This window comes from Bradyrhizobium sp. JYMT SZCCT0180, from assembly GCF_018130165.1.
In the GTDB taxonomy this organism is placed as follows: domain Bacteria; phylum Pseudomonadota; class Alphaproteobacteria; order Rhizobiales; family Xanthobacteraceae; genus Bradyrhizobium.
Genome location: NZ_JAFCLZ010000008.1, coordinates 170,879 through 284,601, shown reverse-complemented (window position 1 = coordinate 284,601; position 113,723 = coordinate 170,879). Strand labels below are relative to the sequence as shown.

Below are 113,723 nucleotides of genomic sequence, written 5' to 3'. Positions count from 1 at the left end.
CGCTTCGATGAAGGCGTTGGTGGTGTCGTCGAAGATCTCCGCAATGATGCGCCCGACCACGGCGTTGCCCTCGGCAGACATCACCGCACGCAGCCGCGTGAACCGCGCGCCGCCGCCAGCCAGATCGCTGCTCGACGAAAACGCCGGCTGCACATAGGCGCGCACGATCGCCTCCAGCCGGTCCTGCACGTCGCGCACGCGTCGCGCCGCCACCAACAGCTCGATGCGGCGCTTGTTCATGGGACCGCAATGCCGCTTGTAGATTTCGAGCAGCAGGCCGTCCTTGCTCTTGAAATGATAGGTGACGCTACCGGGGTTGGCGCCCGCCTCCAGCGCGATGTCGCGGATCGAAACCGCGTTGAAGCCCCGGGTCGAGAACAGGCTCTCGGCCGCGCTGAGGATGGCTTCCCGCATATTGGGATTGCGCGTCATGAGGGTTTGCTTTCCGCTTTTTCTTTTGTACAGATGTACAAATTATCAGGCCCAGTCAACAAATATATCGATGGCACCGGAAAAACCCGGCGCCGGCGCGACTGGAGCGGAAGTCACGGGAGAGCGGTATGGCTGGATGGCGCCAAGTCATTGTTGCGGTTCTGGCGGTTGCCGCGCTCTTTGCCGGTGGCGCCATGGCGGGCGACGCCGAGATTCGGCAGACCCTCGCGCCGAGCGGTGCGCTGCGGGTGGCGCTGTACACGGGAACGCCGACCTCGATCCTGCCGGATCCGACGTCGGGCGGACCAAAGGGCGTCGGCTACGATCTCGGCAAGGAACTCGCGAGCCGGCTCGGCGTGCCCTTTGAGCCCGTCGTTTTTTCCAGGAATGCCGAGGTCCTTGAGGCGGTCAAATCAGGCAAGGCTGATATCGCCCTCACCAATGCGACGCCCGCGCGGGCGAAGGAAATGGATTTCGGCCCGCCCGTTTTTGAAGTCGAGCTCGGCTATCTCGTGCCGAAGGGCTCGGCGCTCACAGCGCTGGCCGAGGTGGATGCAGCGGGCATGCGCGTCGGCGTCACGACTGGAAGCTCCTCGGACGCCACCCTTACGCGCGACCTGAAGAAGGCCGAGATCGTGCGCGCGGCAAATTTCGATGCGGCGATCGAGATGCTGACCGCCAGCACCCTCCACGCCTATGCCACCAACAAGGCCTCCCTGTTTGAGATGTCGGAGAAGCTGCCGGGGTCAAAAGTGCTCGACGGCCGCTGGGGCGTCGAGCGTTTCGCAGTCGGCGTCCCCAAAGGACGCGACGGCGGGATGGCGTTCATCCGGCAGTTCACCGAAGCCGCGAAATCGGAAGGCCTGGTCAAGGCAGCGATTGCGCGCGCGGGGCTGCGCGGCGCGGTTACGCCGGAAACCCAGAATTAGCGGCGTACGCCGCCCACTTCCAACCATCGATCCGGACAAGAAGGATTTCCTGCCATGCTGATGTCACGCAAACTCTTCCGTTCCGTTCTGGCCGCGGCGCTATTCTCGCTGGCCGGTACGCAGGCCAACGCCGAAGGTTTCCCAAGCAAACCAGTGCGCATCCTGGTGCCCTATGCCGCCGGCGGCGCGGTCGATGTCCTCGCGCGCACGGTCGGCCAGTCGCTGTCGAAGATCTGGGGCCAGCAGCCCGTGATCGAAAACCGGCCCGGCGCCGGCGGCACCATCGCTTCGCAGGCACTGACCCAATCCGCCCCCGACGGCTACACCCTGATCCTGGTTGCCAGCGGCCATCCGCTCAATCAGTTCTTCTATCCAAAGCTGCCGTACGACACTTTCAAGGATTTCACCGCGATCAGCGAGATCGCCGCGTCGCCGCTTGCCATCGTCGTCTCCAGGAACAGCCCCGTGAAGAATCTCGGGGAGTTGCTGACGATCGCCCGCGAGAAGCCTGACGCCCTGTCCTATGGCATGTCCGGCAACGGCACGTCGGCGCACCTTGCCGGCGAACTGCTCAACTACATGGCCAAGGTGAAGATCCTGGCGATTCCCTACAAGGGCGGTGCGCCCGCCCTCACCGCCGTAATATCAGGCGAGATTCCGATCAGCGTCAATCCATTGCCGGAGGTCGTCGGCCAGCTCGAGGGCTCCACGGTGCGCGCACTTGCAGTGACGACGGCGCAGCGCGCCAAGGCGCTGCCGGATGTCCCGACGGTCGCGGAGTCCGGCTTGCCCGGCTACGACGCGTCGGTGTGGTGGGGCTTTCTCGGACCCGCAGGCATGGCGCCGGAACTGGTGACCAGGATCAACACCGATCTCAAGGCCGCTCTCAAGGACCCGGCGGTCCTGACCGCGCTGGAAAAGATGGGCGCGACGCCGGTCGGAAACTCACCGCAGGAATTCGACGCATTCATGCGCGCGGAGGCCGCCAAGTGGGCGCCGGTGCTCAAGGAAGCCAACATCAAGATGCAGTGAGGCGCCGCCAACGCGACGCCTATCGCGCATTGGCCGGGGCATGCACCGGCCACAAATCGGCGCGCCAGTGCAGCATGATCGCCAGCATCAAGGCGAGACCGACCGCCGCGTACAGCGTTCCCGTCGCGGCGAAGCCGATCTCGTCGATCAAGCTGCCTGCGGCCAGAAGGCCGAACGGCAAGCCATAGATCACCATCATGCGGACGCCCATCACCCGGCCGCGGAAATTCTCGGCTGCCGTGCGCATCAGGATGACGGCGATCGAGATCATCGCGAGGCTCTGCGAGAAACCGGCGATGACAAGGCAGACGATCGCGGTCGGCACCGTCTGCATCTGCACGAACAGCAGCAGCGTCGCGTACCACAATACGGTCGAGGCAATCATGAGCCGCGCCACCCTTATGCCGTGGATCAGGCTCAGCACGATCGAGCCCGCCAGCGAGCCGATGGCGAAGCTTGCCGAGAGATAGCCGAGCCCGGTCTGGTTGGTGCCGTAGATCGCCTTGGCGACGTAGGGCAGCAATCCGTTGGTCAGCGGATAGGCCGTGAGGTTGGCGAGGAACGCGACCCACAGCGCAGCGCGCATGCGCGGTGTGGTCCAGCAATAGGCCACGCCCTCCATCAGGTCGCGGAACGGCGAGGGCCGCAGCGCCTCGCCTTCGGTATCGCCGGCCGGATGCGGCTTGGCCGGTGCCACCACGCACAGCGTCAGCACGGTCGCGACGAGATAGAGACAGACGATCGCCATATAGGCAGATCCCATCCCGAGCGCGGCGAACAAACCGGCGCCGCTCAGTGCGCCGGCAATGCGCGCGGTATCCATCGTGGTTCGGGAGATGCTGATCGCGCCGATCAATTGATCGCGCGGCATGATGGTCGCGACCAGCGCGCCGCGCACGCCGAGGTCCGACGGACGGACGACCCCCATCAGCGCCGCGACGATAAAAACAAAGAGTGGACTGAGATGGCCTGACAGCGCCAGCGTCATCAGCACGCTCGCCAGCACCGCGTAGCACGCGCGCATCATGGCCAGGAGATCGCGGTGGCCGATGCGGTCGCCGACGACGCCGAACATCGGCGCGACCAATGTGCCGATATAACCAAGGGAAGCGAACACGGTGAGCAGCAGCACCGAACCGGTCTCGACCAGCACGTACCAGCCGAGGATGATCATCTCCATCTCGAACGCCCACGAGGTGAGCAGATCGGCGGGCCACTGGAAACGATAATTCCGGATCCGGAACGGAGCGAGCGCGGAAGGCCGCGCGAAATCGCTCAAGACTCGCCGTCGCGATTCATCGCGTTCCACCCTGCCCTGTTTCTTGTTCTTTGCTAGAGCTTGGATAGCGTGCAGGTATTGACCGTGTCAATTAAGATGGCGACAGCTCTGCAGCAGAGGCATGGCTATCCCGCGTCGCGAAATACCAAGGCCTGGACGAACTGCCGGTGTCGCGGCGCCCCCTCACTGAATTTCCGCAAGATAGAGGCTGGGATCGAAATAATCCGTGGCCGGTTTCGCATTCGTAACACCGGCGCCGGCCATGAAGAAGTCGCTGACCTGCTGAAGCCATTTGACGACCGTGCCGTCGGAATAGAGCCGTTTCCACTCCCGCGACGAAAACATCTTTTGCGCCCGGAGCGCTTCGGTAATGTCGGCAACCGTCGCATGGCGGTAGTGGTTCTTCTGCAAAGCCTGCGCCGCAGCGGCGCTGTTGCGCAGGATATAGTCGTTGGCGTCCGCCCAGCCGCGAATGATCCCGCGAAGCACATCCCTGTTGTTGCCATAGTAATCATGGCGCGCGACCCAGCCGCCAACGACAGCCGATTGCGGATAAAATGCCGACGCATCCACCAGTTTGACGGCGCCGGGCACTTTCTCGCGAACCGTGATGTTGAAAGGCACCCAGAGCGCAACCGCCGGGACCTCGCCGGAAATGAACGCAGCTACTGCCGCCGACATGCTGCTGTTGCGAACCTCGACCTCGGAAATGTCGATGCTGTTGGCGCGCAACGCGCGATCGAGAAAGATGTGAGCGGTCGTCCTGGTGGTCGTCGCAATGGGTTTGCCCCGGAGATCAGCGAACGTGCGGACGCCGAGGTCGGGCCGCACCCATAGCTGTGCCGTGGCTACTTCGATGTCGTTGATCAGGAATGCACGGCCGGCGCCGAGCGCCAGATAGTTCGAGATCACCCCGCCGGCCGACAGCACATCCACCTCGCCGCGCGCCATGGCCTCGAACACTTCAGGCCCGGTGTTGCGTTCGACCAGTTCGAAATCGATGCCCTGCTTGTCGAACGAACCGCGGTCGAGACCGGTAAATATCTGGCCATCGACGGCGACAACATGCAGATACCCGAGCCGGACTCGCGTCCGCGCCTGCACAATCGCCGGCGCCGCAAGGCAGGCGCCTGCCGCCAGCCCACCGGCCAGGACCTGACGCCTGTTTACCTGGCCCAGTATGCGCCTCATTTGATCGCTCCGGCCGGCGTTGCTAGACGCATCCCCTGCAGCCCGGCACGAAGCTGCTCGGCATGGTAGCGCGCAACGCCGTCGCCGGGATACAAAGCGAGAAAATCGGTGACCCATACCAGCGCTGCGGCCGGCTGCTCCTTCCGGATCGCAGCGTAGACGATTTCCCAGCGCTGGCAGAAGGCATGCTCTGAAGCTCCGTCCGTCTCGCCACGCAGTTCAAAGATCCGCACGGCTTCCGCGAATCCCTTCGGCCTGATCTCGTCGACGCTGCGGAAGCTGAAACGCCCTTCGACGCGCTCCTTCACCGCGACGCTCACCAGCACTCGCGTGCCGTAATTCTTGTTGAGCCCTTCGAGGCGGGCAGCCAGATTGATGTTCGCGCCGAGCGCCGTGTAGTTCATGCGGTCGGAAGAGCCGACATTGCCGACCACGGCATCGCCGGCATGCAGGCCGAAGCGGGTGCCATAGGCCGGCCAGCCGACTTCGCGGAACTGTTCGTTCAATTCGCTGTTGCGCCTGAGGCAGGCCAGCACCGCCTCACAGCCGTGAACGACGTGATCGGGATCGTCATCGGGCGCATTCCAGAACGCCATCACGGCATCGCCGATGAATTTGTCGATGGTGCCGTGATGTTTCATGATCGTCTCCGATAGCGCTGCGAAATAGCGTGAGGTGAAGATCATGACGTCGGAGGGATCGGCCTTTTCCGTCTTGGCGGTGAAATCGGCGACGTCGGTGAAGAGCACGGTGACTTCCCGCCGCGTGCCGCCGAGTTCGATCGACGCTCCGGACTCGATGAGTTGCCGCACGATCGGCCGCGGTACGAAGCTCGAAAAATTGCGGACCGCCGTTCGCATCGTGTATACCGAGCGGCCGAGTTCGTTGATCTCGTCGATGACCGATCGAAGTCTCGGGCGATCCGTGAGCCGAAAGTGCTGGATGTCGTCGGTCTGTTGCGCGAGGTTTCGCAGCGACCGCGCGAGCATGGAGCCGAGCCAGATGGCGAGCGGCAGCATGCCGAGCACAAATCCGAGCGCCAGCAAAAACAAGCCCCTGCGTTCCGAGATGATCTGCGCAAAGAACTCGTCGAGCGGCGCGATCACCGCGAGCTTGATATTGGCATTGCCCGCCGTCTCGACGCCGTGGAAGGCAGCGACATAGCTGCGCCCGGCGTCGTCCGCAAAGAACTGCTGGGAAGCGCCGCCCTTTCGCCACGCCCCGACCGCTTGCATGAGACCGGGCAGCTTGATGGCATTCATCCAGGGCAGTTCGTCGCCGCGTTCCGGAATTTCGTCCATCAGCCGGCTCATCTCGGGATGGCCGACGATCCGATCGGAATCGTTGAACAGAAAGGCAAGCCCGGAATTGCCGAGCCCCTGTTCGCCCAGCATCGCCTCGAGGCGATTGAGCAGGAGATCGGCCGCCACCACGCCACGCCGGCCTTCCTTCAACACCGTCCGTAACGTGTAGCCGGGCTGTCCGGTCGCAAAGAACACATACGGCCCGGTGAGCAGCGTTTTCTCGTCCTTGAATGCCTCGACATACCAGGGACGCTGGCGCGGGTCGTAGCTGGTCGGTGCCTTGATCTCCGCTACCTGGATCAGGTTCTCCGAAAGGAACAATGTGACAGGCGACGACGACGCTGCGCCGGTGCGGGAAATGATCACCACCCGGAAAGCGGCATCCTCGTCCACGCCGAGGCTGGCACGGAAGGCCGGCTTGGCGCGATCGATCACGTCCATTTCCAGGAACGAGCCGTCCTCATAGCCGACATAGAGATTGAAAATCTGGGGGTTGTTGCGCAGCATCGAGGCCATCAGGCCATAGAGCCGCGAATTGTCCTCGATTTCGGCCGATTGAATCGACGGCAGGCCTGCGAGAATTTCGAGGCTGTCGCGCACGTTGCGAAATTTCGAATCGATCCGGTCGGCGCCGAGCTGCGCCACCTTGTCGATGAAGGTGCTCGCCGCCGTTTGCGTGATCCGCGAAACGCGGCTGAAGCTGAGATAGACCAGCGTCAATCCGACAAACAGCACCACAGCCACGAACAGCGTAACGATCGAGGTACGAAACCCGATACGCATCTTGTGCTGTTCTTCGGAACGGTTGCTGGTCATCTCTGGACCTCCAGCTCCGTCTTCGGGATTTCGCAGGCGGACGCTCCGCAACGCCTGACATCAGAACACCTTCGCATGGCAACTATTGAGAACTGATTAGGACGGCAACCTGCAGCGGTGGCACAAACTGCATATTGGTTGTCCCGAAATGCAGCATTGGAACAGTCTAACCGGCAAGGCCGCGTGGCGATTAAGTCACTACCCAGGAAAAACCTTCGGCCGTGCGGGCCGAACCCTAAATGAGGCGCAAAACCAGCTTTGCCTTCTTCTAGAATGAACTGTGTTTTGGCGCCTTCGGGAGAATCCAAACGATGGATCGATGGTCGCAACAAGCGCTCGCAGTCTTGACGTTCACCGCGATCGCTTTGGTGCCGGTTGCTGCAAAGGCGGACAACGGCGGCATCGGGTTCTGGCTGCCGGGCACCATGGGCAGCCTCTCCGCAGTGCCTGGCCAGCCCGGGATGAGCTATACCTTCCAGTATATTCATCTCGACGCCACAGCCGGCGGAGGCAAAGCCCTCCAGAACAATTCCAACATCGTTGCCGGGCTGCGCGCAAAAGCGGATGTCGGCGTATTCCTGCCGACCTACACTTTCGCGACACCTGTGCTCGGCGGCCAGCTGACGATCGGTGCGGCGACCGTGCCCGGCAATATCGGCGTCGATATCAACGCGACGCTGACAGGGCCGCGGGGCAACACGATTTCCGGCTCGGCCTTCGACAACCGGGTCACCTGGGGCGACGTGTATTACATCGGTACCCTGAAGTGGAATTTCGGCGTCCACAATCTCATGACCTACGTGTTCGGCAATATACCGACCGGTACCTATGATTCCACCCGCCTCGCGAATCTCAGTCCCGGTTTTGTCGCGGTCGATAGCGGCGCCGGCTACACCTATCTCAATCCGAAGACGGGCCAGGAGTTTACGGTGGTCGGGGGCTTCAGCTTCAGCGGCACGAACACGGCTCTGGATTACCGCAACGGCATCGACTTTCATGCCGACCTGGCGGCTTCGCAGTTTATCGGCAAGAGCGTTCACGTTGGGGCCGTCGGCTATGTCTATCAGCAGGTCACCGGCGACACCGGCACCGGCGCAAAGCTCGGCGCCAACAGGGGCACGGCAATCGGCATCGGCCCGCAGATCGGTTTCTTCTTTCCGGCGTGGGAAGGCTACACCGGCTATCTGAACCTGCGCGGCTACGCGGACGTCTTCACCGAGAACCGGCCGGCGAATGCCACATTCATGGCGACCCTGAGCTTCACGCCGGCCGCTCCGGAGAAACCGGTGACGCCGCGCGGACCAAGGCACCTGAAGTAGGTTAGAACGGATTGACATAGTTCAATATCGCGACCTGGCGCAGGATGACGCGCCGAATGACGTGCGTTGGTTTCAGATGTTCGGTGTAGATCGCAGCCGTGCCTGTCGAGCCGGCCGGCAGCCTCCGCGCGACCTCGGCATCATCAAGCTTGATGCGCACCACGAACGGCGCGGCTTCAATCGCTTTGGGCATGACGGCGGTGCCGGACGCCTGCGCCTGTCCCGTGGCAATGGCCTGCAGTACGCCTTCCACCCTGCCCGCGTAGATATGACCGGGTGCAAACTTGAAGGTTACTTCAGCCTCCTGCCCCGGCTCGACATGGCGTGCATCGATCTGGTTGATCTCGACACCGATGATGGTGCCTGATGTGTCGATGAACGCCATCACAGGCGCCAGCGGCAGGTTGGCCACGCGAGCGCCCTTGCGCAGCGCGAGGTTGGTGACATAGCCCTCGCCCGGCGCACGGACGGTGGTCTTGTCGAGGTTCCACTGCGCCGCCTCGAGCTGACCCTTGAGCTGGTCGACCTCGGACTGCCGCTGCTCGACATCGAAGCCGCGGCCGGAATCACGCTCGAACAGTTGCGTCATCTGGGCCAGGCGCGTTGCCGAGAGTTTCAGCTGCGCTTCGATCGTCCTGACCTGCGCCTGGTACGGCACGGGATCGATGCGGAACAGAACATCGCCGGGCTTGACCGGCGTATTCGCCATGACGGGAACGTCGAGCACCTCGCCTGCGACATCGGGCACGATCGAGACGGCATGGCGCACGACCAGCGCCGGGCCCTGCGGCGCGCCCCAGCCCATCGGAATGAACAGGCCGAGGTTGAGCAGCAGCAGCACGATGAAGGGCGACCCCTTCCAGAACGGATTGAAGCGCACGATGCCGAGCCGCACGATGGCGAACAGAAAGACCAGGTAAGCCGCCATCAGCGCGATCATCATGGCCGTGTCTCCGCGCGCGGACGCGGAATGTCGACATAGGCCCAGATCAGCGCGACCGGCCACAGCGCAAAACCGCAGATCAGCGTGATCCAGCCGGCCACCGTCACCGCCTCCGCCCATGGATGGTTGCGGCTCCTCGCAATGTGCCCCGGCAGCCCGCCGGCGATGCAGAACACACCGACCACGCAGGCAATCAGGATGATCAGCACGATCCAGGCGAAGATGTCGTAGCCGTTCATGTGCGATCCTCGCTCATTGCCGCACCACGGCCGGCGGCGCCCAATTGCCTTCGAGGAATACCTCGCGCGGTGAATAGAGCCGCATCAGCAGCGTGAACGGCGCCTTGCCGACCGGCAGCCAGTTCGCCTCCTTCTCCTTGCCTGGGGACTCGGCCTGGATGTAGAGGTCGACGGAGCCGTCGGCGTTGGCGATCAGCCTGTCGCGGTCGCCGATGGCCTGCCGTTTGATCGGATTCGGAATGAAATAGCCGTCGATGTCATAGGCCGTCACCGACCAGAAAGCATCCACAGGCGGCAGCTTGGCCTTGTCGAAGTGCAGCACGTAGTTGCTCTTGCCGTCGAGCGGCTGGCCCTGGCTATCGCTGGACAGCGATGGATAGACCGCGTCCTGCGGCAGGTTCTCTCCGACACAGCACTGCGCGATGGCGGCGCGATAGAGATAGTCCGTGCCGTAAGTTCCGCTGCGCGTGGTGTAGATCCAGCCCTTGCCGCCGATACCGGCGGCCTTCTTGCCCTCGGCGAGCACCAGCCCCCGGCCGTCGGCATGGCCCTTCTCGAACGCCTGCCGAATGTTCGCCGGACTCTTCGCGAGATCAAAGCTCTGGCCGACCTTGAAGCCCGTTCGTTCGAGGCGATGGACGATGGGATAATCGACCTGATTGGGAGGGTTGTCCTTGAGCAGCTCAGCGAACCTTCCGAAGTAAGTTGCCGCGTCCATCTTGTCCACCACGTCGGGCGGCGCCGCCTTCATGTCGATGGCGGGATCGACCTTGCCGTTGGGCGGCACATAGCTGCTTTTGCCTCGCGCAGAGAGCGGCCGGAGCTTCATCGCGTCCTGGACCTTGTGGACGTTCGAATAGTCGGCGACGCCGTTCGTCTGCGTGCGGCCGATGATCCACACATAGCGCGTGGGGCTGCGGATCACCTCCAGACCCGCAGGCGCGGTGCCTCGCCATTGCGGTCCGACCACGAGGAAATCGCGCGCTACGTTCCTGCCGGTGGTGCGTGTGCCAGGCACGGCGAATACATCCGTCCAGAGGCTGAGCATCGGCAGCATGAAGTAACGATCAGCGGCCGGCACCGATAAGACCATCGGCTCGGCCTTCAGGTCGAGAACGGCCGCCGAATACAACGTGTCCACATTCGTGCGGATCACGATCCTGTCGTCGGCGTTGGGAAAGTGGCGTGCGTGATGGAACTGGTTAGGCGGCCCATACGCATCGCCATCGACGGCCTGAGCAAAATTACCAAGCTTGCGCACGGTAGCCTGCGTCAGCATCAGTGGATAAGCGTAAACATAAGCGTCCTTGGCGATCGCGTAGGCCTCCTGCTCGGTGACACCTTGAGCAGATGCCGGGCCCAGCGACGCTACCCATGCAAGGGAGATCAGTCCGAAGGCGGCACGTTTCACAGTCAAACTCCTAATGCGCAGATAGCCGATGCCTGGTCCCGCAAGACAACCGGGATTTACGTTGTGGTCGTTCACCTGCGTCTCCTAACCGACACGCTGCACCGCGGGCGGCGTCCATGACCCCTCCGTGACTTCCGTCTTCGGCCAGTAGGCTCGGACGTAAAGCGAGAAATCTCCCTTGGGAGCAGGCAGCCAGTTCGCGCGCTGTGTGGGATCGGCCGGCGCCTCGGCCTGCACGTAGATGGTGAGCGAACCATCGCCGGCAGGTTTGAGGTCCTTGTTCTTGGTGCCGACCGAGAAGCGGTTAATCGGGTTTGCCACGAAGAAATGGTGTTGATTGTAAATCGAGAGCGACCAGAAGCCATTCACGGGAGGCGTGCCGTCTTTCGCGAACGTGACCGTGTAGCGGTTGGCGTTGTTGAGCCGTGCCCCCGAAGCATCGAGGTCCTGATAAAAATACTTCGTTTCGTTTGGCGAATTTACCAGGATGTTCGATTTGGCAACCGCTGTACGCGTAAAATAGTCCGTCCCGAACGCGGACTCGTTGGAGATAGTGCTCCAGTTGTGAGGCAATTGCTGGCCGTAGTTACGGAACTGGAACAATGGATTTACCAATTTCTCTTCGGCGTCTTTGGCGGCCTCAATCATCGCATGTCTTACTTTTGGATTATCTTTGGCGGCAGCCAGCACGGCGAGCAATTGCCCGTAGCGTGCTTCTTCGCCGGGCAGCGGCGGCGCATCGGCGAGTACCATGGGAAGCACGTCGAAAAACTTTTCAGGAAGCACCCAGCGCGTTTCCTCTTCGCCGGGAGGCGCGCCGGGGACTTTTGGCAGCTTGCTCCACTCGACCCTTTTCGCACGCCCGTCGTACTCCGCGACCGGGTACATCGCGATACCGGTCAGCACGTCCTGAATAGCGCGCTTGTCTTCCGGCGTGTCGTTCTGGGCGATACGTGGCGCGACAAGGCCTGTATTGCTCGACGCGCGGAATACGCGGGTGATGCCCTTTGGCACTTCACTGTTCCAGTCGGGCCCGACCAGGAGGTAGAAGCCGGGCGTGGTGCCGTACATCTTGCCGAGCTGAACGAAGCTGTCGGTGCGCAAATCGACGATTTGATAGACCCAGAAGCGATCGCCGAAATCCGGCACCTGAACCACCACCGGAGTAACATCCAGCGCCACCATCCCGAGGCCGTAAACCACATCCTGGTTCGGGCACGCGACATTGCGCTCTTCCGGATTGACGTAATCCGTGAGCATCGTGAGGCGGTTGAGCGGCGCCTCGAGCAACGGGCCGACATACCGCTGTTCCGTCATCTTAGAGAATGCAAGCCGGCGGTTATAAGTATTGACCAGCGGCCATGCCCAGAAGAAGGCGTCGCGCGCGACGTGGGCGGCGTAAGCCTCAGTGATCTTCACGCGTGCGTCCGGCCCCGGTGGCAGCGCGCGAGCCCATTCCGGCGACGGTGGCAGAGGCTGTGGGTTCAGCGATGAATTTTGCGCACGTGCCACAGTCGGGGTCGAAGCAGCGGCGAGTGTCGCCCCCGCCATGAGCAGGTTGCGCCGATCGAGTCCTGAATCATTTGTACTGCTCATTGTATACTCTCCTGTTCGATCAGATTCCGGCTTCCACCGGAATCGCATTGAGCGCACGCCGCACCGTGTTGAACGCCAGGATCGCGCCCGCGAAATATGCTGCTATGAAAAGCGCCTGCCCTAGCAGCCATACGTTCTTTCCGGTTGTTACTGGCGAGTAGTAATAGCTCGGCCAGATCGCATCGAAGACGAAGTAGCCGGGGGTAGCCGACGGCGAAAACGCCGAGCAGCCCGACGATGCAGAACCAAAGCGCCGCCGAGCCTTCTGCCGCCGGGTGTTTTGGCGATACCCGCGCGGCCAGCATCAGCGTGAGACCCATTGCCACCATGCCAAGCCCGCCGGCCTGCACGGCTGCGACCGACAGCGTCCATGGGCAGGCCCACCACAGCGTGATGTTCTGCTTGAACAATTCGCCGGTTGGCCAGCGTGCGCCGGCACAGTAATGCGCGATGATCCCGAAGGTGAGGAACACACCGAAGATGAAGAGGCCGAGAACCTTGCACCGACTGTCATCGCTCCCTCCTTTTCCGTCACCGCTTGATCAGCGGCGGTGGATAGTAGGTGCCGTTCGCCACGCCTTCCGTCGGCCGGTAGAACCGGAAAGTCAGTCGGTACTTCTGCCCCTTCGGCGTCGGCAGCCAGTTATTGTCGGGCGCGTCAGCCGGCTTCTGGTCGGCGAAGTAGAGCGTGAGTGAGCCGTCGGGATTGTATTTCACGCCGGACTGATTGTTGAGCAGGAACCTGTTGAGGGGATTGGGCAGCACGCGAAAACGGTGACCATCGACGGCGATGACCGACCAGAAGAACGTCGCGTACTGAGCCGGCAAGCCATCCCTGGGGAAGGTCAGCGTATAGACGTTGTCACCGCTTAGCTCGGCTCCGGCCTGATCGAGGCTACCTCGATAGTAGAGAACTTCCGGCTTGATGTTGGCCCAGATGCCGCCATTGTCGACCATGGTCCGCGCCAAATAATCGAGGCCGTATTCCCCGACGACACCGGGACGCGCCCAGCCATTCTGCACCGTTCCGTGGCCGATGATGGCGCTGGCCTTGCCGATATCGCCGAAAGCGCGGGTGCGGATGACCTGATCGACGCGCGCCCGTTCGGCCGGGTCCTTGACGGCCTTGCCAATATCGCGGGCGTTCTGGGCCAACGCTTCCAGCCCGACGCTGAGATCCGGTTCACCGTCGAGCGCGATGTCGGCAACCTCGAAGGCTTCGACTCCCGGCAACTTCTCCAGCTCGAATATCGGCGTTTTGGGAATTTCCGGAAGTTTCGGCGTGCCTGTTGCCCGAAACTTGAACTGGTGTTGCAAGGCGATAGCAGCGTCCGGATGGGAGCCGAGTTCGACCCGCGCAAGCACGCGGGAATATTTCACCGGCAGATCGATGCGCGTTGCTCCGGCAGGGATCGCGACATTCGAGCCTCTGAGACACACGGCGAACTCGCCGAACGGCCGCTTGGGAAACAGGCGCTCATTGATATTGGCAATGGTCTCGCCCCAACCGTTGAGGAAGTGGACCGTATAGTAGCGGCCCTCGACTTTCGGCACGCTGACGATGGTGCAGCTGCTTTCGTCCACCGCTACCCACGCTTCGGAGTAGGCCACGTCGAGGTTGGGGTTCGGCCAATCCACAGCGCCGGGCTTGCGATGCACCAGTTCATTCCATTTGAAACCTTCCTGGAAGTCGAGCTGCTGCTGACGCGTTACCAATAACCGGCCAAGCAGGTAGATATAGGCGTCGCTGATATCCTGATCCGCGATACGGGCGGGTTGCGCCTGCGCGTTTGCTGCCATCGCCGTCGCAAGAAACAGAGTAGTTGCCGCAGAAATAAGTCCGGTCATTACGTGCTACTCCTTTTGATGCCTTCATCCGTTCATGGTTCGAACGCGAAAACCCTCTTCCAGTCCCGCTTCATGTCCACGACGGTCCATCCCTTCGCCTTCGCCTCCTCCCACGCCTTGTCGAGCTTTCCGATCTTCGACGGGCGGTCGTAGGCATATTCCCGCGTGCTATCTGTGTGGTGGACGATGCCGGCAAAGCGCGGGCCGCTTCCCGCCATGGTCCATTGCAGCATCTGATGGTCGCCGTCCGAATTGCCGAAGGCGAGGATCGGGCGGCGGCCAATGATCATGTTGATGCCCGACGGCTTGCCCGGCCCGTCGTCGATGAACTGCACTTTCACCGTCTTCAACAACGACGGCTTGCCAGCGGCGTCGAGCCGGTATTGCGTGACGCCGGACGAGCCCACCACCTGCTCGGGCGGAATGCCGTAGGCCTTCTCAGCCCACACCCGCATGAACTCGACGCCGCCGCCGGACACGATAAAGGTCTTGAAGCCATTGGCGCGGAGATAGGCCAGCAGTTCGACCATCGGCTGGTAGATCAGTTCGTTGTAGGGCCGGTTGAAACGCGGATGTCTTGCGGTCGCGAGCCAGTCGGCGACGGACTTTGCGAACTCGTCCGTGGTCATGCCACTATGCGCCGCGGCCACCAGCGTCAGCACGCCCTTCTCGCCTTGCTCCGCCAGCGCCTTCCTGTCACCGGAAAGGAACGCCTTGAACGGCTGCTGGCTTTTCCATTGCGGATGGCTGGGTGCCATCGCTTTGACGCGATCGAACGCAAAAACGGCCTGGAAATACTCCGGCTGCTCGCACCACAGCGTGCCGTCATTGTCGAAGACGGCGATGCGTTGTTCGACGGGGACGAAGTCGGCGTCGCCCTGTGTCGTAACCCGTGCAACGAAATCGGTGATGGACTTTTTGACGGCGCCGTCGTTCCAGGACGGCAAAGGGTCCGACGACGGCTGCGCCCAGGCAGCGCCGATCGCTGAAACGGCGAACAGTAGCGCCAACAGGCTGCGTCGGTTCAACATCGCTGATACCTCATGCCGGCCTCAACGGCGGTCCTTCGCGCTGCCGCTGGCGCACTTCTTCCAGGTCGCGATCGAGGAAGTAGTTGAGGAAGGTGCGGATCAGCGCAATCGCGGCGATCCGCCCGACCGCTTCCCAGCTGGTTGTGATCGACGTCTCGATGATGTCCGCTGCAAGCTGGAATGTCAGTCCGGCGACCAGCCAGCGGGCGTAGCGGAGCCAGATATCGCGCCGTTCGTGCCCCGACGGCGAGCCCAGCATCGCCCGCAAACCGCCGACGAAAGCTTCGACCGTGCCAACGACGATGATGACGAGCGCCAGCGCATCGATGATGACGATGGCGTTCTCGGTTGCAAAGATTAGCCATTGTTTCATCGGGCGCAGTCCCGGCTCAAGGGGGGCAGACCCAGGGGGCGGCACCATGGCCGCCCCCTGCATTGTCGCCTAACGGTTCGCGCCGCTCGCCATGCTCGACATCATCTTCAAGGCGTCGTCGATGGTGAAGGTGTTGGGCGGCTGGATCGCGGGGAACTCCTTGAAGGTATCCGCGAATTTTTGCGCAGCGATCTGCGCCATGTAGATGAACGGAGCATGCTGCATCATCCACTCCCAATAGCCGTTGGAAGTGACGGTTGCGAACTCGTAGGGATCGGTGCGCAGATTATACAGCTTGACCCCGCGGAGACGCACGAACGGATCAACCCATACCGCCATGGTGCCTTCGGTGCGCTGCTCCATGAAGTTCATCTTCCAGTTATCATAGCGGATCGAGAGCACGTCGCCGTCGTCGCTGAAGTAGAAGAAGAGTTTTCGCGGGCTCTCCTTCGCTTCCCCCGTCAGGTAAGGCAGCAGATTCACGCCATCGATGTGGTTCTTGTAGGTGCGGCCTATCGCCTGATAACCCTTCTTGCATTTCTCAATGATCTCAGGTTCGCCCGCCATGGTAAGGAAAGTCGGGAACCAGTCGTGATGCTGCACAATGCCGTTGGCCACCGAGCCAGGCTTGATCCTGCCGGGCCAGCGCACGAGTAGCGGCACCCGGAAGGCGCCTTCCCAGTTGGTGTTCTTTTCAGAGCGGAACGGCGTCATGCCGCCATCCGGCCAGGTGTTGCGGTGCGGTCCGTTGTCGGTCGAATACTGCACGAAAGTGTCGTCGGCGAGACCGGCCCGGTCGAGGAAGTCGAGCAGCTGACCGACATTCTTGTCGTGGTCGATCATGGTGTCATGATAGCCCGACTGCCAGCGACCCGCCTGTCCCTTGCTCGACGGTTTTGGATGCGTGATGAAATGCATATGCGTCGTGTTCACCCACACGAACCAGGGCTTGCCCGCCGTCTCTTGCCGCTTGATGAAATCGATGGCCGCGGCGACAAAATCATCGTCACAGGTTTCCATGCGCTTGCGGGTAAGCGGACCGGTATCTTCGATCCTCTGCTTGCCGACCTTGCCCCAGCGCGGCATGTCGGTGGAATCATCCTTGTCCGTTGCCCATGACTTGAGGACGCCGCGCGGCGCAAAGCGCTCCTTGAAGCCGGGTACATCGGCCGGATAGTCGTCCATCTCCGGCTCCTCCTCGGCATTGAGGTGATAGAGATTGCCGAAGAACTCATCGAAGCCGTGGTTGGTCGGCAGCATGTGATTGAGATCGCCGAGATGATTCTTGCCGAATTGACCGGTGGCATAACCCTGGTTCTTCAGCGCAGCCGCGATGGTGATGATTTTTTCGTTCATGCCGATCGGCGCGCCGGGGAGCCCGACCTTCGACAGACCGGTGCGGTAGACGCTTTGCCCGGTAATGAAGGATGAGCGGCCGGCGGTGCAGGACTGTTCACCGTAGCTGTCCGTGAACAGCATACCTTCCTTGGCGATGCGGTCGATATTGGGCGTGTGGTAACCCATCAATCCGTGGGTGTAGCAGCTGAGATTGGACTGGCCGATGTCGTCACCCCAGATGACGAGGATGTTGGGCTGTTTTGCCTTAGCCATTTTTGCACTCCCATTTTTGTTGTCTGGAACGCTGCCTTGATCGGCTGTGTGCTCTCAACTTCTCGGCATCAGCGCCTCGACTATCTGGTCGACGGTGAAACTCGCCGACTTCTGACGCGGAGGGAACTCCTTGAAGCTCTCTAGCCATTGGTGAACCACTGCCTGCGCGGCATATTGCAGGGGAACGTGTTCCACGAACCATTGATTGTAGGAGAAGCTCTCTTCGCCGCGCTCGAACGGATCGGAGCGCAGATCGAAGAGCTTGGGGATTCGCATTTTCGACAACGGTTCGCGCCAGACGTCCAGACCGGTGCTGCGTTGCTCTGCGAACACCATTTTGTACTGGTTGAAGCGCAGCGCCATCAGCTCGCCGTCGTCGCTCCAATAGATGAAGCCCTTGCGCGGCGATTCCTTTTCCTTGCCGGAAAGGAAGGGCAGAAGATTGAAGCCGTCGAGATGGACTTTGTAGGTCTTGTCCCCAATGTTGTAGCCCTTCTTCACCTTCTCCACGAGACCAGGCTCGCCAGCGACCGCCGCGAAGGTCGGGATGAAATCCTGCAGGGAACAGATATCGTTGATGACGCGACCGGGCTCGATAACGCCTGGCCAACGCATCACACAGGGAACGCGCCAGCCCCCCTCCCAGTTGGTGTCCTTCTCGCCGCGGAACGGCGTCGCGCCGCCGTCGGGCCACGACAACACTTCAGCCCCGTTGTCGGTGGTGAAGACGACGATGGTGCTGCCGGCGACGCCAAGATCGTCCACTTTCTTCAGGAGCTGACCGACAAAGCCATCGAGCTCAACCATGCCGTCCGGATAAAGACCGTGCCCGGTCTTGCCGACGGATGACTCCTTCAGATGCGTAAACACGTGCATCCGCGTCGTGTTCACGTAGCAGAACCACGGCGCGTCCTCCTTGTTCTTCCGCTCCATGAAGTCGAGCGCCGCACCGACGAACTCTTCATCCGCGGTTTCCATTCGTTTCCGGGTCAGCGGGCCGGTATTCTCGATCACTTGCCTGCCGACCCTGCCGAATTGGGGATCGACCGTCGGATCATCCTTGTCGGTGGCCTTACACCTTAGAACACCCCGGGGACCGAACTTCTTCCGGAAATTCGGGTCCTTTGGATAATCGGCATACTCCGGCTCTTCCTCGGCGTTGAGATGATAGAGGTTTCCAAAGAACTCATCGAAGCCGTGCACGGTCGGCAGGAATTCGTTGCGGTCGCCGAGATGGTTCTTGCCGAACTGGCCGGTGGCATAACCCAGATTTTTGAGGAACTGCGCGATGGATGGATCCTCCGCCGACAGCCCAATCGTTGCGCCGGGCATCCCGACCTTGGTGAGGCCGGTGCGGATCGGTGCCTGTCCCGTGATGAAGGCGGCGCGGCCGGCGGTACAACTCTGTTGGCCGTAGAAATCGGTGAACATCGCCCCTTCTCTGGCGATACGATCGAGATTGGGCGTGCGGTAGCCCATGACACCATGGTTGTAGCAACTGAGATTGAACCAGCCGATATCGTCGGCCATGATGAAGAGTATGTTTGGTTTTCCCGACTTCGCCATGCTTCAATTTCCTCTATTGCGCTTGTTGCTTTTCACCTTTTCGTCTTCAGCCTCGTCACCCAAACGGTCCGACCTGAAACAACATGCTGACGATGGCCGCGATGCCGATGAACAGCAGGATCGCCGCGGTGATCAGCGTCAACGACACCGGAAAACTGCTCTGGGCATGAATGAGACCATCCGCGGCCATCGCCGCCCGCTCGCCGCGCAGGTGGCCCATGAACTGCAGGTGGTAACCGATGCCGCCGATCAGCATGAGGATGCCGAGCGCCACCAATGTAACGCCGAAATTGCGCGCGGCGCCTGCGTGCGTGATGACATTGTGGTCGCGCATCTTCTCGAACACCTGATAGATCGTGAATCCGAACGAGATCAGCGAAAGCGACGTCCGGATCACCGACATCAATGTCCGGTCCGCACTCATGCGCGTTCGCTGAAACGACATGCCGGTACGCCGCGAGGACAGTTCGACGGAGATCACATCGGAACCGGATTTGGAGCTTACGCTTTCCATCATTGAACGCCTCTGAACTACAGCAACGCGCCGGTACCCTTTCGCGCGAACCACCAGATGGCGGCGCGCTCGACGATCCATCGAAAGATGAAGTAAGGGATGACCGCGAGCAGGATCGCCATCATCAACGCTTCCGCAGGGTAGAAGCGATCGAGCACCTTGAACTGATAGATCATGTCCATGCTGAGCCCGAGCAGCACGACCCGCGCCGTGGAGATCGCGCCCTCGCGCAATCGTCCCGCAGACGCGTTGTTGTCCCACCACGCCGACCAGAAGAATGATTTGTGACCGAGCCGCGCATCCCTGATGCCATCAGGCAGCGCCGCCAGCGCGGCCATCACCGGCTGCAGACAGAAGCGGAACGTCATCGGACCATGGATGCGTTCGAAGATGTCCGCCCAGAACCGGCGATGGATTTCGGCCGACCATCCGTACCAGGTGATCCCAAGGACCAGCAGCACGACCGACAGCGCAACGGCGAGCCAGGTCAGGGCACGCGCAAACGCCGAGGTCGGAGCTGATGTCATTTGACGTCCCTCACCACACACCGGAACCCAAGATGGCTGGTCGAGGTATCGATCGCCTCGGCATGTCGCGCCGCCGGGCGATAGCGGCGGCAATAATTCGGTGCGCACAGATGCGAGCCGCCCTTGATCACCTTGCGCGGGATCTTGATGTTCGGCTGGCGGGGGTCGTAGCTGCCCTCCTCCCGCCCTCCGCGCGGATTCTCGGGGATGCAGCACGCCTTTGGCGCGTCGGCTTCGTGTCGGGGCGAGTACCAGTCCGAGGTCCATTCCCAGACATTGCCGATCATGTCGTGCAGGCCGTAACCGTTCGGCGGAAACGTCGTCACCGGCGAGGTGCGCTCGTAGCCATCCTCATGGCGATTGTGCAGCGGGAATTCGCCCTGCCAGGTATTGGCCATATGCACGCCATCGGGAGTAAGCGCGTCGCCCCACGCGAATTCGGCGCCATCGAGCCCGCCGCGCGCCGCGAACTCCCATTCGGCTTCGGTCGGCAAGTCCTTACCCGCCCATCGCGCATAGAGCAGCGCGTCCGAGTAAGACACATGGACGACGGGGTGATCGTTCAGGACGTTGATGTTGCTCCTGGGCCCGTACGGATGCCGCCAGTTGGCATCCTTCATGAACGACCACCACTGGCTCCAGTCGCGCAAATCATAGGTCGAGTGCGGCCGCTCGAACACGAGAGAACCCGCATACAGCATGTGCGGCAGGGCCCCAGGATAATGCTTCGGATCGGGCGGGATTTCGGCAAAGGTCTTGTGCCCGGTCTCGATCACGAACCGCTTGAACTGTCGATTGGTCACCGGCGTGCGGTCGATCCAGAAGCCGTCCACCGTCACGCGATGTACCGGCGCTTCCTCAGGATAATGTTTGTCGGAGCCCATTCGGAATGTGCCGCCGGGAATGCGGACCATGTCGGCGGTCCGGCCATCTTCCGACGGCGTGTCGCCCTGCCGGATGTCGGTTTGCAGCAGCGTCATGGCCCAACTCCTGACGTGCGCGGTTACGGGCAAACGTCCCAGAAGCCCTGCGTCTTGCTCGGATCGGAGTAGTACCAGCAGTAACCCGGCGCCGGCGGTGAGCCGGCATAGGCTGCGGCGGAGGCTGCGGCGACGAATCCGATCGCCGCACCGGCGGCGATCGCGCCGCCCGGACGCCAGGAATAATGGGCGGGACGCACCCAGCCGCCGGGGCGCGCAACACCGGGACGCACGACCGCGCCGCCGCGGACCACGGTCCGGCTGGCCGCGTTGCCACGCGGACCGACGACAGTTGTCCGGCGCACCGAGCCACCGGCTCGCGCGCGGACTTCGGTCACCAGATTGTCGTGCTTGAGTTGCTGTTGCTGAAAGCTGGAGGGCGCTACCATCATCGCCGATGCCGGTGAAGGCGTCAGGGCAAGGCAGGTTGTGAAGGCTAGCGCGCAGAGCATTCCGTTGGGAGCGTTAGCCAGATCGATGAAGCGGGTTCTTGTTGAGCGCATTGGCGGCCCTTTTTTCTTATTGCAGCCGCTCGCCTCGTGGTTGCGCACGGCAGACGTAGATCAGTCAGCCCCTCTTCCCTTTTCCGCGCAATTGTCGTGCGCGGCGGATTGGCGCACAGTCTCCGCCTCTTCAAAGGCTTACGAGACGCGAAGCATTGGCGCTCACGCAGGCTAGATGAATCTCGAAGCCATGTGATGTGCAGTTTGTGCCAATCTGCAAAGGCGCAACCTCAGCCTTAATGGAGACCTTCGCAAACCCATCAATGCATCGATCGAACTGCATGCCGTTCTATTCAAAACTTTAGACAAAGATTCTCATCACGACCGCAAGCGTCGCGCGAGCCTTCTTGCAACAGCGAAACCGACGAAATTCATTGTGAGCGCGCAAGAGTTGTGGCTAGATCGAGTCGGGGACGGGGCATCGAATGGGGATGCCAAAACATGAGCGGGCACCTGGCGGTCAACACCTCCAGTCTGGACAGCTTCGAAGGCCTTCACAACGCGATCAAAGGATCGCATGTCGAGGTGACACAACTCGGCCGTGGAAAGTTTCGAGGCTCACTCAGTCACGTCGGCATCGGAGACTTCTCGCTCAGCATCGGTTCGTTCTCGGTGGGCGTTCGAACCCAACGCGTTTCGACCGACGACAAGCTCGTTATCGGGATGCTGCTCAATGCCGACGACCGGGTTACCCACTGGTCCTTCGATATGCGTCCGGCGGACGTTCTGATCATGCCCCCCAGTACCGAGCATGACGGAATTTTCCATGGCGCCGCGGCCTATGCCGCGATCCGTCTCGATCTTGCCGAGGTCCCGTCGCTGTTCAGGGGCGAAGCAAGATTGAGCGACCCCGCCGCGTGGCTCAACAAGAACGTCTATCAGGCAGACCCTTCGATCGGCATGGCGGCGACACGGCGATTGCCGCTGATCATTTCCCGTCTGGCGCGTCAGCAGACCGCCTTGTCCGACACCGTCGCCGATTTCTGGAAGCGCTCGATCATCGACGCCGTGAGCGGAACCATCGTGCAATCGCTACCGCCTGACACCAGAGGGCTTTTGCCCTCGGCGACGCAACTGGTCGGGAAAGTCGACGAGTATCTCGAAGCCGCCGGCCTCCGCCCCGTCCATGTTTCCGAAATCTGCGCCCATCTCAACGTGTCGCGACGGACTCTGCATCGCGCATTCTACGACGTTTTCGGTTTGGGACCGATATCGTTCCTGCGTCACAAGCGGCTTTGCGCCATTCATTCCGTTCTGAGGGAAAGCGATCCTGCGGCGGTCACCGTCGCGCAGGTGGCGATCCGGCACGGCTTCATCGAGCTTGGACGCTTTTCTCACTATTATCACTCGCTGTTCGGGGAGTATCCATCGGAAACGCTTGGCGGCCGCGGGTTCCGCGCGCGCAAGACGATCGATAAAAATTTGTCCGAACCTGATCCGGTCGGGATTAACACCAACTAACCGATCGCTTCCGCGAAATCGGCTGGCGTCAAATCCGGCGACTCACGCCGCCGATACCACCTTGCCGCGGTGCGAGAGCAACAGCCGCCGAATGTCCACGGCTGTTATCGCGGGGCTGAACAGAAATCCCTGTATCTCGGTACAGCCGAGAATGTACAGCAGGTTTCGTTGCTGCTCGGTCTCGACGCCTTCCGCTGTCGTCGTCATGTCGCTTGCGGCCGCAATGTTCACCACCGCCTGGACGATCGACGACGAGGCGCCTGCGCTGGCCAGATCCCTGATGAAGGAGCGGTCGATCTTGATCTTGTCGAATGGAAACCGCTGCAGATAGCTCAGCGAGGAATAGCCGGTGCCGAAATCGTCCAGCGCAATGCGTACCCCGAGCTTGCGCAACTGATGCAGCATCTGAAGCGCGCCGTCGTCGTCGCGGATCAGCACCGCCTCGGTGATCTCGAGCTCGAGCCTGGATGCGGCGAGGCCCGAGGCAGCAAGGGCCGCCGCCACGTTGAGCGCCAGCGTCTGGCTCCGGAACTGAACCGGTGAGACGTTGACCGCGACGCGGATCTCCGCCGGCCAGTTGGCAGCCTCGGCGCACGCCGTGTTGAGCACCCAGTGACCGAGTTCGTTGATCAGGCCGGTCTCTTCCGCGACCGGAATGAACTCCGCCGGTGAAATCATGCCGCGTTCGGCGTGGCGCCATCGCAGCAACGCCTCGCAGGAGGAAACCTTGCCGTCCTCGAGATTGAGCACCGGCTGATAATAGACCTCGAGCCCGCCATCGGATATCGCCTGACGCAATTCGAGTTCCAGGACTCGTCGCGCCTTGGCGCGGGCGTCCATACCGACCTCGAAGAAGCGGTAGGTCCGCCGTCCGTCGCCTTTGGCGCCGTACAGCGCGAGGTCCGCGTTCCGGAGCAACTGGTCGAGATCGAGCCCGTCGCCGGAGGCGAGCGCGATGCCGATGCTGGCATCTGTCGTGATCAGGTGGCCCGCGCACTCGAACGGCGCCCTGATCGCCGCGTAAATTCCTTCAACAAGTTGAATGCTTTCCGCCTGTTTCTTGATACCGGTTTGAATCACGGCAAACTCGTCACCGCCCAGCCGCGCCGCGACATCTGTTTCCTTCAGGCACAAGCGCAGCCGTTCGCCCACGCCCTTGAGTAACTCATCACCGATCGCATGGCCGAGGGCATCGTTAACGCTCTTGAATTCGTCGATGTCGATATAGAATACCGCCAGCTGTTCGCCCGGTCGGACCGCCTTCAACGCCTGTTCCAGTCGCTCGCGAAACAGCAGCCGGTTGGGCAGGTCGGTCAGCCCGTCATAATGCGCCAGATGGGCGATTTTCTCGTCCGCGCGGGTGCGCTCGGTGATGTCCTCGATCGTGGCCACCCAGCCGCCCGCGCTCAGCGGCCGGTTGACGATCTCGATCGCCCTGCCGCCCGGCGCTTCCGTGAGTTGCCGCGTGGCTTTGCCGAGCGACACGGTGCGGATGATGGCATTGCAGAACGCGTCGACATCGCCGTCAAAGGATCCGGTTTCTTTGCGGTGTTCGATCAAGCGATGCATCGTGCAGCCGGGTTTCGCTACATCCGGCGACAGGCCAAACATATCAATATAGGGCTGGTTGCAAATAACGATACGCGCCGATGCGTCATAGAGAACAAGACCTTGCGGAATATTGTTCACGGCAACGGTGAGCTGGCGCCGTTCGGTCGCGAGCCGCTGCTCGGACAATCGATGGCGCCTCAGCAGTAGAGCGACGACGAGTGCGAGGATCGCGACGAGGGCAAGCAGTACGCGTTCGCGAAGCTCCCACGCCGATGTCGCCACGCCAGCCGAAATCGCCACGGCGATCAGGACAGCACAAAGCGCCAGGCGCCTCACCGTCCCGGTTCTCTCTACAGGATTCGCAGAATCGCCCGGCATGTAATGGCCGCTATCGAAAGTCACCTGGTCCGTCCCAGCGTGACATCGTTACGCACGACAAATGGAAGGCGGGTTACAACATGCGGTTAGCAATCGGTTACCGCGATACGCGGACTGATACTTGATCTCGAGTCCGGTACCGGACGTTGCCGGCCCGATCAAATCCAGCCTCTCCCCGATGTGGTAAACGAATGATTAATCCGGAGCCAATCGCACGCGCGCGCACAAATGCAAAAAAGCACTGATTTTGCTGCACAACTGGCGTGTTTGGCCATGGCAGGCGCCTGTTGCAAAACGAAGCCTGACCGGGATGCAACAGATTTAGCCAATCTGGAACCACGCCGGTTTAACCGTTTCGCTAGTCCCGGCCGCCCATAATGCGGCCAGACCAATCTCATGACATGCCAGGTTCAACATCGTGACATCCTTCGGACGTGTGATTTCGGTGCGCGGCTCCCTCGCCCGGGTCGGACTTCTTGCGGTAAGCCAGATGGCTACCTCGGAAGTACGCGCCACTGTCGGCCGCTTCATCAGCATCCGCTGCGCAACTTCCACCATCGTCGCCATGATCACCGACGTAACCTGCGAAGATCTGCCGAGCTCCGATAATTACATTGCCAGCGCGGGCGTCGACCTGCTCGGCGAAATCCTCGGCGGCGATCGTCCGAAATTCCAGCGCGGCGTCACCAACTATCCGACCATCGGCGATGCCGTCGAGCTGATCACCAATCAGGAACTCCGCACGGTCTATGCCCCGACCGGTTCGGATCAGATCAATGTCGGCACGCTGCAACAGGACCGCTCCGTCATCGCCTATGTCGACGTCGAGGAAATGCTCTCCAAGCATTTCGCGGTGCTCGGCTCCACCGGCGTCGGCAAGTCGACCGGCGTGTCGCTGCTGCTCAACGAAATCCTCAAATCGCGGCCGAACCTGCGCATCTTCCTGCTCGACGTCCACAACGAATACGGCCGCTGCTTCGGCGACCGGGCGCTGGTGCTCAACCCGCGGAACCTGAAACTGCCGTTCTGGCTGTTCAATTTCGAGGAGATCGTCGACGTCCTGTTCGCCGGCCGCCCCGGCGTGCCCGAAGAGCTCGATATTCTCGCCGAAGTCATTCCAATGGCGAAGGGCATCTACACCCAGTACCAGAACGCCGACCGCGTCGGCCTGAAGCGGATCGATCCCAAGGCGATCGGCTATACCGTCGATACGCCGGTGCCGTATCGCCTGGTCGATCTGATTTCGCTGATCGACGAGCGGATGGGCAAGCTGGAAAATCGCTCGTCGCGCATCATCTATCACAAGCTGATCTCGCGCATCGAAACCGTGCGCAACGACCCGCGCTACGCGTTCATGTTCGACAACGCCAATGTCGGCGGCGACACCATGGCTGAGGTCATCAGCCACCTGTTCCGCCTGCCCGCCAATGGCCGGCCGATGACCATCATGCAGCTCGCCGGCTTCCCCGCCGAAGTCGTCGATTCCGTGGTGTCGGTGCTGTGCCGCATGGCGTTCGATTTCGGCCTCTGGAGCGACGGCGTCTCGCCGCTGCTGTTCGTCTGCGAAGAGGCGCATCGCTACGCCGCCGCCGACCGCAATATCGGCTTCGGCCCGACCCGCAAGGCGGTCTCGCGTATCGCCAAGGAAGGCCGCAAATACGGCGTCTATCTCGGCCTCGTCACGCAGCGTCCGGCCGAACTCGACGCCACCATCATCTCCCAGTGCAACACGCTGTTTGCGATGCGCCTTGCCAACGACCGCGACCAGGCGCTGCTGCGCTCGGCCGTCTCGGACGCCGCCGCCAATTTGTTGTCGTTCGTGCCCTCGCTCGGCACCCGCGAAGTGCTGGCGTTCGGCGAAGGCGTGGCGCTGCCGACGCGGCTGCGCTTCAAGGAAGTGCCGATCCATCAACTGCCGCGCAGCGAGGCCACGATTGCGACCGCACCGTCGGTCGCCGCCGGCCACGACATGCATTTCGTCAGCGCCGTGCTGGACCGCTGGCGCGGCGCGACCTCGCATCGCGACGTTCCCAACGATCCCATGATCAACGAACGGCCCGCCGCACGAACGCTGGAGCCGCGTTCTGTCGAAGCGCCGATGCTGCAGCCGTCGCTGGGCCTGGATCCCGACCGCTTCTCGCTGTTGAAGAAGCCGCTGCGCTGAGGGGCTGCGGCGGCATGCGGGCTGATCGGGACAGCCGAAAGGCCGACCCGGTGCCCTCCAAACTAAAATATCGAAAACAACCCCATGCAAAGAAAGGAACCCTATGGAAACAAAGGGGTTCGCTGGCATGGATGCTGACCCACAAAAACATTTTGACACGTCGGGCAAATGATCGGCACTACGGTGCGGATAAAAAGCAAATGCCTGACGGTCGCTTTTTCGCTCGGGTCGAGCGGTTGACCAAGCGTTCCCTTTATTCGGACTATGCCCAAAGCCTAGGTTTTCGATTCAACCCCTGCTCGCGGTCGAATACAACTTCGTCAGGGCCATTGCAGAACGCAATCGACAGCGGCCAGATCAACCATTTGCATATCCCATGATGACTACGAAAAAAACGTCGATGCGAGCGCCGTTGACAACCGAAGCGCTAGAACGGTTGACGGCAGATGATTTCGTGCGGCTGAAGTTGACCGATGATGAAATGGCTCGACTGCGCGAAATCAACAAGGCACGAGAACAGGAACGTTTAGCGAGTGTCGCCCGAATTCGCGCGGAGGCTGCTCCCCTTTTTGCGGAGCTACAGACAGCCGGATTGAAGATTCAATCGGTAGGCGATTTGATTGCTGTGGCTGAAAGATACGAGGCGGCTATTCCTGTTCTTTTGAAGCATCTACAGATGCCATACTCGGATGTGTTTAGGGAAACCATTGCTCGCTCTTTAGCTGTTCCCGAAGCGGAAGTTCGTAAGGCGTGGCCGATGCTGGTCGAGGAATACCGCAAGGCCCCAATTGGTTGGGGCATCAAGGGGCCGGGTGATACCAAGGAATTCCGGCTCGGTGCGAAGGATGGCCTGGCTTGTGCGCTATCGGTCGCGGTCACGGACGAGACGCTGGAGGAGCTGATCGCGATCGCCAAAGATCCCAAGCAAGGCAAAAGCCGCGTGCTGCTGTTGTCGGCTTTGAAAAAGCGCAGGGACAAGAACCCGCTGGCGAAGCAGGCAATCGCCGAATTGGCGAACGATCCCGACCTTAAAGATGAAATCGCATCTTGGCGGAAGCGATAGTATCGTTGATGGTTGACAGCAAAAGCCGGTGCCGAAGCCGGCGGTTCGGCGTACTTGCCGACATGACCGGCTATGGCGCAACTTCATCGCCGAGGCAGATCCACGCAAACCTCAAACCTACTTTGCGCCGACGCGGCCTTGGACTAAGGTTTCGGTTCACCGCATCTCGTGGCCGAACCGGATTTCTTCATGACCCAGCCAGCCGCAAAACGCTTCCCGACGCCCGCCCTCGACAAACTGCCGGAAGATATCCGCAGCCGTATCCTCACCGTGCAGGAGAAATCGGGCTTCGTTCCCAACGTCTTTCTGACGCTGGCCTACCGCCCCGACGAATTCCGCGCGTTTTTTGCCTATCATGATGCGCTGATGGAAAAGGACAGCGGCCTCTCCAAGGCCGAGCGCGAAATGATCGTGGTGGCGACGTCCAGCGCCAACCAGTGCCATTACTGCGTGATCGCCCACGGCGCGATCCTGCGCATCCGGGCCAAGAACCCCGTCATCGCCGACCAGATCGCCGTCAACTACCGCAAGGCGGACATCACCCCGCGCCAGCGCGCCATGCTCGACTTCGCCATGAAGGTGAGCCAGGAGGCGAACACGGTTTCCGAACAGGATTTTGCCGAGATCGCCGGCCACGGATTCTCCGACGACGACATCTGGGACATCACGGCGATCTCCGCGTTCTTTGCCCTGTCGAACCGGCTGGCCAACGTCACCGCGATGCGGCCGAACGACGAGTTCTACATGATGGGGCGGCTGCCGAAATAGCCCGCGGTCGTCATGCGCAGGTTCCATGAGACTCTGCGGGGATGGGCCTGCGTGGATGCGCACCAACATTTTATGTTGGAAGCACGGCCGGCATGCTAAACAGGACCACAACCTTGCGGACCGACTGCAGTGAAGCCCCAGCTGCCCATACAAAGGGATGACGAGCACGTCGTGGTCAAATTCCGGCCGCGCACCTCGGCCCATCCCCCCAGCCGGCGGGACGACCCTGCCGCGGCCAATGCCCAGCCGCCCGCCCCGACCAATGCCCAACCGGCGGCAAACGATCTGTCCCGCTACGAACGGTCCCGTGACGAGCCGGACGACTTCCGCCATCGCATGCTGGCCAATGTCGCCGCCTTGTCCTTTACCGTGGCGCTGACGGCGATCGGGATCTGGCTCGCGGTCAGCATTGCCGATCTGCGCAAGACTCAGGATTGCGTGCTGATGGGACGCCGGGACTGCGCCCGGATTTCCGTGATGCCGCACAGTTAGAAGGCAGGCCTAAACGGCCGTTTTTGCCTATAAATCGGTCCACGGTGGGGTTGCCAACCTCCATTGAACTCAAGGCTGCGCTCCGATATACGGGCTCTCGACTCCGGCCGGGGGTAAAACGCCGCGCCCGCCTCCTCCTAGCCGTCCCGGATTTATCTCCAGTATATCAAAGGCTTAATGATGTCTTCTACATTCGATCAGATCGCCAACATTATCGCCGAGACTTGCGACATTCCGCGCGACACGATCAAGCCGGAGAGTCACGCCATCGACGATCTGGGCATCGACAGCCTGGACTTTCTCGACATCGCCTTTGCGATCGACAAGGCGTTCGGGATCAAGATGCCGCTCGAAAAATGGACCCAGGAGGTCAACGACGGCAAGGCCACGACCGAACAGTACTTCGTGCTGAAGAACCTCGCCGATCGTATCGACGAACTGGTCGCGGCCAAGAACGCGGGCACGGGCGCGTAACCGCCCACCATGGACCTTGATTATTTCAAGCTGATCGACCGTATCGTCGACCTCAATCTCGGCGAACGGACGATTGTGGTCGAAGCCCAGGTTCCGGAAAAGCACACCATTTTCGAGGGGCACTTCCCCGGCTTTCCAATCATGCCCGGCGTCTTGCTGACCGAAGCGATGGCGCAGAGTTCGGGCTGGCTTTTGCTCGGCGTGTTGAAGTTCGAGCGCATGCCGTTCCTGGCCATCGTCAAGGAAGCCAAGATGCGGGGTTTCGTCAGCCCCGGTCAGTTGCTGACGATCGAAGCCAAGGTCGAGCACGAAGGTTCCGGCTTTGCGGTCACCAAGGCCAAGGGCCGCATCGGCAAGGACTTGAAGTGCAGCGCTGAAATAACCTTTGGCCTTACCCCATTCCCCGACCCTGCGTTTCGCGTCCACATGGATGCGATGGCCGAAAAGATCGGGTTCCCCATGCAGGTGCTGAAGCATGACTGAACCCACGGCATCGGGTGCCAAGGAAGTCTGGATCACCGGCATCGGCATCGTGTCCTCGCTCGGTGAGGGACTGGACGCGCATTGGGATGCGCTGAACCAGAAGCGCATCAATGTCGACGACAAGCGCTTCGCGCCTTACATCGTCCATCCCCTCGCCCCGGTCAGCTTCGACGCCCAGATCCCGAAAAAGGGCGACCAGCGCCAAATGGAAGCCTGGCAGCGCATCGGCACCTATGCCGCCGGGCTGGCGCTGGATTCCGCCGGCGTCAAAGGCAACCAGGAAATCCTGGGACGGATGGACATGATCGTGGCTGCCGGCGGCGGCGAGCGCGACATTGCCGTCGACCTGGCGATCATGAACGCCGACGCCAAGGGCAATTCGAGTCCGGCCTTCCTCAACGAACGGCTGATGAATGATTTGCGGCCGACGTTGTTTCTGGCCCAGCTCTCCAACCTGCTCGCCGGCAACATCGCCATCGTCCATGGCGTGTCCGGAACCTCGCGCACCTTCATGGGCGAGGAAGCAGCCTCCATCGATGCGGCGCGGATCGCGTTGGCACGAATCGAATCCGGACAGAGCGAGATCGCACTGGTCGGCGCCGCGCATAATGGCGAGCGCCCCGATCTGCTCATCCTCTATGAATTCGGCGACTTCAATCTGACCGAGAAGTACGCTCCGGTGTGGCAGCGCGACGACAAAGGCGGTTTCGCGCTCGGCTCCGCCGGATGCTTCCTGGTGATGGAATCCCGCGAGCACGCCGAAGCCCGCGGCGCCAAGCCCTACGCCCGGCTGACCAAGGTGGTCGCCGACCTCGCCCAGCGCAAGCAACCCGGCGCGGTGACAAAATCGCTGGAAGCGCTGTGGCCGAAACTCGGCGTCACCGGCGATACCGGCAACCTGATTACCGGCGCCACCGGCGTCGGACCGGTAACGTCGGAAGAAAAGGAATTCCTGCGCCAGCATCCCGGCTTTGCCGTGCGCGCGACCGGGACGATGTTCGGCCACACGCTGGAAACCCAGTTTCCGCTCGGACTGGCGCTGGCGGCACTGTCGCTGTCGCGCGGCGCGCTGTTTCCGCCCAACGATCCGACCGGGCTCGAGGTTGAAAAGCCTGGTGTGCCGGACCAGATTGTGGTGCTCGGGGCCGGTCACTGGCAGGGCGAAGGCATGGCGCTGGTCGAGGCCATCAAGTAGCGCGTGATCCGGAACCACATCGCTGTTCAGGCGGGATCACGCCGAGACCATGAAATGAGCGCGCGAGCGCTTGCAGTTGCGGCGCAGCATCGACGGGGGAAACATGTCAGCACCACGCGATAAATTCGGCAGGCCGATCGTCGTCGTCACCGGCATGGGCGTCGTGACGTCGCTTGGCGCCGGCAAGAAGGACAACTGGACCAGGCTGACCGCGGGCGAATCCGGCATTCGCACCGTGACGCGCTTTCCGATCGACGGCCTGAAGTCGACGATGGCCGGCACGGTCGACTTCGTCAGTGTCGATCCGGTCTCCTCGACGGGGCTGACCGAGCAGCTGGCCAAACTGGCGACCGAGGAAGCGCTCGAACAGGCCGCCATCGGTGGTAAGGCCGACTTTCCCGGGCCGCTGTTCCTCGCGGTGGCGCCCGTCGAGGTCGAGTGGCCGCAGCGGCTGGAACTCGGGCGCGCGATCGGAAAGACCGATTTCGGCTATGAGGACATGCTGCGCGTCAGCGGCGGCGGCCGGTTCTCGGCGTTCCATCACCGTTTCATGTTCGGCTCGGTGGCAAGCCATCTGGCCGAGACCTACGGCACCAAGGGCTCGCCGATCTCGCTCTCGACCGCCTGCGCGTCCGGCGCGACCGCGATCCAGCTCGGCGTTGAAGCGATTCGCCGCGGCGACGCCGACGCGGCCCTTTGCGTGGCAACCGACGGCTCGGTCAATCCGGAAGCCCTGGTGCGGTTCTCGCTGCTGTCGGCGCTATCGACGCAGAACGATCCGCCGCAAGCAGCTTCAAAACCATTCTCCAAGAACCGCGACGGTTTCGTGATGGCGGAAGGCGCCGGCGCGATGGTGCTGGAAAGCTATGAGTCCGCAATGGCGCGGGGCGCAAGGATATTGGGCGTCGTCGCCGGCTGCGGCGAACTGACCGACTCCTTCCATCGCACCCGCTCCAGCCCCGACGGCAAGCCGATCATCGGCTGCATGCGCAAGACGCTGGCGGATGCCGGCCTCGAGCCGGAGCAGATCGACCATATCAACGCGCATGGCACCGCGACGCCGGAAAACGACAAGATGGAGTACAACACCACCGCCGTCGTGTTCGGCGATCATTTGCCCAAGATCCCGGTGTCGTCGAACAAGTCGATGGTCGGGCATACGATTTCGGCCGCCGGCGCGGTCGAGGCGGTGTTCTCGCTGCTGACGCTCGAGCATCAGCGGATTCCGCCGACCATCAACTACGAGGTTCCGGATCCGGCCATTTTGTTCGACGTCGTCGCCAACAAAGCGCGCGACGCCCGCGTCACCGCCGTGATGTCTAACTCGTTCGGCTTCGGCGGGCAGAATGCCTCGCTGATCCTGACGCGTGAACCGGCCTAGCAGCTGCGTGGCCTCTTGTTTTGACGCGTTTTCTTGACGCGAACCGGGATCCACTTCGCTTGAAAACGCTATCGTAGTCCCCATGAACCGCCTGCTCCTACGCACCAAGGCGCGCCTGCGCGACGCCGCCAAGCCGGCCACGGAAGCCGTCGTGGGCGCGCTGACGATCGCCCTGCTGCGCACCACGCGCTATTTCGATCCGGACAAGACCGCCAATTTCTTCGGCCGCGTCACGCGCTTCATCGGCCGCAGGCTGCGTGAGGAGCGTATCGGCCGCGAGAACCTCACGGCCGCCTTCCCGGAAAAATCACCGGAAGAGATCGAGAAGATCCTGGCCGGCGTCTGGGACAATCTTGGCCGCATCGGCGCTGAATTTGCCCATCTCGATCACATCTGGGATTACGACGTCGATCATCCGGACAAGCCGAGCCGGATCGAGTTCGGCGCGCGGACCAAGCAGATATTCGATACGCTGCGGGACGACGGCAAGCCGGCCATCATCTTCGCGAGCCATCTCGGCAATTGGGAAATACCGGCGCTCGGCGCCGTCGCGCACGGGCTCGATTGCGCGATCCTGTTCCGGCGGCCCAACAGCGAATCCGCCGATCGCGCGATCGAGCGGATCCGCGCCGTCAAAATGGGCACGTTGATTCCGGCCGGCCGCGAGGCGCCGCTCAAGCTCGCCGAAGCGCTGCAAAACAACCAGCACGTCGCGATGCTGGTCGATCAGTATTTGACCAACGGCGTCGAGGTCACCTTCTTCGGCCGCAAGACCAAGGCCAATCCGACGCTGGCGCGGCTGGTGCGTCAGGTCGAATGCCCGATCCATGGGGTGCGCATCATCCGCCTGCCCAACCATCGCTTCCGCGCCGAACTCTCCGAAGAGGTCAAGCCGGTGCGCGATGCATCGGGGCAGATCGACATCGCCGGCACGATGCAGGCCGTGACCTCCGTCATCGAGGGCTGGGTGCGCGAATATCCGGACCAGTGGCTGTGGCTGCACCGCCGCTGGCGGTAGGCAGCTTCGTAGCCCGGATGAGCGAAAGCGATATCCGGGACTTTGCGACACCGGCCCCGGATATCGCGGAGCCTGTCATCGGGCGCGCATTCGCGCGACCCGTTGGCTCATCCGGGCTACAGCTTGTTTAACCGCCGAACACCAAACCGAGGCTCCACGCCTTCATCGCGACGGTCGCCCCCAGGACAAAGATGATCTGCAGCAGCGTGCGCGTTGAAAAGAACGTGAGGATGTTGGTCATGTGATGCTCCCGGCGGCAGCTATAGAATCTGCCTCGGGTTCCGGCAACAGTAGCGCAGCAGAATCCGGGATCTTACGGCATTGCCCCAGGCAGCCTCAGGCGTTGATGTCCGCATAGGCGCCGGCGGACCCCTGCAGAACTGAATAACCCGTCTGCCGCTGGGCGATGGCCTTCTGCCCTTCCGCCTGCATCCCCTCGAAGGCCGCATCCAATTGCTGGCGAGTATAGCTTGTCGATACGCTCTGACGTGGCCGCCATGCGGATTGCGTGATCGCTGTGGAAGCCTTCTCGATCGTTCCTCCTACGGCCTTCGCGATACGTTCCGCGCGCGATTGCGCCAGATCAGGGCCACCGTTCAGGCCGGGCGGATCCTGCAGGTCTCCGACCGTTGCCGCAGCGGCGTTCGTCATCACCGACGACCCGCCGTTATAGAGGGTGGCAACGATCTTGCCGTTGACCTTGACGGTCGCATAGACGTTTTGCGGCGCATTGTCGGGCACATCGGTGGCGGCGGCGGCGTTAGCGGCTTGCGTCGCTAACCACATCATCGCCATCCGGTCGCGCAGCTCGGGATGGTCCTTGATCGAGACGGCCTTCAGTCCTGATGTGTCGAGCTGCTTCAGGTCCGAAACCGGAATACCCGGCTTCGCTTTTTCCGAGCTTGCATCTGCCTCGGGCACAGGTAACGCGTCGGCCCGCGTCAACACCGTCGTCGATAAGGTTTGCGCGGGACGCAAATAGCTCCCGGCACCAGCCATACTCGTAATCATCGATACACCCTTCCGCAGCAACAAGGGTGGAAGCAATCACCGTGCCAAGCGGAAATGCCTGAAACTGCTGGTGTCCTGTCCGCGAAAGAAGTTTCACACCGGAAAATCTTGCCGACAACGGCATGTATTTCCACGCACGTGTATCCCCTCCATTACCGACGGCACCCTACACGTTTCCTCCGCAAGCAATGACCCATACGCGCGAATGCTCGCTGCCGATGGCGCCTGCGAGGACCGCTCCCATCGCCAACGCTCCGCTCGGCTCCGCCCGGATGCCGCATGTCTCGTGGAGCAGCGCCATTGCACCCTGCACAAGCTGGTCATCGACCGCACACACCCGGACGTTCGACCGTTCCAGGATTTCGAATGCGCGCGTCCCGATCTGACGCGAGCGCAGCGCATCGCATATCGTATCCCCTGAAGGTTCGATCCGGACCGGCATCCCCGCTTCGCGTGCCCGGGCATATCGTCGGTGGGTGGCCGGCTCGACAACATAGATCGCAGCGGAAATAGACCGCGACCGCAGCGCAAGAGTCACACCCGCAGCCAGTCCGCCACCACCGCAGGCCACGACCACCGCATCGGAAGCAGTACTGCTCGCCTCAATGGCGGCTGCCACCTCGGAACCAAGCGTATAGCTTCCCGCAATCATCTCGATATCTTCGAAGGCATGCAGGTTACGCCAACCGCGTCCTCGCGCTTCCATCTGCGCACGTGCAGTCAACTCCGACCGCTCGGCGAGCTTTATCTCAGCTCCGGTTTTCCGCGCCTGATCTCGTTTGAGATCTGGTGCGTCGCTCGGCATCATCAGACAGGCTGGTTTGTTGAGCACCTGAGCCGCCAAACCAACCGCGATTGGAAAATTTCCGGCTCCGGCAGCAACAACACCTCGCTCGGCGTTTCCTACCCCAAGTACGGCACCGCGAAATTTGAACGATCCGCTGCGTTGAACGGTCTCATCCTTGACGTGGATCATCCGCCCGACCTGCGCGTCCAGCACGGGCGAGGTTCGCAAAGGAGTCTTTAGTGCGTGGCGAGCAATGAACTGGAGATCGCCGGGGGACGGAACGGCCAAAGGACCAGGCATTAGCGGCAAATGCGAATGAACATCGCCGCTTATCGGGCGAATTCAGATCTGTGTCTAATCAGCTGTTGTGACGGTCCGACTTTTCTCGTGAAGGCTGACCCGTAATATTTCGCCGCGCGATCGTGCCGATAGATTCTACTTCCCGGTCTTCACCCGGGTCCATAGCCGGTTGATGATGCGCTGGGTCGCGGGATCGCGAGCGTTGATCACGAACAGCTTTTTCTGGATCGCCTCATCCGGATAGATGTTCTTGTCGCCCAGGATTTTGGGATCGACCAGCTTCTGGCTCGCCAGATTGCCGTTGGCGTAGGACAGGAAATCCGAGTTCTTGGCCGCGATCTCCGGGCGGTAGAGGTAGTCGATCAGCTGATAGGCTTCCGCGACGTTCCTGGCGTCGGCCGGGATCGCGAGATTGTCGAAGAACATCTGCGCGCCCTCTTTCGGGATGGTGTAGCCGATCTCGACATCGTTCCTGGCCTCCGCCGCGCGGCTGCGCGCCTGCATGATGTCGCCCGACCAGCCGACCACGAAGCAGATTTCACCCGACGCCAGCGCGCCCAGATATTCCGACGAGTGAAACTTGCGGACATACGGCCTGATCCTGGCGACGAGATCGGCTGCCTTTTCCAGATCGGCCTGCTTGGTCGAGTTCGGATCGATACCGAGATAGCTCAGCGCCGCGGGCAGGATGTCGTCGGCGGAATCCAGCATGTGGATGCCGCAATCCCTAAATTTTGCGAGGTTCTCCGGCTTGAAGACGATGTCCCAGCTGTCGATCTTGGCGTCAGCGCCCAAAATCTTCTGCGCCGTTTTGACGTTGTAGCCGATCCCGGTGGTGCCCCACATGTAGTTGGCGCCGTAATTATTGCCGGGATCGTAGGTCGCGAGCTGGTTCGTCACCACCGGCCAGGCGTTGGCGAGGTTGGGCAGTTTCGACTTGTCGAGCTTGAGGAAAACCTTGGCCGTGATCTGGCGCTGCAGGAAATAGCCGGTGGGAACGACGACGTCGTAGCCGGATTTTCCGGCGAGCAGCCGCGTCTCCAGCGTCTCGTTGGCGTCGAACGTGTCGTAAACCACCTTGATGCCGGTTTCCTTGGTGAAATCCTCCAGCACGCCGGGCGCCATGTAGTTCGACCAATTGTAGAAATTGACCGTGCGCTCTTCAGCCCGCGCCGGCGACAACGACAGGATCGCGGCAACCGCGGCAATGAAACCGACGACATTGCGGGTCCGCTCGCGCATCTCGTCTACCTCTTCCGGCGGTGTACCGCGTCCGACAGACGCTCCAGCGCGGTATCCAGCGTGGCGTCCTTCTTGGAGAAACAGAAACGCACCACCGACGTCACGGCATCCTGTTCGTAAAAGGCCGACACCGGGATCGCCGCGACTTTGTAGTCGTTCACGATGCGGTGGCAAAACTGCACGTCGGTCTCGTTGAGTCCGAGCGGCGACAGGTCGACGGTCAGGAAATAAGTGCCTTGTGATTTCAGGACAGGAAAGCCGATGCTCTCGAGCCCCTTGGTCAGGCGATCCCTGCTCCGCGCCAGTTCCTTGCGCATGTCGTAAAAATACTCGGCCGGCTTGTCGAGACCGTAGGCGACGGCGGCCTGCAAATTGGGCGCCGTCGTGAAGGTGAGAAACTGGTGCACCTTCGCGGCCACGCGCAGCAGCGGTGGCGCGGCGCAGACAAAGCCGATCTTCCACCCCGTCAGCGAAAAGATCTTGCCCGCGCTGCCGACCTTGATGGTGCGGTCGCGCATGCCGGGGATCGTGATCAGCGGGATATGCTCGCGGCCGTCGAAGGTAACATGCTCCCAGACCTCGTCGCAGATCGCGATGGTGTCGAACTCCTGGCAGAACCTCGCCAGCAATTCGAGGTCCTCGCGCGGATAGACCACGGCAGCCGGATTGAGCGGGTTGTTGAACAGCACTGCCTTGGTCTTGTGGTTGAAGACGCTGCGCAGCATCTCCTCGCTGAGCCGCCAGTCCGGCGGCTCGAGGCGCAACAGCCGCGGGATGCCGCCGGCCTGCCGGATGATCGGCAGGTAGCTGTCATAGACCGGCTGGAAGCAGACGACCTCATCGCCGGGCTCGACGACGGCAAGAATGGACGACGTCAACGCCTCGGTGCCGCCCGACGTCACCATCACTTCGCTCATCGGATCAAGCGAGAGGCCGTGCCAACGTCCATAGTGAGAGGCGATCGCCTGCCGCAGTTCCGGAATACCCATCATCGACGGGTATTGGTTGTAGCCGTTGATCGAGGCGTCCGCGGCGGCGCGCCTGATATCCTCAGGCCCGGGATCATCAGGAAAACCCTGGCCGAGGTTGATGGCGTTGTTGTCGCGCGCGGCTTGCGACATCGCCTCGAAGACGGTGACGGGAAGGTCGGCGAAGACCTTGTTCATGGAGGTCATTTTTTCAAAGCAGTCCCTGGAAAACTCAGCCGCCGGCCTTGGTCTGCAATCCCGCAGCCTTCCAGCCGATGATGCCGCCCGCCAAATGCTTGTCATAGGGAAGCCCCGCGGCCTGCGCCGCCAGTGACGCCGTCACCGAGCGCTTGCCGGAGCGGCAGGCGAACACCACCTGCTTGCCCTTGGGGTCCGGAATGGCCGCCGGATCGAACGACTGCAGCGGAACCACCACGCCGCCGGGATAGGCTTCCACGGCGACCTCATTCGGCTCGCGCACGTCGACGAGCAGATAGCGTCCCTCCGCCATCCCCTTTGCGACATCTTCCGGCGTCAAATCGTGCACCTGATGGTCCGCCACGTAATATCCTCCCGACATCCTGCTTTGAGGGGTCCCGCCCGCCAGCCGGGCGCCAAACTCGCCTCTGGCGCGGCGAAAATCAAGCGCTGCGAACGGTTTAATGGGCCACCGAAACGGGGTCACGCGGCCCCCGCGCATGGCGCCATTTATTCTCTCGCGGCGGTGTTTTCAGGGCAGAAGTTGCCTTGCTATCGGCCAGGCCCCGACCGGCGTTTGCGGACCGGTCACCCTGTACCCCCGTCGCAGGTAGAATCCCTTGGCATTTGTGCTTGCTTCGGCGCGAACCACCTCAAAGCCGCGTCCACGCATCAGCGCTTCGAGCCGATCAAGTAACCCGGCGCCGACGCCTTTCCCGGCATATTCGGGGGCCGTGTACAGCCCCTCCAGGACGTCGCCGTGGATGGCGCCCCACCCGGCCACGACACCATCCAGTTCGGCAATCCAAATTTCCAGGTCGCGCAGCTTCCGCTCCATTCCGGCAGGCGCGAGCTTCTTCGCCCACGCCTCGGCGTCCGCGACCGGCATTTTAGGCGGCGCCAGTTCAAGGATCGATCGTCGCCGCACCTCGAACAGAAGCGCCGCATCGTCGAACTTAGCCAGGCGGTGAATGGCAGCAGCAGCCATGTGACATGTGATCCAGCGGCGGGACGCGAGTCTCGCGCGCGGACGTTATAGCAAATCGCAGCGCCTAGATCGTCACCTGCGTTCCCACCTCGACCACGCGCCCGGTCGGGATCTGGAAATAGTCGGTGGCGTCGTTGGAGCTGCGGCTCAGCGCGATGAACAAATGATCCTGCCAGCGCGGCATGCCCGAATGCGCGGCCGGCTTGAGCGCGCGGCGGGACAGGAAAAACGACGTCGCCATGATGTCGAACTGCCAGCCGAGCTTGCGGGCGAGCGCCAGCGTTCGCGGCACGTTGGGCTGCTCCATGAAGCCGAACCGCAGCGTCATCGTGGAGAAGGTCTCGCTCAGTTGCTCCATCCGGATCCGTTCGGAATCATCGATCCGCGGCGTCGGCGCGGTTTCGATGGTGAGAATGACGTTCTTTTCGTGCAGCACCTTGTAATGCTTCAGGCTGTGCATCAGCGCGGTCGGCGCGCTCTCGGGGTCGCTGGTCAGGAACACCGCCGTACCGGGCACCCGTTGCGGCGGCCGTTTTTCCAGCATCGCCGCCAGCTCGACCAGCGGGAATTCCAGCTTGCGCGATTTCTCGAACAACAGCCGGCTGCCGCGCCGCCACGTATACATCAGCAGCATCACGATGCCGCCCAGCGCCAGCGGCACCCAGCCGCCTTCGAACACCTTCAGCAGATTGGCCGCAAGGAAGGTGAGATCGAGGAACAGGAACGGCGCGATCAGCGCGGCGGCCGCCACCGCCGACCATTTCCAGACCCGCCAGATCACGACAAAACCCATCATCGCCGTGACGACCATGGTCCCGGTCACGGAAATCCCATAAGCCGAGGCCAGTGCGCTGGAGGAGCGGAACAGCAGCACTAGCAGAATCACCGAAATGAACAGCAGCAGATTGATGCGCGGAATGTAGATCTGGCCGGAATGCGACTCCGAGGTGTGGCGGATTTCAAACCGCGGCATCAGGCCGAGCTGGATCGCGGTGCGCGTCAGCGAATAGGCGCCGGTGATGACGGCCTGGCTCGCGATCACGGTCGCGAGCGTAGCAAGCGCCACCATCGGGATCAGCGCCCAGTCCGGGAACATCAGGAAGAACGGGTTCTCGATGGCCTTGGGATCTCCGATCAGGAGCGCGCCCTGCCCGAGGTAATTCAGCGCCAGCGACGGCAGCACGATGGAGAGCCAGGCGGTCTGGATCGGCCGTTTGCCGAAATGGCCGAGATCGGCGTAGAGCGCTTCCGCGCCGGTGACGGCGAGAAACACCGCGCCAAGCGTCACGAAGCCGATCACGCCATGATGGGTCATGAAGGAAACCGCATGGAACGGGTTGAGCGCCAGCAGCACTTCGGGATGACGCATGATCTGCGGCAGAGCGGCAACCGCGATGACCGCGAACCAGACGCACATCACCGGCCCGAAGAACGTGGCGACCCGCGCGGTGCCGCGCGACTGAACCGCGAACAGCACGATCAGAATGATCACCGTGAGCGGCACGACATAGTGGTCGAATGTCGAAGTGACGAGCTTGATGCCTTCGATCGCCGACAGCACGGATAACGCCGGCGTGATCACGGCATCGCCGTAAAACAACGCGCCGCTGATGATCCCGAGCAGTACGATCGCGGCGGCGCCCTTGCTGTTGCTGACGCCGCGCTGCGCCAGCGCCATCAGCGCCAGCGTTCCGCCTTCGCCGTTGTTGTCCGCACGCAGCAGGATGACGACGTATTTCAGCGTCACCACGACGACCAGCGCCCACAGGATCAGCGAGAGAACGCCGAGGACCGCCTGAGGATCGGCGCTGCTTGTGCTGCCGCTCGCGGCCACAATGGCCCCGCGCAGCGCGTAGAGCGGGCTGGTGCCGATGTCGCCATAGACCACGCCGATGCAGCCCAGCATCAGCGCCTTGAAGCCGGCGGTGCAGTGCGCTTCCCCATGCCCGTTGGCCGCGGGCGCTTCCGCCGCGGTAATCGCAATCTGGGATGACATCGGACAGGCCCCGGGTTTTGCCGCACTGCACAATAACGAAGTGCAGGCCTATACTCCTGTCGCGAATGCATAGGTTAGCCTGAATTCAGGCCTCCGATATGCATTCCGCGCATGGGTTCTAGGAAGCTAACAGACCGAATTTTCGTTAGATAATCAGATAGTTACCTGAGTTCCGACCTCGACGACGCGACCGGTCGGGATCTGGAAATAGTCGGTGGCATCGTTGGCCGACCGGCTCATCGCGATGAACAGGTGGTCCTGCCATTGCGGCATTCCCGACTGCGCCGACGGCTTCAGCGAGCGCCGCGAGACGAAGAACGACGTCGCCATGATGTCGAACTGCCAGCCGAGCTTGCGGGCGATCACCAGCGCCTTGGGCACGTTCGGCGACTCCATGAAACCGAAGCGCAGCCGCACGGTGGCGAATTTTTCGCTGATGGTCTCCATCTTGACGCGTTCGGCCGGATCGACGCGCGGCGTCTGTGCGGTCTCGATCGTCACGATCACATTGTGCTCGTGAAGCACCTTGTTGTGCTTGAGATTATGCAGCAGCGCCGTGGGCACGAAATTCGGATCGCTGGTCAAAAACACTGCAGTGCCCTTGACGATGTGCGGCGGACGCTTTTCGAGGCTCTTGATCAGGTCGATCAGCGGCACCTCGATGCGCCTCGTCTTGGCGATCAGGATCGCCGCGCCGCGGCGCCAGGTCCAGATCATCACCGCCATCGCCACCCCGAACAGCAGCGGCACCCAGGCGCCTTCGAGCAGCTTCAACAGGTTGGCGGTGAAGAACGCCATATCGACCACGACGAGCGGCAGGATCAACGCGGCCGCTGTCGCCGCGCGCCAGTTCCACAATTTCCAGATCACGACAAAGCCCATGATGCCGTCGACGACCATGGTGGTGGAGACGGCGATGCCGTAGGCCGACGCCAATCCGCTCGAGGTGCGGAACAGGAGCACCAGCAGGATCACGCCGAGCAGCAACATCCGGTTGACCCGCGGCAGGTAGATCTGCCCGGCATGGGTCTCGGAGGTGTAACGAACCTCGAACCGCGGCAACAGGCCGAGTTGCACCGCCTGCCGCACCAGCGAATAGGCGCCCGTGATCACCGCCTGGCTCGCGATCACCGTGGCCGCCGTCGCGAGCACCACCAGCGGGAGCAGCAGGATTTCGGGGGCCAGCCGGTAGAACGGGCTTACGATCGCCGCCGGGTTGGACAGCACCAGGGCGCCCTGCCCGAAGTAATTGATCAGAAGCGCCGGCATCACCAGATAGAACCATCCGGCCTGAATCGGCTTGCGTCCAAAATGCCCGAGGTCCGCATACAGCGCCTCGCCGCCGGTCACCGCCAGAAACACCAGGCCCAGTGTCACCAGTCCGATCATGCCGTGCGAAAGCACGAACTGGATCGCGTAATAGGGATTGATCGCCTGCAAAACGGTGGGATCGTCGCTGATGTGGATGAGGCCCAAAATCGTCAGCGTCGCGAACCAGACCACCATGACCGGTCCGAACGCCGACGCGACGCGCGCGGTGCCGCTGCTCTGCACCGAGAACAACAGCACCAGAATAAAGATCGTCAGCGGGACCACATAATGGTCGAGCGCCGGCGCGACGAGTTTGAGACCTTCGACCGCCGACAACACCGAAATCGCCGGCGTGATCATGGAATCGCCGATGAACATCGAGGCGCCGACGACGCCCAGCGCCATCAACACCCAGCTGCGCCGGCCCAGCGCCCGTTGACCCAGCGCCATCAGGGAGAGCGTGCCGCCCTCGCCATGATTGTCGGCGCGCAGCAGCAGCAGCACATATTTGACCGTCACGACGATGAACAGCGACCACAGGATCAAGGAGAGTACGCCGAGCACGATCTCGCGCGACACCGGCCCGCCCGCTGCCGCATGGGTTACGGCTTCGCGGAAGGCATACAGCGGCGACGTGCCGATGTCGCCAAACACCACGCCGATGCTGCCCAGCGTCAGGGCCCAAAAGCCTGAGGTGACCTGCCCCTCATGGGCCTCGGTGGATGTGGCGCTGACAGTCATGACGCGGGAAACACGCTCTCAGTTATTTGCTCAGTTATTTGATCCGGGCGGCTATCGACGCTTCTGCGTCGCCTGTCAATCATTGGCGAGCATAGCACCGCTGGGGGTGCGGCACCCAAGCAAAGCAAATTTCATCACACTATGCGAGAGGTAAGATAGTAGTTGTGACGAATTACGGCTTCAGACCAGGTGGAAGCGGTGGATTTTCGCGCATTAATGTGATGGTCACGCGACGGTTTGCCGGCAACGTCGGATCATCGGGAAACAGCGGTTGACTGTCGGCCTTGCCGGATACGGCAAAGACGTGCGACGGCGGCAGGCCCTCGCGCTCCAGAATCTGACGCACCGTGTTGGCGCGGTCGGCCGAAAGATCGAACGCGCCATAGTCGCTTCGCGCCGGCAGGAAACCCGCCGCCGTATGACCGACGATCGATAATCTCAACGGCGTCGCCTTCAGCGGAACCGCGAGCTTCTGGATCAGCCGCCGGGTGCGGTCATGGGGCACCTTGGAGCCATCGGCAAACATCGACCGCCCTTCCTGATCGACGATCTCGAGATTGAGGCCCTGGCTGGTCTCCTCGAACATGATGTGCTTGGACATCTCGGTCAGTTCCGGCAGGTCCTGCAACGCCTGCCGCAACGACGCCGAAGCCAGCGCGAACTCACGATCGACCGCGATGCGGGCGCCGCTTTCGCGGGAACGCTCCTTGTCGTCCGGGGTCGGCGTGGCGGAGGATTCCTCCGGCGAAATGTGAGCGGTGTTCTTCAGCTTAGGCCGCGTCGGCAGGCCGTCGGATTCGACGATGCCGGAATAGCGTACTTCGGTCTGCACGCCGAACGCTTCCCGCATCGAGCCGGCGACGATCTTCAGCTTGTCCTTGTCCTGGCTGGAGAACGCGACCAGCATCACGAAGAAGGCCAGCAGCAACGCCATCAGATCGGCGAACGTCACGAACCAGCCGTGACCGCCATGTGCCTCTTCGCGTTTTTTCTTGGCCATGCTCTATATCCGCGCCTGGATGCTGCCGAAGGGTCAGGCTGGCGCCAGTTCGCCTTCCTCGTGGCGATGCTTTTCAGGCAGATAGGCCAGCAGCATCTCGCGCACCAGCGCCGGGCTCTTGGAATCCCGGATCATCAGGATGCCGTCGATGATCAGCGTGCGATTGGTTTCCTCGTCGAGCAGCTTGCCATGCAGCTTGTCGGCGATCGGCAGACAGATCAGGTTGGCGACCAGCGCGCCGTAGAGCGTCGCCAGCAAGGCGACGGCCATGAAGGGACCGAGTTTCGAAGGATCCTGCATGTTCGAGAACATCTGCACCATGCCGAGCAGCGTGCCGATCATGCCGAACGCCGGCGCGCAATCGCCGATGGCGCGATAGATCTTCGAACCTTCGTTCAGGTGCATCAGGAAATTGTCGCGATCGCGCTCGAGGTTGTCGCGGATGAATTCGAGATCGTAACCGTCGGCGACGTAGCGGATTCCCTTGGCGAGGAACGGCTCGTTGGTATCGACCTTTTCCAACCCGACCGGACCCTGCTTGCGGGCGATTTCGGCGATGCGGGCGAGTTCATCGACCAGGTCGCGCGCCGACAGACGGCTCATCGTGAAGGCGAATTTGGCGCCGAGCGGCATGCCATGCAGGATCGCACTGAGCGGAAACCGGATCAGCGTCGCCGCGAACGAGCCGCCGAAAATGATGATGACGGCGTGGATGTCGTAGAACATCCGGAAATCGCCACCCATCAGAATCAGCGTGCAGAGCACGATGGTGCCGGCGACCAGGCCGAGGAGCGTGGTGATATCCATTCTGAACTCCGACGCGTACGCGAACTACCGCCCGTGCTGGGCGGTCGCTGCCCATAAGGGCCGCGCAAACTGAACCCTACGTCGGCGCTGTTAAAGACGCGTAAAGGTTAAGCCGCGGCTGTGCCGTACAATTGCGAGGGCCGGCGTCCCGGGCGCGGAAATCCGTCCAGTATCGGCGCCAATTGCCGGATCATGGGCCCTGGCGCGATCGCAACCTTTCGCTAACCATAATGCGCCCGCCATCGCGGAGCGCAGGGGCAGTCAGTTCAATCGATCAGCTCGCTCGGTCAGGTCACTGCGCCTGCACACCGATCCCGGCCGATTTGATGATCGGCCACCACTTGTCGATCTCGGCCTTTTGGAATGCGGCCAGTCCTTCCGGCGTCTGCTGCGCGCGCGGAGCGACGTCGAGCCCGAGCTCGGTAAAGCGTTTCTGGATCGCCGGATCAGCCAGCGCCTCGACGGTGGCCGCGTTGAGCTTGGCAATGATGTCCTTTGGCGTTCCCTTCGGCGCCCAGAAGCCGAACCAGCCCGACATGTAAAGTCCGGGCACGCCGGTCTCGTCCGCCGTCGGGATATCCGGCATCGAGGCGGAGCGCGCCACCGACAGATTGGCCAGCGCCTTGATCGCGCCGGCGCGGATTTGCGGCAGCGCCACCGCACCCTGCACGACCAGAAGATCCACCGTACCCGCGACCAGATCGGTCATCGCCGGTCCTGCACCGCGATAGGGAATGAACTGCACCTTCTGCTTGGTCAGGTTCTCGAACATCACGCCGGTAACATTGGCGGCCGCGTTCTGGTTGACGAAATTGATCTTGCCGGGATTGGCCTTCATCCAGGTCACGAGTTCGCCAAGTGTGTTCGCCGGCAGATCCTTCTTGGCGACCATCAGCTGCGGATTGTTTGATATCAGCGCGATCGGCTCGAAATCCTTTTCCAGGTCATAGTCGAGCTTGTAGATGATGCTGCCGACATGGGTGTCCCATTGCCCGATGTCGAAGGTGTAACCGTCCGGTGCCGCGCGGGCGACACGACCGACGCCGATGCTGCCGCCGGCGCCGCCGACATTTTCGATCACGATCGATTGGCCGAGGTTGCTGCGCATCCGCTCGGCCATGATCCGGGCGGCGGCGTCGGTGGATCCGCCCGGTGGAAAGGGCACGACGAGCGTGATGGGCCGCGACGGATAGCTCTGTGCATTCGCATCCGCGACGCTGGCAATGACAAGCAATGACAGCGCCGCCCAAAAGGCTCTCATGACGTCTCCCCCTCGTCTGTGAACGGCCCCGGCTTTTGCCGGTGGCCTTTTTCGTTAGTGTATTTCGGCCGAGCGCTTCAGCGCTGCTTTCAGTTTCTCGAGTGTGAAGTCCGGGCTGCGCGCGATCTCCAGGATCGGAGTCTCGCGACGGGCACAAAGTTCGCACGCATCCGGCACCTTGGCGGCGATGTCGTGCGGGATCACGATCGCGCCGTGGCTGTCGGCATGAATGAGATCGTCGGAACGAACGGTCATGCCGGCGACGCGGACTTCGCCGCCAAAATTTTCCGCGTGCACCCACGCGTGCGACGGGCCGATCGAGCCAGCCAAGGCCTGGAAGCCCGGCGCCCATTGCGGGATGTCGCGGATCGAGCCGTCGGTGATGACGCCGAGACAGCCGAGCGCCTTGTGCACGTTGCTTTGCACCTCGCCCCAAAACGCGCCGTAGCCGACGTCGGGGCCGTCGATGTCCTGGATCACCGTGATGCGCGGGCCGTGGCCGGTGCCCATATACTCGTAATACTCGATGCGCCGCTTCGATGCCTCCTCGGCCGGCAGGCTGGACTTCAGGACCGAGCGGATCGTCACCGTGCGGGCATAACCGACCATCGGCGGCAGATCGGGAAACGGGCAGACCAGCGGCTTGGTGGTGTAGCCGATCAGCCGGCGCTCAGGCGCCACGATCTCCATCGCATTGCAGATCGTCGGCGTGTCGTAGCGGGCCAACGCTTCAAGCACGGAAGCCGGTAGCGGGGCGGAAGCGGACTGGGTCACTGCGTTTCTCTCCTGATTTTTGGGCCGGAATTTTGGACAGCCGGATATCGCTAAGCCCTATAGCCGAGATTGGGGTCGAACCCAACTCGGCCAGCGCTCATGGCAGCTATCTTGCCAGCTATCTCGGCAGTTCTATCGGAAGTCGCGTGGCGGCTCAGTTCAGCCGCGCCGGCCGGTCGTCATGCTCGGCGTCGGTCGGAGCCGCCGGGAATACGGCTGCTGGACCGGCAGGTGCGGCGGCATCGGTGGTCGCAGCCGCCAGCGCGGCAGCGGCGTTTCGCTCATGATCGCGATAGGTTTTCCAGCCCCATGGCAGGCTCAACAGATACAGCACGGTCCCGACCGAGAGAATGTACCAGGGATAGCTCACGAGCAGCGCGATGAAGAACACCACCGAGACGAAAACCGGCAGCACCATTTCCGGCGGCACGCGCATGCGCACGGTCTTGCCGGAGAGCACCGGCAGCCGCGACACCATCAGGAATCCGATCAGCAGCGTATAGAAAGCGGTCAGTATGGCCGGCGGCTGCGGGACGCCCAAAAACACCAGATAGATCGGCAGCATTACGGTCAGCGCACCGAGCGGCGCCGGGACGCCGGTGAAATAATTTGCCGCGAAGGCGGGCTTGTTCGGATCGTCGATGCTGGCGTTGAACCGCGCCAGCCGCAGGCCGCCTGAGATCGCATACACCATGGCTGCGATCCAGCCGCCATTGCCGAGATCATGCAACTGCCAGAAATACAGCATCAGGCCGGGCGTGACACCGAAATTGACGAAGTCCGCGAGGCTGTCGAGTTCGGCGCCGAATTTCGACTGGCCCTTGATCATGCGCGCGACGCGGCCGTCGACCCCGTCCAGCACCGCCGCGAAAACGATCGCCGCAACCGCAAGCTCCATGCGGCCTTCGATCGACAGCCGGATCGCCGTCAGCCCGGCGCAGATCGCCAGCAACGTGATGAAGTTCGGCACCAGCATCCGGATCGGAATCGGACGAAACCGGCGGCGGCGCAATTCCGGAGATTTGGGATCGGGTGTCATCATGGCTCGCCAATATATAGCAAGTGCCAGCCTGCGCCGCCATTGTGGCGGCCGGCAGGCGCCTCAGCCATTTGGATGGTTAATCGGCGCGGAAGGTCCGCTGCTCGCTGGCGCCGCCGAGATCGGCCAGCACGGTCTCGCCGGCCACCGCGGTTTGGCCCTCGGAAACCAGCGATTTGCCGCCTTCAGGCAAATAGACGTCGAGCCGCGAACCGAACCGGATCAGGCCGAACCGCTCGCCGGCGCCGATCGTCTGCCCCTCGCGCACGAACGAGACAATACGTCGCGCCACCAGGCCTGCGATCTGGACCACACCGATGCGGCCATGGCCGGCGGTCGAGATCACCAGCGAGTTGCGCTCATTGTCCTCGCTGGCCTTGTCGAGCTCGGCGTTAATGAAGGTGCCGGGCCGGTAGGCGATGCGGTCGATCCGCCCCGCCACCGGAGCGCGGTTCACGTGGCAGTTGAACACGCTCATGAAGATCGAGATGCGCAGCAGCGGCCGGTCGCCGAGACCAAGCTCGGCCGGCGGCAACACCTGAGAGATCATCGAGACCCGTCCGTCGGCCGGCGACACCACGATGCCTTCGCGTACCGGGGTGACGCGCACGGGGTCGCGGAAGAACAGCGCGCACCAGACCGTCAGGATCGTGCCGATCCAGCCGAGCGGCGTCCAGATCCAGAACAGAACCAGGCTAGCAAGCGCAAAGCCGCCGATGAAGGGATAGCCCTCGGGATGAACAGGCGGGATTTGCGCGCGGATGGAATTGGCAATCGACATCGAGGCTCACTATTGGCTGGCCCGGTCCCGTTCTCAAGGGATCGAGCTGTATTTCAATTATTCCGCAGCGGTGACCAGAGGATCCTGGACCGGCGGCGGGGTGCGGTTGGGCGCCTCGTTGTCGTCGTCGATCTGCGCGAGTTTCTCCCGCGCCTCCTCGGCTTCGCGCTGCCTGTTCCACATACTGGCATAAAGTCCGCCGGAAGCCAAAAGCCGGGCGTGCGTGCCGCGCTCGGCAATGCGGCCCTGATCCAGCACGATAATTTCGTCTGCGCCGACGATGGTCGAGAGCCGATGCGCGATCACCAGTGAGGTGCGGCCGCGCGAGACCCGCTCGAGCGATTCCTGGATTTCATGTTCGGTATGACTGTCGAGCGCCGAGGTCGCCTCATCGAGCACCAGGATCGGCGGCGCCTTCAACACGGTGCGCGCGATCGCGACGCGCTGCTTCTCGCCACCGGACAATTTCAATCCGCGTTCGCCGACCTGGGTCTCATATCCCAGCGGTGACATCCGGATGAAACTGTCGATCTGCGCCAGTTGCGCGGCCTCCTCCACCTCCGCGTCGCTGGCGTCCCAGCGGCCGTAGCGGATGTTGTAGCGGATGGTGTCGTTGAACAGCACGGTGTCCTGCGGCACCATGCCGATCGAGGCGCGCAGCGACGCCTGGGTGACGTTCCTGATATCCTGGCCGTCGATCAGTATCTGACCGCCGGAAACGTCATAAAGGCGGAACAGCAGCCGCGAGATCGTCGACTTGCCCGCCCCCGATGGCCCGACGATCGCAACCGTCTTGCCCGCCGGCACCTCGAAGCTGAGGCCTTTCAGGATCGGACGCTCGGGGTCGTAGGCAAACCGCACGTCTTCGAAACGCACATTGCCCGAACCGACCACCAGCGGCACGGCGCCCGGGATATCCTTGATCTCGGGGTTGCGCGACAGCACGCTGAACATCTTCTCGATGTCGATCACCGCCTGCTTGATCTCACGATAGACCATGCCCATGAAATTGAGCGGCTGGTACAACTGGATCATCATGGCGTTGACCATGACGAAGTCACCGACGGTGTTGGTGCCGTTGCGCACGCCGATCGCGCACATCAGCATGGTCGCGGTGAGACCGAGCGTGAAGATGACCGCCTGCCCGGTGTTGAGCACGGCGAGCGACGTGTAGGTCTTCACGCTGTTGTGTTCGTAGCGCTCCATCGAGCGGTCGTAGCGCGTGGCCTCGCGCTGCTCGGCGCTGAAATATTTTACGGTCTCGTAGTTGAGCAGCGAGTCGATCGCCTTGGTGTTCGCCTCGGTGTCGGAATCGTTCATCTTGCGGCGGATCTCGATCCGCCATTCGGTCGCGATGTAGGTGTAGTACATATAGATCACGACCGTGACCGCGGTGACCAGCACGTAGCGCCAGTCGAACTGCCACAGCAGCACCGCCATCAGCAGCGACACCTCGACGATGGTCGGGATCAGTTGCAGGATCACCATCCGCACGATCACTTCGATACCGGTGCGGCCGCGCTCCAGCACGCGGGTCAGTCCCCCGGTCTTGCGCTCGAGGTGGAAGCGGAGCGACAGCTCGTGCATGTGCACGAAGGTGATGTAGGCGAGCTTGCGCACCGCATGCATCGCAACGCGCGCGAAGATGCCGTCGCGCCACTGCGTCAGCACCGCCATCAGCACCCGCACCGCGCCGTAGCTCGCGGTCATCAGCAAGGGTGACGCGATCAGCCACAGCGTCCAGTTCGACGGTTCCACCGGCGCGCTGCCGTGGCCGTTGAGCGCGTCGATCGCCCATTTGAAGGTGAAGGGCACCGTCAGCGTCGCGAGCTTCGCGACCAGCAGCAGCACCATCGACCAGACCACGCGCATTTTCAGGTCGGCGCGGTCGCCGGGCCAGATATAGGGCCACAGATGCGCCAGCGTCCCGATCAGGGTCGCCTTTTCGAGGGAGGAGCTATCGGGCAGTGGCGCTTCGTCGGCTCGCGAATCAGTGTCGGCCATGGATCAAGCGCCCAAAATTCTGATGGCGCGCCCGTTCGCCGCTACATGGTTTGCGTTGATCGTCATTCTGCTCGTCATATAGAGCGTTTAAGCGCCGCGTACAGCCTTGAAAGGCAAAACTTTCTCCGGTTTGCCCGCATTTCGGGTTCAAAACCGCTGTGGCAGTATATTCTCGGACTTGAGCTTTCTACGCTGCAGTGCCACATAAATTGCATGAACCAAATCAAAACCGTCTGCGTCTATTGCGGCTCCGGCTCCGGCTCGAACCCCCGTTTCGTGGAAGCTGCGATCGCGCTGGGCAAGGTGTTCGCCGAGAACAGTATCCGCCTCGTTTATGGCGGCGGATCGGTGGGCCTGATGGGCGCGGTAGCCAAAGCCGTGCTGGATCACGGTGGCGCCGTTACCGGGATCATTCCGGATTTTCTCGCCAACCGCGAGCGCATGAATCCGAACCTTACCGAACTGGTCGTCACGCCTGACATGCACGAGCGCAAGCGGCTGATGTTCGAACGCTCCGACGCATTCGTCGCCCTTCCCGGCGGCGTCGGCACGTTGGAGGAACTGGTCGAGCAGATGACCTGGCAACAGCTCGGCCGGCACACCAAACCGGTGCTGCTCGCCAACATCGACGATTTCTGGGAGCCGCTGATCGCGCTATTGACGCATATGCGCGCCAATCAGTTCATCCGCCCTGCCCTCGACGTCGAGGTCCTGAAGGCCGAACGCGTCGAGGACGTCCTGCCGCGTCTGCGCGCCGCCGCAGCTCTTGCCCCCGCGGGCACCCAGGAGATGGCGCCGGACGTCGCGCGACGGCTGTAGAGGCTTGCGCCTTCACTCACTCGGAAACGTCACCGCCTCGATGCGGTTGCCGTCGGGATCGATCACGAAGGCTGCGTAATATTTCACCCGGTCGTGTGGACGCAACCCCGGCGCTCCGTCGGAACGGCCGCCGGCGCTCAGCGCCGCGCCATGAAATGCGTCAACCGCATCCGTGGACCGCGCGCGAAGGCAGATATGGACGCCGCTCTCCGGCGCCACCGGCGGCATGCCGGCGCGCAGATTGATCCAGAATTCGGGATAGGTTTTGCCGAAGCCGATGGTCGCGGGGCGCGTCACCAGTTGTGACAGGCCGAGCGCGGCAAGTGTCGGTTCATAGAAGCGCGCCGCGCGTTCGAGATCGGCAACGCCGACGGAGACGTGATCGAGCATGAATGAGCCCCCATTTCTCAACGTCATTGCGAGCGAAGCGAAGCAATCCATCGTGCGGCAGAGGAACCATGGATTGCTTCGTCGCTACGCTCCTCGCAATGACGTCGATAGAGTCGACGCCAGTAACCCTCACACCGGCGCGCCTGATTTCACCAGCTTGTAGACCACCGAGTCCATCAGCGCCTGGAACGAGGCGTCGATGATATTCGGCGACACGCCGACCGTGATCCAGCTATCGCCGTTTTCATCCTCACTCTCGATCAGCACCCGCGTCACCGCCTCCGTGCCGCCATTGAGGATACGAACGCGGTAGTCGATCAGCCTCAGGCCTTCGATGTATGTCTGGTACTTGCCGAGGTCCTTGCGCAGCGCGACGTCGAGCGCGTTGACGGGGCCGTTGCCCTCCGCGGCCGAAATCAGCCGCTCGCCGGCGACATCGACCTTTACCACCGCGAGCGCCACCGTGACGCGCTGGCCGTTGGAATTGTAGCGCTGCTCGACATTGACGTCGAACTGCTCGACCCGGAAATACTCCGGCACTCGCCCGAGCGTGCGCCGCGCCAACAGATCGAACGACGCATTGGCGGATTCGTAGGCGTAACCGGCCGCCTCGCGCTCCTTCAGCTCCTCGACCAGCCGCGCCAGCTTCGGATCGCTTTTCTCGTAAGGGATGCCGGCGCGGTCGAGTTCGGCCATCACGTTGGAGCGGCCGGCCTGATCGGACACCAGCACCTTGCGATGGTTGCCGACCAGTTCGGGCAGCACGTGCTCATAGGTGTGCGGGTCCTTCATGACCGCGGAGGCGTGGATGCCGGTCTTGGTCACGAAGGCGCTTTCGCCGACATAGGCGGCGTGGCGGTTCGGCGCGCGGTTCAGCATATCGTCGAGCGTCCGCGACACCTTCATCAAGGTCGCCATTTTCTCATCGGTGACGCCGATCTCGAAGGCGTCCGAAAATTCGTTCTTCAGCCGCAAGGTCGGGATCAGCGAACAGAGATTGGCGTTGCCGCAGCGCTCGCCGAGCCCGTTCAGCGTGCCTTGGATCTGCCGCGCTCCGGCGCGAACCGCGGCGAGCGAATTGGCGACCGCCTGCTCGGTATCGTTATGGGCGTGGATGCCGACATTGCCGCCGGGGATATACTTGATGACATCGCCGACGATGGTCTCGACCTCGTGCGGCATGGTGCCGCCATTGGTGTCGCACAGCACGACCCAGCGCGCGCCGGACTCGTAAGCAGCCTTAGCGCAGGCCAGCGCGAACTCGGAATTCTCCTTGTAGCCGTCGAAGAAGTGCTCGCAATCCACCATCACCTCGCGGCCGGCGGCCTTGGCGGCACTGACGCTGTCGCGGATCGAGGCGAGGTTCTCTTCGTTCGTGGTCTCGAGCGCGACGCGAACCTGATAGGCCGAGGCTTTCGCGACAAAGCAGATCGCATCCGCCTTGGCTTCGATCAGTGCCGCCAGCCCGGGATCGTTGGAAGCCGAGCGGCCGGGACGGCGCGTCATGCCGAACGCGGTGAAGCGCGCATGGTCGAGCTTCGGCTTGGTCGCAAAAAATTCGGTATCGGTCGGATTGGCACCGGGATAGCCGCCTTCGACATAGTCGATGCCGAGTTCGTCGAGCATGCCGGCGATGATCTGCTTGTCATGCAGCGTGAAGTCGACCCCGTTGGTTTGCGCGCCGTCGCGCAGCGTGGTGTCGAACAGATAAAGGCGTTCGCGGCTCATTGTGGCGCTCCCGGCGCGGCCTCGGCCAGCGTCTTCTGCATCGTGGTATTGGCGAGCCATTCACCGTTGATGGTGACGGTGTTGCGCTGCTTGCCGACGTAGCCGCGCTTCAGGAAGAATTCCTGCGCGTTGTCGCTGACGTCAACGGTAAGAATCTTGGCACCCCGCGCGCCCGCCAATTTTTCCAGCGCATCACACAGCATGGCGCCGACGCCCTGCCCCACTGCGCTGGGGTGCACGAAGAGCATCTCGATGTGATCGGCGCCCTTCAGGGAGGCAAACCCGACCGGCGAATTCTGCAGCGTCGCGATCAGGGTCAATTCACCGGCCCGCTTCTTGCCGAATTGTTCCTCATCATCGGCCGCCGACGCCCAGGCCTCCTGCTGCGCCTCGCTGTAATCGTCGCCGGTCAGTTCCTGGATCGCGGCAACGAAGATCGCCGCCACAACAGGGGTATCCGCCGCAAGAAACGGCCGTAGTGCAGGTTTGGGCAACGACTGTCCCATTGCGTCAAAACACTCCGAACAATCTCAGCACGAGCACGACCGCAGCAACGATCACGGCCCATTTGATGAAGATGTAGTAGCGCCAGTGCTTTGGGAAAGGCGTATCGGGTCTGGTCATCACGCAATCTCCCATGTGGTCACGGGTTTACCGTCGGCGTCCTTGCCGTCCTTGATGACAACGCCCATGGCGGCGAGTTCGTCACGGATCCGATCGGACTCTTTAAAATCCTTTCGCGCCCGAGCGGCGGCTCGGTCCACGATCAGCCGATCGACCTGCGCCGCATCGATGCCGCTCGCCTGCTGTTTCCGACCTTTCCAGTCGGCCGCGCTCACGGACAGGAATCCGAGCAGCCGAAGCGACGCGGCAAACTCGCCGCGTTCGCGCTTCCCCCCGGACGCCGCTGCGTTGCGCAGGCCGTGCAAGACCGCCATGGCCTGCGCCGTGTTGAGGTCATCATAGAGGGCTTCGGTCAGGGCCGGCGACGGCTCACCGGCGTCGGCATCGGCTGCGACGGCGTACCAATCGTCCAGCGTCCTGGCGCTTTCTTCCGCCCCCTTGGTGGTCCAGTCGAGCGGCGACCGATAGTGCGTCTTGAGCATGCTCAGGCGCAGCACCTCGCCCGGCCAATCGGCCAGCATCTCGCGGATCGTGAAGAAGTTGCCGAGCGACTTCGACATCTTCTCGCTCTCGAGCTGCAGGAATCCGTTGTGCATCCAGACCTCAGCCATGCGGTCGGAATGGAAGGCGCAGCAGGTCTGCGCAAGTTCATTCTCATGGTGCGGAAACACCAGGTCGATGCCGCCGCCATGGATGTCGAACTTCTCGCCGAGATGTTTCCAGGCCATCGCCGAGCATTCGATGTGCCAGCCCGGGCGGCCTTCCACGGTGATACCGGCCGGCGACGGCCACGACGGCTCGCCCGGTTTGGACGGCTTCCACAGCACGAAGTCGGTGTTGTCGCGCTTGTAGGGCGCGACGTCGACGCGTGCGCCCGCGATCATCTCGTCGAGCGAGCGCCTCGACAAGGCGCCATAGCGCGGCATCACCGAATTTGCGGCGTTCATGGCCTGCGGCGAGAACAGCACGTGGTCTTCGGCGGCATAGGCAAAGCCGCCGGCAACCAGTCTCTCGATGATCGCCCGCATCTCCGGGATATGCTCGGTCGCACGCGGCTGCACGGTCGGGGCCAAGCAGCCGAGTGCGGTGACGTCGTCCTGATACTGCCGATAGGTGGTTTCCGTGACCTTGCGGATTGCTTCGTTCAGCGGCACGCCGGGATAGTCGCGCGCGGCGCGCACGTTGATCTTGTCGTCGACGTCGGTGATGTTGCGTACATAGGTCACATGATCGGCGCCATAGCGATGGCGCAGCACGCGAAACAGCACGTCGAAAACGATCGCGGCGCGGCCATTGCCGATATGGGCGAAGTCATAGACCGTCGGTCCGCAGGCATACATGCGGACGTTATCGGAATCGAGCGGCGTGAACGGCCGCTTCTCCTTGGTCAACGTATCGTAGAGGCGTAGTTGCATGGGAATCCCGTACCTTGCGGCCGGGCGTCCAGTGATCTCATTTTGAGAAAAGACGGCCTCAGCCAGCGAATCGCTAGCTAATAATCTCGCGGCAAATGCTGCAGATGGCGAGGAAACCGTTCATGGTTCCACCATGTCCCAGCCCGGGGGATGCCGTCAAGGCCCGCCTGCGGCCGTTTTTGAGCCAAATTCGCCGCTAGATGCCCGGCAACCGGCTCATGGTTAATCATTATTAAGACTTTGGGCTTATCTGAGAGCGGCGATCCCTTTTCCTTATTGGGTGCCCCATGCGAATTTCAGCAGCATTTTTTACCAGCGCATTCCTGCTCACCGCCTCGGCCGCTTATGCCGACAGCCGCGTCTTCATCATTGCCAATCAGGCCGACGGCTACGGCATCGACCAGTGCCTCGCCAAGGGTGACAAATGCGGCGCCCATGCCGCCCGCTCCTATTGCCAGTCACGCGAATTTGCTTCCGCCACCGCCTACCGCCGTGTCGATCCCGATGAAATCACCGGATCGGTGCAGAGGGGCGGAAACGACAGGTGTACCGGCAGCGGTTGTGACGAATACGTCGCCATTACCTGCCAGCGCTGACCCGGATCGCCGCAACGGGCCGTTGCTGCATTGCCACACCGGCGCCGCGGAAACGACGTGACGCTGCCCCGAGAAGCAGCTATCAGATGCGGCCTCGGCCGCACCATGCCGCCTTGGCCGCGCCTTTTCGGCTATAAAGCCGCGCGGATTCGTTATCGATGGCTGGACATGCCCCTGACGCTGACTACTCCCTTCTCCCGGTGGATTTTGACCTGCGCCGTGCTGCTAGCTGGCATCGCCGCGACGGATTCGGCTGCGGTCGCACAAGCCGATCCCGCACAATCCAATATGGACGCGCTCGCACAAATGCCTCCCGGGGCAGCGCCGCCTCCGCAGCAGCAGGGCGCGCAAGCCAACCCGATCTGCGTCCGGCTTGAAGGACAATTGGCGGCCGTCGACCGCGGTGCCAGCGGCGGCGATCCTGCCAAGGAAGAACAAATCCGCCGCTATCAGGATGCGGCAACCAAACAGCAGGCCGAGCTTGACCGCGTCACGATGCAGGCCAAGCGGATGGGCTGCGAAAGTTCCGGCTTCTTCTCGCTGTTCAACGGCCAGTCGGCGCAGTGCGCGCCGGTCAATAACCAGATCCAGCAGATGCGCGCCAATCTCGAGCAGATGACGACCAGCCTCGAACGGTTGCGCTCGGGCGGCATCGGTGGCGCCGACCGCGAAAACCAGCGCCGTTCGGTGCTGACGGCGCTGGCGCAGAACAATTGCGGCCCGCAATACGCCGCTGCCGCGCGCAGCGGGGGCAGCTTCATCGACAATCTGTTCGGCAACAACACCATCCCTCCGCCGAGCGCCGATCTCGGTGCGCCATCCGGCACGTTCCGCACGGTCTGCGTCCGCACCTGCGACGGCGCCTATTTCCCGGTCTCGTTCGCCACCTACCAGGCGCGCTTCCAGGACGATGAGAGGACCTGCAAGGCGCTGTGCCCGGCAACGGAAGCATCGCTGTTCACCTATCGCAATCCCGGCGAGGACATCAACCAGGCGGTCTCGGTCAGCGGCCAGGCTTACTCGTCGCTGCCCAACGCCTTCAAATTCCGCACCGAGTTCAACCCGTCCTGCGCCTGCAAGGCCGCGGGCCAGACCTGGTCGGATGCGCTGAAATCGATCGACGAGAAAGCCGCCGCCGAACAGCAGGGCGACATCATCGTCACCGAAGAGAGCGCGAAGCGGATGCAACAGCGCGCAATGCCTCAGCAGAAGACGGCCCCCGTCGCCAAGAAAGGCACGGCACCGGCAGGCACGACGGCCGCCGCGCCGGCTCCTGCAACTCCGACGCCAGCCGCCGAGTCAACCGGCACGACGGACGAGAAGAAGCAGATCCGCACCGTTGGGCCGACCTTCATCCCGCCGAAACAGTAATTACCCGTCGAACACATCAGCCGAGGCGCGCCCCGCGCGGGCGACCAGTTTCTCGTCGGGCGCCGGCAACGCCTTGCCGTTGTCGCGAAAGCGGTTGGTGATGGGATAGCGGCGGTCGCGGCCGAAATTCTTTTCCGTGACCTTCACCCCCGGCGCCGCCTGCCGGCGCTTGTATTCGGCGACGTTGAGCAGCCGGTCGATCCGCGTCACCACATCGGCCGGGAAACCGGCCGCGATGATCGAGGCCAGCGGCTCCTCGCGCTCGACCAGCCGTTCCAGGATGCCGTCGAGTATCTCGTAGGGCGGCAGCGAATCCTGGTCGGTCTGGTTCTCGCGCAATTCCGCGGTGGGCGGGCGGACGATGATATTGACCGGAATGACCTCGCCCGACGGTCCCAGCGCGCCGTCCGGCTTCCATTCGTTGCGCAGGCTCGACAGGCGGAACACCTCGGTCTTGTAGATGTCCTTGATCGGATTGAAGCCGCCGTTCATGTCGCCATAGAGCGTGGCGTAGCCGACCGACATTTCCGATTTGTTGCCGGTCGTGACCACCATCGCGCCGGTCTTGTTCGAAATCGCCATCAGCAGCGTGCCGCGGGTGCGCGCCTGCAGGTTTTCCTCGGTGATGTCGCGCGGCAGGCCGGCGAAGGTGCCGGACAATATCTTCTCGAACCCGTTCACGGCGTCCGCAATCGGCAGCACCTCGTAGCGGAAGCCCAATGCAGTCGCGAGTTTTGCCGCATCGTCGAGCGACACCTGCGCGGTGAACCGGAACGGCAGCATCACGCCGCGGACACGCTCCGCGCCGAGCGCATCGACCGCGATCGCCGCACACAAGGCCGAGTCGATGCCACCGGAGACGCCGAGCAGCACGCCGGGAAAACCGTTCTTGCGGACATAGTCGCGCAGGCCGAGCACGCACGCCGCGTAATCGCCCTTGTCGCCTTCGATCAGCGGCACCACCGGTCCATTGCAGCGCCAGCCGTCGGCGCCCTTGGTCCAGATCAGCGTCGTGATGTTCTCCTCGAACGCCGGCATTTGCGTCGCGACGGACAGATCGGCGTTGAGCGCGAACGATGCGCCGTCGAACACCAGTTCGTCCTGGCCGCCGATCTGGTTCAGATACACCAGCGGCAGCCCGCTCTCGGTGACGCGGGCGACCGCGATCGACAGCCGCAGATCGTTCTTGTCGCGCGCGTATGGCGAGCCGTTCGGCACCACCAGAATTTCCGCGCCGGTCTCGGCGAGACACTCGACGACGTTTTCATATTCCTCGGATTCTTCGAGCCAGATGTCCTCGCAGATGGGGACGCCGACCCGGACTCCCTTGACCGTCACCGGCCCCGCGGCGGGCCCGCGTGCGAACAGGCGCTTTTCGTCGAACACGCCGTAGTTGGGCAGGTTGGCCTTGAAACGAAGTGCCGTGATGCGGCCGTCATCGAGCACGGCGCAGGCGTTATAGAGCTTGCCGTCCTCCACCCAGGGCGTGCCGATCAGGACAGCCGGACCACCACCCGCGGTCTCGCGCGCCAGCTCTTCGACCGCCGCGCGGCAGGCCGCCTGGAACGCCGGCTTCAGCACCAGGTCTTCCGGCGGATAGCCGGTGATGAACAATTCCGGCAGCACCAGCAGATCAGCGCCGTCGGCTTTCGCCTTTTCACGCGCGGCGCGCGCTTTCGCGGCGTTGCCGGAGACGTCGCCCACGGTCGGGTTCAGTTGGGCAAGTGTAATTGTGAATTTCGGTTCGCTCATACGCCAATGGTGCCTTGCACACGCCGAAACTTCAATCGCCGCCTTTAGAACGCGCCTATGCGTTCGGCGATGGCAAACAGCCAGAACGCGCCGGACATCAACAGCGCCACGCCGACCGCGGCCGATCCCATGTCCTTGACCCGTCCGATCTGCGGATCATGGTCGGTGGTGAGCCGGTCGGCGAGCTTTTCGATCGCGGTGTTGAGGATCTCGACGACGAGGACGAACGCCACCGCCGCGACCAGTTCCACCCGGCGCATCACGGTGGCGCCGATCAGCCAGGCCAGCGGCACCGACAGCGCCAGCGCAAACAGTTCCTCGCGGACGGCCTGCTCCGACCGGATCGCAAAAGCGAGGCCGTTACGCGTATTGATCGTGGCGCGCCAGAGTCGCAGCAAGTCAGAAACCCGCTGCGGCCGGTATCGGTTTGACCTTGCCGGCGCGTTCCTGCTTGAGCAGTTCGGCGATCAGGAAGGCCATGTCGATCGATTGTTCGGCGTTCAAACGGGGATCGCAGACCGTGTGATAGCGGTCGTTGAGATCCTCGTCGGTGATGGCGCGGGCGCCGCCAATGCACTCGGTGACGTCCTGCCCGGTCATTTCCAGGTGAATGCCGCCGGCATGGGTGCCTTCCGCCTGATGGATGGCGAAGAATGACTTCACCTCCGACAATATCCGGTCGAACGGGCGGGTCTTGTAGCCTGAATTCGAGCTGATGGTGTTGCCGTGCATCGGATCGCACGACCAGACCACGACGCGCCCTTCCCGCTGCACCGCGCGGATCAACGGCGCCAGATGATCGCCGACCTTGTCCGAGCCGAAGCGGTTGATCAGCGTCAGCCGGCCGGGCTCGTTGTCGGGATTGAGGATGTCGATCAGCTTCAGGAGTTCATCGGGCTTGAGCGACGGACCGCATTTCAGGCCAATCGGGTTTTTGATGCCGCGGAAATATTCGACATGGCCGTGGTCGAGCTGGCGGGTGCGGTCGCCGATCCAGATGAAGTGGCCGGAGGTCGCGTACCAGTCGCCGGTGGTGGAATCGACGCGGGTAAAGGCCTGCTCGTAGCCCAGCAGCAGCGCCTCGTGGCTGGTGTAGAAATCGGTGGCGCGAAGCTCGGGGTGGCTTTCGAGATCGAGGCCGCAGGCGCGCATGAAATTCAGCGCGTCCGAAATACGATCGGCCAGTTCCTTGTAGCGGCGTGACTGCGGCGAATCCTTCAGGAAGCCCAGCATCCACTGATGCACGCTGCCGAGATTGGCAAAGCCGCCGGTCGCGAACGCACGGAGCAGGTTGAGCGTCGCCGCCGACTGCCGATAGGCCATCAGCTGGCGCTGCGGATCGGGGATGCGTGCCTCGGGCGTGAACGCGATGTCGTTGATGATGTCGCCGCGATAGCTCGGCAGCTCGACGCCATTGATCTTCTCGGTGTTCGACGAACGCGGTTTTGCGAATTGCCCGGCGATGCGGCCGACCTTCACCACCGGCAGCGCGCCGGCATAGGTGAGAACGACGGCCATCTGCAGCAGCACGCGGAAGAAGTCGCGGATGTTGTTGGCGCCGTGCTCGGCAAAGCTCTCGGCGCAATCGCCGCCCTGCAACAGGAAGGCTTCGCCGGCGGCGACGCGCGCGAGCGATTTTTTCAAATTGCGGGCTTCACCGGCAAACACCAGCGGCGGAAAGGTAGCCAACTGAGCCTCGACATCAGCCAATACCTTGGCATCGGGATAATCGGGCACCTGCAGCACCGGTTTGGCGCGCCAGCTATCGGGTGTCCACCGCTCGGACATGACGTTAACTCCTGAGCAAAAACCGCGACTTACCCGCGGTCACGAAGGGCCGGGTTATACACAGGGCGATGGCCAACCGCCATTAGATTTCCACCTGCCCCGTCAAGCCCTTGCGGGTCTGTCCGTCAAGCCTTGCGGGCCCTCCCGTCAAGCCCTTGCAGCAAAAGCCTAATTCGCATTTGTTAGGGCCAAATCGCGCAAAGCGAGGAAGGAAATCGCGGGTGGCCGAGCTGGGGCTGGACGACGTATTCATCGACGATATCACGCTTCCCGCGGCGGATGGCTATCCGCTGGGGGCGACGCTGTTTTTGCCGCGCGGAGCCAAGCGCCACGCCGTGCTGATCAATTCGGCGACCGCGGTCCACCGCAAAGTCTATCGCGGCTTTGCCGGCTACCTCGCCAAGCGCGGCTGCGCGGTGCTGACCTATGACTACCGCGGCACCGGCGATAGCAGGCAGAAGTCGATGACCGGCTACAACCAGCCGAAATCGCTGGTCGGCTTCAAGGCCTCGATGTCGGACTGGGCCGCGCAGGATGTGACCTCCGCGGTGGCCTGGATGCGTGAGCGCTACAAGGCGCTGCCGTTTGCCTATGTCGGGCATTCCTTTGGCGGCCAGGCGCTGGGCCTGCTGCCCAACAACACCGAGATTTCGCGCGCGCTGTTCATCGCAGCCCAGGCCGGCACCTGGAAACTGATCGCGATGCCCGAGCGCTATCGCGTCTATGCGATGCTCAATGTCGCTGTCCCCCTCACCCGCGCGTTCGGCTACACGCCGGGCTGGCTCGGGCTCGGCATGGACATGCCGAAGGATGTATTCCTGCAATGGGTCTCCTGGGTGATGAGCCCGCGCTACATGTTCGACGACAAGAATCTGGCGGCCTTGCAAAATTTTCCGAACTACAAAGGCGCGTTGCGCGCGCTGTGCATGTCGGACGATCCCTGGGCGACACGGCCGGCGGTGGAGTTGCTGTGCTCGGGATTTACGGCCGCAAAACCCGAGATCATCACGGTGACGCCAAAGGACACCGGCGCCAGCAAAATCGGCCATTTTGGTTTCTTCCGCCCCGAACATCGCGACACGCTGTGGCGTGGTGCGGCTGAATGGATTGAAGCGGGGTAGCTGCGCCGAATTCCGGTTGTCATCCCCGCGCAGGCGGGGATCCAGTACGCCGCGGCTTATCGGTTCAATCATCGGCGTCTCTGGGATACTGGATCACCCGCCCCCCGTGCGCAATTGCGCACTCGGGCGGGTGACGACAACTGAGTATGGGTTAGCATTCTCGCGACGCATTGCGCCCGAGCTTTGCCAGAAACTTCCTTGCCCTCGAAAATGAGGGCGCAGGGAAGACCGGGTGCGCGCTGCACCCGCGGTCCCGTGTGCGGTTTGCACTAAGTAGGCTGCACACGAGCATACAGGGCAGCGGAGAACACCCGGCCTTCCCTGCGCAATGGCTTTACGGCTTATGCCGTGATCTCCCCGGAGACGAGTTCTTGGTTGACTCCGTCGCTGCCGGTTCAGCTCGCGCTTCTCCGACAGCTTGACGCCTGCAACGGGCGCCAGGACCACACGGTTTTGCCGTACGCTTAGTCCGCGCCGTCGTCTCAGCGCAAACAAGCGTCCACCGCAACCCGTCCAACGTCCGTGACGACGGCCGACGCCCTTCTGAGTAGGACGGGATGGGCGAACACATACTTCTGATTTTCGTTCTGGTAAACCGAAATATTTTTTATTTTGGGGCTTGACATGATTTATGAAAATCGGAACTGATTTGCCCGTCGGATCGTTTTGTCGCATCTCTCCGTCATTGCGAGCGCAGCGAAGCAATCCATATTGCTCCAAGCCGAGGCATGGATTGCTTCGCTGCGCTCGCAATGACGAGGAGAGAACGACATCTAAATCAAGCCTGCCTCCCGGATGTCGCTTCGCTCACCCGCGCTACGCTGCTTCGAGATCCTGTGCTGACTGTCACAGACGCCAGACGCTCCCCTTGGCATTCTCATCCCCATCGACGGACGCTGTTGACCGTCACGCAAACCAAAGGGAGCATGAAATGAACACCACCGAAGTTCGCGAACTGATTGCTGCCGAGCTGGACCAGGTTTCCGGCGGAGTGGATGGGACGGGGAACTGGAAGGGCTGTGTCAATGGCCCGGCTGGCGAGGGCGTCTATCCCTGGTACACCAGGTGCGACTACACTAACGCCGAATTCGTCAGAGACATTATCCGCTTTGGCGGTGGACGGAGTTGAGAAAGGGGGCGGACTTTCCGCCCCGCTTCAATTCAAAAATTTTACGCCATACGTCTTGCCGCGGCGCCAGACGACCTCGCAGGACTGATGCTTCGGGCGTTCGCGCACCAGCGCCAATCCAAACTTGTCGCGGACATCGATCGCGACATCGGTCACGATCCTTGCGCCGCCCGGCGACACGTCAAGTACGAAGCATTCGCGGTTGGTCAGGCCGTCGTCGACCGTCATCCAGGCTGGCTGCTTGTGCAGCTGCCGTCGCGGTTCGCGCACCACCTTTGGCTTAAGAGAATCCATCGTCACGGGTGACATCCGTTGGATCAGCAGATCACCAACTTGAAGGCGAGGCCGTAAGGTTCCCTTAGCGCGTTAACGGCGCATTGAATCGAAGTTTACGGATTTGCGGCCGCGCGCCATGGGGACGACCGGCATTGTGACGTCGGTCACAGTCTCTGACCGGCCGCTGTGGTTACTCCATCACCATCGCAAGTGGCTTTGCCACCAATGAATGGAGACTGACATGAACACCGACAATCGCGAACTCAACGTCACCGAACTCGGCGCCGTGAGCGGCGGCATGAAGTGGACGCCCGGCACCAAGAACCCCGACGTGATCGACGCCCGCGGCGGTCAATTGTCGTTCCTCGGATTGACCTTCACCTTCGACATCAACGGCAAGGTCAGCAGCTACGGCCCGAGGCCGTGACCCGGCGCGGCGCGGCGTGGATACCCCCACGCTGCCGCCGCCTTGAGGAACTGATGTTGCCTTAGGGAGTTTTATTTCCATGACCGAACCATTGCCATTGCTTATGGAAAATTCGATCCAGATCGCCTGGGATTATCTAGAGGGGACCGGCGAACTCGGCGATGCCGAAGTCGCAGCGCGCTTCCTGACGGATGCCGTCGAGACCCTGATCCGGCGCGGCGAAACGCGAAAGCTGATGCTCGCGAACCGGGCGATCGACGCCTACAAGCGGTTCAAAGAAGAGCGCCTGTTGTCGCTGGTGTCCTGACCCCACCTGCCGACGGCAGCCCGCATGAGCACCGCGATATGCGGGCTCGCGAGCACCGCGATATGCGGGCTCGCGAGCACCGCGGCATGCGGGCTGATGGGTGCTCCGGCCTTCCCTGTGTGATTCAGCGCACGGTTGATCCTCACAACGACGGCTAGCCTGCCTGCATGACGCGCGATCACCGCGTGTCCTTGCGACACAACGGAGCGGGACAATGACCAACGAAATCCGCGAACTGAATCTGAACGAGCTTGCGTCCGTCAGCGGCGGCACGGACCCCCTTCGCCTTCTGGCTACGGTATCGCATTTGCAGGCCCAGAATGCGAACGACGCGATGTCCGGTGCGTTGGCCAGCGCCCTGGGCGGCGCAGGCGCAAAAGGCCCGTCGCGCAAGATTGGCTGACAGCAGGTAGCCGCATGAGCCGCGCGATATGCGGGGACCAAGACCCGGATGTCGCGTTGCTCATCCGGGCTACGTCTACGGCGACAAATTAGACGAAGGTGCTGTCGCCGCCGTGGGAACCAACGCTTCGATTCAAACTTGAATCTGCGTTCCACGGAGTGCCCAAGCCATGACTGGAATGCCGTTAACCGTGCCCTATGGCGCCGATCAAACGCTCTATCTGGTGATGGATACGTTCGGCCCGAGGGATTTGCAGCTTCAGAATCCGATCGAGCGCCCCGATCTCGATACCGTAATCAACGATCTGATGCTGGCGCGCTTCAACAACCCGGTCGGAATCTACGCCTTCAACACGCTTGAGCACTGGACCGCCGACATCTCCAAAAATGTCGCAGAGGAAATTCAGTGCCGCTGTGATATTGAGGGAGCTCCGGTGCCGGCGCATCTCGAAGACTTTGTTGCAAAGAGCCTGAGCGACGTTCGGACCCGGAAGCCCTAGATGGATTGGAAGCACCAATGAATTGGGTTTACTGGAATACGTTCTGGTCGCTGGTCGTCAGCTCGATCTGGTTCATGACCATCGTCTCGCATCCCGACTCCGTGGTCGTAGAGCGCCATCCTCCCAAGCCGCCTGCCCGATAGCGCATAAAATAGGCACTGCCAAAAAAGCAGCAACTCCGCTTCCTGCGGAATCCCGGACACGCGTGCAGCGACCGAAAATGCCGAGCATCAGGTGCGTGGGCCAAGGTTCGGCGGAAGATTGCATGAACGCCCCTAACGCCTGAATGTGCTGGAGGATTGCAGGCGGTCAACGCCGAAACGTCGATGCAGGGAAACGCAATGACACCGTAGTGATACGGAAGACAAATCACCCGCAAATCATCTATGCACTTACGATGGAAATCGCCCTCACCGTCATGCTCGCCTTCGTCGGCATCGCCTCCTGCGCGGTCGTGATGATCAGGATGTGGGGCCCGGAGGCATTGGCTTTCCGAAAGCGGTCGCGGGATACGAAGTAGCGAGACGCTGGTCAGGCGCAGGCGATGCATGCGCCGACGAAATGAAGCGTGCGGCGGCCTCCCTTTTGCCGTGCCACCCGCTACCTTGTGATCGTCGAATTTCATCAAGTCGTGAGCCGCTGGTTGCTCCACGGCCAGGGAAACCTTCGCTGCCTCGCGCGTTTGTTTGCAGGGGAATACGGAGGACGGCCGATGCAAGCTCTGGTTCCAGCCATGATTCCAGCCCTGGCCCTGAGCGGAATGGCGTGCCTGATGTTGTCGTCATCGGCCGCATCGCAAACACGGGCGCAAGGCGCGGATGCTTCCGCCGGCCAGCAGGCGTTCAACAATGCGTGCCGGACCTGCCACACGGTCAAGGAGGGCGATAACCGGCAAGGCCCAAATCTGCACCGGATTATAGGACGGAAGGCAGGATCGCTGCCGGACTACGGCTATTCCAGCGCCATGAAGGAGGCAGGCTTCGCCTGGGACGCCGACAAGCTCGAGCGTTTCATGGCTAACGCCGATGCGGTCGTGCCAGGCAACACCATGAAGCCGTATGGCGGTCTCGCATCGGCGGACGAGCGGGCAAAGATCGTTGCCTACTTGCAGTCGGGCACGACCGGTCAATAACAGGCGGGAGGGAGTGCCCCGCGTCATGGTCACCAGGGTGGTCGAACTCACCGGCTATGCCGGGGTTCGGCATGTCCGGGTGTCGCTGTCCGGTGCGCGGATGGCTCGATGGAAGAAATACGCAAGACTGAGGCGCGCTGCTTCACGTGTGGACCTCTCATAACTACATTGACCTGGATCAATACTGCCGGCGGTCCAAATGCACCGGTGTTGTGCCGACTTCGAGGAAACTCCAATGCGCACTTTGGCTTTGACGATTATGACGATGAGTATCGTCCTGGCAGGCGGGCAAGCCCGGGCTCAGACATATGGCCCAGGTTTTTACGGTCCCCAGGCTTATGAGAGCGTTCGGAATAGCTACTGCTTGCAAGGGCGAGTATGGGGCTATCCGGGGAATTGCCAATTCTCCAGCTACGCCCAATGCATGGCCACAGCGAACGGTACCGACGCCTATTGCGGGATCAATCCCCACTACGCTTTCGCACTCCAGCGGCGCGGCGACTATCGACCCCGATACTGAGCGGCAGTGAAGCAATGTCGCTTCAGTAGCGATGTCTCGTCGGCAGCATCGACCTCGGGACGCGCGGACCGCTGGCCGGTTCATGCGCGCTCATCCGGGCTACGCGCGCCCTACTCCGCCGCCGCTTCCCGCACATAACGCGCCGTCGGCGTTCGCATCGTCACCAGTTCTTCGGCCGCGGTCGGATGCAGCGCGATGGTGGCGTCGAAATCGGCCTTGGTCGCTTTCATCTTCACGGCGATGCCGACGGCCTGCGTGATCTCGGCGGCGGCCTCGCCGACGATGTGGCAGCCGAGCACGCGGTCGCTCGTGCCGTCGACCACGAGCTTCATCAGCACGCGGGTGTCGCGGCCGGACATCGTCGCTTTAATGGGGCGGAAATCGGTCTTGTAGATATCGACGTGGCTGAACTGCGCGCGGGCTTCGGCTTCGGTGAGGCCCACGGTGCCGACTTCGGGCTGCGAGAACACCGCGGTCGGGATGGTGGCGTGATCGACCTGCACCGGGCGCTTGCCGAACACGGTGTCGGCGAAGGCATGGCCCTCGCGGATCGCCACCGGCGTCAGATTGATGCGGTGGGTGACGTCGCCGATGGCGTAGATGTTCGGCGTTGAGGTTTTCGACCAGGCGTCGACGGCGATGCCGCCGTTCTTCGGATTGATCGCGACATCAGCGGTCTCCAGCCCGAGATTGGCGACGTTGGGATGGCGGCCGATCGCGAACATCACCTGGTCGGAGGCGATGCTCGACCCGCTCGACAGGTGCGTGGTGAATTCCTTGCCGTGCCTGTCGACCTTGCTGATGGTGCAGCCGGTGATGATGTTGATGCCCTGCTTTTCCATCTCCGCGCGCACATGCTTGCGCACGTCCTCGTCAAAACCGCGAAGGATGTTGTCGCCGCGATAGATCACGGTGACGTCGGCGCCGTAGCCCTTGAAGATGCCGGCGAATTCGAGCGCGATATAGCCGCCGCCCTGGATCACGATACGCTTGGGCAGTTCGGTGAGGTGGAACGCCTCGTCCGAGGAGATCACGTGCTCGATGCCGGGAATTGCCGCGCCGTGGTTGGGCCGGCCGCCGGTCGCGATCAGGATGGTTTGCGCGGTGATTTTCTTGCCGTCCGACAGGCGCAGCGTGTGGGCGTCTTCCAGCACCGCACGGGTCTTCACCACCTGCGCGCCGGACTTCTCGACATTGGTCGTGTAGATGCCTTCGAGCCGGGCGATCTCCTTGTCCTTGTTGGCGACCAGCGTCTTCCAGTCGAAGGAGATTTCGGGGATGGTCCAGCCGAAGCCGGCGGCGTCCTCGATCTCGTGACGGACATGCGAGCCGATCACGAACAGCTTTTTCGGCACGCAGCCACGGATCACGCAGGTGCCGCCCATCCGGTATTCTTCGGCGACCATTACCTTGGCGCCGTAGCCGGCCGCGATGCGCGCGGCGCGGACGCCTCCCGAACCGCCACCGATGACAAACAGATCGACGTCGTATTCAGCCATGGTTAGCCCCTGTCTTTATCTCCCTCGCCCCGCCCTTGCGGGGAGAGGGTCGGGGTGAGGGGCTCTCACCACGAGCGAGATGCGCGTTGAGAGCGGTACCCCCTCACCCGCCGCGCAAGAGCGCGGCGACCTCTCCCCGCAAGCGGGGCGAGGTAAGAACGAGTGGATCAGATTTCCTTGCCGCGCTTCCTCATCTCGGTGCGGAACTGGCCGTTGATCACCTCGGCAAAGGACTGCGCCCAGTCGTTCATATAGGACATGCTGCCCGAGATCGCCCTCGGCTCGTTCAGGATCAGTTTCTGGCCGAGCGGGGATTTGTAGAACGTCACCAGATCCTTCAATTCCTGCTCGGTGAATTCGTTGGCGTAGATCTGCGCCATGCCGTCGCCGATTTCCTTTTCACGGCCGGTCAGATTCTTGGCGACGATCACCGCGACCTCGTTGAGGTCCTTCTGGTAGTTGAGGTTGGCGCCGAGCAGCACGTTCTTGGTCTTCTCGACGAGGCTGGGAATGGCGTTGGCGTACATCGCGTTCGCGTTCTTCATGGTCAGGATTTCCTTGGCCGCGGCGATTGCGGCGGGCGACACCGGCTTGCCCGGTACAGCCACGGTGGGGCCGTTTTTCTGCTGCGCCATGGCCGGCGATCCGATCAGCGCCAGCGTCACCGCGAGACCCGCAGCCGACAAACTTCCCGAAAAACTCTTCATTCCAATTCTCCTCAAAGATTCGGCGCTATCGCCGCTCAACTACGCGAATTCCCTGTGCGCCGGCCAGCACGGCCGTGCGGGCGAGCCCAATGAACAGACCGTGTTCGACGACGCCCGGGATCACGCTCAACAAGCCTGCCAGACGCGGCGCATCCGGTATTTTCCCAAGATGGGCATCGACAATCCAGTGGCCGCCATCGGTGACAAAAACGTGGCCGTCTTTGGCCTTCCGGACCTCCATTTGCCCGGAAACGCCGCTTTGCGCAAATGCCGACATGATCGCCCGCTGCGTCGCCGCGAGCCCGAACGGGATAACCTCGACAGGCAGGGGAAAGCGGCCGAGAACATCGACCCATTTGCTGTCGTCGGCGATCACGATCATGCGATCGGAGGCGGCCGCGACGATCTTCTCCCGTAGCAGCGCACCGCCGCCGCCCTTGATGAGATTGAGCGCGCCGTCGCACTCGTCGGCGCCGTCGACGGTGAGATCGAGGTGGTCGATCTCGTCGAGTGTGGTCAGCGGCACGCCGCAGGCCTGCGCCTGCGCGCGGGTCGCCTCGGAGGTCGGCACGCAAATCACGCGCATGCCCTTCGCGACCTTCTCGCCGAGCAGGTCGACAAAGTGTTTGGCGGTCGAGCCGGTGCCGAGCCCGAGTTTCATGCCGTCCTGTACATGCTCCAGCGCGCGCGCCGCCGCCTGCCGTTTCAATGCGTCCATGTCCACGTGGATATGCCCTTTGAAGATCCGCCGGTCTGGCGGCGCATATCTAGCGTCGTTTGCCGGGCAGGAACAGCGCAAACGAGGGCTAAATCGGCCCTATCGACCCACTTGCATCATCACTTCAGGGCCGGTAGCGAATGACAAATGACAGCTCCCCGCACCCTCGTATTCGATCTCGACGGCACGCTCGTCGAAACCGCGCCCGACCTGATTGGCGCGCTCAACTTCGTGCTGGACCGCGAAGGCCTGGCGCCTGTTCCACTCGCGAAGGCGCGCAACATGATCGGCGCCGGCGCGCGCAAGCTGATCGAGCGCGGCCTCGAGCTCGAGGACCGCTCCGTGAGCGTGGATGAGCTCAACCGGCTGACCAAGGATTTCGTCGCCTATTATGCGGAACATATCGCCGATGAATCTCGCCCTTTCGAAGGGCTGGAAGCGGCGCTGGATGAACTGGAAGGGCAAGGCTTTCGCTTTGCGGTCTGCACCAACAAGCTGGAATGGCTTTCAAAACTGCTGCTCGACAAGCTCGATCTCAGCAAGCGGTTCGCCGCGATCTGCGGCGCGGACACGTTTGGCGTCTCGAAGCCCGATCCGGTGATCCTGCAGCAGACGCTGGCCCGGGCCGGCGCGCAGCTCGCGGGCGCCATCATGGTCGGCGATGCCGGTCCCGATATCGGCGTGGCCCGGCGCGCGGGCATTCCGGTGATCGGGGTCGAATTCGGCTACACCGACGTGCCGATTGCCGAATTGAAACCGGACCGGCTGATCGGCCATTTTCGCGAGCTGCCGGCGGCCGTGAACAGCCTGATTGGCGCTGCTACACCCACATAACATATTGATTTATATAAGGTATATTTACCTCTCCTTGCCGGCATTAACCATCCTTTAGTGAATCTGCACGGTGCGGTTGCGGCCCTGTTCTCACGCTCCTATGGTCCGGATCGGGGATTGTGGCTGATCGCCGCAGGTGAGTGATGATCATACGTCGTGTGTTCGCGATTGCCGTCGCTGGAGCCTCTCTGGCCGGCTGTTCCTCGTTTTCCATGGATTCCTTCAAGCCGACGCCGCCGCCGATCCAGGTCCAGCTGGAGTCGGTGCCGCCAGGGGCGGATGCCACCACCTCGGTCGGTCCGGGCTGCAAGACCCCCTGCTCGGTTGCGGTCGCCACCCCCGACGCCGGCTTTACGGTCACCTTTGCGATGCCGAGGTTCCAGCCGGTCACGGTTCCCGTCCAGGTGATCCGCGACCCCGGCGACTTCACGACGCCCGGCTCCACCACGATCGACCCCAACCCCGTGGTCGCCGAGCTGAAGCCCGAAGGGCCGCCGCCCCGGAAAAAAACAATGCGACCGAAGAAGAAGCCGAAGGCTGCGGCAGCCGCGCCCGCCGCCTCACTGTTCCCGAGCCCCGCCGCGCCGGCGACGCAGCCGGCCCGCTGATCGGCACCGCACCCGAAAGCTGTGGATTGTGGCCGTCTTGCTTCGTGCCTATATCCCGGCTCGGATTGAAATCAGAACCGGGATATAAGTCTTTCGTTTTAACGCACTTTCTTCACGCGAACCGGTATCCACTTCGCTCGAAAGCACTATAGGATGATGGGTGACAGACGTTGCGGCGGTTCCGCCGCACGCGGCGCGCAGGCAGGGTTTGCAAGGCAGTTTGGATGAGCGGATTGTCGACTTCTCCCGATCAGCTGTTCTCTCCGATGACCGATCCGTTCGGGCGGACCATCCGCTATCTGCGGGTGTCCGTCACCGATCGCTGCGACCTGCGCTGCTTCTATTGCATGTCCGAAGACATGACGTTCCTGCCGAAAGCCGATTTGCTGACGCTGGAAGAACTCGACCGGCTGTGCTCGGCCTTCGTCGCCAAGGGCGTGCGCAAGATCCGCCTCACCGGCGGTGAGCCGCTGGTCCGGCGCAACGTGATGTCGCTGGTGCGCTCGCTGTCGCGGCATCTTACGAGCGGCGCGCTCGATGAGTTGACGCTGACCACCAATGGCTCGCAGCTGGCGCGCTTTGCCGGCGAGTTGCGCGACGCCGGCGTGCGCCGGATCAACGTCTCGCTGGACACGCTCGATCCCGCCAAGTTCCGCGCCATCACGCGCTGGGGCGACATCGACAAGGTGCTGGCCGGCATTGAAGCCGCGCGCGCGGCGGGCCTTGCGGTGAAGATCAACGCGGTGGCGCTGAAGAACATGAACGAGGAGGAAATCCCCTCGCTGATGCAATGGGCGCACGACAAGGGCATGGCGCTGACGCTGATCGAAGTGATGCCGATGGGCGACATCGGCGAAGGCCGGATCGATCAGTACGTGCCGCTGTCGTTGTTGCGTGCGCGTCTCGCCCAGCACTACACGCTGACCGATCTCGACGACGACACCGGCGGCCCTGCCCGCTATGTCCGCGTCAGCGAGACCGGCGGCAAGCTCGGCTTCATCACGCCGATGACCCATAATTTCTGCGAGTCCTGTAACCGGGTACGGATCACCTGCACCGGCACGCTGCACACCTGCCTCGGTCACGAGGATGCCTCCGATTTGCGCAAACCCTTGCGGGCATCTGCCGACAACGACCTGCTCTCCGCCGCGATCGACCGCGCCATCGGCCTGAAGCCGAAGGGCCACGACTTCATCATCGACCGCCGCCATAACCGCCCAAGCGTCAGCCGCCACATGAGCGTTACCGGCGGTTGAAATTTCAGCGTGTATTTTTGCCGTCCCGCGCAACCAAGCGCGTCGTCCCCACGTAACTGATAGCCCGCGTCAATTTGTCCATTTTCCGATTGACGCCGCTGCAACGCACTGAAATGGTGCGGCTGCTTTACGCCAGCACGGCCGGATGGGCCGCTGCTCTCTCATGGAGCAGCCAAGACGGCGGAAGCGTGCGAACGGGGGAGGACTATCGTTGCAATCGCTCCAGCGAATGAGCTGCGAACCTGCGCGTTTTTCGCGCCGGAATGAAGCTGCGCGTTTGCCGCGCGGCAGCGGCTGTGCGCGCCTGACGCGGGGTGGCGACGCAATATCAATGAAGAAATCCGGCGCATGTCGATGACGTGCCCGAGGAGAACGTAATGCGTCCATTGTTGGCAATCAGTAACGGCATCGACTGGATCAACGAGCAACTGGGCGGCATCTGCAACTGGCTCGTGCTCGCCGCCTGCGTGGTCAGCGCCGCCAACGCGATGATCCGTTACGCGTTCGGCTACAGCTCTAACAGCTGGCTCGAATTGCAGTGGTACATGTTCGCCGTCTTCATAATGTTCGGCGCCTCCTATACCTTCAAGAAGAACGAGCACGTTCGCGTCGAAATTCTCTATCTCATGCTGTCCGAGCGCGGACAGCTCTGGCTCGACATGATCGGAACGCTGTTCTTCCTGATCCCGTCCTGCCTGCTGCTGGCCTATCTGTCGTGGCCATTCTTCATGCAATCCTACGTGGTCAGTGAAATCTCCAGCAATGCCGGCGGCTTGGTGCGCTGGCCGATCAAGGCCGTCGTTCCCATCGGCTTCGTTTTCCTGGCGCTGCAAGGCGTCTCCGAAGTGATCAAGCGCATCGCGGCGTTGAAGGGCTATGTCATGATCGACGCCAAATACGAGAGGCCGCTGCAATGATTACGCTGGAGATGATGCCGCCGCTGATGTTCGGCGGCTTGATTCTGGCCATGCTGATCGGCTTCCCGGTGGCGTTCACGCTGGCCGCGCTCGGGCTGTCGTTCGGCTTCCTGTCGATCTATCTCGGCTTCTTCGACATGAACTTCCTGCAGGCGATTCCGGGCCGCATCTTCGGCGGCGTGGTCTCCAACGAACTGCTGCTGGCGATCCCGTTCTTCACCTTCATGGGCTCGATCCTGGAACGGTGCGGGCTGGCGGAAGACATGCTGGACTCGATGGGTCAGCTGTTCGGACCGGTCCGCGGCGGCCTCGGCTATTCCGTCATCATCGTCGGCTTTATCCTCGGTGCAATCACAGGCACGGTGGCCGCGCAGGTGATCGCCATGGCGCTGATCTCGATGCCGGTGATGATGCGCTACGGCTATAACATTCGCTACATCACCGGCGTGCTCGCCGCGTCCGGCACGATCACCCAATTGGTGCCGCCCTCGCTCGTGCTGATCGTGATGGCCGACCAGCTCGGCAAGTCGGTCGGCGACATGTATCTCGGCGCCTGGGGGCCATCGATCCTCCAGATCGCGCTGTTCGCCAGCTATACGTTCATGCTTGGCCTCATCAAACCGGATCACGTCCCTCCGGTTCCGAGGGACGCGCTCACGCTGAGGGGCTGGCCGCTCTGGAAGAAATGCCTGATGGGCATCATTCCGTCAGCCGTTCTGATCTTCGTGGTGCTGGGTACCATGATGATGGGCCTGGCAACGCCGACCGAAGCCGGCGCGATGGGCGCCATCGGCGCCATCGTCCTCGCTGCGATCCACCACAAGGACCTGAGCAGCAAGGGGCACAAGATGCTCCTGATCGGCATCGCCGCCACCGGCGTCGCGGTGATCGTCGGCATGCTTCTCGGTGAAGGCAAGGTGCTGAAACTCACCTTCGCGGTGGTCTATCTCGCCGTCGTCTGGCTCTGCCTCGAAGCCGTCCGCATCCCGGACCTGCGCGGCCTGATCAAGCAGGGCTACGAGTCGACGATGCGCCTCTCCACCATGGTGGTGTTCATCCTGATCGGTTCGACCTGCTTCTCGGTGGTGTTCCTCGGCGTCTCCGGCGGCGTCTGGCTCGAGCATCACCTGACCTCGATCCCCGGTGGCGTCTGGGGCTTCCTGATCTTCATCAATCTCTTCATCTTCTTCCTCGCGTTCTTCCTCGACTTCTTCGAGATCGCCTTCATCATCCTGCCGATGGTGGCGCCGATTGCGCAGAAGATATTGGCGCCGGTCGTGGGCCCCGACGCTGCGCTGATCTGGTTCGGCGTCATGCTGTGCGTCAACATGCAGACGTCGTTCCTGCATCCGCCGTTCGGCTTTGCGCTGTTCTATTTGCGCGGCGTCGCGCCCAAAGAGGTGAAGAGCTCCGACATCTATTGGGGTGCCCTGCCCTGGATCGGCCTGCAGGCGATCATGGTGGCGATCGTGGTCGCTTTCCCGAGCGTGGTGACCGTGTTCCTCGACAAGCCGCTCGACGTCGATCTCAGCAAGGTCAGGATCGAGGTGCCGCAGATCGAATTGCCACCACTGGATTTCGGCCAGCCAAAACAATAGCGGGCGCGATCCCTGCCAGGATTCCTGTAACGAAAAACCCCGGAGCTTTCGCTCCGGGGTTTTTGTTTGTTGAAGCTGCTGCTTGCTTGACGATCAGCCCTGCGGGTTGCGCGCCATGAAGCTGTCGTAACCGAGTTCGGCGACCTGGAACCACTGGTATCCGTTGCTCGTGAAGCCGTTCAGCGAGTCCAGCACCTTCTTGAAGTTCGGGTTGGTCGCCGCCGTCTCGGCGTAAATTTCCTTGGTCGCTTTCAGGCAGGCCTGCATGATCGGCGGCGAAAACGCATGCAGCTTGGTGCCACCGGCAAGCAGCTTCTTGAGCGACTGTGGATTGAGCTGATCGTACTTCGCCATCATCCAGCTGTTGGCGGACTGCCCTGCCAGCTCGAGAACGGTTTGGTAGTGTTTCGGCAGCGCGTTCCACTTTTCCAGATTGACGATCGCGAGCAGCATCGGGCCGCCTTCCCACCAACCGGGATAGTAATAATGCGGCGCGACCTTGTTGAAGCCGAGCTTCTCGTCGTCGTAAGGGCCTACCCATTCCGCCGCGTCGATCGTGCCTTTTTCGAGCGCGGGATAAATGTCGCCGCCGGCCAATTGCTGCGGCACGACACCCAGTTTCTGCATGACGCGGCCGGCAAAGCCGCCGATGCGCATCTTCAGCCCCTTCAGATCGTCGACGGTGTTGATCTCCTTGCGGAACCAGCCGCCCATCTGGCAACCGGTATTGCCGGCCAGAAACGACGTGACGTTGTAGCTCTTGTAGAACTCGTTGAGCAGTTCCCTGCCGCCGCCCTGCATGTACCAGGCCTGGTTGAGGCGCTGGTTAGGTCCGAACGGCACCGCCGTGCCGAACGCAAACGTCGGGTCCTTGCCGAAGTAATAGTAGGACGCGGTATGTCCCATCTCGACGGTGCCGTTTTGCACGGCATCAAGAACCTGCAGGCCGGGAACGATTTCACCGCCGGCAAAGGTCTGAAGTTGAAACTTGTTGTCGGTGGCTTCGGCGACCTGCTTGGCCATCACCTCAACCCCGCCCCACAGCGTGTCGAGCGATTTCGGCCAGCTCGCCGTCAGCCGCCATTTGATTTCCGGCATCGACTGCGCGATCGCCGGCGCCGCCAGAGTTGCGGCACCCGCGGCGCCAATACCTGTGACCTTGAGAAAATCTCTTCTTTTCATGGAATCCTGCCCTTGTGGATGTGTGTCCGAGTGCCTTCTTGCCGAGGCTTTGGCGGCACCATGGAACATCCGGTTCCCGATTTCCATCCCGAACTGCAGGGCGTAACGCAAAAAGCCCGGCCTCCTTGGGAGACCGGGCTTGCTGTACGACTTAGGATGAGGCCCCTGGGCCTGATTACATCAGACCCAGGGGTCTCACTTTTGTTTTGACGCGTTTTCTTGACGCGAACCGGGATCCACTTCGCTCGAAAACGCTATGCATCAGCCGCGCGTGCGCGAGCGGATCATGAAGCTGTCGAAGGTGTACTCGGCGACCTGCCACCACAGATACTGGTCGGAGCGGTACGCCTGCATCGAATCGATCGTCTTCTTGAAGTCGGCATTCTTGGCAGACAGTTCGGCCCACAGTTCGTTGGTCGCCTTCAGGCAGGCTTCCAGAACTTCGTTGGTGAAGGGACGCAGCTGGGTGCCGCCGGCAACCAGGCGCTTCAATGCTGCCGGATTGAGCATGTCATAGCGTTCGTTCATCCAGCCGTTGGCGTGTGCCGCAGCGTTGGTGAGGATCGCCTGATAGTTCTTCGGCAGCGAATTCCACTTCTCCAGATTGGTGAAGGCGTGGACCATCGGGCCGCCTTCCCAGAAGCCGGGGTAATAATAGAACTTCGCGACCTTCTGGAAGCCGAGCTTTTCGTCGTCATACGGACCGACCCACTCGGCGGCGTCGATGGTGCCCTTTTCCAGCGCCGGGTAGATGTCGCCGCCGGCGATCTGCTGCGGCACGACGCCGACCTTCTGCAGCACCTGACCGGCGATACCGCCGATGCGGAATTTGAGGCCCGACAGATCGGCGACCGTCTTGATCTCCTTGCGGAACCAGCCGCCCATCTGGGTGCCGGTGTTGCCGCAGGGGAAACCGATCACGCCGAACTTCTTGAAGAACTCGTTGCCGAGCTCCCCGCCGCCACCCTGCGACCACCAGGAGTTCTGCTGGCGCGCGTTGAGGCCGAACGGGACCGACGCATAGATCGCAAAGGTCGGATCCTTGCCGACGTAATAATAAGAGACGGTGTGGCACATCTCGACCGTGCCGTTGGAGGTGGCGTCGAGCGCCTGCAGACCGGGAACCACCTCGCCCGCGGCGAAGACCTGGATCTGGAATTTGTTGTCGGTCATTTCAGCGACGTACTTCGACAGCTGGTCAGCACCGCCGTAAATCGTGTCGAGCGACTTCGGGAAGCTCGACGTCAAGCGCCATTTGATTTCAGGCGAGGATTGCGCGATCGCCGGCGAGGCAACGGCGGTCGCGGCAGCACCGGCCGCTGAAACTTTCAAAAAATCACGACGCTTCATTCAGGCATCTCCTTAAAGGCGGGGGCGTTTCCCAATTTCCGCGAGCGATCCTCCGGCGGGGCGAATTCCACGTCATCCGGGGCACTCTGGCGGGGGCGCTTTAACATGGAAGTTGGCGAACGAAAACGCGACAAAGGCATGACTGCACTGATTAAACGAAAGTCTCAGGGAAGCCGAATAAGGCCCTCAGGCGGCAGCATTTGCGCCCTGAAGCTGGTCGCGGACCTTGGTACCGATTTCGCGGTAGATGGCGGCGTGCGGACCGTCCGGCTCGCTCGCCACCACCGGGTTACCGGAGTCCGAGGTGGTGCGAATCGACATGTGCAGCGGGATCTCACCCAGAAACGGCACACCCAGCCGCTCGGCCTCGTGCCGCGCCCCGCCATGACCGAAAATGTCCGACCGTGTGCCGCAATGCGGGCACTGGAAATAGCTCATGTTCTCGACGATGCCGAGCACAGGCACGTTGACCTTCTTGAACATGGCAAGGCCGCGCCGCGCGTCGATCAAGGAGAGATCCTGCGGGGTCGAGATGATGACCGCCCCCTTCAGCGGCACGTTCTGCGCCAGGGTCAGTTGCGCGTCACCGGTGCCGGGCGGCATGTCGACCACGAGAATGTCGAGCGTGCCCCATGCCACATCGCGCAGCATCTGGGTGATCGCCGACATCACCATCGGTCCGCGCCAGATCATCGCGGTCTCTTCCTCGACCAGGAAGCCGATCGACATGATGGCAAGACCGAAGCGCTCGATCGGAATCATCTTGCGGTCGTCGTTCAGTTTCGGCTTCTCGTGAATGCCGGTCAGCCGCGGCACCGAGGGGCCGTAAATATCAGCGTCGAGCAGGCCGACGCGCAGGCCGAGATCGCGCAAGCCGAGCGCAAGATTGAGCGCCGTCGTCGACTTGCCGACCCCGCCCTTGCCGGATGCCACCGCAATCACAGCGGCAACGCCTGGGATTTCAGCTTGTTTGGACATCGGGGACGCCGGGCTTTGCGGCGGCTTATGCGCCGACACCGGTTGCACGCCGTGCGTGTGGCGATGCGGCTGAGGTGGTGGCGGCGGCGCAGCGCCGGGCTTGCGCTCGGCGGTCAGTGCGATCATCGCCACGCTGACGCCGGGAATGGCGCGAACCGCGGCTTCCGCCTGCGCCCGCACGCTTTCCCACGCGCGGGCCTCCGCGGCGTCGACATTGATGGAGAAGAACACCTTGCCGTCGGTGGCCGTGATCGCCGACAGCACATTGGCATTGGTCAAGGCGACGCCGCGCGGCGAAGCCACCTTGGCCAGGGCATCGAGAACCTGTTGCTGCGTAACGCTCACGGCACGTCTCCTGGAGCCTAGAGCCTTGTCCGTTCCGATCGAATCGGAACGGGGCTCTAGATTCTTGATTGACGCGTTTTCTTGACGCGAACCGGGTCCACTTCGCTGGAAAACGCTCTAGTCGGTTCTGATGAGCATCAGAACCGGGGCCCTCTTAGAGCGTTGCAGCCCAAAAGGCTACCTTGCTCCGACGTCGTCCCGGCGTTCGGCCGGGGCCACGACCCCGCCCTCCTTGGCGGCCTCGTAGTTCAATTCGACCATCACGCCGTTGGGATCGGTGACGAAGATCTGCCAGAGATCGCCGCCGGGAACCTGGCGCGAGTCGAATGCCATCGCCTTCGATTTGAGCCGCTGCTGCATGCCGGCAAAGCCCGTACTGGCGAAGGCCACGTGATGGACCACGCCGGAGTCAGGCTTTTGGGGTTCGTCGGTCTTGGAAATATCGACCAGATGCACCACCGCCTTGCCCTCCGAGTACATCCACGCCCCCGGGAAGGCGAAGTTCGGCCGGGCGCCCTTTTCCAGGCCCAGGACATCTTCGTAAAAGCGGACCGTGTCGGCGAGATTCCGGGTCCGGATGTTGAAATGATCGAGCACGCCCACGCTGACGCCCATGCGATCTCACTCCCTTTTTTTGTGAGTTGTTTAAACCGGGTGATCCTAGAGCATAACCGGTTCTGATGGAATCATAACTAACTTCTCTAGACTCTTGTTTTGACGCGTTTTCCTGACGCGAACCGGTGTCCGATCGCGCCAGCCAAACGAAGGCGTTGCCCTTCATGACGCAGAGGTTATGGTGCGGCCACCCGCCTCAGGGTTCCGCCCGGCCCTTCCCAGCTTCGGTCGAAGTCCGGCCCCCCAAAGATCAAGCCCGCACGGGCAAACGATAAGGTAGCACACATGGCTAAAGTCGCTTTTCTCGGTCTCGGCGTGATGGGTTTCCCGATGGCGGGCCATCTGGTGAAAAAAGGCGGCCACGAGGTCACCGTTTTCAACCGGACCGGAGCCAAGGCGAAGGAATGGGCGGACAAGTTCGGCGGCCGCACGGCGCCGACGCCAAAGGCCGCTGCCGAAGGCCAAGACTTCGTCATGTGCTGCGTCGGCAATGACAATGATTTGCGCGCGGTCACGATCGGCGCTGACGGCGCCTTTGCCGGCATGACGAAGGGCGCGACCTTCGTCGACCACACCACCGCGTCGGCCGAAGTCGCCCGCGAGCTCGATGCCGCCGCCACCAAAGCGGGCTTCAAATTCATCGATGCGCCGGTTTCCGGCGGCCAGGCCGGCGCCGAAAACGGCGTCCTGACGGTGATGTGCGGCGGCACCGCGGACGCCTATGCCGGCGCCGAGCCCGTGATCGCGGCCTATGCGCGGATGTGCAAGCTGCTCGGACCCGCCGGTTCCGGTCAGTTAACAAAGATGGTCAACCAGATCTGTATCGCGGGGCTGGTTCAGGGCCTCTCCGAAGGCATTCATTTCGCGAAAAAATCCGGCCTCGACGTCCAGGCCGTGATCGAGACCATCTCCAAGGGCGCCGCGCAGTCCTGGCAGATGGAGAACCGCTACAAGACCATGAACGACGGCAAGTTCGATTTCGGCTTCGCCGTCGAATGGATGCGCAAGGATCTGTCGATCTGCATCGCCGAATCCCGCCGCAACGGCGCCAATCTGCCGGTCACCGCGCTGGTCGATCAGTTCTATTCCGAAGTCGAAAAAATGGGCGGCAAGCGCTGGGACACGTCGAGCCTGCTGGCAAGGCTGCAGCGCTGAGCAAGACATTTGCAGCCTTCGTCATGCCCGGGCTTGTCTCGGGCATCCACGTCTTTCTTTGGCCGCTGCATAAGCAAGACGTGGACGGCCGGGACAAGCCCGGCCATGACGATGGAAGAGTTAATTTAACCTCGCGTTAACGGGATTCTTTAGCTCTTTAAGTCATCGCTTAAGGATTTGGGCTCACAGATAGACAATACAAAAAGCCCGCGCAGTTCGCGGGCAGGGTTTGTGTTGTTTGATGAGTAATCCCGCAGAAAAGCCCGAGGTTGTCCAGCTTCCGGCGGACCCTCCAGTCGCCGCGCCGGTCAACACCCGGCGCGCCGCGGCGCAGCGGGTGCGCGAGGCGCGCGACCGGTTAACGTCGACCAGCGGAACCCGCCCGGCTTTCGACACCGAACTGCTCCGGCAATATGCCCAGACCCGGATGTCGGCCTCCTACGTCGTCATGCTGCTGGTGGTTGCGACCGGCGTGCTGTTCGGGTTCTGGATGCACCTGATTGCTGCCATGGCCTGGACCTTCGGCATGCTGTGCATCCATGCCGTCATCATCCGCAATTGCCGCAGGTTTCTGGCGGTGCAGCCCTCGCTCGTCGCCACGCGCAAATGGCGCACGCGATTTGTGCTGCTCGACCTGCTCTACGGGCTGTGCTGGACCGCGATCCTGATCCACCCCGCCGGCCTCGACGTCGTGTCGAACACGATGATGATGTTCCTGATGCTGCTGGTGATCGCGGTATCGAGCATGCTGGCGGCCAGCCTGCCGATTGCGGCGCTGGCGGCCACCGCGCCGGTGACGGCCGCGATCGCGCTGAATTTCGTGCTGGGCGGCACTTTCGACACCTACGCGCTCGCCATGCTGGCGCTGGCCGCCGAAGGCTATTTCGCCCTGCTCGCCCATCGCCTGCACTCGACGACGCTGGCGACGCTGGAGGCGCGCGCCGAAAAGGATGCGCTGATCGGTGAACTCGAGCAGGCCAAGGCGATCTCCGACGAGGCGCGGCATCGCGCCGAATCCGCCAACGTCGCCAAGTCGCGCTTCCTCGCGCAGATGAGCCACGAACTGCGCACGCCGCTGAACGCGATCCTTGGATTCTCCGAGGTGATGAAGAGCGAAATTTTTGGTGCGCACGCCGTGCCGGTCTACAAGGAATATTCCGCCGACATCCATAATTCGGGCGTCCACCTGCTCAACCTCATCAACGAGATCCTCGACCTGTCGCGGATCGAAGCCGGCCGCTATGAACTCAACGAGGAAGCGGTGTCGCTGGTGCATGTCGTCGCCGACTGCCATCATTTGCTGAAACTGCGCGCCACCAGCCGCGGCATCACCATCCACGAAGTGTTCGAACAGGGCATGCCGCGGATCTGGGGTGATGAGCGCGCCACCCGCCAGATCGTGCTCAATTTGCTGTCGAACTCGATCAAGTTCACCCCGCAGGGCGGCGATATATGGCTGAAGGTCGGCTGGACCGCCTCCGGCGGCCAGTATCTGAGCGTCAAAGACACCGGCTCCGGCATTGCCGAAGACGAAATCCCGATCGTGCTGGCATCGTTCGGCCAGGGCTCCAACTCGATCAAGTCGGCCGAACAGGGCGCGGGGCTCGGACTGCCGATCGCAAAAAGCCTGATCGACATGCATGGCGGCACCTTCACGCTGAAATCGAAGCTGCGGATCGGCACCGAAGTCATCGTCACCTTCCCGCCGGAGCGCGTGATGTCGGCGCTGGCGCCGATGGCCGAGGAGGCCCCGCCCCTGCAGCCGGAGCCCGTCATCATTGCGACCGCCGACGAGAAACGCCGGGCGCGTCACAAACCGATCATGAGCGCCGGAACAGGACTGTAACTGGAGCGCTTGCGCAAACCACCGAAAGCATTTCACACTCCCCGAATGAGCAAAGAAACGCCGTGTATCGCAGTCTGCATGATGGACCCCAAAACCAAACTCTGCTTCGGCTGCGGACGAACGCTGCCGGAAATCGCGCAATGGCACCGCATGGACAGCGCGCAGCGGCTGGCCGTGATGGCGGGTTTGCCGGCCCGCATGGCAGAGGCCGGTCTGGCGCAGATCGCGGAGCGTCCGACGTCCAGCTGATCGACCGAAGGACTGCCCAGGGGGACGCGCGATGAGCCGCGTCCTGCTCGTCCTGATCATGCTCGCCGCCACCGCCGGCGCCGTCGTTGCTTACGGCGACCCCGAACAGATCGCACGCGCCAGCGATTCAGTCTCGCAGATGCTGCGGCGACACAGCGTGCAGCCGGCGCCCGCGGTGCAGATCGCGCGCGGCCAGGCCGGCGAATTCGCGCTGCATGCCAAGATCAACGGCGTCAAGGCGCCGATGGTGATCGACACCGGCGCGACCTCGGTGGTGCTGACCTGGGAAACCGCGAAGGCGATCGGGCTGCCGCTCGAGATGCTCGAATACAATGTCGACGTCGAAACCGTGGGCGGACACACCAAGGCGGCGCGGCTGACGCTCGACCGTCTCGCGGTCGGTCACCTCGTCGAAAAATCGGTCCCGGCGCTGGTGGTGCAGCGCGGGCAGATGAAAACCAACCTGCTCGGCATGAGCTTTCTGGATCGCCTGGAAAGCTGGGGCGTAAAGGCCGACCAGCTGATGCTGCACGGCTATCCCGACGTGACGGGCAGCGTCAGCCCCCCGCGCCGCCCCCGGCGCGACCGCGCGGCTGCCAACTAGCATCGCGCAAGGCGGTGCCTTGCAGATCAATTCGGCCCGACTACCGCAGCGGCGACCTTTGGCACCACATACTCGATCTGCACCTTCTTGCGATCCGCATCCCTGCGGGCCTGCAGCCAGCCTGGAAACCACATCGCGATCGCCGGGAAGATCAGCACCAGCACCACGCAGAGAACCTGGATGACCATGAAGTCCGCCATGCCGCGATAGATCAACCGCAGATTCCATTCCCTCACGACCTGCTTGAGATAATAGGCCGACATCGCGACGGGTGGAGACAGGAACGCCGTCTGCAGAACGACCGCGACGATGCAGCCGAACCACACCATGTCGTAGCCGAGGCCCTTGGCCACCGGCGCCAGCATCGGCATGAAAATAAACACGATCGCCGGCCATTCGAACGGCCAGCCGAGCAGGAATATCAGCGTCAGCAGCAGCGTCATGGTGCCCCAGGCCGGCAGCGGCGAGGCAAGCAGGGCATTGGTCATCCAGCTGGCGGTGCCGAGCCACGCGAACACCGCACCGAACACGTTGGAGGCGACGGCGAGCAGCAGCACCATGCTGGTGGTCGCCATCGTGCTGTAGCAGGCCTGCAGCAAACCACTCCACGTAAACTTGCCGTAGAGAATGACCAGAAGAATGGCACCGAGCGCGCCCAGCGCTGCGGCCTCCGCGGCCGTCGTGATGCCGGCCAGGATCGCACCCAGCGTGACGATGGTCAGCACCGTCACCGGCACGAGGCCGACCAGGCACTCCCACAGCACGATCTTCATCGATTCCGGCCGCTCGTCGAGCGGCACCGGCGGACCGAGCTTCGGATTGAAGTGACAGCGGATCAGCGTGTAGGCGATGAACATGCCGGACAGCAGGAAGCCCGGGCCGAACGCGGCTGCGTACAAATCGATGATCGAGATATCGAGCACGGGCGCCATCACGACCAGCATCACTGACGGCGGAATCAGAATGCCGAGCGTGCCGCCGGCCGCGATCGCGCCCGCCGACATGCGCACGTCGTAGCCGGAGCGGATCATCATCGGCCCGGCCATGATGCCGAGCAGCGCCACCGTAGCGCCCACGGTTCCGGCAGCGATGCCGAACAGCGTCGCGGTAACGATGACGACCACGTAAAGCGCGCCCTTCAGCGGCGCAAACAGATCGCGGAACGCCCTGAACAGTCGCTCCATCAACCCGGCCTGATCGCAGATGAAGCCCATCAGGATGAACATGGGCACCGCGACCAGTTCGTCTTGCTTCATGATGCCGATGGTCTGCAGGTAGGCGAGGCTGAGCACCCGCGGCCCCATGCCGATGTAGCCGAACACACCGGCGAGAAACAGCAACGTAAAACTGATCGGCAGACCGATGAAGATCGCCCCCAGCATCACCAGCAGCATGAACAGGCCGAGCAGCTCGAGTCCGGTCATATCTCGATCTTTTCCTTGTGCTCGAACTCGCGCCCGAACTGGATCTGATACCAGCACTTCAGTACTTCGGAGACGCCCTGAACCATCAGAAGGACCGCCGCCAGCGGGATGGTGGCCCGGAACGGCCACATGATCACGCGCCACACGCTTTCCTGCGACCTCTCGCCGGTGTCAAAGGAATGCAGCGCGGCATCGTAGCTGACCACCATGAAGGTGATCATGACCGGGTAGAACAGCAGGATGTAGGAGATCATGTCGATGATCCCCTTGGTGCGGTACGAAAAATTCTCCCAGTAGATATCGGTTCGAACGTGCGCGCCTTTGTAGAGCGCGTATCCGCAGGCGAGCATGAAGGCCGAGCCGTTGGCCATGAAGCTCGACTCGTAAACCCAGGCGGTCGGGGCATTGAACCCGTAACGCATCACGACCTCGTAGGTGATCGTCACCACGAGGAACAGCATCGTCAGGGAGATGAGTTTGCCGGTGACGTCCGAGAACCGGTCAATGGCCCGAATGATCGTGTAGAAGGCGTGTGGAAACTCACTTCCCACGCCAGCCGGATACGAGGCTCCGCCGTCAGTCGACATCATGATCCCCCTTGGAAAGCAACTGGCGCCTGTCAATGACGCCAGTTGCGCGCGCGAAAGCGGATCACTTCTTCTGCAGATAGACCTTGTCCTTCCAGTAGTACTCGCCGGCGAAATTATAGGGCGGGAACCAGGAAAGCTTGAACGGGACGATTTTCTCGGCGTAGGCCTTCTGACTGTCCATCGCCTTCTTGTAGAACGGGTTCTTGGCGGCGTACTCGGCCTGGATCTTCTCCCACTCGTCGAGGAAGTTCTTCAGGACATCATCCGGCGTGCGATGCAACTGGACGCCCATCTTGAGGAGGTCCTGGCAGGCCTGCGCGGTCTCGCGGTTGAAGGAGAAATTGCGCTGCGTCGTAGCGTAGACGCTGGCAACCTTGATGATCTCCTGCAGGTCCGGCGTCAGCTTTTTCCAGACATCTCCGTTGATCATCAACTGGCCGCCGGTGACCGGCTCGTGCATGCCAGGGGTGTAGTAGTGCTTCGCTACCTGGTGCAGACCGAGCTTCTTGTCTTCCTCGCAGTTGATCCATTCCGCGCCTTCGATCACGCCGCGCTCCATCGCCGGGACGATCTCGCCGCCCGGTATGGTGACGACCGACACGCCAAGCCGGCCGTAGGTCTCCGCGCCGATGCCGTAGATGCGATACTTCATCCCCTTGAGATCGGCGAGGCTGTTGATCTCTTTCTTGAACCAGCCCATGCCTTGCGGATAATCGGTCGGGATCGGGAAGCCGACGACGTTGAGCTTGAGGACGTCGCGGTAGAATTCTTCCAGCAGGGCCATGCCGCCGCCGTCGTAGTACCAGGCCCAATAGTCACTTCCGTCCATGCCGAACAGCGGACCGTGCGACATCGGGATGGTTGCGGTGTTGCGACCGAGGATGTAGCCGAACGGCGCCATTCCGACGTCGAGAACGTTCTTCGACGTTGCGTCGAAGACCTCGAACGGGGGAACGATGGCGCCGGCGGGGAGCGTTTCGATCTTGAGACGGCCGCCCGTCATCTTTTCGACGGTCTCGGCCCACAGCTTGAAGATGAGGTGGAAGTTCGACGACGCGGGGTGGGTCGATTGCCCTTTTAATACAAGGGGCTTGGGCGCCGTAGCCGGGGTCTGAGCCTGGGCTGGCTTCGTGAAGGTGGCGGCGAGTCCGAGGGCAGCAGCCACGACAATAACAGACGTGTACCTGAGCATTCTCTCCTCCCTGTTTGTAGCAATCCTCCTTGGTTGATGTTTTTTTGATTTTGTAAGCTGAAGTTACGGACGGGATGATTGCGCTGTCAAGGCGATATGTGTCGGACCGGCAAGTGAGCGGGTGGAAGATGGTGTGCCGTCAGGCCGCGATCGAAGACGCCGCGCTGCTATCAACCAGCGCAATCGCATCGCACAATACGTTGGCGCCGGCGCCTTGCCTGACGCCGTTTTCGGCGAGATGGCGGCGGAAGGCACGCGCCCCCGGCACGCCGTGAAACGCACCGACGAAGTGCCGCGTCATCGAATGCAGCCGCGTGCCCTGCCCGAGCTGATTTTCGATGTAGGGCATCATCGCCTCGAACACACCCTTCATGGTCGCATGCGGCGCCGCCTCGCCGAACAATTCGGAATCGACGTTGAGCAATCGCCACGGCTCCTGATAGGCCGCCCGCCCCAGCATCACGCCATCGACATGGGCAAGATGCGCCTTCGCCTCGGCAATGCTGCCGATCCCGCCATTGATGATGACCGGCACCTCGGGCAGCACGGCCTTCAGCCGATAAACTCTGTTGTAATCGAGCGGTGGAATGTCGCGGTTTTCCTTCGGCGACAAGCCATTGAGCCAGGCCTTGCGGGCGTGCACGACCAGCGCATCGGCGCCCGCGGCATCGACGCCGCGCGCCAGCACGTCCAGCGCCACTTCCGGATCCTGGTCGTCGATCCCGATGCGGCATTTGACCGTGACGGGAATGTTCACCGCGCGCTTCATCGCGGCAACGCCCTCGGCAACCAGCGCCGGCTCCGCCATCAGGCAGGCGCCGAAGCGGCCGTCCTTTACCCGGTCCGACGGACAGCCCACGTTGAGGTTGATCTCGTCATAGCCGAAATCCTCGCCGATCTTCGCAGCCGTGGCGAGATCGCGCGGATCCGAGCCGCCAAGCTGCAGCGCAACGGGGTGCTCGCTCTGGTCGAAGCCGAGCAGCCGCATTCGGTCCCCATGGATGATGGCGCCGGTCGTCAGCATCTCCGTGTAAAGCCGCGCCCGCCGCGTCATCAGACGGTGGAACACGCGGCAATGCCGGTCGGTCCAATCCATCATGGGGGCAATGCAAAATCGATGCGATAACATGTTGATGTTATTTCGCTTTATCATCTCGTCCAGAATAGCTGATTTTTGGGCCGACAGAAATTCAAAGCTGACTATTGGGGCATTTTCCTGTCATTTCAAGTTCTTAAGTCGATCGCGTGTTCGTCCCTCGATGGACGCCGGACCTTCTTCGGTACAGCATTGCAGTACCGAATGAATTCATGCAGTACCGCGCTGTTTCCGACCCTCCTCACCAATCCCGTGCAAAGTAACGTGCCGCTCTGGCCAGACCTAGGATAGAACAAGCACCATCGTAGATTTGGGCGTGCGCCCAGACCACTGCGCGTGCTCGGTGGACGGCAACAGCGACGATACCTGTCACGAGGGCAAGCTTTACCCCTTCGCTGACACGACTCGAAATGGCGAGGAAGTCAGCGTCAAGTACAATAGATAAAAAGGCTTCACGCGAGGGCGAGACCGGCAAATCACGGTAGCTGACAACGCGATCCATCCCGGCCATGATCCAGGTTGTCGCCCCTGCGAGGCCGACCACGCAGCAAAGGCCCGTCCAGAGGACGAGGGCCGGTGATAGCGCAAGAGCTGATACCGCAACCACGACAAAGTAGTACTCGCCACGACTAGAGACAAAGACCATGTTCTGAGGAATGTCTCCACCACTGCTGAGTGGTGCGAGCGCAAGCAAAGCACTGAGAGCTGCTACATCGAATGCAAACAACGCATAGCGTGCAAAGCGCTCATAGCGACTGCCGACAAGTGCGAGCGGCGCAAGACCGACTAAAGCGGCCGCCACAATCGGCGCCGCTATATAGATTCGGCGCAAGCTGCCGAACATCGTGGCATTTCGGCATTGGTTTCTTCGGAACCGCCACCGAACGGCAAGCAATGCCGCACAAACGCGCGAAGATGATCCGACGCCAAATCGGGAGCTGAAGCATGTCTCAGTCGGTACACGTTCACGCCTTTTGCGACCTACTGGACGGCGGGGGCGTCGTTGACGACCCAGAGCAGATCGCCACCTACACAACGGATCAACGCCAGCTCTTCACTGGGTCAACGTTCGCCGTACTGAAGCCCGCGACGACGAAGCAGGTCGCCGACATCGTGCGAGTGGCGGCACGACAGAGCATCGGAATCGTTCCGCAGGGCGGCAACACCAGCTACTGCGGCGGCGCGACGCCGGACGCCTCCGGACGGCAGATCATCGTCAGCCTCGAGCGGATGGACAGGATCCGCGAAGTCGATCCCGTCTCCATGAGCATCTCTGTCGACGCCGGCGCCATCCTGAAGAACGTACAGGACGCCGCGGCAACCGCCGGACTTCTGTTGCCGCTCAGCCTCGGCGCGGAAGGCAGTTGCCGGATCGGCGGCAACATCGGAACGAACGCCGGCGGACTGTCCGTCGTCAGATACGGAATGACTCGCGATCTGCTCCTCGGGATCGAGGCGGTTCTGTCTGATGGCACGGTGGTTTCGGACATGCGCAAACTGCGCAAGAATAATACAGGCTACGACATCAAACAGTGCTTCGTTGGAAGCGAGGGAACTCTCGGCATCGTCACGGGCGCTGTGTTGCGCCTCGCGCCCTTGCCGATCCGCCGCGCGACCGCCTGGCTGAAGCTCGCGATGGACGCCCCGCTCGCCGAGCTTCTCGCCCTGGTACGTCGCGAATCCGCGGACCTGCTCACCACGTTCGAATTCATGACGGCCCGATCGATCGCGCTCGCGAGCGAAGCGATGACTAACCCACCCTCCGTCCGCGCCGGCGCTGGGGGCACCGTACTCGCCGAGTTCGCCTCCTCCTCGCGTCATCTCGATCTCGACGGACTGATGGAAGCCGTTCTGGCCGAAGCGATCGAGTCCGGATGGATCGAGGACGCCTTCCTGGCGCAGAGCGGATCGCAGCGGACCGCGATGTGGGAGGTGCGCGAGACCATCCCGGAGGGCGAGAAGCGCCGGAACGGATCGGTCAAGCATGACATTTCCGTGCCGCTTTCCTCCATTCAGCGTTTTCTGGATCTAGCCGGCTCGCAGGTACGGTCGTATGACGCGGATCTTGAGCTGTCCGTCTATGGACACGTCGGCGACGGCAATCTGCATTACAACGTGCTGGTGCCTCCCGGCGTCGACCGGATAGCGTTCACCAAGCGGATCGAAAGCGGCCTGTCGCTGCAACTCTATGACACGGCCGCGGCGCTCGACGGCACGTTTAGCGCGGAGCACGGTGTCGGCCGGTTCAAGAAGCATCTTCTGGAGCGGTACGGCGACGTCGGCCGCATCGCTGCGATGCGCCGCATCAAGACCGCCTTTGATCCAGCGGACATCATGAACGCTGGCGCGATGGTGCGTCCGTTGGGGAAAGGGTCTGCCTCTTGATGATGCCGGGGTGAGGGAACGAAAAAGGGAGCCACTCCGAAGGAGTGGCTCAAGTTGGGGAGGAAATGTCCCATAGGGACCTCTTGGGGACCTCTTGGAGCAGATCAGGCGGCAACCTGCTCGATCGGGGAGCATGGCAGGCCGAGACTCTCGGCTACGGCCTGATACGTTAACCGACCACGATGGACATTCAGGCCAGCACGCAGATGCGGATCTTCCAGCACGGCTGCGAAACCCTTGTTGGCGAGCGCCAGACCAAACGGCAGCGTAGCGTTGTTCAAAGCCTGGCTTGAGGTCAGCGGAACAGCTCCCGGCATATTGGCGACGCAGTAGTGGATAACGCCGTCCACCTCGTAAGTCGGGTCGGCATGCGTCGTCGGACGCGATGTCTCGAAGCATCCGCCCTGATCGATCGCTACGTCCACGATCACGGCTCCCTTGCGCATCGAGCTCAACATGCCGCGGTTGACAAGTTTCGGCGCGCTCGCTCCGGGAACGAGCACTGCGCCAATAACAACGTCGGCGGCAAATATCTCGTTCTCGATGGCCTCAATCGTCGAGAACCTGGTACGAACACGTCCTTCGAACAACTCATCCAGTTCACGAAGCCGCGGTATCGACCGATCGAGAATAGTGACCTCGGCGCCCAGGCCTGCCGCCATGCGCGCTGCATGCGTACCAACTACGCCACCTCCAAGCACCACGACGCGCGCCGGTTGAACGCCAGGTACGCCACCGATCAAGAGCCCTCGCCCCCCGGCATACCGTCTCAGGGCCGCACCCGCCGCTTCGATCGCGAGCCGACCCGCGACTTCGCTCATTGGCGCAAGCAGCGGAAGTCCGCCGTGCGCATCAGTCACGGTCTCGTAGGCGATTGCCGTGCATCCGGACTTCAGGAGGCCGTTGGCCTGCTCCGGATCGGGCGCCAAGTGTAGATAAGTGAACAGGATCTGGTTCTCTCGAAGCAGCGCCCATTCGGAGGGCTGAGGCTCCTTTACCTTTACGATCATGTCGCTCGATGCAAATACATCGCGCGCTGACTCCAGGATCGTTGCGCCTGCCTTGCAATAGTCGTCGTCCGTCGCGCCGATGCCGGCGCCTGCGTTGGTCTCGACTGACACGCTGTGGCCAGCCGCCACATATTCTCGGACGGCTCCAGGCGTCAGGCCTACGCGATACTCGTGCGTCTTGATTTCCTTGGGCACACCAACTTGCATTTGCAATCTCCTTGATGGACGACCTCTTCTCAGACGAACGGCGATATTCATCTGACGAACTTGACGCTGGCCGCAGCGTATCTTGGGTTCGACGGCATTACGCAATCGGACTGAGGCGAAGTCCGGCACGGTATTGCATTGATGAAGCGGCAGATGAGACGATATGCTGTCAGCGCTGGCGCGACACAGTGCAATCCCTGTAGATCGCACTGGATGATGACCGCCATGAGTCATGGCATTGCCCCGATAGAGTGGGATGGCGATAGTCTCGTGGGGTCGCCGACATGCGGCACCTTAGTTTTGAACGGCTCGCCCTAAAGGTGGCGTTTCATCGGTAAAACCCGAGAACGGCTTTGGTCTCGAGATATTCCCCCATTCCCTCGAGGCCGTATTCGCGGCCGTTGCCGGAACGCTTGTATCCGCCAAAAGGTGCGGTCGGGTCCCAGTCGGGATAGTTGAGATGGACTTGACCCGACCGGATCTGCCCGGCGACCGCCCGTACCGTCTCGATATCCATTCCCTGCACATGAGCGCCGAGGCCGTAGACCGTGTCGTTGGCGATCTCGACTGCCTCCTCCACCGTATCGTAGGGAATGATCGAGAGCACCGGGCCGAAGATCTCCTCCTGCGCAATCTTCATGTCGCGACGGACGTTCGAGAAGATCGTCGGCCGCGCATAGAAGCCTATCTGAAAGTCGTCGGGCCGCCCTGGCCCGCCAGTGACGAGCTTGGCATCTTCTTCCAGACCGACACCAATCATGGTCTGGACGCGCTCGAACTGCGGCCGATTGGCGATCGGACCATGGGTCGTGCTTTCCGCAACGGGATCGCCGACCACCATTTTGGAAGCAGCCGCTGCGGCCAGAATCTCGACCTCCGCCATCTGTGAGCGCGAGACAAGCATGCGTGTTGGCGCGCTGCAGGATTGGCCGAGGTTGCGGAAGGCGGCGGCGACGCCGAGCGGAACGGCCCGGCTCAGCTCGGCGTCCGGCAGAATGATGTTCGGCGACTTGCCGCCAAGCTCCTGGGCGACGCGCTTGACGGTGGGCGCCGCCGCTTGCGCGACGAGAACCCCGGCACGGGTCGAGCCGGTGATCGAGATCATGTCCACCTGAGGATGCGACGCCAGACCGGCGCCCACGATTGGACCGGTTCCGTTGACGAGGTTGAATACACCAGGCGGACACCCGGCATCATCTACCACCTCGGCGAACAGCAATGCGCTCAGGGGCGACAATTCGCTCGGCTTCAACACCACCGTGCAGCCAGCCGCGAGCGCCGGACCGACCTTGGCTGTAATCTGGTAGAGAGGCCAGTTCCAGGGGGTGATGAGGCCGCAGACACCGATGGCCTCGCGCATGATCGCGGTGCCGCCGTGCGGGGTGATGAACGGATAGATCGCAAGATTGTCGCGCGCGACACGGATATGTTCGGCGGCCAGCGGCATCTGGGCGCTGCGCGCGTAGGTGATGGCGGCCCCCATCTCGCTCGTGATTGCCTGCGCGAACAGCTCGAGCCGCTCGAGGAGCAAACCATGGATCCGGTCGAGCAGCGCCGCCCTCCCAGCAGCCGGCGTGCGGGACCAGCCGACGAAGGCATGTCTGGCGGCGGCGACCGCGTACTCGACATCCTCGTCATTGCCGAGCGCGACTTCGGCGATCGGTTGCTCGGTCGCCGGGTTAACGACCACCGCCGTCGCCGATCCGTTCGGCTTCCGCCATTCTCCGTCGATGTAGAATTTGCCGAGGAAGCCGGCTTCCATCAGGTGTCGAACGGCCGAGGTCATTGGAAGCGATCCTTGATCCGGTAATAGGCGCCGACCAGCGGGAGGAACCAAGGAGGACCGAGATGACCTGGAATGGCGGGCCAGGTGAAGTCCTTCCAGGGATTGAGCTCGGTGCGCCCGTCCATGACTTCCGCCATGATCGTCCCCATCAGGGTCGACATCTGGGTGCCATGGCCGCTGTAGCCCATGGAATAGTAAATGCCATTGCGTTCGCCGGCGCGTGGCAGCCGGTCGCGCGTCATGTCGACCATCCCGCCCCAGCAATAGTCGATGCGCACGGCGCGAAGCTCGGGAAAGACGTCGTGCAGCGCAGCCTGCAGGATCGCGCCGCTCTTCTCGTCTGAGGCCGGGTTGGAGATGGCGAAACGGGCGCGGCCGCCAAAGAGCAGCCGGTTGTCAGGCGTGGTTCGGAAGTAGTTGACCAGGTTCTTCGTATCGACCGCCATCCGGCGCCGCGGCAGGAGCCGATCGAGCGTCGCGACCGGCAAGGGCTCGGTGACGATCAGGAAGGCGCCGACCGGCACGATCCGGCGTCGAATCCAACCCAGCGGCCCCGTATGCGAGGTGCCGCTCGCCAACAGAACCTGCGAGGCCCGAAGCCGGCCCTTCGGTGTCTCGATCTCGTGACCTCCGCCGGCGGCGGGTCGCAGGCCCATCATCGGCGTACGCTCGTGAATCGCGACGCCGCGCCGCGCCGCCGCTTCCGCAAGGCCGCGGACGAAGCGCCCAACGTGCATGCCGGCGCTCTTGCGGTAGATCAGCCCGCCGTAATAGCGCTCCGATCCCACTTCGCCGGCCAGATCGGCACGGCTCACCATCGTCGTGTCGGGATCGACATTGGCGGCGAGCAATTCCTGGCTGCGTGCAAGCTTGTCATAGTGCTCGGGTTTGGCCGCGAGTTTGATCTTGCCGGTGCGCGCGAAGCTGCAGTCGATCTTCTCTTCCGCCACCAGGCGCTCGACCGTATCGACCCCGGCGTCGAAGGCCCGATAGAGCCGATCGGCGACTTCCTTGCCAAGCCTGGCCGAGAGCGTGCCGTAATCCTGGGCGAACCCGTTGTTGCACATGCCGCCGTTCCGGCCGGACGCCGCGTGCCCGATCGTCTCGGCTTCGAGGAGCACGACGCGCGCGCCCTTCTTGGCGAGAGCCAGCGCCGCCGAAGATCCGGTCAGTCCGCCGCCGATCACCGCAACGTCGCAGGTGCCTTGCACCGGTCCTGCGGTGCCGCTCCTGAATGGCTCCGATGTGTCCAACCAATAGGATGTGAGCTTCATATCGACCTCGGATTCTCGCTATCTGAATGCTGGGCATCCGCAAATCGTGACGGCGCAACTCTGTTTGAGAACCTACCAGCCGCGCATTCGCGGCCACTGAGCTTCGATTGCGCCGCTTCCCGCGGAGACGACATTGTACAGTTCGTGCTGTGACGCCGTCGCGCAGGCGTGATTGGGCAGGACCCTGACCTTCGTGCCGATCGGCAGATCCGGCAGGGTTGCAGCCGATCCGGATCTGATGGCGAGGATGCCGTGCTCCTGGCTCGCCTGCGCGACGATCAGATCCGGATAGAGTTTGCCGGACAGATCGCAGACCAGACCGTAACCCTGGTCGATCCGCTGCGCCGCGGTGCCGCGATCACGTGACAGCGCCATCCAGCCCGCATCGACCAAAATCCAGCCCTTGTCCGGCTTCGTTCCGATGACGGTGGTGAGAACCGAGATCGCGATGTCGTCAGTGGTGCAGACACCGACGCCGTGCATCACCAGATCGAAGAACATGTACACACCGGCCCGCATCTCCGTGACGCCGGTCAGGTCTTCGGCGAAATGGGCGGTCGGCGTCGAACCGACGCTCACGATCGGGCATTCATGCCTCGCCGCCCGCAACGTCTCCGCGGCGGCCACAGCCACCGCCCTTTCGTTCTCCGCAGCCGCGACGAGGGTATCGGGCGTGCAAAGGCTGTAGGATTCGCCCGCGTGAGCGAGGACGCCGGCGAGCTTGACGTCGGCCTCGGCCAGGGCGGCCGCGACGGCGATGAGTCTGGAATCGGTGGCGGTCAGACCGCCGCGGTGGCCGTCGCAGTCGATTTCGATGAAGGCGGATGGCGTCACAGCAGCGGCGCGGCCTGCCTCGCCCAGAATCTTGGCCTGCTCGGACGAATCGAGCAGCACCTTGAGGTCGACGCCGGCTTTCCGGAGACACATCGCCCTCTCAGCGGTGTGCGGTGCCAGGCCCACGGCATAAGTCATGTCCCGAAAACCGTAACTCGCGAAGTACTCCGCCTCCGCCAAGGTGGAGACGGTGATCGGCCCGGGCCCGGACGGACAGGCGCGCCGGGCGACTTCGATGGATTTCGCCGTCTTCATATGGGGCCGCAGCACGACGCCTCGCGCGGCCATACGGGAGGACAGACGGGCGAGATTGCGATCCAGACGGTCCTTGTCGAGCAGGAGGGCCGGCGTCGCCAGCGCGCCGACCCTCGCGGCGGCCTCGCCGGGTCCGGCGTTCGGGATATGCATCTCCAAGCGCGGCATCCCCGTCTCCTAGCCGAATGACTGGTTGGCGAGCGCGAACGTGCGCTCCGGCCCGGTCGATGGCATCTGGGTCCCGAGGACCATGGTGGTGGCGTCGCCGACCTGCTGCAGACCGATGCCTTCGAGCCACTCCCCGAGTTGCGAGGCGGCAGAGGTATCGACCCGGACGAAAACGCTCCCGAGCGGCGCGAGCGCGGCCTCGATCAATGCGCGCGCATCGGTCGGGTTTTCGGCGACCACGGGACCGATGACATGCCCACGGCCGAACAGACGGGAAATGGCGTAGCCGCGGGGTATGCCGTCACGCAAGAGAACATAGCCGTCGCCGACCTCGATCAATCGGTTCAGCATCTCCCGCCTCGTCCAACCGGTGGCCTCGTGATCGAGACCCACAATCGCCTCGATATCCGATGGAGCCATTGCCCTGACGAAGCACGGACCCGGCGCCTCATGGCGTTCCCTGGGAATTCCGTGATGCTGATGGATGATCCCGATGGGGACGAAGCCACGGCGCTGGTAAAGCGCCGTGCCTTCGACAGTCGAGTTCAGCGTGATGATCCGGGGTCGTGCCGCCGCGAGCAGCGCGTCCATCAGCCGGGCCCCGTAACCGCGTCCCTGAACGGTTTTCGAGACGATGATCATTCCGGCGGAAGCATGGGTGTCGCCGTAAGGCCACCAGAGCGCGGTCCCCACCACCGCACCTGCACTAGTCATCACGAAACCGCTGCCAAGCTGCAGCGCAAATTCCCAATCCTTGAGCAGGTACGGCCAAGACATCTCCTGCGAGAGCTTCAGAGCACCTTCCAGATGCGAGCTCGCGAAAGGGACCAGGGCCGCGTCTTCATTCTCGCGATCTCCGGCGTGGGTAGCTGCGGTTGCCATGATGCGTCGACGTCTCTTGCTTGGGTTGCCGGACTAATCGCCAGTGCCTGACGCGGCGAGATCCATTTGACGATGCTCACACGAACTGCAGCGTATCTTGGGTCCGACGGCATTACGCAATCAGACTGAAGCAAAGTACGGCACGGTATTGCATTGATGGTACGGTAGAAGGGACGATGTGCCGTCAGCGACGGTCGCGCCACAGCGCGAACCGATCCTGCATCCGATATCCCCAGATGATGGCGGGCATGAACCAGGGATCGCCACGATAGAGCGGGATGGAGGCCGGCGGACGGAAGTCAAAGGCGGTGCGTGCCGCCTCGTTGTGTCCCATCAGCTTGTGGGCCGCATGCATTCCGATCCACGGCGCCCAGACGACGCCTGAGCCGCAGAAGCCGGTGGCGTAGACCACACCGTCCTTTTCGAAGATGCGCGGGAGCATGTCGCGATTCATCGCCACATTGCCGAACCAGCTGTGCGAAAGGCGAACGTTCTCCAGTTCCGGAAAAAGGTTCACCAGCCCGTTGCGCAGAAGGAGCTTCGGAGCCACCGGGTTACCCACACGAGAACTGTCGCGCCCCCCTAAAAGGATACGTTTGCCGTCCGGCGAAGGTCGGTAATAGAAGCCGACCTGGCGGTTCTCCGTCATCATCATGCGTTTTGGCATCAGCCGCGCCATGACTTCAGGTGCAAGCTCTTCGGTTGCAATGATCCGGCTGCGAACCGGGACCAGCCTGCGGCGCAGGAAGGGTACCGCGCCATCGGTGTAGCCATTCGTACAAACCAGCACCTGACGCGCCTGTACCGATCCGGCCGAGGTCACGACGCGGAATCCGGAGCCATCCCTCTCGATTGAGATGACCGGCGTGCGTGCCTGGACCACCATTCCCGAAGCGAGCGCCACTCGAAGGAGTTCAGCGTGAAACTTCGCCGGGTGTAGCCCGCCGATATCCATTCGGACCGTGCCACCACGGTAGAAGTCGGTGCCGATATAGTTGCGCTGCTCGGCATACGGAACCGCGTGAGACTCGATCCGCAATTTCTTCGAGAGCGCGTCAGCGCTGCGCGCCATCGTTTCGTATTGTTCATATCCGAACGCACATTTGAACTGTCCAACCAGCTGAAAGTCGCATTCGAGCCGTTCCGTCCTGATGAAATCATACAGGAATTCGCGCGCGATCTTGCCTTCCGCCTCGATCGCCAGCGCCTTGTCTTCGCCGAAGCGTCGAGAGATCGTTGCGTAATCAGGTCGTATGCTTGCGCTGGTTATTCCACCGTTGCGCGTCGAGGCCCCCTCGCCCGGATCCATCGCATCAAAGGCCGCAACCGAACGGCCCTCGCGCGCCAGCACCAACCCGGCCGAAAGGCCGGCATAGCCCGCGCCCACGATCAGCACGTCGAGTTTCTTGGGCAATGGCTGTTGAGGCAGCGGTTTTAGCGGTGAGGCTTCCCACCAATAGGGCGTATCCTTCTCGGCGACTCTCGGCTCGTGCATGTGGCTGACTTCTCGTGTGTTAACGCGTGGCCTGGGATTACTGACAAGATCAGTTGTGATCAGCCAAGACGGTGCTTGCGACGTCTACGCTCGTCACGAAACACTGCTGTAGCCTTCAACGCTGACCTGCCACTCGCATCGCATTGAGCTCAGATGTGATCGTCTCGCACGTCGAGCGCGTCGCGCAGCCCGTCGCCGATGAAATTGAAGCTGGTCACCGCGATCGTAATCGCAGCGCCAGGAATGATGGCAAGCCAGGGCGCGCTGGCCAGGTATTTTTGGGCGCCGTTGAGCATGTTGCCCCAGCTGGGCAGCGGCGGCTGGATCCCAAAACCGAGGAAGCTGATATACGCTTCCAGAAGTATCGCGCGGGCGACCGTCAAACTGGCGGCTACGATGATCGGACCCATGGCGTTGGGCAAGATCTCCCGGAACATGATATGCGTTCCGCTTAGCCCAAGCATCCGACCGGCCTGGACAAACTCACGCTCGCGTAACGAGCGGACCTCAGCCTCGACGATGCGGGCAACTTCCATCCATTTGGTGACTGCGATGATAACCGTGATCATGATGGGGCTGGGCCGCAATGCTGCAGCCAGCGCCAGAACGAGAAAGATCGACGGAAACGACAAGAAGCCATCGACCGTCCGCATCAGGACTGCGCCGATCCAGCCGCCGCGATACCCCGCGACCACGCCGACGAGTGTTCCGATCACGATCGATAATAGCATCGCCGAGAATCCCACCAGCAGCGAGATCCGTCCTGCCATTAGCAGTCGAGCAGCCAAGTCACGCCCCAGCGGATCGGTGCCAAGATAATGATTTCCAGTCATCGGAGGAGCGAAGCGGGCGCGCAAGTCAATGTGGAGCGAGTCATATGGCAGCAGATAGGGGCCCAAGACGCACGCCAGCGTCAGCAGCGTGATCATTGCCAGACCTAGCAGCGCCAGGCGATGGCTAATGAAGCGGATTACCGCGCGGCTGTGCCACCATCGGCTTGGTGCTGTGCTTATGGCGAGAGCGGTCATATCGGTGGCTCCTCTGTCGGGGCTTTGCGGGTTCAAGCCAGACGAATGCGCGGGTCGACAATGGCGACGACGATGTCGGCGATCAGGTTTCCGAGAATGACCAGGATGGCGGAGAATATCAGCAACCCCATCACGACCGGGTAGTCGCTGTAACCGAGGCTGTCGAGAAACAGCCGCCCCATTCCTGGCCAGGTGAAGACCGTCTCGGTGACCAATGCACCCGTTAGAATGCTGGGCAGCTGCACTCCCGCAAGCGTGATCATTGGCAGGAGTGCGTTGCCGACAACATGTTTCAAGAGAATTCGGCGCTCGCTCAAACCCTTGGCACGGGCAGTTTTGACGAAGTCCTGACTAATGGCGTCCAGCGTCGCCGTCCGCATGTAGCGGCTCCAAACCGCGACATGGACAAGTGACAGCACCACGCTTGGCAGGATCAGATGGTGCAGGTAATTCAGAACCGAGCCGTCGCCGATCGTGTACATGTTCCCGGCGGGCACCCAACCCAGCTGCAGGGAGAAGACGTAGATCCCAACAAGCCCGAACCAGAAGGTCGGGATCGATAGCGCGACCATGGCGCCGATCGTTGCCAGATAGTCAAACATCGAATAGCGGTGGGTGGCGCCACGAATACCGATCCAGGTGCCGATCGCGATCGCGATCACCGTCGAGGTACCCATTAGCAGTAGCGTGGCAAAGATATGCCGTCCGATCACGGTCAGCACGGATGTTCCGTCACGGAAGGAGCGGCCCCAGTCGCCTTGCACAAGGCGCCATACCCAGTCGAAATACTGGATCCATAGCGGCCTGTTCAACCCCAACTGTTCCGCCAGCCGCTCCATATCCTGCTGGGTCATGCTTGGATCCCGCGCGTATTGCGACAGGGGGCCGCCTGGAATAAGGCTCAGAATGATGAAGCCGATGATCGAGACGATCACCAGCAGCGCGAGGCTCTGTGAGAGGCGATTCAACAGAAATCCGCGCATTCGGCCCTCCTCCTGAGAATGAGAAATTCAGTAGTACGTTGCCGCCCCGGCCGCCTTTCGCGAGACGGGGCGGCGGCTGCGAATATCAGCTCGCCCAAGACCAGGCGCCGGCATTCCAGGATTCGGTGCGCGTGTTGCCGTTAGACACCGCACCTTGAATCCCTTTCTTGTGCCCCTGCACGGCAATGTTCTGGTAAAGCGGTAGCAAGGGTAGATCATGCCGGACCAGTTCTTGTACGCGGAAGTAGATTGCGCGCCGTGCTTCCGGATCGAAGGTGCGACTGCCTTTCTCCAATAGAGAGTCGACCTCCGGATTGACGTATTGCGCATTGTTTGAGCCGCGACCGCCTTTATTACCGATCGCATTCGAATGCAGGCGGTTGGTGACGTCCGGGTCTGCGCCTATCAAATAAGTGCTGCCTACTATGACCGAATCGAAACGCGATCGTTGCCAGAATTCGCCCCACATCACCGCGGCGGGAAGGTTGGAGATGGTCATTTCGACGCCGATCTCTGCAAACGCCTGCTGCAGATACTGCTGCACCTGCTCGCGAAGGGGGTCGCCTGACGTGGTCGAGTTGGTAAAAGACAGACGCACCCCGTCCTTTACCCGGATCCTATCCTTCCCTGGCACCCAGCCGGCCGCGTCGAGGATCTGCTGCGCACGCTTGACGCTGAACTCCTGCACCGGCAGGCCCGGGTTATAATAAAAAGACTGCCGCGGCATGAAGGTCTCAGTCGGAGTCGGTACGCCGTAATAGAGCCCGTCGATAATTGCCTTCTTGTCGATCGCTGCATAGAGCGCCTGACGGACCTGCAGCTCCTTGAACTGCGGGCGCTCGAGATTCAGGTAAAAAGACTCGAATGAGGATTTGGGCTCCAGCGTTACCACCCGGCTCGGCAGCTTGCGAGCTTCCTCGTAATGATCGGGGCTGATGTATGTCTGGCCCACGAGGTCTATGTCACCGCTCTTGAATTGGGTGTAGAGGACGGTGAGATCAGGGATGTATTTGAAGATCAGGCGCTCGATATAAGGACCATCACCGAAATAATTCGAGTTGGCGACAAGCTCGACGCGGTCGCCGGGAACGCGCGTGCCCCACTTGAATGCACCAGTACCGATTGGCGCCTGGTTGAAGGCGGCATTGTTTGGATCAGCCTCCTTCTCCAGGATGTGCTTCGGCACAACGAAGGTTTCGGTCAGGAACGACAGGTACGGTGCGAAGGCCTGCTCCATCCGCCATGTGATCTCGACAGGCGAGACCACGGCGATGTCGCGCACCAACGAGTGCCCCGTTGTACGCCAACTGCGGAAGTTCGGTTTCGTGATGAGTTCGAGGGTGAATTTCACGTCCTCAGCCGTGAAAGGCTTGCCGTCGTGCCAACGGACATCGTCGCGCAAGCGGATCCGCCATTTCAGGCCGTCCTCGGAAATGCCGCCGTTCTTTTGGGTCGGCACTTCGACGGCAAGGTTCGGCTGAATTACGCCTTTGGGATCGATGCGAAAGAGCGCATCGAAAACCGAGAAATGGACGCCGTCATCGACCTCGATATGTGCCATCAGCGGATTAAAGACCGTGGGCTCTTGCGAGAGTCCAACGACAATCCGACCCTTGGGAGTTCGTGCAGCTTTTTGGCCGAAGGCGGGCTTGGTCAACAGATGAGGCGCGAAGATGCCGGCGGCTCCGCCTAAGGCCATCATTCGCAATGTGTCGCGTCGCGAATAGCTGGATGCTGATTTGGAATGTTTGGTCATGGTTTCCTCCTTGTAGCGGTATCCGTCGTTACGCTCATCGATTTGCCGAAGCCTGGCGGGCATGTTCCGGCTTCTCTCCAGGAATCGCCGCCACCAGTTCGCGCGTGTAGGATGATTTCGGGTTCAGGAAGATCTGCGAGGGCGGTCCGCGTTCGACGATCCGCCCGCGCTGCATCACGGCGATCTCGTCGCAGATCTGGCTGGCCACGCGCAGATCGTGGGTAATGAATATCATTGAGACGCCGGTCTCCCGCTGGATCTGATCCAGCAACTTCAAGATCTGGGCCTGGATCGACACATCGAGCGCTGAAACTGCTTCATCGGCAATCAGTAGCGTCGGTTTGAACATCAGCGCCCGAGCAATGCCGATGCGTTGGCGTTGCCCACCGGAGAACTCGTGCGGATAGCGGCCAAAGGCGCCAGCGTCGAGACCCACATGCGATAGTAGTCCCCGGGCCTCCTCGCGTGCTTGCGCAGAAGGCATTCCATGCGCGATCGGACCTACCGTAAGGATATGACCGATCGTCGAGCGCGGGTTGAGGGAGGCGAAAGGATCTTGAAAGATCATCTGGATTCGCGGCCGCAGTGGGCGGAACCCGGCTTCAGAAAGCCCGGCAATGTCGCGGCCCTCGAACAGAATCCGACCGCCGTCACTGTCCATCAGTTTGATCAAAAGCCGCCCTAGTGACGACTTGCCGGAGCCGCTTTCACCGACGACGCCGAGTGTCCGCCCAGGTGCCAGGTCGAACGATACGTCGTTTACCGCCGGCACAGTCCGCGTCGCGCCGAACCATTTGGCGCCGCTGCGATAGGTTTTCACCAAACCGTTAACCTGCAGGATTGGCGCTTTCCCGGCAGCTTCCAGAGGAATCCGGTCCTTGCCTGTCAGATGGGGAACGGCCGCAATGAGCCGCCGCGTGTAAGGGTGGCCGGGCGATTGCAGAACCTGAACGGCGCTGCCCTGCTCGACGACATGGCCTTTCTCCATCACCACGACGCTGTCGGCGATCTCGGCCACCACCCCAAAATCATGCGTGATGAACATCACGCTCATTCCCTTGCGGCGCTGAATGTCGCGGATCAGCTTCAGGATCTGCGCCTGGGTGGTCACGTCGAGTGCGGTTGTCGGTTCGTCTGCGATCAGGATCGCGGGCTCGAGCGCCAGGGCTATCGCGATCATCACGCGCTGTCGCTGCCCACCCGAAAGCCGGAACGGATACTGATGATACATGAGCTGCACATCGGGCAGACCCACTTCGGTCAGCAACTCGATCGCGCGGCTGCGACGGGATTTCGGTGTGCCGAAGCCATGAGCCGCCATGGCTTCGTCGATCTGCGCCCCCACCGTCATCAGCGGATTGAGCGCTGAGAGCGGGTCCTGAAAGATCATTGACACGACCCGTCCGCGCAGGCCGCGCAGCTTGTCGGAAGGCAGACCCGCGATGTTCATTCCGTCGAGGTGGATTGCGCCAGAGGAAACCCGGATCACCTTGGGCAGAAGTCCCATGATCGCGTTGGCCGTGACCGACTTTCCCGATCCGGATTCTCCAATGATGCACAGGATCTGACCGCGCTTCAGATCGAAGGAAACATTCTCGACGGCAAATGCCCGCTCCATCCCCCCCGGCAGGCTTATGCAAAGGTCGCGCACCGAGAGCGCCACGTCTTGGGAGTCTGCAGCCTGGATGCTAGAGGCCATCAGAGTATCCTCCCCTTTCAACGGCATCGGGACATCCTGCTGTGAATTGAGGCTTCGGACGCTTTTGGCTGCGCGATCGGACAGGTCGAGAACTCGCCGTTCATACTGGCATTCCCTGGTCGGAAGCTGCGACATGGATTCTGACCTCTATGCTCGACGAGCAAGAGCTGTGCCGCTCAAGACGCAGCGTTGCCCGCGTTCGCCAAATCGATCAGTGATCGAAACTGATATCGGGCTTGGTGAACTGCCCAGCCTCGGCCGCGATGACGGCAGGTCTATCCTCAGTCACGCTCTCGAAATCGATCATCGTACCTGCGGCATCAAAGCTTTTGTAGCGGAACGCCATGAGAGGCGTGACGGCTTCCGCTAAGGTCAGTTCCTCGGCAAGGCCCATGTCGATGGCTCCCATTATGATCCTCGACTCTTTGATCGAGATTCTTGCTTGATGCTCACGAGTTTGGCCGCTTCGGTCCTCCCAGAGTCGCCGAAACGCGGCACGCGGGCGGCAGGAACTTCTGAAAACGAAGTCCGATTTGGCATTTCGCTCTGCGTTGCGATGCCTCCAACATCACCCCGGGGACGCGCGCCCGGTACGCCCGCGCCTGACGAGAACCCCCGCATACTCGTCCATAGGGTTCGTCAGCTTGGCACGTACTGCCCCCGCGGCAAGGACCCGGTGGGCTCGAAGACAGCCTTCAGCGGTCCTGCAAAGAACGCATCACCACCAAGAACTGCGTGCTGATTTCATTGCTGCACGCCCTCATTCTCGACTGACGCCGATCTGATTACGGAGAGCATATGCCTGGTCTCTGCCTCTGAGGTACGGCGCGAGCGATCTGTTCTCGCAACAAAAGCTTGTAATGAAGGTAGCAAACCGCAGGATATTCCGTCTGACCAGAAAACTCGGCAAGGCGCATCCGCGGAAGCTCGGTACGATACCTCAAACGCCGGAGTCCTCGCTCGATGAGCGCGCCACTGATCCATATCGAATCCAGTCCGTCTCTGCCTCAAGAGGCTGACGTCGTCGTCATTGGCGGCGGCGTGGTGGGCGTGTTCACGGCCTACTATCTTGCCCGCCGCGGCGTTAAGGTCGCCTTGCTCGAAAAGGGGCGCGTCGCCGCCGAGCAGTCCAGCCGCAACTGGGGATGGTGTCGTCAACAGAATCGCGATGCACGCGAGCTACCGATCGCCACCAAGAGTCTCGATCTCTGGGAGAGAGTAGCACAGGAGACCGGGGAAGACACCGGTTTCCGCCGCTGCGGGCTTCTCTATCTGTCGAACGACGAGAAAGAGCTGACCGGCTGGGCGAACTGGCGCGATTTTGCAAGGACGGTCGGCGTTACGACGCACATGTTGAGCACGGAAGAAGCGAGCGAGAGAGGCAAAGCGACGGGCCGCAAATGGAAAGGTGGCGTCTTCTCGCCAACCGACGGAACGGCCGACCCTTCGAAGGCTGTGCCCATCGCCGCGCGTGCGATCATGACGGCTGGCGGCACGGTGCACCAGCATTGCGCCGCTCGCGGCGTAGAGCTCAGTGCCGGCCGGGTGAGCGGCGTGGTGACCGAACTGGGCACAATCCGGACGAAGACGGTGGTAATGGCAGGAGGGGCGTGGGCTTCTTCTTTCTGCAACCAGCTCGGCATTCGCTTCCCGCAGGCTTCCGTTCGCCAATCCATCCTCGCGACGGCTCCAGGCGCAGCCGGTCTGCCCGATGCTTTGCACACTGCGCTCGTGTCACTTACGCGGCGCAGCAGCGGCGGATACACGCTGGCGATTAGCGGGCGCGCGCGAGTCGATCCAACGCCGCAGCAATTCAGGTTCGGCCGCGAATTCGTGCCGATGTTCGCTCGCCGCTGGCGCAGTCTCGCCCCTGGCGCATTCGAGGGCATGCGCCAGGGGCACGAATCCCTGGCGAAATGGGCGCTCGGTGAGGTGACCCCGATGGAGCTGAACCGGACACTTAATCCCCGCCCCGACATGCGGCAGATTCGGGCGACACATCAAAGAGCTTGCGAATTGCTGCCCGAGCTTCGGCGCGTCGCAATCACCAATGTCTGGGCCGGCTATATCGACAGCACACCGGATGGCGTTCCCGCAATCGGTGAAGTGGAGGCGATCCCAGGCTTTGTCCTCGCGGCCGGATTCAGCGGTCATGGCTTCGGGATTGGCCCTGGCGCAGGACATATGATTGCCGACATCATCACCGGCAGCGAGCCGATCGTCGACCCGCGTCCCTACAGGCCGGAGCGTCTGAAAATGGGCGCTTGGGGCAAGGTCGCCGACTTCTGAAAAGCCTGCTCCGCGAATATTCGATTGACGGACGCCGGGGGGTGGCATCACCTTGGAGAGCCACCGGCGTGTCTTCATGGGCGAACACACGGTGGCCCGCCGAGGTGGCACGGGAGTTGATGCTATGAAAGCGCGCATGTTGCCGACGCCTCAGAGTAACGATTACCATCGTCGCCCGAATTACTCCGACGGCATACCGTCCGGCCTAGCCGGCGCGGGCAGCCCCGGGGGTCGATCGACCGCCAACATGGACGCCAGGGGGCTTCGGCGAGCCGCGGTTCGAAGGTCTGGTGGGGCCGTCCTATGAAGCTCGACAAGATCGACATAAGGATTTTATGCGAACTGCAAAAAAATGGTCGGGTTTCCAACGTCGAACTCGCGGAGCTGATTCACCTTTCTCCGAGCCCGTGCCTGATGCGCGTCAAAAGGCTCCAGACGGAGGGCTTCATCACCGGTTATTCCGCTCAGATCGATGTTTCAAAGCTTGGACAAACTCTGACCGTCTTTGCCGAGATCACGCTCAAGAACCATCGCCAGATAGATTTCGCTCGCTTTCTAACGACTATCGAAAAGATGGATTCGGTCGTCGAATGCCATCTGGTTTCGGGCGGATATGACTACCTCGTGAAGTTTATCACAGCCGGAATAAGTGAGTACCAGGCGATTATGGAACGTCTCGTCGAATTGGATATCGGCATCGATAAATACTTCAGTTTTGTCGTGCTGAAGTCGCCTATCGTGAAATCCCATCTGCCTCTCGAAAGCATATTCAACGACTGAAGAACGGTTTCCTCTAGCCTTGGCGATGATTGTCCAGACTAGCAGAGTGCCGCGCCAACTCTGCTGCTGATCAAGGCCCTCCACTCGTCACCTATTCAGGCCCTAGCAGCAAGTTGCGGGAATGGTCGGATAATGCGCGATTTCGCTGCACAAAGCGCGTCGGCATCAAGAATAGTCATCGCATCATCCTTCTTCGGATTTCGCAGCGGCAGACGCGATAATTATCCCTTCATCACCGCGCGGACATCCTTGTCTTCGAGGGTCTGGTCGAGCGTCGTCCGGGTTCGTTCGATGATGCCGTCAATCTCCCCATGCGTGCAGCAAAGCGGTGGCGCATAGCCCAGCACGCCCTGGGCAAAGGCGCGGATGACGAGGCCGTTATCCCATGCGCGGTCGAAGATGCGGCGCGCTGCGTCGGCTTCCGGTGGCAGGGGCGTCTTGCGCTCCTTGTCCGTGACAAGCTCAATTGCGGCCAGCATCCCGCGACCACGGACATCGCCGACGAGTGGATGATCGGCAAGCGAGCGAAGCCCCTCCATCAAGCGGTGGCCGGCCTTCCGCCCATTTTCCAGCAAGCCATTCTGGTAAAGGTCAAGGCACGCGAGCCCAACCGCCGCACTGACGGGATGTCCGGAATAGGTGTAGCCATGACCGACGGCCGCCTTGCCGGCCCCATCCGCGATCGTATTGTAAACGCGGTCCGACATGAAAACGGCTCCCATCGGCACATAGCCCGACGTCAGCCCCTTTGCGGTGGTCATGAAATCCGGCACAACATCGTCTTCTTCGCAGGCAAAAAATGGGCCGACTCGACCAAAGCCAGTGATGACCTCATCGGCAACGAACAGAATATCGTTCTCCTTGCAAACAGTGTGCATGGCTTTCAGCCAAGACGGCGGCGGCACAAGGACGCCCCCTGATCCCTGAATTGGCTCGACATAAAAAGCCGCAATGCGATCTGCGCCCAGTTCGGCGATCTTCGCTCGCAGGGCCGCGACCGACGCAGCAATGATTGCCTGGGGATGGGTGCCGACAGGATTGCGATAGGCATAGTGCGACGGAATTTTGTGCTGCCAGCTATAAGGCACCCCAAAGCCCGCATGAAAGGCTGGCAGCGCTGTCAATCCGGATCCTGCCGTCGAGGATCCATGATAGCCCTGCTCCACGGAGATGAACTGGTCCTTCTGCGGCATACCCCTGGCGTGATAGTAGTACCGAATGAAGCGAATCGTGCTGTCGACGGCATCGGAACCACCCAGCGTGAAATAGACGTGGTTCAGATCGCCGGGCGCCAATTCAGCCAGCCTGGCGGCGAGACGAATAGCCGGCTCCGATCCCAACCCGAAATATCCCGTCGCATAAGGCAGTTCCCGCAGCTGCCTCGTGGCTGCTTCAACAATGCTGTCTTGTCCGTACCCGGCATTGACGCACCACAGGCCAGCAAACCCGTCGAGCAATTGATGTCCTGAGGCATCGGTCAGGGTCGCGCCCTTCGCCGATTTTAGCACCCGCACGCCCAGCGCCTCATGGCTGCGATAAGATGAGACCGGGTGAATCAGATGCGCGCGATCCAGCTCGATCAGCGAATTGCTCAACATTTCATTCTCCAAATCAACCCGAAGAGCAAAGTACGATATCGAGGACGGCAGTTCCTCCCAAGCAGCGCCCGGACCAAAGGAGTTGTCACTTTCGTTGGTGATCGATGCCGCATCTTATGCCGGAGCAGGTCCGCCGCGTCGCGGTCCTGCTCAATTCGAAAGGTTGCTTGGCGCAACTCTCTGCCAAAGCTTTGATCCGGTACGACACAATCTGCTTCCGGCTTCAGCAAAAGCGGCGCTTTATCTTCCGAGATCCTCATTATGATGCTGTCGTACCGGCCCAGTGCCGAGAGGATTGGAGGATTCCACGCCATGACGAAGTTCCGACCGAAATACATCACTTTCGATTGCTACGGCACGCTGACGAATTTCGACATGGCCGGCGCGGCAACGAGAGTCTACGGCTCCCAGCTTTCGTCCGTGGCGATGGCAGGGCTCATCAAGGACTTTTCAGCCTATCGTCTGGACGAGGTTCTCGGCGCCTGGAAGCCCTACCTCGAGGTCGTGCACAATTCGCTGGAACGCGCCTGCAGGCGCAATGGTGTTGCATTTCGGCCAGAGGACGCACAGCGCATCTACGAGGAAGTGCCGACTTGGGGTCCACATCCCGACGTTCCGGCAGGTCTGGCCCGGGTTGCGAAGGAGATCCCACTGGTCATCCTGTCGAACTCCATGAAGAGCCTCATCATGTCGAACGTGGAGAAGCTCGGCGCCCCCTTCCACACGGTCATCACAGCCGAGGAAACCGGCGCCTACAAGCCGCACATGAAGGGCTTTGAGTACATGTTTGACAAGCTGGGCTGCGGTCCGGAAGACATCACCCACGTTTCATCCTCCTTCCGCTACGACCTGATGACCGCCTACGACCTGGGCATCAAGAGCAAGGTATGGGTGAACCGCGGTCATGAGCCCGCGAACCCCTTCTATCAGTACACCGAGGTGGATGACATCGGCGGGCTCGCCGCGGCAGTCGGTTTGGAGCCCCTTCGAAAAAGCGCGTGAATGCGTATCCTTCTCGGGCCCTTTCGCTGCACTTCAGACCTTCGAAGACTTCAATAGAGACCGATGCGCGATGAATAAAGGGGGCGGTTCAGCCGCCCCCTTTTCCGTGTTTCGGCTAATCCGATAGATATTGCGTTACTTCGCGGTTGAGGCATCATCCTATTTATCGCGCGGACGCGACCCGCCGCAGAATCGAAACCCCTTCGATTCCCTTCCCGAAACCGGGAAGCGGCCCCTCATTCCAACCCGCCGACATGAAGTGTTTTGATCTCGAGATATTCTTCTATCCCGAGCTGGGATCCTTCACGCCCTAGTCCCGACTGCTTTACACCGCCGAAAGGCGCAACTTCGGTTGAGATCAGGCCAGTGTTCAAGCCTACCATTCCGAACTCCAGCGCCTCGGCAACACGCCATGAGCGCTTCAGGTTTTCCGTGTAGAAATAGGCAGCAAGGCCGAATGGCGTGCCGTTTGCGATCGCAATCGCTTCGTCCTCGGTCTTGAAGCGGAAAAGCGGAGCGACCGGTCCGAAAGTCTCTTCTGAAGCCAACAGCATCTCGGTCGTTGCGTCACCGAGCACGACGGGACGGGCATACTGCCGACCTTCCGGCATACCTTCGCTTTGCGAGATGATCCTCGCGCCTTTATCCAAGGCGTCCGAGATGTGCCGCTTGATCTTTTCTATCGCCGCGCCATTGATCATCGGCCCGATTGCAACCCCTTCTTCCGTGCCGGCGCCGACCTTCATTTTCGCGACCCGGCTGGCGAGCTTTTCTGCAAAAGCGTCGTAAATGCCGGCTTGAACGAGAATGCGATTGCAGCAGACGCAGGTCTGCCCGCCATTGCGGAACTTCGATGCAATCGCCCCCTCCACCGCCAGGTCGACGTCGGCATCGTCAAAGACGATGAATGGTGCATTACCGCCGAGTTCAAGACTGAGCTTCTTGATGTTGTCGGCGGCGCCTTTCATCAGCAACGCGCCTACGCGAGTCGATCCGGTAAACGAGATCTTGCGCACGGTTTCGTTGGCCATCAGCTCATTGCCGATTTCCGCGGGCATGCCAGTCACGATATTGATGACGCCCGCCGGAATCCCTGCCCGCTCCGCCAGAACGCCGATCGCGAGCGCCGAAAACGGCGTAAATTCAGATGGCTTGATGACCACGGTGCAGCCCGCAGCCAGCGCAGGGGCCACCTTGCGCGTAATCATGGCGTTTGGGAAATTCCAGGGGGTGATGATCCCGCAGACGCCTACCGCCTCTTTCAGTACCAGAATGCGGCGGTCGGCAGTGGGTGAAGGAATAGTCGAGCCATTGATCCTGCGCGCCTCTTCCGCAAACCATTTTACGAAGGATACCCCATAGCGGATTTCTCCGAGCGATTCGGCGAGCGGCTTGCCCTGTTCCAGCGTCAGCAAAAGCGCCAAATCCTGCTCATGTTGCCGCATCAGTTCATGCCATCGCTCCAAGAGCGCTGCACGCTCAGCATGAGTCTTTTTCTTCCAGCGCTTGAAAGCATCGGCCGCAGCGTCAATTGCAGCCCTGGTCTCGTCGCGGCCCATATCGGGAATGGTGCCTAGAACTTGCTGACTGGCAGGATCGATGACATCGACGGTCGATTTCGCGTTCGCATCCCGCCAGTTGCCGCCGATCAACGCCTGCTGGCGAAACAGATACTTGTCCTTCAATGCGATCATCTTCTTTCCCTTCGGGGCCAACCCCGCCGTCACTGCGATGCGTAGTCGCCTCTTGTCCTCGCCCACGAGCGAGTCTGCCCGACGTTCGACGAGCACGCTGTTGGATTTGCGATTAGTGAAATAGAATCGTCTTATCCGAGCAGTACAGGATCGACCGCCGCATTTTTCATCGAGAATGAACTGCCTGACGGCGTTGAATCGGGTCAGGCGCGGCTTGGAAAGTCGATTGTTCTGGCGGGCCGTATATTTGGACCGCTCTGAGCTTTATGCTCAGTCATAAGCGCAGACGTAGATCTTTCGCACGGTCTCGATCGTGCGCCAGACGCCGACAAACCCCGGTTTCATCACAAAGCTGTCGCCAGCGCGGTAAGTCTTCGTCTCACCATCCTTTTCCTCAATTTCGATGAGACCCGAGATGATGTGACAAAACTCGTAGGTGGTGCCCTTGATGGAATGGGTCTCGCCGGGCGTTGCTTCCCAGACGCCGGTTAGTACCTTCTCTCCTTTCGAAGCGTCCTGCGCCCAGGTCTTGAAGGATGGATTGCCCGAAATCAGACGTTCCGGATCAGGCAAGGCGTTCTTTGGTGCGAAGTCCGGATTGGTATCGATTGTAATCAGAAGTGACATGGGATCGTTTCCTGGTTAGTAGCCGCGCGTTCGATCGACGAGGCCGATCGGACTTTTCCCGGCGCGGTGGCGCCGGATGTTTTCTATTACGGATAGTGCTGCCGTATGCGGCTGCGTCACGGAGGCGATATGCGGCGTTATCATCACCTTCGGGTGCGACCAGAGCGCATGGCCTTCCGGCAGCGGCTCGGGGTCGGTGACATCGAGTATGGCTGCTGCAAGGCGGCCGCCGTCGAGCGCCTCGATGAGTGCGGCCTGGTCAAGCTGCGGGCCGCGGCCAACATGCAGCAGTCGCGCTCCCGTCGGCAAGAACGAGAAGAGCCTTGCGTTCAGAATGCCACGGGTCTGCTCCGTCAGCGGCAAGAGACAGACCAGAATATCCGTCTCCATCAGAAAGCCGGCAAGCTGATCTTCGCCGTGAAAGCAGGTGACCCCCTCGACCAGCTTTTTGCTGCGGCTCCATGCGGCAAGAGGGAATCCAAAGGGTTTGAGGCGGTCGATTGCCGCATGCGCCAGCATGCCAAGGCCCAGGAAACCCACGCGGCGCTCCGCCGTCTGCGGACTGGTGAGGGCTTGCCACATGGCCCTTCTCTGCTGCTCCCGATATGCGAGCATCTCGCGATGGAGCGCCAGCACGCCAAGGACGACGTATTCTTGCATCATGCGTATGATGCCATCCTCGACCATGCGAACCACTTTCACATGGTCGGGTATGATCTCCGGCTTGAACTGATCAACCCCTGCACCGATGGAGAAGAGCACCTCCAGATTGCGATAACGCGAAACATCGTCCGGCACGTTCCAGGTCAGGAGGTACCTCACCTTGTCGGAGTCGATATTTTCACTACAGTGGTAGAATTCCAGGTCCGGGAGCTCGCGCGCAAAGATCTGGCGGAAAACTGCCCCTCTTGCGGCATCGGAATTGAAAAGAAACCCCATCGACGAACCCTTCGTGTCACACGGCGAGGCGCGCGCCGAGATGCTCGATCAATTGTTGGCACGTAGCGAGTTCGCCGGTCTCGATGTAGTCATGGAGGCAATCGGCATGACTGACATCGCCGGGATCGCAAATGACCGTGTCGGCGCCGGCCTGCTGATGAAGTCCAGCCGCGGCATTGAGCCCCAAAACGGGAAACGCGACGAGCCTCGCGCGGATTTCTTCAACCTTCATGGGGCCCACTCTGCCAACGCAATTCGCTAGATATCGACAGCGTAACCGCAAGCAGGAGCTTTCCCTGCCGAATTGCGTTGCGCTATAGGCCGAAGATTTCGAAGACTTGCCCAAAACAGGTGAAACCTGCTGCCTTTCCGTGCAATGCTGCGGCAAACACGTCTGCTGCCATAATCCGACAGCAGGATCAGAAGGCACGACAAGCCATAGACTTTGGCATTCCGCGAAGGGACGGATGAATGGGACGATCGGTACGCCTGAAGTCCTTCGAATTGGTCGCGCGGGACATTCGCGAAATTGACGTGAAGCTGCTCCACGCTCTCTCGGTTGCGGTTGGCTGGCCGCATCGGCCCAAGGACTGGGATTTCCTGCGCCGCGCAGGTCAGGGCATCGTCGCTGTTGACGGCATCGGGCGCGTTTTCGGAAGCGCGATGTGGTTCCCGCACGGACGCGAATTCGCCACCATCGGCCTGGTAATCACATCGCCGCGCACCCAAGCACAAGGTAGTGGCCGATGGCTCATGGAACAGGTGTTCGAACGGTGTGGCGATCGGAATTTGAGCCTGAACTCGACCGATGCCGCCTTTCATCTTTATCTTTCGCTGGGCTTCAGCAAGGAAGCGGTCGTGTATCAGTGGCAAGGTGAGGTCGTATCATCCC

109 protein-coding genes (2 of these 109 running past the window's edge) are annotated in these 113,723 nt (G+C 61.9%); 39 read left to right on the top strand and 70 right to left on the bottom strand.

Annotated elements, in window-relative coordinates:
- On the bottom strand, positions 1–432 hold the 5' portion of the coding sequence (locus tag JQ641_RS14655) for a TetR/AcrR family transcriptional regulator (RefSeq protein WP_502754960.1). Its footprint begins 282 nt before the window's first position; only the first 432 of its 714 coding nucleotides appear in the window; the start codon lies at positions 430–432; its stop codon lies off the left edge, out of view.
- Positions 433–560: 128 nt separating this feature from the next.
- Here JQ641_RS14655 and JQ641_RS14650 point away from each other — a divergent pair, with 128 nt between their 5' ends.
- Positions 561–1,361 carry a transporter substrate-binding domain-containing protein gene (locus tag JQ641_RS14650; protein ID WP_211996647.1) on the top strand — a complete coding sequence of 267 codons (801 nt, stop codon included), beginning with the start codon at positions 561–563 and terminating at the stop codon, positions 1,359–1,361.
- 54 nt (positions 1,362–1,415) lie between these two features.
- Positions 1,416–2,393, top strand: coding sequence for a tripartite tricarboxylate transporter substrate binding protein (locus JQ641_RS14645; RefSeq protein ID WP_211996646.1), 978 nt, complete (start codon positions 1,416–1,418; stop codon positions 2,391–2,393).
- 19 nt (positions 2,394–2,412) lie between these two features.
- On the opposite strand, the gene JQ641_RS14640 is transcribed toward JQ641_RS14645, so the two are convergent.
- From JQ641_RS14640 to JQ641_RS14630, 3 genes are all read right to left on the bottom strand, one after another.
- A complete protein-coding gene (locus tag JQ641_RS14640) occupies positions 2,413–3,672 on the bottom strand; it encodes an MFS transporter (RefSeq protein WP_211996645.1) in 1,260 nt (419 codons plus the stop codon).
- 183 nt (positions 3,673–3,855) lie between these two features.
- Positions 3,856–4,863, bottom strand: coding sequence for an ABC transporter substrate-binding protein (locus JQ641_RS14635; RefSeq protein WP_211996644.1), 1,008 nt, complete (start codon positions 4,861–4,863; stop codon positions 3,856–3,858).
- A complete protein-coding gene (locus JQ641_RS14630) occupies positions 4,860–6,983 on the bottom strand; it encodes an adenylate/guanylate cyclase domain-containing protein (protein WP_211996643.1) in 2,124 nt (707 codons plus the stop codon). The genes JQ641_RS14635 and JQ641_RS14630 overlap by 4 nt, the downstream gene beginning before the upstream one ends.
- 311 nt (positions 6,984–7,294) lie before the next feature.
- Between JQ641_RS14630 and JQ641_RS14625 the strand changes: the two genes are divergently transcribed.
- Positions 7,295–8,302: a SphA family protein gene (locus tag JQ641_RS14625; protein WP_211996642.1), complete on the top strand. Its 1,008-nt coding sequence runs from the start codon at positions 7,295–7,297 to the stop codon at positions 8,300–8,302.
- Position 8,303: 1 nt separating this feature from the next.
- Here JQ641_RS14625 and JQ641_RS14620 read toward each other — a convergent pair whose 3' ends face one another.
- The 14 genes from JQ641_RS14620 to JQ641_RS14555 all read right to left on the bottom strand — a co-directional run bounded on the left by JQ641_RS14620 (position 8,304) and on the right by JQ641_RS14555 (position 21,333).
- Positions 8,304–9,245 carry an HlyD family secretion protein gene (locus JQ641_RS14620; protein ID WP_211996641.1) on the bottom strand — a complete coding sequence of 314 codons (942 nt, stop codon included), beginning with the start codon at positions 9,243–9,245 and terminating at the stop codon, positions 8,304–8,306.
- Positions 9,242–9,484, bottom strand: a complete 243-nt coding sequence (locus tag JQ641_RS14615) for a DUF3302 domain-containing protein (RefSeq protein WP_211996640.1) — start codon at positions 9,482–9,484, stop codon at positions 9,242–9,244. The genes JQ641_RS14620 and JQ641_RS14615 overlap by 4 nt, the downstream gene beginning before the upstream one ends.
- Positions 9,485–9,497: 13 nt before the next feature.
- Positions 9,498–10,895, bottom strand: a complete 1,398-nt coding sequence (locus JQ641_RS14610; protein WP_349628560.1) for a DUF1254 domain-containing protein — start codon at positions 10,893–10,895, stop codon at positions 9,498–9,500.
- 84 nt (positions 10,896–10,979) lie between these two features.
- Positions 10,980–12,491, bottom strand: coding sequence for a DUF1254 domain-containing protein (locus tag JQ641_RS14605; protein WP_211996639.1), 1,512 nt, complete (start codon positions 12,489–12,491; stop codon positions 10,980–10,982).
- Positions 12,488–12,964: a hypothetical protein gene (locus JQ641_RS14600; protein ID WP_211996638.1), complete on the bottom strand. Its 477-nt coding sequence runs from the start codon at positions 12,962–12,964 to the stop codon at positions 12,488–12,490. The genes JQ641_RS14605 and JQ641_RS14600 overlap by 4 nt, the downstream gene beginning before the upstream one ends.
- Before the next feature lie 58 nt (positions 12,965–13,022).
- Positions 13,023–14,339, bottom strand: coding sequence for a DUF1214 domain-containing protein (locus JQ641_RS14595; protein ID WP_211996637.1), 1,317 nt, complete (start codon positions 14,337–14,339; stop codon positions 13,023–13,025).
- Positions 14,340–14,371: 32 nt separating this feature from the next.
- Positions 14,372–15,370, bottom strand: a complete 999-nt coding sequence (locus tag JQ641_RS14590) for an HAD family hydrolase (RefSeq protein ID WP_211996636.1) — start codon at positions 15,368–15,370, stop codon at positions 14,372–14,374.
- Positions 15,371–15,380: 10 nt separating this feature from the next.
- On the bottom strand, positions 15,381–15,743 hold the full coding sequence (locus tag JQ641_RS14585; protein ID WP_211996635.1) for a DUF1622 domain-containing protein: 363 nt from the start codon (positions 15,741–15,743) through the stop codon (positions 15,381–15,383).
- A 69-nt stretch (positions 15,744–15,812) separates the two neighbouring features.
- Positions 15,813–17,354 (bottom strand): arylsulfatase, encoded by a 1,542-nt coding sequence (locus JQ641_RS14580; protein WP_211996634.1) that lies wholly within the window; start codon positions 17,352–17,354, stop codon positions 15,813–15,815.
- 54 nt (positions 17,355–17,408) lie between these two features.
- Positions 17,409–18,920 (bottom strand): arylsulfatase, encoded by a 1,512-nt coding sequence (locus JQ641_RS14575; RefSeq protein ID WP_211996633.1) that lies wholly within the window; start codon positions 18,918–18,920, stop codon positions 17,409–17,411.
- 55 nt (positions 18,921–18,975) lie between these two features.
- Positions 18,976–19,437, bottom strand: a complete 462-nt coding sequence (locus JQ641_RS14570; protein WP_249150428.1) for a YidH family protein — start codon at positions 19,435–19,437, stop codon at positions 18,976–18,978.
- Between the two features lie 14 nt (positions 19,438–19,451).
- Entirely contained in the window at positions 19,452–19,961 is a 510-nt protein-coding gene (locus JQ641_RS14565) for a hypothetical protein (RefSeq protein WP_211996632.1), read from the bottom strand.
- On the bottom strand, positions 19,958–20,941 hold the full coding sequence (locus JQ641_RS14560; protein ID WP_502754959.1) for a formylglycine-generating enzyme family protein: 984 nt from the start codon (positions 20,939–20,941) through the stop codon (positions 19,958–19,960). Before JQ641_RS14560 ends, JQ641_RS14565 begins: the two co-directional genes overlap by 4 nt.
- Positions 20,942–20,964: 23 nt before the next feature.
- The gene (locus JQ641_RS14555) at positions 20,965–21,333 is read right to left on the bottom strand and encodes a hypothetical protein (RefSeq protein WP_211996694.1); all 369 of its coding nucleotides are present in this window, start codon (positions 21,331–21,333) and stop codon (positions 20,965–20,967) included.
- 552 nt (positions 21,334–21,885) lie between these two features.
- Here JQ641_RS14555 and JQ641_RS14550 point away from each other — a divergent pair.
- Positions 21,886–22,905 carry a helix-turn-helix domain-containing protein gene (locus JQ641_RS14550; RefSeq protein ID WP_211996631.1) on the top strand — a complete coding sequence of 340 codons (1,020 nt, stop codon included), beginning with the start codon at positions 21,886–21,888 and terminating at the stop codon, positions 22,903–22,905.
- A gap of 42 nt (positions 22,906–22,947) precedes the next feature.
- Here JQ641_RS14550 and JQ641_RS14545 read toward each other — a convergent pair whose 3' ends face one another.
- On the bottom strand, positions 22,948–24,792 hold the full coding sequence (locus JQ641_RS14545) for a putative bifunctional diguanylate cyclase/phosphodiesterase (RefSeq protein ID WP_502754958.1): 1,845 nt from the start codon (positions 24,790–24,792) through the stop codon (positions 22,948–22,950).
- Positions 24,793–25,252: 460 nt separating this feature from the next.
- On the opposite strand from JQ641_RS14545, the gene JQ641_RS14540 reads away from it, so the two are divergent.
- The 9 genes from JQ641_RS14540 (at position 25,253) to JQ641_RS14500 (ending at position 33,872) form a co-directional block, all read left to right on the top strand.
- Positions 25,253–26,998 (top strand): ATP-binding protein, encoded by a 1,746-nt coding sequence (locus JQ641_RS14540; RefSeq protein WP_211996630.1) that lies wholly within the window; start codon positions 25,253–25,255, stop codon positions 26,996–26,998.
- A 376-nt stretch (positions 26,999–27,374) separates the two neighbouring features.
- Complete coding sequence (locus tag JQ641_RS14535; RefSeq protein WP_211996629.1) at positions 27,375–28,061, top strand: hypothetical protein; 687 nt, start codon at positions 27,375–27,377, stop codon at positions 28,059–28,061.
- Positions 28,062–28,250: 189 nt separating this feature from the next.
- Complete coding sequence (locus tag JQ641_RS14530; RefSeq protein ID WP_211996628.1) at positions 28,251–28,829, top strand: peroxidase-related enzyme; 579 nt, start codon at positions 28,251–28,253, stop codon at positions 28,827–28,829.
- A gap of 129 nt (positions 28,830–28,958) precedes the next feature.
- A complete protein-coding gene (locus tag JQ641_RS14525; protein ID WP_211996627.1) occupies positions 28,959–29,321 on the top strand; it encodes a hypothetical protein in 363 nt (120 codons plus the stop codon).
- 180 nt (positions 29,322–29,501) lie between these two features.
- Positions 29,502–29,795, top strand: coding sequence for an acyl carrier protein (locus tag JQ641_RS14520; RefSeq protein ID WP_192740419.1), 294 nt, complete (start codon positions 29,502–29,504; stop codon positions 29,793–29,795).
- A 9-nt stretch (positions 29,796–29,804) separates the two neighbouring features.
- Positions 29,805–30,278: a 3-hydroxyacyl-ACP dehydratase FabZ family protein gene (locus JQ641_RS14515; protein ID WP_211996626.1), complete on the top strand. Its 474-nt coding sequence runs from the start codon at positions 29,805–29,807 to the stop codon at positions 30,276–30,278.
- The gene (locus JQ641_RS14510; protein WP_211996625.1) at positions 30,271–31,473 is read left to right on the top strand and encodes a beta-ketoacyl-ACP synthase; all 1,203 of its coding nucleotides are present in this window, start codon (positions 30,271–30,273) and stop codon (positions 31,471–31,473) included. The genes JQ641_RS14515 and JQ641_RS14510 overlap by 8 nt, the downstream gene beginning before the upstream one ends.
- Positions 31,474–31,576: 103 nt before the next feature.
- Positions 31,577–32,854, top strand: a complete 1,278-nt coding sequence (locus JQ641_RS14505; protein ID WP_192740422.1) for a beta-ketoacyl-ACP synthase — start codon at positions 31,577–31,579, stop codon at positions 32,852–32,854.
- 82 nt (positions 32,855–32,936) lie between these two features.
- On the top strand, positions 32,937–33,872 hold the full coding sequence (locus JQ641_RS14500) for a lipid A biosynthesis lauroyl acyltransferase (protein ID WP_211996624.1): 936 nt from the start codon (positions 32,937–32,939) through the stop codon (positions 33,870–33,872).
- A gap of 336 nt (positions 33,873–34,208) precedes the next feature.
- Here the strand turns inward: JQ641_RS14500 and JQ641_RS14495 are convergent, their stop codons facing one another.
- From JQ641_RS14495 to JQ641_RS14425, 15 genes are all read right to left on the bottom strand, one after another.
- Entirely contained in the window at positions 34,209–34,883 is a 675-nt protein-coding gene (locus JQ641_RS14495; RefSeq protein WP_211996623.1) for a hypothetical protein, read from the bottom strand.
- Positions 34,884–35,049: 166 nt separating this feature from the next.
- On the bottom strand, positions 35,050–35,970 hold the full coding sequence (locus JQ641_RS14490) for a threonine ammonia-lyase (RefSeq protein ID WP_283815194.1): 921 nt from the start codon (positions 35,968–35,970) through the stop codon (positions 35,050–35,052).
- Positions 35,971–36,105: 135 nt separating this feature from the next.
- On the bottom strand, positions 36,106–37,212 hold the full coding sequence (locus tag JQ641_RS14485; protein WP_211996621.1) for a polyamine ABC transporter substrate-binding protein: 1,107 nt from the start codon (positions 37,210–37,212) through the stop codon (positions 36,106–36,108).
- 5 nt (positions 37,213–37,217) lie between these two features.
- Positions 37,218–38,387 (bottom strand): aminotransferase, encoded by a 1,170-nt coding sequence (locus JQ641_RS14480; RefSeq protein ID WP_192740427.1) that lies wholly within the window; start codon positions 38,385–38,387, stop codon positions 37,218–37,220.
- A 25-nt stretch (positions 38,388–38,412) separates the two neighbouring features.
- Positions 38,413–38,760 carry a rhodanese-like domain-containing protein gene (locus JQ641_RS14475; RefSeq protein WP_211996620.1) on the bottom strand — a complete coding sequence of 116 codons (348 nt, stop codon included), beginning with the start codon at positions 38,758–38,760 and terminating at the stop codon, positions 38,413–38,415.
- A gap of 150 nt (positions 38,761–38,910) precedes the next feature.
- Positions 38,911–39,366, bottom strand: a complete 456-nt coding sequence (locus JQ641_RS14470) for a GNAT family N-acetyltransferase (protein ID WP_211996619.1) — start codon at positions 39,364–39,366, stop codon at positions 38,911–38,913.
- A gap of 64 nt (positions 39,367–39,430) precedes the next feature.
- On the bottom strand, positions 39,431–41,362 hold the full coding sequence (locus tag JQ641_RS14465) for a potassium transporter Kup (RefSeq protein WP_211996618.1): 1,932 nt from the start codon (positions 41,360–41,362) through the stop codon (positions 39,431–39,433).
- 153 nt (positions 41,363–41,515) lie between these two features.
- Positions 41,516–43,414, bottom strand: a complete 1,899-nt coding sequence (locus JQ641_RS14460; RefSeq protein WP_211996617.1) for a potassium transporter Kup — start codon at positions 43,412–43,414, stop codon at positions 41,516–41,518.
- Positions 43,415–43,586: 172 nt separating this feature from the next.
- The gene (locus JQ641_RS14455) at positions 43,587–44,414 is read right to left on the bottom strand and encodes an OmpA/MotB family protein (protein ID WP_211996616.1); all 828 of its coding nucleotides are present in this window, start codon (positions 44,412–44,414) and stop codon (positions 43,587–43,589) included.
- Positions 44,415–44,447: 33 nt separating this feature from the next.
- The gene (locus JQ641_RS14450; protein ID WP_211996615.1) at positions 44,448–45,221 is read right to left on the bottom strand and encodes a motility protein A; all 774 of its coding nucleotides are present in this window, start codon (positions 45,219–45,221) and stop codon (positions 44,448–44,450) included.
- Between the two features lie 292 nt (positions 45,222–45,513).
- The gene (locus JQ641_RS14445; RefSeq protein WP_211996614.1) at positions 45,514–46,482 is read right to left on the bottom strand and encodes a tripartite tricarboxylate transporter substrate-binding protein; all 969 of its coding nucleotides are present in this window, start codon (positions 46,480–46,482) and stop codon (positions 45,514–45,516) included.
- A gap of 54 nt (positions 46,483–46,536) precedes the next feature.
- On the bottom strand, positions 46,537–47,256 hold the full coding sequence (locus JQ641_RS14440; RefSeq protein ID WP_211996613.1) for an RraA family protein: 720 nt from the start codon (positions 47,254–47,256) through the stop codon (positions 46,537–46,539).
- A 154-nt stretch (positions 47,257–47,410) separates the two neighbouring features.
- Positions 47,411–48,295: a CDP-alcohol phosphatidyltransferase family protein gene (locus JQ641_RS14435; protein WP_211996612.1), complete on the bottom strand. Its 885-nt coding sequence runs from the start codon at positions 48,293–48,295 to the stop codon at positions 47,411–47,413.
- A gap of 79 nt (positions 48,296–48,374) precedes the next feature.
- Positions 48,375–49,076, bottom strand: a complete 702-nt coding sequence (locus JQ641_RS14430; protein ID WP_211996611.1) for a phosphatidylserine decarboxylase — start codon at positions 49,074–49,076, stop codon at positions 48,375–48,377.
- A 57-nt stretch (positions 49,077–49,133) separates the two neighbouring features.
- Positions 49,134–51,080, bottom strand: a complete 1,947-nt coding sequence (locus tag JQ641_RS14425) for an ABCB family ABC transporter ATP-binding protein/permease (RefSeq protein WP_211996610.1) — start codon at positions 51,078–51,080, stop codon at positions 49,134–49,136.
- A 213-nt stretch (positions 51,081–51,293) separates the two neighbouring features.
- On the opposite strand from JQ641_RS14425, the gene JQ641_RS14420 reads away from it, so the two are divergent.
- Positions 51,294–51,899, top strand: coding sequence for an LOG family protein (locus JQ641_RS14420; RefSeq protein ID WP_211996609.1), 606 nt, complete (start codon positions 51,294–51,296; stop codon positions 51,897–51,899).
- A gap of 12 nt (positions 51,900–51,911) precedes the next feature.
- On the opposite strand, the gene JQ641_RS14415 is transcribed toward JQ641_RS14420, so the two are convergent.
- The 4 genes from JQ641_RS14415 to cysS form a co-directional block, all read right to left on the bottom strand.
- A complete protein-coding gene (locus JQ641_RS14415; RefSeq protein ID WP_211996608.1) occupies positions 51,912–52,289 on the bottom strand; it encodes a VOC family protein in 378 nt (125 codons plus the stop codon).
- Positions 52,290–52,418: 129 nt separating this feature from the next.
- Entirely contained in the window at positions 52,419–54,017 is a 1,599-nt protein-coding gene (gene cimA / locus JQ641_RS14410; RefSeq protein ID WP_211996607.1) for a citramalate synthase, read from the bottom strand.
- Positions 54,014–54,523, bottom strand: coding sequence for a GNAT family N-acetyltransferase (locus JQ641_RS14405; protein WP_211996606.1), 510 nt, complete (start codon positions 54,521–54,523; stop codon positions 54,014–54,016). The genes cimA and JQ641_RS14405 overlap by 4 nt, the downstream gene beginning before the upstream one ends.
- 117 nt (positions 54,524–54,640) lie before the next feature.
- Complete coding sequence (gene cysS, locus JQ641_RS14400) at positions 54,641–56,056, bottom strand: cysteine--tRNA ligase (RefSeq protein ID WP_211996605.1); 1,416 nt, start codon at positions 56,054–56,056, stop codon at positions 54,641–54,643.
- 287 nt (positions 56,057–56,343) lie between these two features.
- On the opposite strand from cysS, the gene JQ641_RS14395 reads away from it, so the two are divergent.
- Positions 56,344–56,652, top strand: a complete 309-nt coding sequence (locus tag JQ641_RS14395) for a hypothetical protein (protein WP_192740444.1) — start codon at positions 56,344–56,346, stop codon at positions 56,650–56,652.
- Positions 56,653–56,820: 168 nt separating this feature from the next.
- Positions 56,821–58,023, top strand: a complete 1,203-nt coding sequence (locus JQ641_RS14390; RefSeq protein WP_211996604.1) for a DUF2865 domain-containing protein — start codon at positions 56,821–56,823, stop codon at positions 58,021–58,023.
- Here JQ641_RS14390 and JQ641_RS14385 read toward each other — a convergent pair whose 3' ends face one another.
- The 3 genes from JQ641_RS14385 to JQ641_RS14375 are packed head-to-tail and all read right to left on the bottom strand — an operon-like array spanning position 58,024 to position 61,563.
- A complete protein-coding gene (locus JQ641_RS14385) occupies positions 58,024–59,775 on the bottom strand; it encodes an NAD+ synthase (protein ID WP_211996603.1) in 1,752 nt (583 codons plus the stop codon). It lies immediately after the preceding gene.
- Positions 59,776–59,819: 44 nt separating this feature from the next.
- Positions 59,820–60,173: a diacylglycerol kinase gene (locus JQ641_RS14380; protein WP_192740447.1), complete on the bottom strand. Its 354-nt coding sequence runs from the start codon at positions 60,171–60,173 to the stop codon at positions 59,820–59,822.
- Position 60,174: 1 nt separating this feature from the next.
- A complete protein-coding gene (locus tag JQ641_RS14375) occupies positions 60,175–61,563 on the bottom strand; it encodes a class II 3-deoxy-7-phosphoheptulonate synthase (RefSeq protein WP_192740448.1) in 1,389 nt (462 codons plus the stop codon).
- Between the two features lie 221 nt (positions 61,564–61,784).
- On the opposite strand from JQ641_RS14375, the gene JQ641_RS14370 reads away from it, so the two are divergent.
- Both JQ641_RS14370 and JQ641_RS14365 read left to right on the top strand, forming a co-directional pair.
- Positions 61,785–62,684 carry an alpha/beta hydrolase family protein gene (locus JQ641_RS14370; RefSeq protein WP_211996602.1) on the top strand — a complete coding sequence of 300 codons (900 nt, stop codon included), beginning with the start codon at positions 61,785–61,787 and terminating at the stop codon, positions 62,682–62,684.
- A gap of 931 nt (positions 62,685–63,615) precedes the next feature.
- Entirely contained in the window at positions 63,616–63,813 is a 198-nt protein-coding gene (locus tag JQ641_RS14365) for a hypothetical protein (protein WP_211996601.1), read from the top strand.
- A 27-nt stretch (positions 63,814–63,840) separates the two neighbouring features.
- Here the strand turns inward: JQ641_RS14365 and JQ641_RS14360 are convergent, their stop codons facing one another.
- The gene (locus JQ641_RS14360; protein ID WP_249150447.1) at positions 63,841–64,107 is read right to left on the bottom strand and encodes a PilZ domain-containing protein; all 267 of its coding nucleotides are present in this window, start codon (positions 64,105–64,107) and stop codon (positions 63,841–63,843) included.
- Between the two features lie 223 nt (positions 64,108–64,330).
- Here JQ641_RS14360 and JQ641_RS14355 point away from each other — a divergent pair, with 223 nt between their 5' ends.
- The 7 genes from JQ641_RS14355 to JQ641_RS14330 all read left to right on the top strand — a co-directional run bounded on the left by JQ641_RS14355 (position 64,331) and on the right by JQ641_RS14330 (position 67,377).
- Positions 64,331–64,516 (top strand): hypothetical protein, encoded by a 186-nt coding sequence (locus JQ641_RS14355; RefSeq protein WP_211996599.1) that lies wholly within the window; start codon positions 64,331–64,333, stop codon positions 64,514–64,516.
- Between the two features lie 79 nt (positions 64,517–64,595).
- Positions 64,596–64,823, top strand: a complete 228-nt coding sequence (locus tag JQ641_RS14350; RefSeq protein WP_192740454.1) for a hypothetical protein — start codon at positions 64,596–64,598, stop codon at positions 64,821–64,823.
- 214 nt (positions 64,824–65,037) lie between these two features.
- Positions 65,038–65,226, top strand: coding sequence for a hypothetical protein (locus JQ641_RS14345; protein ID WP_211996598.1), 189 nt, complete (start codon positions 65,038–65,040; stop codon positions 65,224–65,226).
- A 169-nt stretch (positions 65,227–65,395) separates the two neighbouring features.
- A complete protein-coding gene (locus JQ641_RS14340) occupies positions 65,396–65,725 on the top strand; it encodes a hypothetical protein (RefSeq protein WP_249119172.1) in 330 nt (109 codons plus the stop codon).
- 17 nt (positions 65,726–65,742) lie between these two features.
- A complete protein-coding gene (locus tag JQ641_RS38475) occupies positions 65,743–65,868 on the top strand; it encodes a hypothetical protein (RefSeq protein ID WP_283815193.1) in 126 nt (41 codons plus the stop codon).
- 629 nt (positions 65,869–66,497) lie between these two features.
- The gene (locus JQ641_RS14335; protein WP_249150446.1) at positions 66,498–66,857 is read left to right on the top strand and encodes a c-type cytochrome; all 360 of its coding nucleotides are present in this window, start codon (positions 66,498–66,500) and stop codon (positions 66,855–66,857) included.
- A gap of 265 nt (positions 66,858–67,122) precedes the next feature.
- Complete coding sequence (locus JQ641_RS14330; RefSeq protein ID WP_409364757.1) at positions 67,123–67,377, top strand: DUF3551 domain-containing protein; 255 nt, start codon at positions 67,123–67,125, stop codon at positions 67,375–67,377.
- A gap of 110 nt (positions 67,378–67,487) precedes the next feature.
- Here JQ641_RS14330 and gor read toward each other — a convergent pair whose 3' ends face one another.
- The 3 genes from gor to rpiA form a co-directional block, all read right to left on the bottom strand.
- Positions 67,488–68,876 (bottom strand): glutathione-disulfide reductase, encoded by a 1,389-nt coding sequence (gene gor / locus JQ641_RS14325; protein WP_211996595.1) that lies wholly within the window; start codon positions 68,874–68,876, stop codon positions 67,488–67,490.
- 167 nt (positions 68,877–69,043) lie between these two features.
- Complete coding sequence (locus tag JQ641_RS14320; RefSeq protein WP_211996594.1) at positions 69,044–69,583, bottom strand: DUF2059 domain-containing protein; 540 nt, start codon at positions 69,581–69,583, stop codon at positions 69,044–69,046.
- A 25-nt stretch (positions 69,584–69,608) separates the two neighbouring features.
- Positions 69,609–70,301, bottom strand: a complete 693-nt coding sequence (rpiA, locus tag JQ641_RS14315) for a ribose-5-phosphate isomerase RpiA (RefSeq protein ID WP_211996593.1) — start codon at positions 70,299–70,301, stop codon at positions 69,609–69,611.
- A 147-nt stretch (positions 70,302–70,448) separates the two neighbouring features.
- On the opposite strand from rpiA, the gene JQ641_RS14310 reads away from it, so the two are divergent.
- The 5 genes from JQ641_RS14310 to JQ641_RS14290 all read left to right on the top strand — a co-directional run bounded on the left by JQ641_RS14310 (position 70,449) and on the right by JQ641_RS14290 (position 75,514).
- Positions 70,449–71,135 (top strand): HAD-IA family hydrolase, encoded by a 687-nt coding sequence (locus tag JQ641_RS14310; RefSeq protein WP_211996592.1) that lies wholly within the window; start codon positions 70,449–70,451, stop codon positions 71,133–71,135.
- 143 nt (positions 71,136–71,278) lie between these two features.
- Positions 71,279–71,743 carry a hypothetical protein gene (locus tag JQ641_RS14305; protein WP_249150426.1) on the top strand — a complete coding sequence of 155 codons (465 nt, stop codon included), beginning with the start codon at positions 71,279–71,281 and terminating at the stop codon, positions 71,741–71,743.
- Between the two features lie 224 nt (positions 71,744–71,967).
- Positions 71,968–72,999, top strand: coding sequence for a GTP 3',8-cyclase MoaA (gene moaA, locus JQ641_RS14300; protein WP_211996591.1), 1,032 nt, complete (start codon positions 71,968–71,970; stop codon positions 72,997–72,999).
- A 377-nt stretch (positions 73,000–73,376) separates the two neighbouring features.
- Positions 73,377–73,916 (top strand): TRAP transporter small permease subunit, encoded by a 540-nt coding sequence (locus JQ641_RS14295; protein ID WP_192734715.1) that lies wholly within the window; start codon positions 73,377–73,379, stop codon positions 73,914–73,916.
- Positions 73,913–75,514, top strand: a complete 1,602-nt coding sequence (locus JQ641_RS14290; RefSeq protein WP_211996590.1) for a TRAP transporter large permease — start codon at positions 73,913–73,915, stop codon at positions 75,512–75,514. The genes JQ641_RS14295 and JQ641_RS14290 overlap by 4 nt, the downstream gene beginning before the upstream one ends.
- A 93-nt stretch (positions 75,515–75,607) precedes the next feature.
- Here the strand turns inward: JQ641_RS14290 and JQ641_RS14285 are convergent, their stop codons facing one another.
- The 4 genes from JQ641_RS14285 to JQ641_RS14270 form a co-directional block, all read right to left on the bottom strand.
- Positions 75,608–76,696: a TRAP transporter substrate-binding protein gene (locus JQ641_RS14285; RefSeq protein WP_211996589.1), complete on the bottom strand. Its 1,089-nt coding sequence runs from the start codon at positions 76,694–76,696 to the stop codon at positions 75,608–75,610.
- Between the two features lie 261 nt (positions 76,697–76,957).
- Positions 76,958–78,046 (bottom strand): TRAP transporter substrate-binding protein, encoded by a 1,089-nt coding sequence (locus tag JQ641_RS14280; RefSeq protein ID WP_192734707.1) that lies wholly within the window; start codon positions 78,044–78,046, stop codon positions 76,958–76,960.
- A 186-nt stretch (positions 78,047–78,232) separates the two neighbouring features.
- The gene (locus JQ641_RS14275; protein ID WP_211996588.1) at positions 78,233–79,369 is read right to left on the bottom strand and encodes an Mrp/NBP35 family ATP-binding protein; all 1,137 of its coding nucleotides are present in this window, start codon (positions 79,367–79,369) and stop codon (positions 78,233–78,235) included.
- Positions 79,370–79,546: 177 nt separating this feature from the next.
- Positions 79,547–79,984, bottom strand: coding sequence for a VOC family protein (locus tag JQ641_RS14270; RefSeq protein ID WP_211996587.1), 438 nt, complete (start codon positions 79,982–79,984; stop codon positions 79,547–79,549).
- Between the two features lie 285 nt (positions 79,985–80,269).
- On the opposite strand from JQ641_RS14270, the gene JQ641_RS14265 reads away from it, so the two are divergent.
- The 4 genes from JQ641_RS14265 (at position 80,270) to JQ641_RS14250 (ending at position 83,838) form a co-directional block, all read left to right on the top strand.
- A complete protein-coding gene (locus tag JQ641_RS14265) occupies positions 80,270–81,139 on the top strand; it encodes an NAD(P)-dependent oxidoreductase (protein ID WP_211996586.1) in 870 nt (289 codons plus the stop codon).
- Positions 81,140–81,380: 241 nt separating this feature from the next.
- Positions 81,381–82,985 (top strand): sensor histidine kinase, encoded by a 1,605-nt coding sequence (locus tag JQ641_RS14260; protein WP_211996585.1) that lies wholly within the window; start codon positions 81,381–81,383, stop codon positions 82,983–82,985.
- Positions 82,986–83,030: 45 nt separating this feature from the next.
- Positions 83,031–83,234: a DUF1289 domain-containing protein gene (locus JQ641_RS14255; protein WP_192734702.1), complete on the top strand. Its 204-nt coding sequence runs from the start codon at positions 83,031–83,033 to the stop codon at positions 83,232–83,234.
- A 31-nt stretch (positions 83,235–83,265) separates the two neighbouring features.
- On the top strand, positions 83,266–83,838 hold the full coding sequence (locus JQ641_RS14250; RefSeq protein WP_211996584.1) for a TIGR02281 family clan AA aspartic protease: 573 nt from the start codon (positions 83,266–83,268) through the stop codon (positions 83,836–83,838).
- Positions 83,839–83,864: 26 nt separating this feature from the next.
- Here the strand turns inward: JQ641_RS14250 and JQ641_RS14245 are convergent, their stop codons facing one another.
- The 5 genes from JQ641_RS14245 to JQ641_RS14225 all read right to left on the bottom strand — a co-directional run bounded on the left by JQ641_RS14245 (position 83,865) and on the right by JQ641_RS14225 (position 88,984).
- Entirely contained in the window at positions 83,865–85,262 is a 1,398-nt protein-coding gene (locus tag JQ641_RS14245) for a TRAP transporter large permease (RefSeq protein WP_211996583.1), read from the bottom strand.
- Positions 85,259–85,852 carry a TRAP transporter small permease subunit gene (locus JQ641_RS14240; protein WP_211996582.1) on the bottom strand — a complete coding sequence of 198 codons (594 nt, stop codon included), beginning with the start codon at positions 85,850–85,852 and terminating at the stop codon, positions 85,259–85,261. Before JQ641_RS14240 ends, JQ641_RS14245 begins: the two co-directional genes overlap by 4 nt.
- Positions 85,853–85,913: 61 nt before the next feature.
- Positions 85,914–87,044 (bottom strand): TRAP transporter substrate-binding protein, encoded by a 1,131-nt coding sequence (locus tag JQ641_RS14235; RefSeq protein ID WP_211996581.1) that lies wholly within the window; start codon positions 87,042–87,044, stop codon positions 85,914–85,916.
- Positions 87,045–87,183: 139 nt separating this feature from the next.
- Positions 87,184–88,173 (bottom strand): tRNA dihydrouridine(20/20a) synthase DusA, encoded by a 990-nt coding sequence (gene dusA / locus JQ641_RS14230; protein WP_211996580.1) that lies wholly within the window; start codon positions 88,171–88,173, stop codon positions 87,184–87,186.
- A gap of 208 nt (positions 88,174–88,381) precedes the next feature.
- Positions 88,382–88,984, bottom strand: coding sequence for a hypothetical protein (locus tag JQ641_RS14225; protein WP_211996579.1), 603 nt, complete (start codon positions 88,982–88,984; stop codon positions 88,382–88,384).
- Between the two features lie 101 nt (positions 88,985–89,085).
- On the opposite strand from JQ641_RS14225, the gene JQ641_RS14220 reads away from it, so the two are divergent.
- A complete protein-coding gene (locus JQ641_RS14220; protein ID WP_249150424.1) occupies positions 89,086–90,525 on the top strand; it encodes an FAD-binding oxidoreductase in 1,440 nt (479 codons plus the stop codon).
- Between the two features lie 104 nt (positions 90,526–90,629).
- On the opposite strand, the gene ald is transcribed toward JQ641_RS14220, so the two are convergent.
- The 11 genes from ald to JQ641_RS14165 form a co-directional block, all read right to left on the bottom strand.
- Positions 90,630–91,742, bottom strand: coding sequence for an alanine dehydrogenase (gene ald, locus JQ641_RS14215; protein ID WP_211996578.1), 1,113 nt, complete (start codon positions 91,740–91,742; stop codon positions 90,630–90,632).
- Between the two features lie 328 nt (positions 91,743–92,070).
- A complete protein-coding gene (locus JQ641_RS14210; protein WP_211996577.1) occupies positions 92,071–93,528 on the bottom strand; it encodes an aldehyde dehydrogenase family protein in 1,458 nt (485 codons plus the stop codon).
- Entirely contained in the window at positions 93,525–94,802 is a 1,278-nt protein-coding gene (locus tag JQ641_RS14205; RefSeq protein WP_211996576.1) for an NAD(P)/FAD-dependent oxidoreductase, read from the bottom strand. Before JQ641_RS14205 ends, JQ641_RS14210 begins: the two co-directional genes overlap by 4 nt.
- A 72-nt stretch (positions 94,803–94,874) precedes the next feature.
- A complete protein-coding gene (locus JQ641_RS14200) occupies positions 94,875–96,059 on the bottom strand; it encodes an alanine racemase (RefSeq protein WP_502754957.1) in 1,185 nt (394 codons plus the stop codon).
- Positions 96,060–96,068: 9 nt separating this feature from the next.
- Positions 96,069–96,941: a GNAT family N-acetyltransferase gene (locus JQ641_RS14195; protein ID WP_211996575.1), complete on the bottom strand. Its 873-nt coding sequence runs from the start codon at positions 96,939–96,941 to the stop codon at positions 96,069–96,071.
- A 184-nt stretch (positions 96,942–97,125) separates the two neighbouring features.
- Positions 97,126–98,436, bottom strand: coding sequence for an NAD(P)/FAD-dependent oxidoreductase (locus JQ641_RS14190; protein ID WP_211996574.1), 1,311 nt, complete (start codon positions 98,434–98,436; stop codon positions 97,126–97,128).
- A gap of 149 nt (positions 98,437–98,585) precedes the next feature.
- Entirely contained in the window at positions 98,586–99,464 is an 879-nt protein-coding gene (locus JQ641_RS14185) for an ABC transporter permease (protein ID WP_211996573.1), read from the bottom strand.
- Positions 99,465–99,496: 32 nt separating this feature from the next.
- Positions 99,497–100,447, bottom strand: coding sequence for an ABC transporter permease (locus JQ641_RS14180; RefSeq protein ID WP_211996572.1), 951 nt, complete (start codon positions 100,445–100,447; stop codon positions 99,497–99,499).
- Positions 100,448–100,532: 85 nt separating this feature from the next.
- Entirely contained in the window at positions 100,533–102,203 is a 1,671-nt protein-coding gene (locus tag JQ641_RS14175) for a peptide ABC transporter substrate-binding protein (RefSeq protein WP_211996571.1), read from the bottom strand.
- A 34-nt stretch (positions 102,204–102,237) separates the two neighbouring features.
- Positions 102,238–103,902, bottom strand: coding sequence for an ABC transporter ATP-binding protein (locus JQ641_RS14170; RefSeq protein WP_211996681.1), 1,665 nt, complete (start codon positions 103,900–103,902; stop codon positions 102,238–102,240).
- Positions 103,903–104,113: 211 nt separating this feature from the next.
- Positions 104,114–104,311 carry a hypothetical protein gene (locus JQ641_RS14165; RefSeq protein WP_211996570.1) on the bottom strand — a complete coding sequence of 66 codons (198 nt, stop codon included), beginning with the start codon at positions 104,309–104,311 and terminating at the stop codon, positions 104,114–104,116.
- Positions 104,312–104,865: 554 nt separating this feature from the next.
- Between JQ641_RS14165 and JQ641_RS14160 the strand changes: the two genes are divergently transcribed.
- Both JQ641_RS14160 and JQ641_RS14155 read left to right on the top strand, forming a co-directional pair.
- Positions 104,866–106,191 carry an NAD(P)/FAD-dependent oxidoreductase gene (locus JQ641_RS14160; protein WP_211996569.1) on the top strand — a complete coding sequence of 442 codons (1,326 nt, stop codon included), beginning with the start codon at positions 104,866–104,868 and terminating at the stop codon, positions 106,189–106,191.
- Between the two features lie 303 nt (positions 106,192–106,494).
- The gene (locus JQ641_RS14155) at positions 106,495–106,971 is read left to right on the top strand and encodes an Lrp/AsnC family transcriptional regulator (protein WP_211996568.1); all 477 of its coding nucleotides are present in this window, start codon (positions 106,495–106,497) and stop codon (positions 106,969–106,971) included.
- Between the two features lie 221 nt (positions 106,972–107,192).
- Here the strand turns inward: JQ641_RS14155 and JQ641_RS14150 are convergent, their stop codons facing one another.
- On the bottom strand, positions 107,193–108,569 hold the full coding sequence (locus JQ641_RS14150) for an aspartate aminotransferase family protein (RefSeq protein WP_211996567.1): 1,377 nt from the start codon (positions 108,567–108,569) through the stop codon (positions 107,193–107,195).
- Between the two features lie 312 nt (positions 108,570–108,881).
- Between JQ641_RS14150 and JQ641_RS14145 the strand changes: the two genes are divergently transcribed.
- Positions 108,882–109,571 (top strand): haloacid dehalogenase type II, encoded by a 690-nt coding sequence (locus JQ641_RS14145; RefSeq protein WP_211996566.1) that lies wholly within the window; start codon positions 108,882–108,884, stop codon positions 109,569–109,571.
- Positions 109,572–109,807: 236 nt separating this feature from the next.
- On the opposite strand, the gene JQ641_RS14140 is transcribed toward JQ641_RS14145, so the two are convergent.
- The 4 genes from JQ641_RS14140 to JQ641_RS14125 form a co-directional block, all read right to left on the bottom strand.
- A complete protein-coding gene (locus JQ641_RS14140; protein WP_211996565.1) occupies positions 109,808–111,265 on the bottom strand; it encodes an NAD-dependent succinate-semialdehyde dehydrogenase in 1,458 nt (485 codons plus the stop codon).
- 270 nt (positions 111,266–111,535) lie between these two features.
- Positions 111,536–111,892: a cupin domain-containing protein gene (locus JQ641_RS14135; protein WP_211996564.1), complete on the bottom strand. Its 357-nt coding sequence runs from the start codon at positions 111,890–111,892 to the stop codon at positions 111,536–111,538.
- Positions 111,893–111,907: 15 nt separating this feature from the next.
- Positions 111,908–112,831: a 2-hydroxyacid dehydrogenase gene (locus JQ641_RS14130; RefSeq protein WP_211996563.1), complete on the bottom strand. Its 924-nt coding sequence runs from the start codon at positions 112,829–112,831 to the stop codon at positions 111,908–111,910.
- Between the two features lie 16 nt (positions 112,832–112,847).
- Positions 112,848–113,063, bottom strand: a complete 216-nt coding sequence (locus JQ641_RS14125) for a hypothetical protein (RefSeq protein ID WP_211996562.1) — start codon at positions 113,061–113,063, stop codon at positions 112,848–112,850.
- Between the two features lie 239 nt (positions 113,064–113,302).
- Here JQ641_RS14125 and JQ641_RS14120 point away from each other — a divergent pair, with 239 nt between their 5' ends.
- Positions 113,303–113,723, top strand: the start of a protein-coding gene (locus tag JQ641_RS14120) for a GNAT family N-acetyltransferase (RefSeq protein WP_211996561.1). It continues 458 nt past the right edge of the window; only the first 421 of its 879 coding nucleotides appear in the window; the start codon lies at positions 113,303–113,305; its stop codon lies beyond the right edge, outside the window.

What these genes read in the sequence shown, in the direction of transcription:
- JQ641_RS14330 (WP_409364757.1), top strand. Translation starts at nt 67,123, where the DNA reads ATGAGTATCGTCCTGGCAGGCGGGCAAGCCCGGGCTCAGACATATGGC.
- JQ641_RS14255 (WP_192734702.1), top strand. Translation starts at nt 83,031, where the DNA reads ATGAGCAAAGAAACGCCGTGTATCGCAGTCTGCATGATGGACCCCAAA.
- JQ641_RS14225 (WP_211996579.1), bottom strand. Translation starts at nt 88,984, where the DNA reads ATGTTCGGCAGCTTGCGCCGAATCTATATAGCGGCGCCGATTGTGGCG.
- JQ641_RS14585 (WP_211996635.1), bottom strand. Translation starts at nt 15,743, where the DNA reads ATGAAACAATGGCTAATCTTTGCAACCGAGAACGCCATCGTCATCATC.
- JQ641_RS14320 (WP_211996594.1), bottom strand. Translation starts at nt 69,583, where the DNA reads ATGAAGAGTTTTTCGGGAAGTTTGTCGGCTGCGGGTCTCGCGGTGACG.
- JQ641_RS14465 (WP_211996618.1), bottom strand. Translation starts at nt 41,362, where the DNA reads ATGTCATCCCAGATTGCGATTACCGCGGCGGAAGCGCCCGCGGCCAAC.
- ald (WP_211996578.1), bottom strand. Translation starts at nt 91,742, where the DNA reads ATGCAAGTTGGTGTGCCCAAGGAAATCAAGACGCACGAGTATCGCGTA.
- JQ641_RS14515 (WP_211996626.1), top strand. Translation starts at nt 29,805, where the DNA reads ATGGACCTTGATTATTTCAAGCTGATCGACCGTATCGTCGACCTCAAT.
- JQ641_RS14605 (WP_211996639.1), bottom strand. Translation starts at nt 12,491, where the DNA reads ATGAGCAGTACAAATGATTCAGGACTCGATCGGCGCAACCTGCTCATG.
- JQ641_RS14495 (WP_211996623.1), bottom strand. Translation starts at nt 34,883, where the DNA reads ATGATTACGAGTATGGCTGGTGCCGGGAGCTATTTGCGTCCCGCGCAA.
- JQ641_RS14590 (WP_211996636.1), bottom strand. Translation starts at nt 15,370, where the DNA reads ATGTTGAACCGACGCAGCCTGTTGGCGCTACTGTTCGCCGTTTCAGCG.
- JQ641_RS14220 (WP_249150424.1), top strand. Translation starts at nt 89,086, where the DNA reads ATGTCTCAGTCGGTACACGTTCACGCCTTTTGCGACCTACTGGACGGC.
- JQ641_RS14150 (WP_211996567.1), bottom strand. Translation starts at nt 108,569, where the DNA reads ATGTTGAGCAATTCGCTGATCGAGCTGGATCGCGCGCATCTGATTCAC.
- JQ641_RS14520 (WP_192740419.1), top strand. Translation starts at nt 29,502, where the DNA reads ATGTCTTCTACATTCGATCAGATCGCCAACATTATCGCCGAGACTTGC.
- JQ641_RS14565 (WP_211996632.1), bottom strand. Translation starts at nt 19,961, where the DNA reads ATGACATCAGCTCCGACCTCGGCGTTTGCGCGTGCCCTGACCTGGCTC.
- JQ641_RS14625 (WP_211996642.1), top strand. Translation starts at nt 7,295, where the DNA reads ATGGATCGATGGTCGCAACAAGCGCTCGCAGTCTTGACGTTCACCGCG.
- JQ641_RS14195 (WP_211996575.1), bottom strand. Translation starts at nt 96,941, where the DNA reads ATGGCAACCGCAGCTACCCACGCCGGAGATCGCGAGAATGAAGACGCG.
- JQ641_RS14205 (WP_211996576.1), bottom strand. Translation starts at nt 94,802, where the DNA reads ATGAAGCTCACATCCTATTGGTTGGACACATCGGAGCCATTCAGGAGC.
- JQ641_RS14385 (WP_211996603.1), bottom strand. Translation starts at nt 59,775, where the DNA reads ATGAGCGAACCGAAATTCACAATTACACTTGCCCAACTGAACCCGACC.
- JQ641_RS14335 (WP_249150446.1), top strand. Translation starts at nt 66,498, where the DNA reads ATGTTGTCGTCATCGGCCGCATCGCAAACACGGGCGCAAGGCGCGGAT.
- JQ641_RS14185 (WP_211996573.1), bottom strand. Translation starts at nt 99,464, where the DNA reads ATGACCGCTCTCGCCATAAGCACAGCACCAAGCCGATGGTGGCACAGC.
- JQ641_RS14490 (WP_283815194.1), bottom strand. Translation starts at nt 35,970, where the DNA reads ATGCCTGGTCCTTTGGCCGTTCCGTCCCCCGGCGATCTCCAGTTCATT.
- JQ641_RS14550 (WP_211996631.1), top strand. Translation starts at nt 21,886, where the DNA reads ATGAGCGGGCACCTGGCGGTCAACACCTCCAGTCTGGACAGCTTCGAA.
- JQ641_RS14630 (WP_211996643.1), bottom strand. Translation starts at nt 6,983, where the DNA reads ATGACCAGCAACCGTTCCGAAGAACAGCACAAGATGCGTATCGGGTTT.
- dusA (WP_211996580.1), bottom strand. Translation starts at nt 88,173, where the DNA reads ATGTTATCGCATCGATTTTGCATTGCCCCCATGATGGATTGGACCGAC.
- JQ641_RS14180 (WP_211996572.1), bottom strand. Translation starts at nt 100,447, where the DNA reads ATGCGCGGATTTCTGTTGAATCGCCTCTCACAGAGCCTCGCGCTGCTG.
- JQ641_RS14635 (WP_211996644.1), bottom strand. Translation starts at nt 4,863, where the DNA reads ATGAGGCGCATACTGGGCCAGGTAAACAGGCGTCAGGTCCTGGCCGGT.
- JQ641_RS14130 (WP_211996563.1), bottom strand. Translation starts at nt 112,831, where the DNA reads ATGGGGTTTCTTTTCAATTCCGATGCCGCAAGAGGGGCAGTTTTCCGC.
- JQ641_RS14270 (WP_211996587.1), bottom strand. Translation starts at nt 79,984, where the DNA reads ATGGGCGTCAGCGTGGGCGTGCTCGATCATTTCAACATCCGGACCCGG.
- JQ641_RS14145 (WP_211996566.1), top strand. Translation starts at nt 108,882, where the DNA reads ATGACGAAGTTCCGACCGAAATACATCACTTTCGATTGCTACGGCACG.
- rpiA (WP_211996593.1), bottom strand. Translation starts at nt 70,301, where the DNA reads ATGGACGCATTGAAACGGCAGGCGGCGGCGCGCGCGCTGGAGCATGTA.
- JQ641_RS14345 (WP_211996598.1), top strand. Translation starts at nt 65,038, where the DNA reads ATGACCAACGAAATCCGCGAACTGAATCTGAACGAGCTTGCGTCCGTC.
- JQ641_RS14425 (WP_211996610.1), bottom strand. Translation starts at nt 51,080, where the DNA reads ATGGCCGACACTGATTCGCGAGCCGACGAAGCGCCACTGCCCGATAGC.
- JQ641_RS14615 (WP_211996640.1), bottom strand. Translation starts at nt 9,484, where the DNA reads ATGAACGGCTACGACATCTTCGCCTGGATCGTGCTGATCATCCTGATT.
- JQ641_RS14245 (WP_211996583.1), bottom strand. Translation starts at nt 85,262, where the DNA reads ATGACCGGACTCGAGCTGCTCGGCCTGTTCATGCTGCTGGTGATGCTG.
- JQ641_RS14210 (WP_211996577.1), bottom strand. Translation starts at nt 93,528, where the DNA reads ATGACCTCGGCCGTTCGACACCTGATGGAAGCCGGCTTCCTCGGCAAA.
- JQ641_RS14505 (WP_192740422.1), top strand. Translation starts at nt 31,577, where the DNA reads ATGTCAGCACCACGCGATAAATTCGGCAGGCCGATCGTCGTCGTCACC.
- moaA (WP_211996591.1), top strand. Translation starts at nt 71,968, where the DNA reads ATGAGCGGATTGTCGACTTCTCCCGATCAGCTGTTCTCTCCGATGACC.
- JQ641_RS14415 (WP_211996608.1), bottom strand. Translation starts at nt 52,289, where the DNA reads ATGCTCGATCACGTCTCCGTCGGCGTTGCCGATCTCGAACGCGCGGCG.
- JQ641_RS14475 (WP_211996620.1), bottom strand. Translation starts at nt 38,760, where the DNA reads ATGTCGGGAGGATATTACGTGGCGGACCATCAGGTGCACGATTTGACG.
- cysS (WP_211996605.1), bottom strand. Translation starts at nt 56,056, where the DNA reads ATGCAACTACGCCTCTACGATACGTTGACCAAGGAGAAGCGGCCGTTC.
- JQ641_RS14530 (WP_211996628.1), top strand. Translation starts at nt 28,251, where the DNA reads ATGACCCAGCCAGCCGCAAAACGCTTCCCGACGCCCGCCCTCGACAAA.
- JQ641_RS14290 (WP_211996590.1), top strand. Translation starts at nt 73,913, where the DNA reads ATGATTACGCTGGAGATGATGCCGCCGCTGATGTTCGGCGGCTTGATT.
- JQ641_RS14390 (WP_211996604.1), top strand. Translation starts at nt 56,821, where the DNA reads ATGCCCCTGACGCTGACTACTCCCTTCTCCCGGTGGATTTTGACCTGC.
- JQ641_RS14265 (WP_211996586.1), top strand. Translation starts at nt 80,270, where the DNA reads ATGGCTAAAGTCGCTTTTCTCGGTCTCGGCGTGATGGGTTTCCCGATG.
- JQ641_RS14360 (WP_249150447.1), bottom strand. Translation starts at nt 64,107, where the DNA reads ATGGATTCTCTTAAGCCAAAGGTGGTGCGCGAACCGCGACGGCAGCTG.
- JQ641_RS14555 (WP_211996694.1), bottom strand. Translation starts at nt 21,333, where the DNA reads ATGATGGTAGCGCCCTCCAGCTTTCAGCAACAGCAACTCAAGCACGAC.
- JQ641_RS14285 (WP_211996589.1), bottom strand. Translation starts at nt 76,696, where the DNA reads ATGAAAAGAAGAGATTTTCTCAAGGTCACAGGTATTGGCGCCGCGGGT.
- JQ641_RS14455 (WP_211996616.1), bottom strand. Translation starts at nt 44,414, where the DNA reads ATGGCCAAGAAAAAACGCGAAGAGGCACATGGCGGTCACGGCTGGTTC.
- JQ641_RS14580 (WP_211996634.1), bottom strand. Translation starts at nt 17,354, where the DNA reads ATGGCTAAGGCAAAACAGCCCAACATCCTCGTCATCTGGGGTGACGAC.
- JQ641_RS14595 (WP_211996637.1), bottom strand. Translation starts at nt 14,339, where the DNA reads ATGACCGGACTTATTTCTGCGGCAACTACTCTGTTTCTTGCGACGGCG.
- JQ641_RS14430 (WP_211996611.1), bottom strand. Translation starts at nt 49,076, where the DNA reads ATGTCGATTGCCAATTCCATCCGCGCGCAAATCCCGCCTGTTCATCCC.
- JQ641_RS14295 (WP_192734715.1), top strand. Translation starts at nt 73,377, where the DNA reads ATGCGTCCATTGTTGGCAATCAGTAACGGCATCGACTGGATCAACGAG.
- JQ641_RS14560 (WP_502754959.1), bottom strand. Translation starts at nt 20,941, where the DNA reads ATGACGCTGCTGCAAACCGACATCCGGCAGGGCGACACGCCGTCGGAA.
- JQ641_RS14140 (WP_211996565.1), bottom strand. Translation starts at nt 111,265, where the DNA reads ATGATCGCATTGAAGGACAAGTATCTGTTTCGCCAGCAGGCGTTGATC.
- JQ641_RS14160 (WP_211996569.1), top strand. Translation starts at nt 104,866, where the DNA reads ATGAGCGCGCCACTGATCCATATCGAATCCAGTCCGTCTCTGCCTCAA.
- JQ641_RS14200 (WP_502754957.1), bottom strand. Translation starts at nt 96,059, where the DNA reads ATGCCGCGCTTGGAGATGCATATCCCGAACGCCGGACCCGGCGAGGCC.
- JQ641_RS14165 (WP_211996570.1), bottom strand. Translation starts at nt 104,311, where the DNA reads ATGGGAGCCATCGACATGGGCCTTGCCGAGGAACTGACCTTAGCGGAA.
- JQ641_RS14435 (WP_211996612.1), bottom strand. Translation starts at nt 48,295, where the DNA reads ATGACACCCGATCCCAAATCTCCGGAATTGCGCCGCCGCCGGTTTCGT.
- JQ641_RS14340 (WP_249119172.1), top strand. Translation starts at nt 65,396, where the DNA reads ATGACTGGAATGCCGTTAACCGTGCCCTATGGCGCCGATCAAACGCTC.
- JQ641_RS14375 (WP_192740448.1), bottom strand. Translation starts at nt 61,563, where the DNA reads ATGTCCGAGCGGTGGACACCCGATAGCTGGCGCGCCAAACCGGTGCTG.
- JQ641_RS14535 (WP_211996629.1), top strand. Translation starts at nt 27,375, where the DNA reads ATGATGACTACGAAAAAAACGTCGATGCGAGCGCCGTTGACAACCGAA.
- JQ641_RS14125 (WP_211996562.1), bottom strand. Translation starts at nt 113,063, where the DNA reads ATGAAGGTTGAAGAAATCCGCGCGAGGCTCGTCGCGTTTCCCGTTTTG.
- JQ641_RS14250 (WP_211996584.1), top strand. Translation starts at nt 83,266, where the DNA reads ATGAGCCGCGTCCTGCTCGTCCTGATCATGCTCGCCGCCACCGCCGGC.
- JQ641_RS14280 (WP_192734707.1), bottom strand. Translation starts at nt 78,046, where the DNA reads ATGAAGCGTCGTGATTTTTTGAAAGTTTCAGCGGCCGGTGCTGCCGCG.
- JQ641_RS14575 (WP_211996633.1), bottom strand. Translation starts at nt 18,920, where the DNA reads ATGGCGAAGTCGGGAAAACCAAACATACTCTTCATCATGGCCGACGAT.
- JQ641_RS14365 (WP_211996601.1), top strand. Translation starts at nt 63,616, where the DNA reads ATGAACACCACCGAAGTTCGCGAACTGATTGCTGCCGAGCTGGACCAG.
- JQ641_RS14175 (WP_211996571.1), bottom strand. Translation starts at nt 102,203, where the DNA reads ATGACCAAACATTCCAAATCAGCATCCAGCTATTCGCGACGCGACACA.
- JQ641_RS14395 (WP_192740444.1), top strand. Translation starts at nt 56,344, where the DNA reads ATGCGAATTTCAGCAGCATTTTTTACCAGCGCATTCCTGCTCACCGCC.
- JQ641_RS14470 (WP_211996619.1), bottom strand. Translation starts at nt 39,366, where the DNA reads ATGGCTGCTGCTGCCATTCACCGCCTGGCTAAGTTCGACGATGCGGCG.
- JQ641_RS14305 (WP_249150426.1), top strand. Translation starts at nt 71,279, where the DNA reads ATGATCATACGTCGTGTGTTCGCGATTGCCGTCGCTGGAGCCTCTCTG.
- JQ641_RS14240 (WP_211996582.1), bottom strand. Translation starts at nt 85,852, where the DNA reads ATGATGTCGACTGACGGCGGAGCCTCGTATCCGGCTGGCGTGGGAAGT.
- JQ641_RS14260 (WP_211996585.1), top strand. Translation starts at nt 81,381, where the DNA reads ATGAGTAATCCCGCAGAAAAGCCCGAGGTTGTCCAGCTTCCGGCGGAC.
- JQ641_RS14620 (WP_211996641.1), bottom strand. Translation starts at nt 9,245, where the DNA reads ATGATGATCGCGCTGATGGCGGCTTACCTGGTCTTTCTGTTCGCCATC.
- JQ641_RS14445 (WP_211996614.1), bottom strand. Translation starts at nt 46,482, where the DNA reads ATGAGAGCCTTTTGGGCGGCGCTGTCATTGCTTGTCATTGCCAGCGTC.
- JQ641_RS14350 (WP_192740454.1), top strand. Translation starts at nt 64,596, where the DNA reads ATGACCGAACCATTGCCATTGCTTATGGAAAATTCGATCCAGATCGCC.
- JQ641_RS14190 (WP_211996574.1), bottom strand. Translation starts at nt 98,436, where the DNA reads ATGCACGAGCCGAGAGTCGCCGAGAAGGATACGCCCTATTGGTGGGAA.
- JQ641_RS14355 (WP_211996599.1), top strand. Translation starts at nt 64,331, where the DNA reads ATGAACACCGACAATCGCGAACTCAACGTCACCGAACTCGGCGCCGTG.
- JQ641_RS14155 (WP_211996568.1), top strand. Translation starts at nt 106,495, where the DNA reads ATGAAGCTCGACAAGATCGACATAAGGATTTTATGCGAACTGCAAAAA.
- gor (WP_211996595.1), bottom strand. Translation starts at nt 68,876, where the DNA reads ATGGCTGAATACGACGTCGATCTGTTTGTCATCGGTGGCGGTTCGGGA.
- JQ641_RS14510 (WP_211996625.1), top strand. Translation starts at nt 30,271, where the DNA reads ATGACTGAACCCACGGCATCGGGTGCCAAGGAAGTCTGGATCACCGGC.
- JQ641_RS14135 (WP_211996564.1), bottom strand. Translation starts at nt 111,892, where the DNA reads ATGTCACTTCTGATTACAATCGATACCAATCCGGACTTCGCACCAAAG.
- JQ641_RS14420 (WP_211996609.1), top strand. Translation starts at nt 51,294, where the DNA reads ATGAACCAAATCAAAACCGTCTGCGTCTATTGCGGCTCCGGCTCCGGC.
- JQ641_RS14170 (WP_211996681.1), bottom strand. Translation starts at nt 103,902, where the DNA reads ATGGCCTCTAGCATCCAGGCTGCAGACTCCCAAGACGTGGCGCTCTCG.
- JQ641_RS14500 (WP_211996624.1), top strand. Translation starts at nt 32,937, where the DNA reads ATGAACCGCCTGCTCCTACGCACCAAGGCGCGCCTGCGCGACGCCGCC.
- JQ641_RS14480 (WP_192740427.1), bottom strand. Translation starts at nt 38,387, where the DNA reads ATGACCTCCATGAACAAGGTCTTCGCCGACCTTCCCGTCACCGTCTTC.
- JQ641_RS38475 (WP_283815193.1), top strand. Translation starts at nt 65,743, where the DNA reads ATGAATTGGGTTTACTGGAATACGTTCTGGTCGCTGGTCGTCAGCTCG.
- JQ641_RS14450 (WP_211996615.1), bottom strand. Translation starts at nt 45,221, where the DNA reads ATGGATATCACCACGCTCCTCGGCCTGGTCGCCGGCACCATCGTGCTC.
- JQ641_RS14650 (WP_211996647.1), top strand. Translation starts at nt 561, where the DNA reads ATGGCTGGATGGCGCCAAGTCATTGTTGCGGTTCTGGCGGTTGCCGCG.
- cimA (WP_211996607.1), bottom strand. Translation starts at nt 54,017, where the DNA reads ATGAGCCGCGAACGCCTTTATCTGTTCGACACCACGCTGCGCGACGGC.
- JQ641_RS14570 (WP_249150428.1), bottom strand. Translation starts at nt 19,437, where the DNA reads ATGATGGAAAGCGTAAGCTCCAAATCCGGTTCCGATGTGATCTCCGTC.
- JQ641_RS14405 (WP_211996606.1), bottom strand. Translation starts at nt 54,523, where the DNA reads ATGGGACAGTCGTTGCCCAAACCTGCACTACGGCCGTTTCTTGCGGCG.
- JQ641_RS14235 (WP_211996581.1), bottom strand. Translation starts at nt 87,044, where the DNA reads ATGCTCAGGTACACGTCTGTTATTGTCGTGGCTGCTGCCCTCGGACTC.
- JQ641_RS14310 (WP_211996592.1), top strand. Translation starts at nt 70,449, where the DNA reads ATGACAGCTCCCCGCACCCTCGTATTCGATCTCGACGGCACGCTCGTC.
- JQ641_RS14645 (WP_211996646.1), top strand. Translation starts at nt 1,416, where the DNA reads ATGCTGATGTCACGCAAACTCTTCCGTTCCGTTCTGGCCGCGGCGCTA.
- JQ641_RS14485 (WP_211996621.1), bottom strand. Translation starts at nt 37,212, where the DNA reads ATGCGCGAGCGGACCCGCAATGTCGTCGGTTTCATTGCCGCGGTTGCC.
- JQ641_RS14460 (WP_211996617.1), bottom strand. Translation starts at nt 43,414, where the DNA reads ATGACTGTCAGCGCCACATCCACCGAGGCCCATGAGGGGCAGGTCACC.